The organism is Streptomyces sp. NPDC090106, from assembly GCF_044747265.1.
GTDB lineage: Bacteria > Actinomycetota > Actinomycetes > Streptomycetales > Streptomycetaceae > Streptomyces.
Genome location: NZ_JBIVDS010000017.1, coordinates 1 through 112,062 on the forward strand (window position 1 = coordinate 1; position 112,062 = coordinate 112,062).

Sequence of the window (112,062 nt, forward strand, 5' to 3'; positions counted from 1 at the left end):
AACACCACACCTGGCCCCAACCCACCCACACCGGCACCCGAGCCATCCGCATTCAACGACCCCAACCCGCAGACCCGTAAAGCAACAGCATTGCCTTTAGGGGGTGTTTCGTAAGTCCTGTGCGGTGGCCGCGGTGTCCGGTGCGTGCTCTCGGTGTGCCGGACGAAAGCCCTCGTACTGGACGTACTTGGGGTTTCGGCCGGTGCGGCGAGAGGGCGTGCCGGGCGCCGCGGGTGCCGTGCGGGACTTTCGAAGCACCCCCTAGCCCCGGCGGTGCTCCGCCTCGAAGCCGATCAGCGGCTCGGGGGCGACGCCCGCGTCCAGCCGGGCCGTGATCACCAACGTCCCCTCCTCCACCTGGTAGTCGAGCGGCAGCCCGAGCCCCCGCATGGAGGCGACCATCCCGGTGTTGGAGGACTGGGTCACGGCGTACACGCTCTCGCACCGGGCCTCGACGGCCATCCCCACCAGCCTGCGGAGCAGTTCCGCGCCGATGCCCCGCCGCTGCCACCCGTCCTCGACGAGCAGCGCGACCTCGGTCTCGTCCCCGTCCCACAGGAGGTGGCCGAGCCCGACGATCCGCCCCGAGGCGGTCTGTACGGCGAGGGTGCGCCCGAACCGGGGGCTGAGCAGGTGGTTGAGGTACCGGTCGGCGTCCCCGACCGGCCCGTGGTAGCGCCGGGTGAGCGTGAGCGGGCTGCACCGCTCGTGCATCGCCTTCGCCGCCTCCAGGTCGTCGGGGTCGGCGCGGCGGACGGTGATGTCCTTGCCCTCGGGCAGCGTCAGCACGTCCTGGCTGCGCGGGACCCGCGGCCCGAGCACCGCGTCCAGTTCCACCAGGGCGCGGGCCCGCGCGAACTCGGTGGGGGTGAACGGCAGGTACGGCCGCTCCACGGTGATCACTCCGCCTTCCGGTGCCCGCAGCCTCATCACGGTGTCGTCGAGCGAGCCGTCGGCGGGGACGTCCCCGCTGTCACGGCTTGCGCGCGGCGGTCCCGCGGGCAGCTGACGGATCGTGCACCGGCCCAGCAACTGGCGCAGCGCCAGCGGGAGTTCGGCGGCGTCCTGAGCGGTGCGGGCGGCGAGCCCGAGCGCCCGGGTCGGCGCGTCCACCAGATCGTGGGCGTCGGCCCGCTCGATCCACGTGCTCGCGCCGCCGGCCTGTGCGACGGCCTTGGTGATCTCCGCGGCCGACAGGTCGGCGGGCGCCCGCAGCAGGAACTCGTCCACCGTGCCCTCGGCCAGCGGATGCGTCTGGAGGCTCAGGATGTCGACGCGCGGCGCGGCGAGGGCCACGCAGAGCGCCGCGAGCGATCCCGGCTCGTCCTTGACCGTCGTCCGCATCCGCCACAGCGCGCTCTCGCCGGACCGCGTCCCCTCGGGCTGCCCGGCCGGCTCCTGCGCTGAGGGCGGCCGGGCACCGGTATCGCCCACCGGGGGCGCGTGGCCGTGGCGGCGTGCCCACCATGTGTGGAAGCCGACCGTGGCGACCAGCGCGACGGCCGAGCCGAGCAGCAGCTCGGGGCCGTCGGGTCCGTGCCCGATCAGGTTGGCCACGGCGTCGGCCACCGCCACCGCCGTGAAGAGCGCGGCCAGCTCGATGACGTCTCGCCGCCAGTGGTGCACCGGGCGGCCGTGCTTCGCCCGCGTCACATCAGACATGTCTCGACTCATGCAGCCACTGTGAAGGAATGGTGTTGCGTGATCACGAACGTCTTGTGTCCGAGCGGTAAAGACTGGAAATGTACCTTTTGTTCAGTGTTGCACGACCCGGTCCGTGATCTTCGCCGGACGGCCGGACCCGAACCCAACCCCCGCCGCCCCAGGGCCCGTTCGACGAGCCGCGCACCGGGGGATGACGCCGGTACGCGGCCCGCCTAAGAGGGTACGGGAGTCGCCGGGGGCTACTGACCGACGCGCCCCGGCTGGAGCACCTGGGTGAACAGCACCGTGCCGTCCGACTCGCGCAGCCGCACCGTCAGCTCGCCGCTGCCGCCGTCGATGTCGACCTCGCCGAAGAACTGGTAGCCGCCCGCGGGGGACACGTTCGACGCGGCCGGCGCCTTGACGAACACCCGCTCGGGTCCGAAGGTCGCGTCCAGCGCGCTCGCCGGGAACGCGCCCGCGTTCAGCGGACCCGAGACGAACTCCCAGAACGGCTCGAAGTCCTTGAACGCCGCTCGCGAGGGCTGGTAATGCTGGGCCGAGGTGTGGTGCACGTCGGCCGTCAGCCACACCGTGCCGGTGATCCGCCGGTGCTTGACGAACCGCAGCAGCTCCGCGATCTGGAGCTCACGCCCGAGCGGCGCGCCCGGGTCGCCCTGCGCGACGGCCTCGATGTTCGGCGCGCCGTCCGTCCCGTCGGGCACCACGAGCCCGATCGGCATGTCCGAGGCGATGACCTTCCACACCGCCCGGGACCGCGCCAGCTCCCGCTTGAGCCACGCCAGTTGCTCGGCCCCGAGGATGCCCTGCGCGTCGGTGCCCTGGTCGTCCGGCGAGTTGGCGTTGCGGTAGGTCCGCATGTCCAGCACGAAGACGTCCAGGAGCGGACCGTGGTGGACCACCCGGTACACCTTGCCGCCCGGGCGGCGCAGCGTCGAGATCGGGAAGTACTCGGAGAACGCCCGCCGGGCCCGGGCGGCCAGCACGTCGACGTTCTTCTCGGTGTAGCGGGTGTCCGCGAAGATCTCGCCGGGGAACCAGTTGTTGGTGACCTCGTGGTCGTCCCACTGGATGATCGAGGGGACCTGGGCGTTGAACGCCCTGAGGTTGTCGTCCAGCAGGTTGTAGCGGAAGTTCCCGCGGAACTCGGCCAGCGTCTCGGCGACCTTGGCCTTCTCCTCGGTGGTGATGTTCCGCCAGGTGCTGCCGTCGGGCAGGGCCACGGACCCGGTGAGCGGGCCGTCGGCGTAGATGTTGTCGCCGCTGCACAGGAAGAAGTCGGGGTCCAGCGCGGCCATCGAGTCGTAGATCCGGTAGCCGCCGAAGTCCGGGTTGATGCCCCAGCCCTGCCCGGCCAGGTCGCCCGACCACAGGAACCGCACCCCGTCGCGCCGTTTCGCCGACGCGGTACGGAACGTGCCGTACACCGGTTCGCCCGTGCGCCGCGGGTCGTCCGGGTCGGCCAGCCGCACCCGGTAGTGGATCTGCTCGCCCGAGGGCAGGCCGTGCAGTCGGGTCGTGCCGGTGAAGTCGGTGTCCGCGCCCAGCAACGGACCCTGCCAGCTGCGGGCGTTGCGGAACGACTCGGTGGCGGACGTCTCGACGATCATCCGCGTGGGACGGTCCGAACGCACCCACACCAGACCGGAGTTCGCGGTCACATCACCCGTCTGCACACCCCAGCCCGCCTGAGGACGTCCGGACAGGGCGAACGCCGGTGCCGCCGCCGCGGGCAGGGTCAGGGCCGCCGACGCGACCAGGGAGCCGCGCAGAACACTGCGGCGGCCGGGCAAGGGACGGTGTGACATCGATACGCCTCCGGGAACGGGATCCGGCCAGTGTGCGATGCCATGCCTACTGGGGCGCCGCAGCGCGCACGCAAACCACGAGTGAACAACTGACCCCACCGGCCCGGAACCGGGCGGGTCTTGTCGGCCTCGGGCGCGTGTCGGGGATCGGCGGCGCTCGTTCGCCTCAGGCACGCGCTCGTACCCCGGAGGCTCTTGTCTCTCGCGGGCACGCGCTCGGGATCCGGGCGGGTCTTGCCCGTTCCGTCTTGGGCACGGGCCCGGGGCCCGGCGGACCTCGTCCCTCTCGGGCATACGCCCGGAACCGGTCGGCTTGCATCCCCGGGTGCGGGTCGGAGCCCTCGCGGTCCTTGTCGCAGGGAATGGGCGGGGAGTCTCCGAGGGCCTTGCTTCCGGGCGGCTGCCGGCAGCAGTCGTTCCCGCGTCCAGTGGGATCCGGTGGATCTTGTCTGTCGGGGGTGCATGCCCAGGACGTGACGGATCTCGCCCCTCTCGGGCTCACCCTCGGAACCGGTCGGCTCGCACCCCGGGTGCGGATGGGAGCCCCTGCTGACCTCACCAGGGAACGGCCGGGGAGCCTCCGAGGGTCTCACCCCCGGGTGGCCGTCGCCAGCAGTCGTACCCCCGTCCGGATGCGTGCGGGCGACAGATGCGCGTACCCGAGGACCAGCCGTACGGCCGCGGGATCGCCGTCGTCCCCGGTGGGCGTGTGCGCGCACTGCGACAGCGGGCGCACCGCGACCCCGGCCGCCGTCAGTCGCGCGACGAGATCCGCCTCGGGACCGTACCGTCCGGGCAGTGCGGCGATCACATGCAGTCCCGCGGCGATCCCGGAGACCTCCGTGCCCGGGAGATGTTCCGCGAGCGCGGCGACCAGGGCGTCCCGCCGCTCCCGGTAGGCGCGCTGGCAGCGGCGCAACTGCCGGTCGTAGTCGCCGTGTTCCACGAACCGGGCGAACACCGCCTGGTCGAGGGCCGGATGACCGAGGTCCATGGTCCGCTTGCGTTCGATCACCTCGTCGGCGAGCGCCTCCGGCACCAGCAGCCAGCCCAGCCTGAGCCCCGGCGCGAGGGACTTGCTGACGGACCCCGTGTAGGCCACCCGGTCCGGGTCGAGTCCTTGCAGCGCGCCCACCGGCGCCCGGTCGTAACGGAAGTCGCCGTCGTAGTCGTCCTCCAGGACGAACCCGTCCACCGACCGTGCCCAGTCCAGCAGTTCGGCTCGGCGCCGCGCCCCGTACGCGATGCCGGTCGGGTACTGGTGCGCGGGCGTGGTCACCGCGGCCCGCGCCCCGCACGCGCGCAACGGCCCCAGGGCGAGTCCCTCGCCGTCCAGCGGCACGGGCACCGGGGTGACCCCGGCCGCCGCGTACAGGGCGTCGTGCTGAGGGCTGCCCGGGTCCTCGACGGCCACCCGGCGCAACCCGCGCGCGTGGAGCGCGAATCCCAGCAGGGTCGTCGCCTGGGCCACTCCGGAGACCACCACGATCCGCTCCGGGTCGGCGACCACGCCCCGGCGCCGCGCGAGCAGTTCGGCCAGCGCGGTCCGCAGCCGGGGCAGCCCGCGCGGATCGGGATAGCCGAGGTCGTGATGGGGGAGTGCGGCGAGCACCGCACGCTGCGCGGCGGACCAGGCGGTGCGCGGGAACAGCGACAGATCCGGCGTCCCGGGCACGAAGTCGGCCGCGGCGCCCGCCGGACGCGGCGCGAGATCACGCGCGCGTGCCCGTGTGGCGCGGGCCGCGCCGCCCACCCAGGTGCCCGCGCCGCGCCCGCTGCGCAGATAGCCCTCGGCGGTCAACTGCTCGTACGCCTCCGTGACCAGCCCCCGCGACACCCCGAGGTCGGCCGCCAGGTCCCGGCTGGACGGCAGTCGTGTCCCGGGCGAGAGCCGCCCCGAGCGCACCGCCTCCCGCAGCGCTTCCTGAAGGGCCCGCCCCCGCGCGCGTGCGGGCGCCGCGACGGCGGGAAGCAGCACCTCCCACGCCCTGGAGATCCCGGACGCGCCGGAAGTCCCCGCGCCCTCACCCCTGTCGGAGTCCCCGGGCCGGCGATTGGTCCCCGATGGCGTCATGGAAGTGGACCTTAAACCGGACCGCCCCGCTGCCTAGCGTCGCTCCCATGAACGTCACCACCACCCGCGGCGCGCTCCTGGTCGCGTGCGCCGCCGTCCTCGTCGGCGCCTCCTTCACGGCGAACAGCGTCCTCGGCGACTACCCGTACCCGGGCGGCCAGTTCCTGCGCTACGGGCTCGCCTGCCTGCTGCTCCTCCCCGTGGCCGGACGGGGCTCCCCGGCCCGGTTGAGGGCGCTGACGCCTCGCCAGTGGGGCCGCCTCGCGCTGCTCTCGGGGATCGGGATGGTCGGGTTCAACATGGCGGTTATCGCCGCCGAACGCACCGCCGAACCGGCCGTGCCCGGGGTGTTCGTGGGCTGCGCGCCGGTCGTGGTGGCCGTCCTCGTCCCGCTGCTCGACGGGCGGCGGCCCCGGCGGACGGTCCTCGCGGGGGCGTCGGTCGTCGCGGCGGGCGCGTTCACCGTCCAGGGCTGGGGCCGTACGGACGGCGCGGGGCTCGCGTTCTCCGGGTGCGCGCTCGCCGGTGAGGTGGGGTTCGCGGTGCTGGCGGTGCCGTTGCTGAGGCCGCTGGGGCCGCGCCTGCTGTCGGTCACGGTCTGCGGGGTCGCCGCGGCCGAGTCGCTGGCCGCCGGAGCCGTCCTGGACGGGGGCGCGTGGCTGCGGATGCCTGACGGGACCGAGGCCGCCGCGCTGCTGTGGCAGGCGGCGGTCGTCACCGTCGTCGGGTTCGTCTGCTGGTACATGGGGCTTCAGCGGATCGGTGCCGAGCGCGCCACGCTCTTCTCCGGTCTCATCCCGGTCGCCGCCGCCTGTACCGCCCCGCTGGTCGGGACGGGCACCTACGGCGCCGCGCAGGCCGCGGGCAGCGTCCTGGTCGGCGCCGGAGTGGCCCTGGGATCAGGGGTGTTCGGGGCGCGGGGCGGGTCAGCGGCTGCCGTCGAGGATCACGCGCGCGACGAGCGCCGGGTCGTCGTTCATCGGGCAGTGACCGCAGCCGGGGAGCCGCACGAGGCGCGCCTTGGGGATGGCGTGCTTGGCGCGGACGCCCTGACGGCGCAGCAGGAGGCGGTCCTTGGTGCCCCAGGCGACGGTGACCGGGATGCCGGGGACGTCGTCGGTGAACCGGACCGAGCCGCCCGCGCGGAGGGTCGCCTCGAAGCCCGGGGCGTTCACCAGGGCGAGGGTCTCGGCGACGACCGCCTCGGGTGAACGGCGGCCGGGGCGGGCGTAGATGGTGCTCGTCAGTGCGGTCCGGCCGGCCGCGGAGCGCGAGAGCCGGTCCACCACCGGCAGCGGCATCCGGACGGCTATCCCGCGCATCGCGAGCAGCACGGTGAACGCGTACCGCCGCTCCGCCTCCGACCAGAACCCGGCGGGCGACAGCGCGGTCACCGACCGCACGAGCCGCTCCCGGCCCAGCTCCAGCGCGATGAGCCCGCCGAGCGAGTTGCCCGCGACGTGCGGCCGGTCCAGCTCCAGCGCCTCGCAGAGACCGGCGAACACGGCGCTCGTCGTGGCGAGGTCGTACGACAGCGCGGCGGGCAGGCCGGGGGAGGCGCCGAAGCCGGGCAGGTCCACGGCGATGACGTCGCGCTCGGTGGCCAGGATGTCGACCACCGGGTCCCAGGCCTGCCGGTGGTGGCCGATGCCGTGCAGCAGGAGCAGCGGCTCGCCGCGGCCCACGCGCGCGTAGTCGACGGTCACGGACTGCGGGCCGTGCGGGGAGGGGACCTTGAACGAGACGGTGGCGGCCATGGGGTGTGCTCCTCGACGAGTACTCGGACACGCGGACGGGCGCTGCGGAGGCGGATCGGCCGTCGCGGACGCGGGCGGCGAACGACTGTAGACAGCTTGTCAGCAATTGCTACTGGCGGGTAGCCCCTGTGGTGTGACCCATGGCCCCTGCGCCTGGACAGCTCCCGGCAAGTGGGCTGGGATGGTCGGGTGACGACCGACATCGAGACCGACGTCTTCGAAGAACACCGCCGCGTCCTGCTGGGGGTCGCCTACCGCATGCTCGGCAGGGTGGCCGACGCGGAGGACGTGGTCCAGGAGGCATGGCTGCGCTGGGCCGGCGTCGACAGCGCCGAGGTGCGCGACCCCCGCGGCTTCCTGGTGCGCGTCACGACCCGCCTCGCCCTCGACCGGCTGCGCCAGATCAAGTCGCGCAACGAGTCCTACGTCGGCCCCTGGCTCCCCGAGCCCTACGAGACCGACTTCGGCGACACCGTGCCCGACACCGCGGAACGCGCGGTGCTCGCCGACTCCGTCTCCTTCGCCGTGCTCGTCGTCATGGAGTCCCTGTCGCCGCTGGAGCGCGCCGTGTTCGTGCTCCGGGAGGCCTTCGGCTACCCCTACGCGGACATCGCCGCCGTGCTCGAACGCGACGAGGCCGCCGTGCGCCAGCTCGCGGGCCGGGCCCGCAAGCACGTCGAGGAGCGCCGCCCGCGCTACGAGGTCGACCCCGCCCAGCGCCGGGATCTGACCGAACGGTTCCTCGCCGCCGCCTTGGAGGGCGACATCGACGGGCTGATGTCGCTGCTCGCCCCCGACGTCCGTCTCGTCGGCGACAGCGGCGGCAAGACGAAGGCACCGCTGCGGATCATCGACACCGCCGCCAAGGTGGGCCGTTTCCTCGCGGGCACCGCGCACAAGGGTGTCCCGGACATGTCGTACCGGTTCATCGAGGTCAACGGCGGTCCCGCGCTGCTGCTGCTGTCCGGCGGCAAGCCCGACACGCTCTTCCAGCTGGACGTCGCCGACGGCCGCATCCAGTCGGTCTACGTCGTCCGCAACCCCGACAAGCTCCGCCCCCTGGCCACCGGCTGACCGGGCGCCCGGCCCCGACGAGCCCCCGTCCTGTGACGGGGGCTTTGCCGTGCCGTCACACATGTTGCCGCGCACGAACGGGTCGTGAACGTTCACGACCGCCGTCCCTGTGAGTGGGCCAAGGGTTGGAGGATTGGTATTGACCAAGGGTGGGGGCCGCCCTATGGTCGCAGAGAAGTGCAACAACCTTTAATAAACAAGGGCGCTAAAACGCCGCCGGAACACGGCGATTGCGGAGGACAGGGTGGGGACCACGCAACTGGAATCGGTGGCGGAACCGAAGTACTGGCATCTGAGGACCGTGCTCAGCGAGGCACTGGACTCCGAGTTCTCGGTGGGGGAGATCCTCCCCAACGAGCGAGACCTCGCGGCCCGGTTCGGTGTCGCCCGCGCCACGCTCCGGCAGGCGCTCGAACAGCTCGAACTGGAAGGCCGCCTCCAGCGTCGCCGCGGAGTCGGCACCACGGTCGCCCCGCCGCGCGTGGGCGTCGCCGTGGGCACCGAGCAGCACATCTGGCCGGGCGCTTCGGGGGACGCCTGGCAGCTCAGCGACAGCACGTTCGAGGTGCCGTCCGCGGCCGTCGCGGCGGCCCTGGAGACCGGCCAGGACGAACCCGTGCACATCGTGCGCCGCTCCCGGATGACCCACGGTCAGCCGGTCGCCGCCGAACTGCTGCACGTCCCGGCGTCCTCGGTGCCCGACCTCTCCGCGATCGACGCCCCGTCGGGCGCGGCACGCGCGCGTGCGGTCCTGCGCGAACTGCACCGGCTGGACCTGGAGGGCCAGGACAGCGCCGTCGAACTCGGCTCGGCCCGCGCCGACGACGCCAAGCAGCTGGACCGGCTCCCCGGGGCACCCGTCCTCGTGGTGACCACCCGCTACTTCGCCCGGAGCCGCACGGCCGCGCTCTCCGTCGCCACGTACCGCGCCGACACGTGCCGCCTGACCTTCGGCGACTCGGGCGCGGTGGAGATCCACGAGGACCCCGAACGCCGGGCCTCCTGACACTCCCCGCCGACGGACGCGCGCCCCGGGGACGCCCCGGGGACGCCCCGGGGCGCGCGTCCGTCTCAGCGCCGCGCGGTGACCGTGCCCTCCACCGCGAACAACTGCTCCTCGACATGGTCCAGCGCGAGGCGCAGCGCACCGGTCGCCGCGGCCGCCTCGCCCAGCAGCGACAGAGCCACCTTCGGCGGACGCAGACAGTAACGCGCCAACTCCGCGCGCAGCGGCTCCAGTACGCCGTCCAGGCCGGCCGCCCAGCCACCGATCACGACGACCTCCGGGTCGAGGGCGAGCGCGAGCGCCGCGACATCGTGCACAAGACGCTGGATGAACCGCTCCACGGCCGCGCGCGCCCGCTGGTCGCCCTGCCGGGCCTCCGCGAAGACCTTGGCCACCGCCTGCTCGTCGAGCGGGTGCAGCGGCTCGTCCGTGGTCGACAGCAACGTCTCCGGTGTGACCTCGCGGCCCAGCAGGTGCAGCGCGCCGATCTCACCGGCCGCCCCGCCGAACCCCCGGTGCAGCCGCCCCCCGATCAGCGCCCCCGCGCCCGGGCTCAGCCCCGCCAGCACCATCACCACGTCGTCGGACTCCGTGGCGGCGCCCTTCCAGTGCTCGGCGACCGCCGCCGCGTTGGCGTCGTTCTCCACGAGCACCGGGCACTTGAAGGAACGGCTCAGCCGCTCGCCCAGGTTCAGCCCCGTCCACTCCGGCAGCGCCGTCCCCAGCCGGACCGTGCCGTCCGCCTCCACGATCCCGGGCGTGGCCACCCCGACGGCCCGCAGGGAACCCCGGGCCACCCCGGCCCGGCGCAGCAGCTCCGCGACCGCGCCCCGCACCCGCTCCAGCCGCTCGTCGGCCGACGCGGTTTCGCCGACGTCCCGGGTCTGCGCGCCGATCACCCGCCCGTCCAGATCGGCCAGCAGCGCGGCCACCCGGTGCGCGCCGACCTCCAGACCGAGCAGATGCCCGGCCTCGGCCCGGAACCTGAACCGCCGAGCGGGCCGCCCCTGACGCCGCACCGCGCTCTCGTCGGCGGCCGTCTCGACGACGTACCCCGCCTCGATGAGCCCTTCGACCACGCCCTCGACCGTCGGCCGGGACAGGCCCGTCACCCGGGTGATCTCCGTCAGCGTCGCGCAGTCCGTGGCACGCAGCGCGTGCAGCACCACCGCGGAATTGATCCTTCGCAGCAGCGAGGGATCCCCGCCGGTCAGCCGCCCCACCGTCCGTCCTCCCAGCTCGTGCGCGTGTTGGCCGGATCGTACTCGGCCCGGCGGACCCCGGCGAGTGTCCCGACCGCCCGTTCCCGATCAGCCCGGCGCCACGAACCCCGACTCGTACGCCGTGATCACCGCCTGAGTGCGGTCCCGCGCGCCCAGCTTCGCGAGCACGGCGCTGACATGGGACTTCACCGTCTCCGTCCCGACGGTCAGCCGCGCGGCGATCTCCGCGTTCGACAGACCGCGCGCCATCAGCCGCAGCACCTCGGCCTCCCGCTCGGTGAGCTGTGCCCGGTCCAGCAGCGCGCGGGCCGCACGGTTCCCGCCGTCCTCGCCGTACTGCGCGGCCAGTTGCCGCACCGACGCCGGGAACAGCAGCGACTCGCCCTCGGCGACCAGCCGTACCGCGTGCACGATCTCCGCCGCCCGGGCCCGCTTCAGCAGGAACCCGTCCGCGCCCGCACGCAGTGCCTCGTACACGTACTCGTCGTTCTCGAACGTCGTGATCACGAGGATCTTCGGCGGGGCGTCGACCGTGCGCAGTACCGCGCGCGTGGCCTCGATCCCGTCGAGCAGCGGCATCCGCACGTCCATGGCCACCACGTCCGGCCGCAGGCTCCGCACCAGCGGTATCACCGCCGCCCCGTCCGCGGCCTCCCCGACCACCTCGATGTCGGGCTGCGCCTCCAGCACGGCCCGCAGGCCTGCGCGAACGAGGGGTTCGTCGTCGACGAGGAGAACGGTGACGGGCATCCGGCCAGCGTAGATCAGCGCAGCGGCAGGTCGACCCGCACCTGCCAGTCGCCCCGGTCCGGGCCCGTGTGCGCCCGCCCGCCCAGCAGGGCCGCGCGCTCGCGGATGCCGCGCAGCCCGCTGCCCCGCCCGGGGCCCGGTATCCGCGCGGTGAGCGGATTGCGGACCTCCAGGCCGAGTCCCCCGCCGTCCACCGCGATCCGCACCGTCACGGGGACGGCGCCCGCGTGCCGCAGCACATTGGTCAGGGACTCCTGGAGGATGCGGTACCCCTCGCGGGAGACCGGCCCCGGCACCGTGTCCAGCGGCCCCGTCGTCTCGACGTCGACCTTCGCCCCCGAGGCCCGCGCGGACTCCAGCAGCCGGTCGGCGTCCGCCAGCGTGGGACGGCTGCCCACCGGACGGCCCGACTCGCGCAGCACGCCGAGCACCCGCTCCAGATCCTCCAGGGCGGCCCGGCCCGTCTCCTCGATCGCGATCAGCGCCCGGTCGGTGAAGGCCGGATCGGCGGCGGCCCGGGCCGCGCCCGCCTGCACGACGGCCACGGTCAGGGCATGCCCGATCGAGTCGTGCAGCTCCCGCGCGATGCGGTTGCGCTCCAGGAGTTGCTCCGTGCGCTCCTCCAACGCGGTGAGCCGCTCGGCGGCCGACGGACCCAGCAGCCGCAGCGCGACCGCGGTGATCAGCGAACCCGCGGCGAGGACGGTCCCCGCCATCGCCGCCAACAGCACCGGCACCAGCAGCACATGCCACCCGCGGTGCCCGCCCAGCAGCGCCACGTCGACGTCCTGCCCGAACGCCGCCGACACCAGGTCCACCGTCGCGATCAGCGACTGCACGAGGAACAGCGAGGTCGCGCAGCCGATCAGCAGCCGCGCCTGGAGCCACACGACCAGCCGCCCCCGGTCGCCCCAGCCGGCCGACGGCGCCACGACCACACCGGCGCTCTCGCCGTCGGGCCGCTGACCGGTCAGCAGCATCCTGGCCTGGAGGCCCTCCACGGTGCGCATCGCGGGCACCAGCCCCACGGGCACGAGCAGCAGGGCCGCCACCGCCCACGTCCACCAGGCCTCGCGCACGAACAGCCACAGCGACGGCCACACGATCGCGATGGACAGATGCAGCAGCCGTGTGTACGTCACCGCCCGGCCGAACGGGCGCAGTAAACGGGGAGAGCGGACCATGCCGTCATCGTGCCAGCCGGCACCGGCGGCGGACCTCCCCCGCACGGGGGAGACGATCTCCCCTCACGGGGGAGGCGCCCGCCCCGGCCCGGACGGCACGCTGCTGCCATGACCAGCATCGAAGTCCGCGACCTCACCAAGGAGTACGGCACCCGGCGAGCGGTGGACGACCTCACCGTCACCGTGCTGCCGGGCCGCGTCACCGGCTTCCTCGGCCCCAACGGGGCGGGCAAGTCCACCACGATGCGGCTCGTCCTCGGCCTCGACCGGCCCACCTCCGGCACCGCCACCCTCGGCGGCCGCGCCTACGCCACGCTCCACGAACCCCTGCGTCACGTGGGCGCGTTGCTCGACGCCCAGGCCGCGCACGGCTCCCGCACCGGCCGCGACCACCTGCGCGCCCTCGCCGTCAGCAACCGGATACCCGAGCGCCGGGTGGACGACCTGCTCGCCGAGACGGGGCTCGCCGCGGTCGCCCGCCGCCGGGTGCGGAGCTACTCCCTGGGCATGCGGCAGCGGCTCGGCATCGCCGCCGCCCTGCTCGGCGACCCGGCCGTGGTCATGCTCGACGAACCCTCCAACGGACTCGACCCGGAGGGCATCATCTGGATCCGGGGCCTGCTGCGCCGGCTCGCGGGGGAGGGCCGCACGGTCCTCGTCTCCAGCCATCTCATGCACGAGACGGCGTCCTTCGCCGACCACCTCGTGGTGCTGGGCCGGGGCCGGCTCCTCGCCGACACCCCGATGCGAGAGTTCATCCACGCCCGCGCCCGCCCGAGCGTCCGTGTCCGCACCAGCGACCCCACCGCCCTGGAAGCGGCCCTCGCCGGACACGGTCACCAGGCCGTCGAGCACGAGGACGGCCACTGGACCGTGCACCACGCCCGCGTCGACGACATCGGCCGCATCGCCTCCGCCGCGGGCGTACCACTGCTCGAACTCGCCGCGGAAGAGGGCACCTTGGAGCAGGCCTATCTCGATCTGACGTCCGCCGAAGCCGAGTTCACCGCACAGCCGCAGGAGGCCTGACATGGCGCCGACGCCCGACCGCCCCGCCCCGTTCCCGTTCGCGCCCGTCCTGCACTCCGAGTGGCTCAAGATCCGCACCCTGCGCTCGCTCCTCGGGGCGCTCCTGGCCCTGTTCGGGGTCAGCGTCGCGTTCTCGGCCCTCGCGGGCGCCACGTCCGAGGCCGACACGGACCCCCTGTTCACGGCGCTGTCCGGCGCGACGGTCGGCCAGATCGCCGCCGTCACCTTCGGCGCGACGGCCGTCTCCGGCGAGTTCCACGGTGGCGCCCTGCGGCTCTCCCTGGCTGCGGTGCCGCGCCGCGGACACTGGTTCGCGGCCAAGGCGACCGCGATCGCCGTACCCGCCCTGGCGGTCGGCCTGGTGACCGCCCTCGCCGCGCTCCTCGCCGCACGGGCCGGGCTCGGCGAGGCGGCCGGAGCCCTGACGGCGGGCGAGCAGGTCCGCGCGGTGGTGGGCTGCGGCCTCTACCTGACGCTGATGGCCCTGTTCGCGGCCGGACTCGCGGCACTGCTGCGCAGCGGCGTGGGCGCCCTGTCGGTGCTGATCCCGTTCGTCCTCGTCGTGTCGTTCGTGATCGGGGACGCGGCGGGCACGGCAGTGGACTTCCTGCCCGACCGCGCCGGACAGATAGCCCTGCACGGGACGTACGACGGCCCGCTCGGACCGTGGTCCGGCCTCGCGGTGACCGCGCTGTGGACGGCCGCCGCCCTGCTCGCGGGCGCGTGGAGCATACGGCGCCGGGACGCCTGACGGGCCGCGGCCGGGGGCTTGCCGGATATGGGGGTGAGTCGTCCGAGGGGGCGTCTGCACGTCCGCCCCGGGACGGTCAACGGGATGCGGACGGGGCGTCCGACGGGACGCTTGAGGGGATGTGTGAGGGGACGCGGACCGGCTGTCCGCCGGGAAGGGACGGGTCGTCCCAGGGGCCGCCTTACGGCACCTGACCGGCCATCCGACGGGGCGCGGACCCTCCGACCGACGGGGGCCTGACGGGTTGCCTGACGAGACATGGACGGGCCGTCCGCCGAGCCGTGGACGGGACGCCTGACGGGACACGGACGGGCCGTCCACCGGTGACGCCTGGCGGGCTCGTGCCTGCTGTCCAACAGGATGCGAACCCGGCTGACCGACGGGTCCTGACAGCCCGTCCAACGGGACCCTGACCCGGCCGTCTGACGCGACACAGACCGGCCGTCCAACGGGACATGGACCGCCCGTCCAACGGAACATGGACTGGCCGTCTGACGCGACACGGACCGCCCGTCCAAGGGGACACGTACCGGCCGCCCAAAGGGACACGGACCGCCCGCCCAACGGGACACGCACCGCCCGTCCGACGCGACACGGACCGGCCCTGTGCCGGGGCCGCTGGGCCGGTGGGTTGACGGGGCGCCAGATGTCAGTGGGGCCCGCTTTACTGGGGCTCATGGACATCGCGCGGCACATCGCCCTCATCGACGAGCTGTGCCTCCGCCCCTTCCCGGCGGAGCACGCCTTCCACCTCGCGGAGTTAGCGGCCGGCCACGGCCTCAGGGAGGTGAGCGACCCAGCGGAGCGAGCGGCGGCGGTGGACCGGTACCACCACGAACTGGAGGCTGTCCGCGACGGTCTGGCACCGCGCCGGGGCGAGCCCCACCACCTGAACCTCCAGACGGTCCAACTGCGCCGCGCGCACGAGGAGATACCCGAGCCGTGGGCCTCCCGCAGCGACGAGGCGGGCTTCGCCTACCTCTGGGAGGACCCCGGGACGGGGCGCTGGATCGCGGTGGCCGTCGCCGACCGGGACCCGGCCGACGAGGTCCGGCTCCTGGCCGTCGTCACGGTCATAGACCCGCCGTGACGCGCAGCCGCGCGAACTCCTCCGCCATCGTCGCCGCCGTCCAGTGCGCGTTCAGCCCGCTCGGATTCGGCAGCACCCACACCCGCGTCCGTCCGAACGTCCGCTCCTGCGGCCCCACCTGGGCCTTGCGCTCGCCGAAGGCGGCCCGGTAGGCGGTGACGCCCACCACGGCCAGCCACCGCGGCTCGAACCGCTCCACCCGCAGCACCAGTTGCCTCCCGCCCTCGCGGTACTCCTCCGCGCTCAGCTCGTCGGCCCGCGCGGTCGCCCGCGCCACGACATTGGTGATGCCGAGCCCGTACGACAGCAGTTCCGACTGCTCCGACGGCTTCATCAGCCGGGGCGTGAACCCCGACAGATGCAGCACCGGCCAGAAGCGGTTCCCGGGCCGGGCGAAGTGATGGCCCGTCGCGGCCGTCATCAGGCCCGGGTTGATCCCGCAGAACAGCACGCCGAGGCCGTCCGCGACCACGTCGGGGACGAGCCGGTCGCGGGCGGCCTCCAGTTCCGCCTGGGTGAAGCGGGGCACGACGTGCCGGTCAGAGGATCGCGCCGGGCGTGTAGCCCGCGGCCTCGGGGTGCTGCTTGGCGATCTCCTCGATCCGGGCGACGACCACACCGACCTGGGCCGCCGCGGCGCCCGTGAAGGACAGCTTGTCGGCCATCAGCGCGTCCAGCTGTGCCCGGTCCAGCGGGATCCGCTCGTCCGCGGCCAGCTTGTCCAGCAGCTCGTTGCGCTCGGCGCCCTGCTCGCGCATCGCCAGCGCCGAGGCCACCGCGTTCTCCTTGATCGCCTCGTGCGCGACCTCACGGCCCACGCCCGCGCGCACCGCGCCCATCAGCACCTTGGTGGTGGCGAGGAACGGCAGGTAGCGGTCCAGCTCCCGGGCGACGACCGCGGGGAAGGCGCCGAACTCGTCGAGCACCGTCAGGAACGTCTCCAGCAGACCGTCCAGCGCGAAGAACGCGTCCGGCAGCGCGACCCGGCGCACCACCGAGCAGGACACGTCGCCCTCGTTCCACTGGTCGCCCGCCAGCTCGCCCGTCATCGACGCGTAGCCGCGCAGGATGACCATGAGCCCGTTGACCCGCTCGCAGGAGCGCGTGTTCATCTTGTGCGGCATCGCCGAGGAGCCGACCTGGCCCGGCTTGAAGCCCTCGGTCACCAGCTCGTGCCCGGCCATCAGCCGGATCGTCTTGGCCAGCGAGGACGGCGCCCCCGCGAGCTGCACCAGCGCGGTGACGACCTCGTAGTCCAGCGAGCGCGGGTAGACCTGGCCGACCGAGGTGAACGCCTGCGCGAAGCCCAGGTGGGTCGCGATCCGCTGCTCCAGTTCGGCGAGCTTGCCGGCGTCCCCGCCCAGCAGGTCCAGCATGTCCTGCGCGGTGCCGACGGGGCCCTTGATGCCCCGCAGCGGATAGCGCCCGAGGAGCTCCTCGACCCGGCCGTACGCCACGAGCAGCTCGTCGGCGGCGGTCGCGAACCGCTTGCCCAGCGTCGTCGCCTGCGCGGCCACGTTGTGCGAGCGCCCCGCCATGACCAGCTCGGCGTACTCGCCCGACAGCTTCCCGAGGCGGGCGAGCACGGCCACCGTGCGGTCGCGCACCAGCTCCAGGGAGAGCCGGATCTGGAGCTGCTCGACGTTCTCGGTGAGGTCGCGCGAGGTCATGCCCTTGTGCACGTGCTCGTGCCCGGCGAGGTCGTTGAACTCCTCGATCCGCGCCTTCACGTCGTGCCGCGTGACCTTCTCACGCGCGGCGATGGACTCCAGGTCCACGGTGTCGAGCACGCGCTCGTAGTCGGCGATCGCCTCGTCCGGCACCTCGATCCCGAGGTCCTTCTGGGCCCGCAGCACGGCGAGCCAGAGCTGCCGCTCCAGCCTCACCTTCTGCTCGGGGGACCAGAGCGTGGCGAGCTCGGCGGAGGCGTACCGTCCGGCGAGGACGTTCGGGATGCGGGGCTTGGCGGGCGCTGAAGTCACGTGTCCAGATTCTACTGGCGATTAGTGCAGGCCAACGCCCCGGTCTCACTGGTCGGAACCTACGAGACCCCCGTCACAGCGCCGGCTACGCGGCGGGACCCTCGTAAGGGAGCAGTTCGGCGCGTTTCGGGGGCAGGCCGTCGCCGGAGGAGCGGCCGGTCAGACGGCGGCCGATCCACGGGAGCAGGTACTGCCTGGCGAACCGGGCGTCGGCCGCGCGGCGGGCGGCCCAGGCGGGTGGGGGAGTGGCCGGCATCGGGGTGCGCCACTCGGTGTCCTCGGGGGCGTAGCCGAGGCTCTGCCAGACGGCCTCGGCGACCCGGCGGTGGCCCTCCGGGGTCAGATGCAGACGGTCCACGTCCCACATGCGGGGGTCGCCGAGGGACGGGGCGCCGTACAGGTCCACGACGAGCGCGCCGTGGCGCGCGGCGAGGGCGTCGACGCAGTCGAACAGCTCCTCCATGCGGGGCCGGAAGCGCTCCATGACCGGCCCCTGGCGGCCCGGGCTGCGCATCAGCACGAGCTGCTTGCAGGACGGCGCGAGCCGTTCCACGGCCTCCGTGAGCAGACCGGTCACCTTCGGCATGTCGCACTTGGGGCGCAGCGTGTCGTTGAGCCCGCCCACCAGCGTGATCACGTCAGGGCGCATGGCCGCCGCGACGTCGATCTGCTCGTCGACGATCTGCTGGATGAGCTTGCCGCGCACCGCGAGGTTCGCGTAGCGCAGACCGGGGGTGGCGGCGGCCATCCGGCCGGCCAGGACATCGGCCCAGCCGCGGTAGGAGCCGTCGGGCAGCAGGTCCGACATGCCCTCGGTGAAGGAGTCGCCGACGGCGACCAGGCTGGTGAAGGTGGGGTTCGTGTGCATCGCGACAGAAATCGTATCCCGTGCACATACCCGGCGGTCGGTCCCCCCGGGTACCTCCCCCTTCCAGCCCGGTCGCCTCAGGGCCCCGCCCTCCCAGCCCGGTCGCCCCGGCCGGGAGGTCGGCTACGCGCGCTGCCCGAACAGCCTCCGCAGCACGTCCTCCATGGTCACCAGACCCGCCAGCCGGCCGTCGTCGCCGACCGCCGCCGCCAGATGCGTACGGCTGCCGCGCATGGCCGTCAGGACGTCGTCCAGCGGAGTGCTCTCCTTCACGCGCGCGATGGGCCGCATGTCCCGCACCTTGAACGGGACGTCACGCGGGGAGGCGTCCAGGGCGTCCTTCACATGGAGGTAGCCCGTGAGCCTGCGCGTCTCGTCGACCACCGGGAAGCGGGAGAACCCGGACCGGGCCGACAACTGCTCCAGCTCCTCCGGAGTGACGCCCACGCGCGCGTAGACGACCTGCTCCAGCGGGAGGACGACATCGCGCACCGGGCGCCGGCCCAGCTCCAGGGCGTCGTGCAGACGCTCCCGGGTGCGGTCGTCGATCAGGCCCGCCTCGTCGGAGTCCTTGACCAGTCGCGCCAGCTCGTCGTCCGAGAACGTCGCCGCGACCTCGTCCTTCGTCTCGACCCGCATCAGCCGCAGCAGGGTGTTGGCGAACGCGTTGATCGTGAAGATCACCGGCCGCAGCGCCCGCGACAGCGTTACCAGCGGCGGGCCGAGCACCAGCGCGCTGCGCACCGGCTCCGCGAGGGCGATGTTCTTGGGCACCATCTCGCCGAGCAGCATGTGCAGATACGTGGCGACGGTCAGCGCGATCACGAACGACACCGCGTGTCCGACACCCGTCGGGACACCGAGCGCGTGGAACACCGGCTCCAGCAGATGTTCGATCGCCGGTTCGGCGACCACACCCAGGATCAGGGTGCACAGCGTGATGCCGAGCTGGGCCGCCGCCAGCAGCGCCGACACGTGTTCGAGCCCCCACAGCACGCTCTTGGCGCGGCGGTCGCCCTCCTCGGCGTACGGCTCGATCTGGCTGCGGCGCACGGAGATCAGCGCGAACTCGGCGCCGACGAAGAAGGCGTTGACGACGAGGGTCGCCAGACCGATCAGCAACTGGATCGTGGTCACTTGCCCGCCTCCTCGTGGGTCGCGGCGTCGTCGAGCGGTGCCCGCAGCAGTACGCGTGCGGCCCGCCGGCCCGAGGCGTCCACCACGTCCAGCCGCCAGCCGGCGACCTCCACGGTGTCCCCGACCAGCGGTATGCGGCCCAGTTCGGCCGCGACCAGGCCGGCCAGCGTCTCGTAGGGGCCCTCGGGGGCCTTCAGGCCCACGCGCACGAGCTGGTCCAGACGGGCCGAACCGTCGGCCGAGAACAGGGCGTGGCCCTCGTCGTCGCTGCCGGCGGAGGCGATGTCGGGCGTCTCGTGCGGGTCGTGCTCGTCACGGACCTCGCCGACCACCTCCTCGACGATGTCCTCCAGGGTGGCGACACCGGCGGTGCCGCCGTACTCGTCGATGACGACGGCCATCGTGCGCTTGCCGGACAGCCGGTCCAGCAGGCGGTCGACGGTGAGCGACTCCGGGACGAGCAGCGGCTCGCGCATCACCTCGGAGACCGGGACCCGCGACCGCTGTTCGGCGGGGATCGCCAGGACGTCCTTGATGTGCGCGGTGCCGACGACCGAGTCGAGGTTGCCGCGGTAGACCGGGAAGCGGGACAGGCCCGTCGCCCGGGTGGCGTTCGCGACGTCCTCGCAGGTCGCCTGGGTGTCCAGGGCGATGACCTGGACGCGCGGGGTCATCACGTTCTCGGCGGTGAGATCGGCGAGGTTCAGGGTGCGCACGAACAGCTCGGCGGTGTCCGCCTCCAGCGCGCCCTCCTTGGCGGAGTGGCGGGCCAGCGCGGCCAGCTCCTGCGGCCCGCGCGCGGCGGCCAGCTCCTCCGTGGGCTCGACGCCGAAGCGGCGCACGATGCGGTTCGCCGTGTTGTTGAGATGGGTGATGAAGGGCCGGAACGCGGCGCTGAACCAGCGCTGGGCGTTGCCCACCGTCTTGGCCACGGCCAGGGGCGAGGAGATCGCCCAGTTCTTCGGCACGAGTTCGCCGACGACCATCAGGAACACCGTCGACAGCGCCGTACCGATCACCAGTGCGATGGACGAGGAGGCCGACGACGAGACGCCGAGCGACTCCAGCGGCCCCGCGATCAGCTTCGCGATCGACGGTTCGGAGAGCATGCCGACGACCAGGTTGGTGACGGTGATGCCGAGCTGTGCGCCGGAGAGCTGGAACGTCAGGTTGCGTACGGCCTTCAGGGCGCCGGCGGCGCCCCGTTCGCCGCGTTCGGCGGCTCGTTCCAGGTCTCCGCGCTCGACCGTGGTCAGCGAGAACTCGGCGGCGACGAAGGCGCCGCAGGCCAGCGAGAGCAGGACCGCCACGAACAGGAGGAGCACTTCGGTCATCGGGTCACCTCCGTCCCATGATCGGACAGGGCGGAGAGGATCGCGCGATCTCGTGCACGACGGGGGTGCACCGGCTTGCTGCTGGGACTACTGGGAGGCTCGCCCATGGGCGGACGCTCACACCTTTCATTGGAGGACCGAATGGTCCCCCAATAGTAAAGGACGAGCAAAGCTGATCAGTGTGTGAGGTGCTTCACCCAGCGCCGCCAGTGTTCCTCGGGCTCGTACCCGGCCGCCCGCCACGCCGCCTGCCCGCCCTCGTTGCGCACCAGCACCATCGCGTCCCCGCGCCGTCCGCCGAGCGCCGCGAACCGCTCCTCCGCCGCCGTCAGCAGCGCTGAGCCGATGCCCTGACGGCGCCGCTCCGGGTGCACCGCCAGCCGGTACAGATGGCAGCGCCACCCGTCGAAGCCGGCGATCACCGTGCCGACGAGCTCCCCGTCCCGCTCGGCGAGGATCAGCGCCTGCGGATCCCGCGTCACGAGCCGCTCCACACCGTCCCGGTCGTCACTGATGCTCGTCCCCTCGGCCGCCGTCTTCCAGAAGGCGAGCACGGCATCGAGATCGGCGGGTGTCGCGGCACGCAAACGTAGATCGGTCATACGGCGATCCCACCACGCGTCCGTGATGCCGCAGCCGAAATTCCACGATGCGGACGGCCGCCGCCCGCCCGGCCGGCGACGACGGACGCGGACGCGTCCGTGGACCGCGCGCCGGGGTGCTCGTTCGGAGGTGGCCCGGTTGCCGGTGGCCGCCGCCGCCCGGACGGGCGGGCCGAGTTCCGGTGACCGCGCGGGGGCCGCCGCCGGTCCCCGGCATCGGTCCACGCGCGCGTGCGGCCCCCGGCCATCGGCTCCCCGGTGGTGCGGGACCGGGTGGTGGTGGAGCGATCCAGCCGTGTGCGGTCCTCGGGTCGGGAGTGGCACGCCCGTGCCGAAGCACCGCGCCCGCTCCGTCACGGCGTGCCGTGGACGGGGCACGCGCGCGCCGGCGTCACTCGTGCGCGATCGCCGCCAGCACGTTCATCCGCGACGCCCGCAGCGCCGGCAGGAGGGCCGCGACCACGCCCACCACCGCCGATCCGATCACGACGGCGACGATCGTGCCCCAGGGAATGGCGAGCGCCTTCATGCCCTGGAGGGCCAGGACCTGCTGGACGCACACGCCCCAGATCAGACCGAGGCCCAGCCCGAGCACCGCGCCGAAGACGGCGATCACCACCGACTCCAGGCGGATCATCCGGCGCAGTTGGCGGCGGCCGAGCCCGATGGCCCGCAGCAGTCCGATCTCCCGGGTCCGCTCGACCACCGACAGGGCGAGGGTGTTGACCACGCCGAGCACCGCGATGACGATCGCGAGACCGAGCAGGGCGTACACCAGGTAGAGCAGGACCGCGATCTGGTCGTGGACGAGCTCCTTGTAGTCGGCCAGGTCGCGGACCTGGACCTGCGGATACGGGGCGAGCGACCGGTCGAGCCGGGTGCGCAGCCGATCGGCGTCCGTACCGGAGGACGCGTTGACGTAGAGCGCCGAGTCCTGGCCGCCGGGCACGTACGTCTCGACGGTCGTGATGCCGAAGAACAGGCCGCCCTGCATGCCGAAGCCGTCGGAGCCGTCCTGGTCGGTGAAGGCGGCCACCTTCAGGTCGGTCCGCCGGCCGCCGGGGAACTCTACGGGGACGGTGTCGCCGATCCGCACGTCGTGGTCCTGGGCGAAGCCGACGTCCATGCCGATGCCGCCGGGCGCGAGGGCCGCCGCCGAGTTCCCGGCCGCGTAGGTGACCCGGGCGACGTCGTCGACCTGGCTGTCGTAGCCGACCGCCGTGGTCTCCACGCGCTTGCCGTCGGGCAGCCGCACCGCGACGGGCGCGAACCGCTGCCGTACGACGAGCCCGACGCCGTCCGTGTCGCGCACCGCGTCCGTGACGGTCTGCGAGAACGGCACGAAGTTGGCGTTCTGGACGACGAAGTCGGCGCCCAGCGTCTTGTCGATCTGCTCGTCGAAGGACCGGGACATGGACGCGCTCGCCACCGACATGCCGCCGACCAGCGCGAGACCCACCATGAGGGCCGCCGCGGTGGCCCCGGTGCGGCGCGGGTTGCGCAGGGCGTTGCGCTGGCTCATCCGGCCGATCGAGCCGAACAGCGCGGGGAAGGCCGCACCGAGGACCCGGATCACGGGCCGCACCAGCAGCGGACCGGCGATCACCGTCGCGATCAGGGTGAGGACGACCCCGAGGCCCAGGAAGGACGCCGAGGAGGCCGTCCTCGTCGCGGTGACGCAGCCGACGAGCGCCGCCGCCCCGAGCGCCCCGACCACCGAGCCGACGATCGCCCGCGTCCTCAACGGCTTTCCCACACCGGCGATCTCGGCGTCCGCGAGCGCCGCCATCGGTGAGACGACCGCCGCCCGGCGCGCGGGGAGATACGCCGCCACGAAGGTGACGCCGACGCCGACGACGTACGCCGCCACGGGAGTTCCCCAACCGACCACCATCTCCGTGGTCTTGAGGTTCATCCCGAACACGCCCATCAGCTTGATCAGCCCGGCCGCGAGCCCGATGCCCGCCGCCAGGCCCAGCGTCGAACCGACCAGGCCGAGCAGGACCGCCTCGGTGAGCACGGACCTGCGCACCTGCCGGCGGTCCGCGCCGAGGGCCCGGAGCAGACCGAGCTCCCGGGTGCGCTGGGCGATGAGCATGGAGAACGTGTTGACGATCAGGAACACGCCGACGAGGACCGCGATCCCGGCGAAGCCGAGCATCACGTACTTGATGACGTCGAGGAAGCCGCCGAGGTCCTCGGAGGCCGACTTGGCCTGCTCGTCGGCGGTCCGTACGGCGTAGGCGCCGGAGCCGATCGCGTCGGCGACCCGGCTCTTCAGCTCGGCGTCGCTCACCCCGGGCGCCGCGTCCACCGAGACGCCGGTGGCCTTGTCGCGCGAGCCCAGCAGCTGGTCCGCCGCCGTCTCGGGGTCGAGGAAGACGAGGGCCGCGCCGGGGTTGGTCGTGGTGAAGGTCGCGATGCCGACGATCCGGACCTTGAACGGGCCGGGCTGGGCCAGCACGGTCAGGGTGTCCCCGATCCGCACGTCCTTCTTGTCGGCGGTGTCGGCGTCCAGCAGCGCCTCGGCGGCGCCCCGCGGCGCGTGCCCCGAGGTGAGCTTCACCGGGCTGCGGTCGGTGACGTACCAGTCCGCGGCGATGGTGGGCGCGCCGGTCGTCGGGCCGACGGACTCGTTGTCCTGGTCCACGACCGTGATGTTCTCGACGCCCACGTCGGCGTGCGCGGAGGCGACCCCGTCGACCTGCGCCACCCGCGCGGCGAGCGACGACGGCAGGGTGCGGGCCGCGCCGGTCGGGACCTGGGACTCCAGGTCGTCCTTCGGCTCCACGGTCACATCGGCGGAGGTGGAGGCGAAGAGGCGGTCGAAGGTGCGGGTGACCGTGTCCGAGAAGATCAGGCTGCCCGCGACGAACGCGACGGAGAGCACGACGGCCAGCGCGGACAGCAGCAGCCGTCCCTTGTGGGCGAGGAAGCTGCGGAGCGTCGCCTTGAGCACCGGCTCACGCCTCCCCGGACGGGTCGGACTGGCTGCGGATCACGTCGAACCGTTTCATGCGCTCCAGGACCGCCTCCGCCGTCGGCTCCTCCATCCTGTCGACGATCCTGCCGTCGCCGAGGAAGAGCACCAGGTCGGAGTGGGTGGCCGCGCCCGGGTCATGGGTGACCATCACGACGGTCTGGCCGAGTTCGTCGACGGCCTCGCGCAGGAAGCCCAGCACCTCGAGGCCCGCCCGTGAGTCCAGGTTGCCCGTCGGCTCGTCCGCGAAGATCAGCTCGGGCCGGGAGGCGAGCGCCCGCGCGCACGCGACGCGCTGCTGCTGGCCGCCGGACAGCTGCGAGGGCCGGTGCTTGAGCCGGTCCCGCAGGCCCAGGGTGTCGATGACCTGGTCGAGCCACTTCTCGTCGGGCTTCTTGCCCGCGATGTCCATGGGCAGGGTGATGTTCTCGGCCGCGTTGAGGGTCGGGATCAGGTTGAACGACTGGAACATGAAGCCGATCCGGTCGCGCCGCAGCCGGGTCAGTTCGCGATCCTTCAGCCCGGTGATCTCGGTGTCGCCGAGCCAGACCTGCCCGGCCGACACGGTGTCGAGCCCGGCCAGGCAGTGCATCAGCGTGGACTTCCCCGAACCCGACGGGCCCATGACCGCCGTGAACCGGCCGCGCGTGATGTCCACGTCCACCGAGTCGAGGGCGAGCACGGCCGTCTCGCCCGAGCCGTACGCCTTGGTCAGTCCGCGCGCGCGGGCCGCGATCCCGTCGGCGGTCGCCCCCTGAGGGGGGTGCTCCGCAGCAGGTGTGGACAAGACTGCCTCCTCGCTCGCTCGGTCGCGCCGACTTCCCTGCCGGGACGGGCCGACGTCCCTTGTCGCGGCCGAGGGTAGTGTGATGCGGCCCACAGCCGATATCCCCCCTGAGTGCAGGTGTGTCTCCACCCCAGGTCGGGTCCCTGACACCGATGTAAGGGGCACCCACCCTTGTCGCCGCGCGGGACGGCCGGCTCGTGATCGCCGCCCGATCCCCCTTGCCGCCGCTAGCACTCCGGCGCTAGCTTCGAAGCATGGCGAAGACTCAGCTGAACGTCCGCGTGGACGAGGGCACCGCCAGGGCCGCCCGCGAACGCGCCCTCGCGCGCGGCATGAGCGTCAACCGGTACATCGAGGAACTGGTCCGGCAGGACGCCGGAGAGGTCGGCCACACCTTCGTGGAGGCCGCCGCCGACTTCATGAAGCAGTACGAGAACGTCTTCGCCGAGGAGTTCGGCGCCGAGCGCGAGGGGCGTCGCTGACCTCTTGAGCGACGACCTCGCCATCGACCTCGCCTGGCTGCTCATGCTCGCCGAACAGAACACCCCCGGAGACCCCCAGGTCACCGACTGGGGTGCGCTGATCGCCGCCGTCGCGCGCCACGAGGCCGAGATATTCGACGTCCCCGTCTACGAGGGACCCCACGCCCGCGCCGCGTCCCTGCTGCAACTCCTCATCCACGTACCGGCGTTGGAACGCTCCAACGCCCTGTTCGCCTCCGCCGTGGCGTACGCCTACCTCGTCGCGAGCGGTCTGAAGGTCGTCACCTCGCCCGAACAGGTCCGGGATCTGGCCCGGTTGGTCAAGAGCGGCGAGGCGACCGTGCACGACATCGCGGAGGAACTGCGCCGCTGGAGCCGCTGATCAGGCCGTCCCGGCGGGCCGCCACGCGGTGCCCAGCACACAGAAGGACGGCGGCAGCTTCGGACCCCTCTCGGGGATCGACAGCCGCCGGTAGGGGCCGAGTTCGAACCCGGCGTCCCGGAGCGCGGCCACCGTGTCCCGGGACAGATGGCAGCCCCCGCTGAGCGGCGGCCACACCGTACGGTCCAGCGCCCGCTGCGTCGCCCGCATCGCGGGTCCGCCGCCCCGACCGTGCTCGAAGAACCGCAGCTCGCCGCCGGGCCGCAGCACCCGCCGCAGCTCCGCCAGCGCCCGCGGCACATCGCGCACACTGCACAGCACCAGCGAGACCACCGCCGCGTCGAACGCCTCGCTCTTGACGGGCAGCGCCTCCGCGGTGCCCGGCACCACGTCCACGGGCACCGCGCAGCGCACCGCGGCCTCCACCGCCAGCCGCCGCAGGCCCCGCTCCGGCTCGATCGCCACGACCTCGGCGACCGCGCCCGGATAGTGCGCGAAGTTGAGACCGTTGCCCGCGCCGATCTCCACGACCCGCCCCGACAGCCCGGCCAGCAGCCGGGCACGGACGCCGGACATGCCCCGGGACTCCAGGGCCACGCTCACGCGGGCGTAGGAGCGGGCGAACAGCGGATGGTGCACGGGATCGCGCGGCACAGCGCCCGTGCCGGCGGACCGTAGCGGCATGGCGACCTCCCGGACAGGACGGGCCTCTCCCGTCATTGTCCCCCGGACGCGTCCCGCGCACCCTCCGCGCGCACTACGCGACGAAGTCGCGCACCTGCTCGTACACGCCGTAGTCGTTGTTCATGTCGGTGTGCGCGATGCAGCCGACCTCGACGTTGGTGGCACCGCTGAGGAGCGCCGTGGTGTCCGGGGTGAGCGCCTCGTCGCAGTTCGACCAGTAACTGGCGTAGGAGACGCTGCCGGGCGTCTCGTCACCGGAGTTGAGCGCGGTCAGGAACGAGCTGCCCGTGTACATCTCCGCACAGGACGTGTAGAGCCAGGAGCACCAGGAGGCCACCGTGGTCCCGTGGTTGACACCCGCCACCGACACGAAGTCGTCCACGTACGCCGTTCCGCCGAGGTTCTTCAGGTAGTAGCGGGCGCTGAGCGCACCCATGGAGTGGACCACCAGGTCGACCTTGGAGGCGCCGGTCGCGGCGAGCACCCGCTTGACCTCGGTGGCCAGTTGCTGGGCCGTGGTGACGTTCGACTGCGACCAGCTGTACGACCAGGCGTCGAGCTGGGACGCGGTGTAGCCGTCGGCCTTGAAGTCGGCGACCCATTCGTCCCAGCTGCTCGAAGAACTGCTCAAACCGTGGACGAAGACGACCGGATTGGGGGTCGCGGCCTGAGCGGGGGCCGCGGACAGGGACAGGGCCAGAAGGAGCGATGCGAACAGGGCCGAGACGGCCGCTGAGATGCGACGCTTGGAGCGCAGCATGATGCCTCCTGATACGGGTGGGGTTGTCAGGAGGGTGCGGCCGGGTCTACGCGCGGCGCATCGGTGAAATCGCCGGTCTTTACGTGTCAATTAACTCGCCAGTAACGTCGTTGGTGTGGTGACTCCGGTGAACCCCCCGCCCCTTGCCCCCACTTCGCCACCCCTGATCACGAACGGGTGGCAGGACCTCGCGCCCGCGCTGCCCGAAGGCGTCCGGGTGCGGCTGCTGCACGCCGTGTACGGCGATCCGCGCGCCGCCGCCGAGTCGGTGCGCCGGCTCAGCCCGCGCCAGAAGGCCGGGCTCGACCCGCTCCCCACCGAACCGGCCGACCTGGCACCGGCGTTGCTGCGCGCGCACCGCGCCGAGATCCGCGCCCTGCCCGAGGACACCCGGCTCCTCGTGCTCCTCGCGGCGGCCGACCAGTACCCGGTCGCCACGCACGCCTTCCTGCGCGCCGTCGCCGCGGCCCGCCTCGACACCCGGCCCCTGGAGGCCGCCGAGACCGCCGGACTCGCCCACGCCACCGCCGACGGGGTCGTCTTCCGCGACGCCTGGACGAGGATCGCCGCCTACGAGACCGGCTCCCCGGCCGACCGGCGCGACGTCCACCGGCTCCTCGCCCGCGTCCTGCGCTCCGGGGGCGAGACCTCGCTGCGGTCCTGGCACCGCGGCGCCGGAGCCCTCGGCCCCAGCGCCCGGCTCGCCGCCGAGCTCGGCGGCGCCGCCGCGAGGGCCCGCGACGAGGGCCGCCTCCCGCTGGCCGGAGCCCTCGCCGAACGCGCCGCCGCGCTCTGCCCCGACCGGCCGGGGAAGGCCCGCCTGCTGGGCCGCGCCGCCGTCTACGCCTGGCAGTCCGGCAGCGGCGACCGCGCCCACGCCCTGGCGGCCGGTGCCGACGACGACGCCCTGGCCGGAGTCCTCGCGCTCCGCGCGGGCAACGCGGGCGAGGCGTTCGACGCGCTGCTCACCGCCGCGCTCGGGGAGGGCGGAGCGGACATGGACGCCGATGCCGCCCTGTCCGTGTACACGTGTACACCGGCGCCCCCGTCACCGAGCGAGACCCCCGGCGGGAACGTTTCCGCGATCACCCCCGCCACCCGCGCGACCCCGCGGCCCGCCCGTCCCGTCACCACCCTCGACGTCCCCGACCCGGCCCTCCACCTCCTCGCCCGGGCGACCGAGGCCGCCATCTACACCGGCGATCTGCGCCGCTGCCGGGAGGCCGCCCGCGTCGCCCGACGGCTCGGCGTCCAGCCGCCCGGCACGCTCGGCGGGCTCGCCGCCGCCTTCGAGGGCCGCTACGAGGACGCCCGCGACCTGCTCGGGGCGACCGCCGGGCGCTGCGGTCCCGGCGGCGACCCGACCCTCCTCATCCACGCCGGGATCGCCGCCCTCCTCCTCGGCGACCACACCAGGGCCGCAGCGGCGACGACCCGCGCCGCCGCCTCGGCCCGGGTGCGGGGCGCCACGGTCGCCGTCGCCCAGGCCCTGGAGTTCCGGACGTACGCCGACTTCTGGACCGGCCGCCCGCGCGCCGGGGAGGCCGCCGCGGCCGACGCCCTGTGGCAGGCGCACGCCACCGGCCAGGACAACGGGGCCTGCCATCTCCAGGCGGCCCTCGCCATGTTCGCGGCGCTCACCGGCGACGCCGACGTCTGCCGGGAACGCGCCGCCGCCGCCCGCTCCTACGCCCTCGGCCGGGGCCTCGGCCTGCCCGCCGCGCTCGCCCAGTGGGCGCTGGCCTACCTCGACCTGAGCAGCGGACGGTTCGCCGCCGCGGCGGCCCGGCTCCGGGCCCTCGCCGGATTCGGACCCGGACACGGCCACCGGGCCATCCGGCACCTCGCCACCCCGCACTACGTCGAGGCGGCCGTCCGCACCGACGACACCCGGGTCGCCCGGGTCGCCCACGCCGACTACCACCGCTGGGCCACCGTCGTGCGCAGCCCCGACGACCTGGCGCTCAGCGCCCGCTGCCGAGCCCTGCTCGCCCCGGGCGCCGAGGCCGTCGAGCACTACCGCGCGGCCCTCGACCTGCACGCCCGCGGCACCCGCGACTTCGAACGCGCCCGTACGGAAATGCTGTTCGGCAGCGCCCTGCGCCGGCTCCGCCACCGCACCGAGGCCCGCGACCGCCTGCACAGCGCCCTGGAGGCCTTCGAACACTTCGGCGCACCCCACAGCGCCGCCCAGGCCCGCGGCGAGCTGCGCGCCCTCGGCACCCCGGCGTCCTCCGCCCGCTCCGCCCCGGACGACCCCACGACCCGGCTCACGGCCCAGCAGCTGATGGTCGCCCGCATGGCCGCCGACGGCGCCACCAACCGGGAGATAGCCACCCGCCTCGCCCTCAGCCCCCGCACCATCGACCACCACCTCCGGGGCGTCTTCACCCGGCTGGGCATCCGCTCACGGATCGAGCTGGTGCGGCTCCTGTCGGAGGGGGAGACGAGGTGACGGCCGTACCCGCGTGCTCAGGGCGCCTCGCGCCGCGCGAACTCCGCCGCGTCCCACACCCCGTCCAGTCGCGGTGCCAGCCAACTCGGCGCCGCCGTAAGGAAGTCCGCCGGAGGCAGTGAGGCCGCGCCGGCCGGGAGGGCGCCGAGCAGAGGGGCGCCGGACACCTCCGGGAGGTCGGCCAGGTTGCAACGCGACGCCAGATCGGGGGAGTCGGGCCAGGAGCCGATCACCACACCGGCCAGTTCCAGCCCGCGCGCGGCGAGTTCACGGGCCGTCAGCTCCGTGGTGTTGAGGGTGCCGAGGCCCGCCGACGCCACCACGAGGACCGGCGCGCCGAGCAGTCCGGCCGCGTCGGCCAGGGTCCCGCCCGCCGCGTCGAAACGGACGAGCAGCCCGCCCGCGCCCTCGACCAGCACCAGGTCGTACTCCGTGGCCAGCTCGGCCGCCGCCTCGGCGACCTCGGCCGGGCGGACGGGGGTGCGCCCGGCCCGCCTCGCGGCCGTCGCGGGGGCCAACGGGTCGGGGTAGCGGGCCAGTTCGGCCGTGGCCACGGCTCCCGCGAGCCGTGCGACCTCCTGGGCGTCCCCGGGCTCGTCGGGCCGTACGCCCGTCTGGGCCGCCTTGAGGACGGCCACCGAACGGCCGGCCGCGACCGCGGTGGCCGCGACGGCGGCCGTGACGACGGTCTTGCCGACCTCCGTGCCCGTGCCCGTGATCACCAGAACAGACAACGCAACAACCCTTTCCCGTAAACCTCAAGCCCGCAAGCCCGCAAGCCCGCAAGCCCGCAAGCCCTTGAGCCCGCAAGCCCGCAAGCCCTTGAGCCCGCAAGCCCGCAAGCCCTTGAGCTCCTGAGCTCATCAGCCTTCTGCCGCCGCCGCGGCGCACACCGCGCGCGTGATGCGCTCCAGATCGTCGTCGCCGGTGACGTACGGCGGCATCGTGTAGACGAGATCGCGGAACGGGCGCAGCCACACGCCCTCGCGGACCGCCGCGTCCGTCGCCGCCGCCATGTCCACGGGACGGTCGAGCTGGACCACGCCGATGGCGCCGAGCACCCGGACGTCCCGGACGCCGGGCAGGTCCCGCGCGGGCGCGAGCCCGTCCCTCAGCCCCGTCTCGATCCGCTTCACCTCGCTGTGCCAGTCCTGGCCCAGGAGCAGTTCGACCGAGGCGCAGGCGACGGCGGCGGCGAGCGGGTTGCCCATGAACGTCGGCCCGTGCGCCAGCACCGGCACCTCGCCGCGCGAGATGCCGTCCGCGACCCGGGACGTGCACAGCGTCGCCGCCATGGTCAGGTACCCGCCGGTCAGCGCCTTGCCCACGCACATCACGTCCGGGACGACCGCCGCGTGGTCCGCCGCGAACAGCGCGCCCGTGCGGCCGAACCCGGTCGCGATCTCGTCGAACACCAGCAGCACGTCGTGCGCGTCGCACGCCTCCCGCAGCACCCGCAGATACGCGGGGGAGTGGAACCGCATCCCGCCCGCGCCCTGCACCACCGGCTCGACGATCACCGCGGCCAGCTCACCGGCGTGCCGCTCGATCAGATCGCGCAGCCGCCCGGCGTACGCTTCCTCGAACTCGGCCGGGGGCGCGTCCGCGAAGACCTGGCGCGGGAGCACTCCGGTCCACAGGTCGTGCATCCCGCCCTCGGGGTCGCACACCGACATCGGCTGCCAGGTGTCGCCGTGGTACCCGCCGCGCCACGTCAGCAGCCGCTGCTTGGCGGGGCGGCCGAGCGAGCGCCAGTACTGCAGGCACATCTTCACCGCGACCTCGACCGACACCGACCCGGAGTCGGCGAGGAAGACGTGCTCAAGGCCCTCGGGCGACATGTCGACAAGGTGCTTCGCCAGCCGTACGGCGGGCTCGTGCGTGAGCCCGCCGAACATGACGTGGCTCATCCGGCCGACCTGCTCGCGCGCCGCCTCGTTCAGCACCGGATGGTTGTAGCCGTGGATCGCCGACCACCAGGACGACATGCCGTCGACCAGTTCCCCGGCCGAGGTCCGCAGCCGCACCCCGCTCGCCGACTCCACGACGAGCGGGTCCACCCGGCCCGGCATCGGCCCGTAGGGGTGCCACACGTGCCGCCGGTCCAGCTCGAGCAATTCGGGCACGGACAGGTCAGGCATTGGGCGCGAGATCCGTTCCGGCGCCTCGACGGCGTACGGCGACCAGGTCGGTCCGCGGCTCGTTCGCCTCCTGCGCGGCGGCGGGCGCCTGCGCGGCGGAACCGCACACCGACCCGCAGCCCGCGCCCTCGTGCGATCCGCAGCCTCCGCCGGTCTCCGCGTGCGAGCCGCAGCCGCCGCCCGCCTCGGCGTGGGACCCGCACGCGCCGCCCGTGGCGTGCGCCCGGTGCTCCGGCAGCGTCACCTCGCCCGCGCCCTCCACCTCGAACCCGGCGTCGGCGATCATCTCCAGGTCGGCCTTGCCCGCCTGGCCCTCGGAGGTGAGGTAGTCGCCGAGGAAGATCGAGTTGGCCAGGTGCAGCGCGAGCGGCTGCTGGGTGCGCAGATGGACCTCACGGCCGCCCGCGATCCGCACCTCGACGTCGGGGCAGACGAACCGGACCATGGCCAGGATGCGCAGACAGCGCTGCGGGGTGAGGTTCCACTCCTTGGCCAGCGGGGTGCCCTCGAAGGGGATCAGGAAGTTCACCGGCACCGAGTCCGGGTCCAGCTCACGCAGAGAGAACACCACGTCGACCAGGTCCTCGTCCGACTCGCCCATGCCGGCGATCAGACCCGAGCAGGCCGACAGACCCGCCGCGTGCGCCTTCTGCACGGTGTCGACGCGGTCCGCGTAGGTGTGCGTCGTCGTGATGTCGCCGTACGTCGCCTCGGACGTGTTGAGGTTGTGGTTGTAGGCGTCGGCGCCCGCCTCGCGCAGCCGCTCGGCCTGGCCGTCGGAGAGCAGACCGAGGCAGGCGCACACCTCGACGCCCTCGTTCTGGTCCTTGATCGCCTTGATGGTGCCCGCGACCCGGTCCACGTCCCGGTCCGTCGGACCCCGGCCGCTCGCCACCAGGCAGACCCGCTTGGCGCCGCCCGCGAGCCCGGCCGCGGCGGCCTCGGAGGCCTGGTCGGGTTTGAGCCAGGTGTACTTGAGGATGCCGGCCTCGGAGCCCAGCCGCTGCGAGCAGTACGAGCAGTCCTCGGGGCACAAGCCGGACTTGAGGTTGACGAGGTAGTTCAGTTTCACCCGTCGTCCGAACCACTGCCGGCGCACCTTGCCGGCCGCGGCCACCACATCGAGCAGGTCGTCGTCGGAAGTGGCGAGGACGGCGAGTGCTTCCTCGCGGGTCGGCAGCTCGCGCCGAAGCCCCTTGTCCACCAGCGTGTTCAGCAGGTCCATGAGAGCTGATCCTGTCCTAAGGAGCGGTCCGTGGCCAAGGAGAGTTCGTACAACAGCGTCTCTTCACTGTGTGGGTATTGCCACACAGTGGGGGAGTGACCATCCCACTAGTGTCTGTTCGTTGCCTACAAAACCCGCGGAGGACCCATGGCGTTCGGCTGGATCGACGAGCAGGCGCGGCAGCGCCGCGAGGCCGGGCTCGTACGGACCCTGCGCCCCCGCCCGGCCGACTCCCCGCTCCTCGACCTCGCGAGCAACGACTACCTGGGCCTGGCCCGGCACCCGGAGGTGACCGAGGGCGCCGCCCGCGCCGCGCGCGACTGGGGCGGCGGCGCGACCGGATCCAGGCTCGTGACCGGCACGACCGAGCTTCATGCGGAGCTGGAGCGGGAACTGGCCGATTTCTGTGGTGTCGAGGCGGCGCTCGTCTTCTCCTCCGGCTACGCCGCCAACCTTGCCGCGGTCACCGCGCTGGCCCCGCACGGCTCGCTGATCGTCTCCGACGCGGGCAACCACGCCTCCCTGATCGACGGCTGCCGGCTGGCCCGCGGCACCACCCAGGTCGTCGCCCACGGCGAGCCGGACGCCGTGCGCAAGGCGCTGCGGACGCACGACGGTCCCGCCGTCGTCGTCTCGGACACGGTCTTCTCGGTCGACGGCGACGCCGCCCCGCTGGGCGCCTACGCGGCGGCGTGCCGGGAGCGCGGCGCGGGCCTGGTGGTCGACGACGCCCACGGCCTCGGCGTCCTCGGCGACGGCGGGCGGGGCGCGCCGCACGCGGCGGGTCTCGCGGGCGCCGACGACGTCGTCGTGACGGTCACCCTGTCCAAGTCGCTGGGCGCCCAGGGCGGTGCGGTGCTCGGCCCGGCCCGGGTCGTCGAGCATCTCGTGAACGCGGCGCGGACCTTCATCTTCGACACCGGTCTCGCCCCCGCGGCGGCGGGCTCGGCCCTCGCGGCCCTGCGGCTGCTGCGCCGCGAGCCCGAACGCGCCACGCGCGCGCGTGAGGTCGCCGCCGGACTGCACGCACGCCTGACCGCCGCGGGCCTGGAGGCGGTACGGCCGGACGCCGCGGTGGTGTCGGTGCGCGCGCCGTCCCCGGAGGGGGCCGTGCGCTGGGCCGCGGACTGCCGGACGGCAGGGCTCGCCGTCGGCTGCTTCCGTCCTCCTTCCGTACCCGACGGCATCTCACGGCTCAGGCTGACCGCCCGCGCGGACCTCTCCGGGGCGCAGATCGAACGCGCTGTACAGGTGATCGTCGCAACACGACCATGAGTCGGCGTGACACGGCCGTGTGCCAGGGGGATGGCACTGATCAGAAGTGATCGGAAATGATCAGAACGCGGCCGTGAAGCCCGCCCAGCTCTCGGGGGAGAAGAGCAGCGCGGGTCCGGCCGGGTTCTTGGAGTCGCGGACGGCGACGTGCCCCGCCCTCGGTCCGGCGTCCGGCCGGGCCGTCTCGACACAGTTGTTGGCTCCGGTGCTGTAGCTGCTGCGCAACCACGGCCCACCAGGCACTTCGCTACTTGAAGGAACGTTCCGAGGCAGTGCTGTCATGGTGCCTCCCTACACGCCGTCACCTATCCCGGCGATGTAATCCAACGAGTCCTCGGGTGAAAGGGCGTGGATCTGAAGGGTGTTGAAGGCCTCTGTATAGGCCCGGAGGTCTTCTTTCCGCTCCAGGTAGAGGCTACTCGTCAAGTGGTCGAGAACAACCACGTCCAGATCAGAAGTGCGCGAAAAAGAGAAGATTACGAAAGGGCCGGTGATGCCGATGTGCGCTCCTGCGGCGAACGGCAGCACCTGGAGCCGTACTTGGGGAAGCCGGGCCGCCTCCTCCAGCCGCCGCAACTGCGCCGCCATCACCTCGGGTCCGCCGATCTCCCGGCGCAGCACGCCCTCGTCCAGCACCGCGCTCAGCTCCAGCGGCGGATCGCCCCGCAGGACGTCCTGGCGGGCGATGCGCACCTCCACCAGTGCGTCCAGCCGCTCCTCCAGGCCGTCCCGGTCCTCGACCGTCCCGTCCGCCCCGCCCATCGCGGCCCGGGTCACCGCCCGCGCGTACTCCGGCGTCTGGAGCAGCCCCGGCACCACGGAGGTCTCCAGCGTCCGCATCGCGCCGGCCTGCGACTCCAGGCTGATGAAATCCCGGTACGTCGGCGGCAGGACCCCGCGGTAGGCGTGCCACCAGTGGTGACGGCCGCCGCCCTCGTCGGATCCCGCCAACACCAGGAGCAACTCCCGTAGCTGGCCGTCCCCCACGGCGTAGGCGTCGAGCAGTAACCGCACATCGGCCGGTTTCACCCCGCTCGCGCCCGTCTCGATACGGCTGACCTTGGACTGGTGCCAGCCCACCAGCCGGGCCGCCTCACCACTGGTGAGCCCCGCACCGGTGCGCAAGGCACGCAGTTCGGCGCCGAGTTTCCGGCGGCGTACCGCGGGACCGTGCTGCATGGGCCTACTCCTTACTCCTTACGGGGCGCCCAAATACGGTCTTCCGTCGCAGAGTTCACCGCTTCGAGCGACAGATATATGCATATCTTGGTGGATCGGCACCGTACCGGGGCTGGTAGTGGCACTCTGGCGAAGAAGCACCAGTCCGGGACCGTACTCGAACCATCCGCTCCGTGTCGGGCTGTGGTCCCGTGGGAAAGGGACGACGTCGCCATGGCAGACCATCTGGAATCATCCGTCACTCTGCCGAGCGATCCCGCCTCGGTCTCCGCGGCCCGCGCCCATGTCCTGAGCACTCTCGCGGAATGGGGCCTGCCGGCGGACACCGAAGCGGCGGAGACGATCCGGCTCATCGTCTCCGAACTCGCCACCAACGCCGTACAGCACACCTTCGGCCAGTCACCCACCTTCACGGTGGACCTCCGGCTCGACCGTGACGAACAACTGCTCCTCGGGGTGACCGACAGCCACCCGCGTTTCCCCAAGCGGCTGCCCGCCGCCGTGCAGCAGGACAACGGGCGGGGCATGGTGATCATCCGCTGGCTCACCGCGGAATGCGGCGGAAAACTCAGAGTCCGGCCCACCCGCGAGGGGGGCAAGACGGTGTCCATCGAACTCCCCTGGACGGTACCGGCGCAGCCGGTCACCGCGGGCGGGCAGCAGGAGCCGTAGATCCCGGGACCTAGGGTGGGCATGCACAGGCGGTGCGCGCGCACCGGCGCGGACGCGCCGTACACGCTCCGCGGACGCCGTAGGGGCTCCCGCACCGCCCCGGGCGTCGCTGTCGGCGCCGAGCGCCGTGCGGAGCCCTCGCGGGGGCGACGGCGGGTCAGGTCGCCGTCGCCCCCGCGAGGTGGGTCACTTGACCCGGCCGTACCAGACGCTCTTCGTCCAGATCTTCTGGAGCTTCACGACCTCCCCGGTCTTCGGGGAGTGCCAGATCTTCCCCTTCCCGGCGTAGATGCCGACGTGGTACACGTTCGACCCCGAGTGGAAGAACACGAGGTCCCCGGCCTTGCGGTTCCCGGAGGAGATGTGGCGGGTCTTGTTGTACTGCTGGGCCGCCGTACGCGGCAGGGTCTTGCCCGCCTTCTTGTACGAGTAGAGCGTCAGCCCCGAGCAGTCGAACCGCTTCGGACCCACGGCCCCGTACTTGTACGGGGAACCCTTCTTGGACGCCGCGACCTGAAGTGCCTTCGTCGCCGTGGTCGCGGCCTCGGCGTCGGACGCCAGACCCGGGACCACGATGGAGCCGCCCACTGCGGCGATGGTGAGGGCCGAGGCCGTACCGGCTCGGGCCATCAGCGACGGGACACGATTGAGCGCAGTCATGCGCAACCCTTCGTCAGCCGCCTGTGAAGGATGACCTGTCGGATTCGGGCTGGCGAAGTTGCCCGGCCGCTGACGCGGCTTCACCCCAAGGGCTGCTCGACCCGGTCATGGCGTGACCGTGCCGGCGACCCATCTTGCTCGGGTCCTCCACTCCTGCCGATCCACTCCTGTCGACCGGTCATCCGGGCGGCGGCAGGACTCGGCGTCCGCCCGGACCGCCCCGCCGCTGTGGCGGGGGCTTGTCGTCAGACAGGGATCTTCACGCACCGAAGTCCGAAAAACCCAATGGAATCGGGGATTTGTGTTCTTACTCACCACTCACCCGTTCGGGTGGACACTCGTCTGTTCGAGGGAGCGTCGAGGGTCCTGAGGAGCCCCGGACCAGCGGCGGAGCGGATGCTTCCGGGTCCGGGGGAGGTGTGTTGCGCAACCCCGAAGGCCCCCTGGGACGACCGGTGTCTACTCCAACAGGGGGTACGTCTTTCGGTCCGTTTGAAGGGGGTTCCGGACGGCCCGGCGACAGGCCCGGCCACGCCCCGGGGCCCGGCCGGCCGCGTCAGCCGTCGGAGCGCGGAGGGAGGGTCACCCGGAGCGTGCGGCGCTCTCCGTCCAGGACGCGCAGCGCCCGCGCGAGAGTCGCCGCGTGCAGGTGCGTCTCACCCCGCTGGTGCATCAGCGCCAGCGCGTCCCGCAGTTCGGCCGCCTTGGCGACCAGCGCCTGCGCCGCGCGCAGCCCGCGGTAGGTGTCCCCGTCGACCGCCGGGTTGATCCGGCCGAGCAGATCGACCACGTCCAGATAACGGTCGATCAGCTCACCCTCGGCGCGCGTCAGCGCGGGCAGCGGCGGCAGCTCCTCCGGGAGCACCGCCCCTCACCGGTCCCCGGGCGCGGGGCGGGTGGCCCGGCGGTGGGGGATCACGGCGTCCACCAGTCCGTACTCCAGGGCCCCCTGCGCGTCGAGGACCAGGTCCCGCTCGATGTCGGCCCGGACCCGGTCCCGGTCGCGCCCGGTGTGCCGGGCGAGCATCTCCTCCAGGCGGTCCCGCTCGCGCGTCAACTCCCGCGCTCGGGTGGCCGCATCGGAGACCCGTCCCTCCATCGGCCCGGACAGCGTGGGCTGCTGGAGGACCATCAGAGCCCCGGGCAGCGCGAACCGCTTGCCGGGGGTGCCGGCCGCGAGCAGCACCGCCGCCGTCGAGGTGGCCTGCCCCAGACAGACCGTCTCCACGTCGCAACCGACGTACCGCATCGCGTCGTGGACGGCCGACATCGCGCGGAACGAGCCGCCGGGGGAGTTGACGTACAGCGAGATGTCCCGGTCGGGGGCCCGGTGTCCAAGGTGCATGAGCCGGGCGACCACGTCGTTCGCCGTGGCGTCGTCGAGCGGTGTCCCGAGCATCAGGATCCGCTCGTCCAGCAGCTTCGCGTACGGATCGAACGTCCTGCCCCCGGAACCGGTGCGTTCGGAGAATCCGGGCGGGATCTGACGGGCGGACGGTCGGACCATGGGTACCCCTCCTTCGACGTCGGTAAAAAATGTACAGGACGTACGTGACGTTAGAATGGGTTCATGGCCTACGAGATTCCGGTGACGCAAGCCAGGGCTGAACTCGCCGACCTGATCAACCGCGTCGTGTACGGGGGTGAGCGCGTCGTTGTCACGCGCCACGGCAAGCCGCTCGTCGCCCTGGTCTCGGCCGCCGACCTCGAACGGCTGGAGGCGTCGCCCGAGCCGGTGGAATCCGTCGAGGAACAGGTGATCGCCGCCGTGTCGACCGTCCGTGAGGTGGCCGCGCCCGCGCGGGAGCAGCAGCGGTTCGGCGTCACCGCGCATCGCCGGGGGGCCGGGGCCTCGTAAGGCCACGGCCCCTGGGGCGGTCGTCCCCTCCGGCGTCAGGTGTCCGGGGGCGCGGGTCCGTCAGCCGACCGGCTCCGGCTCCGGCTTGCGCGCGGGCGTCGGCACGGGTGTCCTGCGGCGCTCCTTGAGGACCTTGCCCAGCAGGACGGCGCCCAGGCCCAGGGCCGCCCACCAGGTGAGGGTGAGCGCCGGGCCGAGGGCGGCGGCGCCGTCGAAGTAGGCGACCGAGCGCATCAGGGTCGTACCGGCCCCCGGCGGCAGCCACTGGCCGATGGTGCCGGCCGGCTCGGGCAGCATCCGGGGCGCGGAGGCCGCGCCGGAGAACGGGTTGCCGACCAGCATCACCGCCGCCGCGACGATGCCCGTGCCGGCCGTACCGACGAGCGCGGCGAGACCGGCGGCGGCGCCGCTGACGGAGAGCGTCGTCAGCGCGAACACCCCTGCCTCCGCCCACCAGTTGCCCGCGATCACGCCGAGCCAGGTGTCCGCGATCCCGGCCCCGACCAGTCCGACCAGCGCGGAGGCGCCGAGCAGGGCCGCCGCCGCACGGGTCCCGCGCAGTCCGCCCAGCGTCACCATCGCGCCCGCCGCGAGGCCCGCGAGGGCGAGCGGCAGCACACCGGCGGTGAGAGCGGCGCCGCGCGGGTCGGACGCCGGGGCCGCGACCACGTCGACCGTCCTCGTCCGCCCGTCGCCGGCCGCCGCCTGCTGGAGCAGTTGCGCGACCACCGGGCTCGCGGCCGACGCGGTCAGCAGCTCGGGGCCGTCAGCGGTGACCACGACCGCCCCGTAGACGGTCCGGTCCTTGACGGCGGCCCGCGCGGCGGCCTCGTCGGCGTAGCGGTGGATCTCGAAGGCGCCCTCGTGTTCGGCCAGTTCCCGTTCCACCTGCGCGGTCGCGGCGGCCGGTCCGGCCACGCCGAGCGGCAGGTCGCGAGGGGCGGTGCGGGCCGCGGGCCAGGCGAAGGCCCAGAGCGCGAGCGCCGTGAGGACCGGGACGAGCACGACGACCGCGAGCATGCGGCGGGTGTTCCCGGTGAGGGCGGCGGCGGAGGACATGGGCTGTCCCTTTCTCTGTCCGAGGTGTGTGGGAGGTGGGGGGCGGGTGGGGCGAAAGAGGCGGGTTGGGCATGAGGGGCAGGGATGGAGGGGGAGTGCGGGTCGCTAAAAAGAATGATCGTTCGTTTTTGCGGGTGGCTCCACCGTCCCGCCACCCCGGGTCCTTGTCAAGAAGGAACGTTCGTTTTAGATTTACGGCCATGGCCCGCGTAACCCAGGAACACCTCGACGCCCGTCGCCGGCAGATCCTCGACGGCGCCGCGATCTGCTTCGCCCGCAACGGCTTCCACGCCACGTCCATGCAGGACGTCCTGAAGGAGGTCGACCTGTCGGCCGGGGCGGTCTACCGCTACTTCAGCGGCAAGGACGAGCTGATCGCCGCGATCGTCGCCGAGGTGCTGGGCCAGGTCCACCAGGGGTTCGAGGAGGGCGCCCGCAGCACCCCGTCCCCGCCGCCTGACGTCCTGGTCGCCTCGGTCCTCGACCAGGTCCTCGCCAGCAAGGCGTCCCTGACGGTGGACGGGCGGCCCGCCTTCCCGCGCCTGGTCATCCAGGTCTGGGCCGAGACGCTGCGCAACGCCGAACTCGCGGCCCTGCTGGCCGAGGGCTACGGCGCCGTGCGCGACGCCTGGCAGCGGATCGTCGAGTCCTACCAGGACGCCGGGACGATGCGGCCGGACGTCCCCCCGGAGCATGTGGCCCGCACGCTGATGGGGTCCGCGATGGGCTTCCTCGCGCAGCAGGCCCTGTTCGGGTCCGCGTCGACCGACGTCCTCGGCGACGGTCTACGGGCGTTGATGAGCGTGCCGGATCACAGCTCGGTTAACGTGCCTGAAACCCCGCCCAACTAGCCTTCCGGCACGCCACCAGGGACTTTGCCCTGCGGTGGAGGCCACCGGACCCCGCACGGTCCGGAGCGAGGACTGTGAGGTGGGACGTGCAACTGACCCCGCACGAGCAAGAGAGGCTGCTGATCCATGTGGCCGCCGACGTCGCCGAGAAGCGCCGGGCCCGCGGGCTGAAGCTCAACCACCCCGAGGCGGTCGCGCTCATCACGTCGCACATCCTGGAAGGCGCGCGTGACGGCCGTACGGTCGCCGAACTCATGGCTTCTGGGCGCAAGTTGCTCACGCGGGACGACGTCATGGAAGGCATCCCCGAGATGATCCACGACGTCCAGGTCGAGGCCACCTTCCCGGACGGCACCAAGCTCGTCACCGTCCACGACCCGATCGTCTGAGGGGGCCGCGATGATTCCGGGCGAGATCCTCTTCGCCGAGGACCCGATCGTGTACAACGAGGGCGCCGAGGTCACCGCGCTGACCGTCCTCAACGCCGCCGACCGGCCCGTCCAGGTCGGCTCCCACTACCACTTCGCCGAGGCCAACCCCGGCCTGGAGTTCGACCGTGCCGCCGCGCGCGGCAAGCGGCTCAACATCGCCGCGGGCACCGCCGTCCGCTTCGAGCCCGGGATCCCCGTCGACGTCGAACTCGTCCCGCTCGCCGGCGCCCGTGTGGTGCCGGGGCTGCGCGGGGAGACCGGAGGTGCCCTCGATGCCTGAGATCTCGCGTGCCGCGTACGCCGACCTGTTCGGCCCGACCACCGGTGACCGCATCCGGCTCGCCGACACCGACCTGATCGTCGAGATCGAGGAGGACCGCAGCGGCGGGCCCGGACTCGCCGGCCAGGAAGCCGTGTTCGGCGGCGGCAAGGTCATCCGCGAGTCCATGGGTCAGTCCCGCGCCACCCGCGCGGAGGGCACCCCGGACACCGTCATCACCGGCGCCGTCGTCATCGACCACTGGGGCATCGTCAAGGCGGACGTCGGCATCCGTGACGGCCGGATCACCGGCATCGGCAAGGCCGGCAACCCCGACACCATGGACGGGGTCCACCCGGACCTGGTCATCGGCCCCGAGACCGAGGTCATCGCGGGCAACGGACGCATCCTGACCGCCGGGGCCGTCGACGCCCACGTCCACTTCATCTGCCCGCAGATCGCCGACGAGGCCCTGGCCTCCGGCGTCACCACCCTGGTCGGCGGCGGCACGGGACCCGCCGAGGGCTCGAAGGCGACCACCGTGACGCCGGGCCCCTGGCACCTCGCCCGGATGCTGGAGGCGATGGAGCAGTACCCGCTCAACATCGGCTTCCTCGGCAAGGGCAACACCATGTCCCACGAGGCGATGCTGTCCCAGATCCGGGGCGGCGCGCTCGGCCTGAAGCTGCACGAGGACTGGGGCTCCACGCCCGCCGTCATCGACGCCTCGCTGACCGTCGCCGAGCAGACCGGCATCCAGGTCGCCATCCACACCGACACCCTGAACGAGGCCGGGTTCGTCGGCGACACCCTCGCGGCGATCGGCGGACGCGGCATCCACGCGTACCACACCGAGGGCGCGGGCGGCGGGCACGCACCCGACATCATGACCGTCGTCTCGCAGCCGCACGTGCTGCCGAGCTCGACCAACCCGACGCGGCCGTTCACCGTCAACACCGCCGAGGAACACCTCGACATGCTGATGGTCTGCCATCACCTCAACCCGGCCGTCCCGGAGGACCTCGCGTTCGCCGAGTCCCGTATCCGGCCGACGACCATCGGCGCGGAGGACATCCTCCACGACCTCGGCGCCATCTCGATCATCTCCTCCGACGCCCAGGCCATGGGCCGCGTCGGCGAGGTCGTCATGCGGACCTGGCAGACCGCCCACGTGATGAAGCGCCGCCGGGGCGCCCTGCCCGGCGACGGCCGCGCGGACAACCACCGGGTGCGGCGGTACGTCGCCAAGTACACGATCAACCCGGCGATCGCCCAGGGCCTGGCCCGGGAGATCGGCTCCGTCGAGACCGGCAAGCTCGCCGACCTCGTGCTCTGGGAGCCCGCGTTCTTCGGGGTCAAGCCCCATCTCGTCGTCAAGGGCGGGCAGATCGCCTACGCGCAGATGGGCGACGCGAACGCCTCCATCCCGACGCCGCAGCCCATCCTGCCCCGGCCGATGTACGGCGCGATCGGCCGTGCGCCCGCCTCGAACTCCTTCAACTTCGTCGCCCCGCTGGCGATCGAGGACGGGCTGCCGGAGCGGCTCCAGCTCGGCAAGCGGTTCGTGGCGATCGAGTCGACGCGCGGGGTCACCAAGGCCGACATGCGCGAGAACGACGCGCGGCCCGAGGTACGGGTCGACCCCGACAGTTTCGCCGTGCACATCGACGGGGAGCTGGTGGAGGCCGCTCCGGCCGCCGAACTGCCCCTCGCCCAGCGTTACTTCCTCTTCTGATGTCCAGGGCGGCACTGCTCGTCCTCGCCGACGGGCGCTTCCCCGCCGGAGGTCACGCGCACTCCGGTGGGGCCGAGGCGGCGGTCAAGGCCGGGCTGATCTCCGGGGCGGCGGAGCTGGAGGACTTCTGCCGGGGGCGGCTGCACACCGCCGGTCTGGTGTCCGCGTCCGTCGCCGCCGCTGCCGTACTCGGTGTCGATCCCGTGGAGTTGGACACCGCCGTCGACGCCCGTACGCCGTCGCCCGCGCTGCGGGGTGCTTCGCGGAAGCTGGGGCGGCAGTTGACCCGGGCCGCTCGGGCGACGTGGCCGTCGGGTGAACTCGACGCTCTCGCGGCCGAGTTCCCCAAGGGCGCGCATCAGCCGGTGGTGCTGGGGCTGGCCGCTCGGGCCGCCGGGCTGGCTGCCGTCGACGCGGCGTACTGCGCGGTGTACGAGTGCGTGAGCGGGCCCGCGTCGGCGACCGTGCGGCTGCTGAGTCTCGACCCGTTCGACGCGAGCGGGGTGCTGGCCCGGTTGGCGGGGGAGATGGACCGGGTCGCGGACCTCGCGGTGGAGGCGGCGCGGGGCGTGGTGGACGCGGGCGTCGACGCGGTGCCCGCGGCCTCCGCTCCGCTGCTGGAGGTGTTCGCGGAGGGGCATGCGGGCTGGGGGGCGCGGTTGTTCGCCTCGTGAGGTGTCTCGCCCCCGCCGCCCCTACCCGTTCCCTTCACCAGGGGCTGCCGCCCCTTCGACCCCGCCCCGACCCGGGGGCTCCGCCCCCTGGACCCCCCATCGGCCCCGAAAGGGCCTCGTCCTCAAACGCCGGACGGGCTGGAAGAAGGACAGGGCCGATGTCCCTGCGACGCCGCACCGGCTGAAAGAAAGATCAGACCGATGTCCATGCGACGCCGGACGGGCTGGAAGAAAGACCAGGCCGATGCTCGTTAGGAGCCGTAATCATGCATCTTGACCACTCCCACCACGGCCCCGTCGCCGTCAGCGCCGACGCTCGTCGTCCTGACGGGCGACGTCGGGCGTTCCGGATCGGGCTCGGAGGGCCCGTCGGGTCGGGGAAGACCGCTACCGTGGCCGCGCTGTGCCGGCTGCTGCGGGACGAGTTGTCGCTGGCCGTCGTCACCAACGACATCTACACCCGCGAGGACGCCGAGTTCCTGCTCCGGGAGGCCGTGCTGCCGCCGGAGCGGATCACCGCCGTGGAGACGGGAGCCTGCCCGCACACCGCCATCCGGGACGACATCTCCGCCAACCTCGAAGCCGTCGAGGATCTGGAGGACGAGGTCGGGCCGCTGGACCTCGTGCTCGTCGAGAGCGGCGGGGACAACCTGACCGCCACCTTCTCCAAGGGGCTCGTCGACGCGCAGATCTTCGTCATCGACGTGGCCGGCGGGGACGACATCCCGCGCAAGGGCGGCCCCGGTGTGACCACGGCCGACCTGCTCGTCGTCAACAAGACCGACCTCGCCCCGTACGTCGGCTCCGATCTCGCGCGCATGGCCGCCGACGCCAAGGCGCAGCGGGCCGAACTGCCGGTCGTGTTCCAGTCGCTCAGGAGCGAGGCCGGTGTCGCCGACGTGGCCGCGTGGGTGCGGGAGCGGATCGCCGCGTGGACGGCGTGAGCACCGGGGTCCGGGCGACCGCGCGGCTCGGCGCCCGGTCCGACGGGCGCGGCGGCACCGCGCTGCCCGTCCTGGAGGGCGAGGGACCGCTCGCGCTGCGCCGGACCCGGGGCAGCGGCGACCGGGCGCGGGTCATGCTCGTCGGCGCGATGAGCGGGCCGCTCGGCGGGGACCACTTCACCGTCGAGGCCGAGGTGACCGAGAGGGCCCGGCTGCACGTCGGGTCGGCCGCCGCGACCATCGCCCTGCCCGGGCAGCACAAGGACGGCGCCCGCTACGACGTGCGGCTGACCGTCGCCGACGGGGCCGAACTCCTCTGGCTTCCGGAGCAGTTGATCTCCGTCGCGGGGAGCGATCTGGCCGTCACCACCCATGCCGACGTGGGCGCCGAGGGGCGCCTCGTGCTGCGCGAGGAGCAGGTGCTCGGGCGGGCCGGGGAGGAGCCGGGCCGGCTCGGCAGCCGGCTCGTGGTGAGGGTCGGCGGGCGGGTCGTCCTGGACCAGGAGCTGTCCTGCGGGCCCGGGGCGCCGGGCGGCTGGGACGGGCCCGCAGTGCTCGGCGGTCATCGGGCTGTCGGGCAACTCGTCGTCGTACGGCCTGAGTTCGCCGAGCGGCCCGTCGCGGCGCGGATGCTCGGCGACGGGGCCGCGCTGATGCCGCTCGCCGGTCCCGCCGCGCTCGTCACCGCCGTGGCGCCGGACGCGCTGCGGCTGCGGAGGCTGCTGGACGCCGCGCTCACCGACCTCGGCTAGCGAACAGATCTATCCGGTTATCGGATTGGCAAAGAAGGCCGGACAGGTCTTCTCTCAGGGAACGCACAGCCGAGAGGATCCCCGTACTCATCAACGACGTACGGGGAGGACGCACTTGAGGCGCAGCAGATCGACCAGAGGCGCCGCGGCACTCGGTTCCGCCGGCGTGCTGATATCGGCGACGCTGATAGCCGGGGCCGTGGCCGCACCCACCGCGAACGCCACCGCGAACGCCACCGCGAACGCGAGCGCGGGCAGCCGCCACGGCCAGGACCGCGAGGCACGCGGCGCCGCGATCGCCGCCGACCGGGCCGCGAAGAGCGGCATCGACTGGCAGGACTGTCCCGCCGACTGGGGCCTGGAGAAGCCGATCCAGTGCGGGTACGTCACCGTGCCGCTGGACTACGCGAAGCCCTACGGCAAGCAGATCAAGCTCGCCGTCGACCGCATCGGCAACACCGGGACCAAGGAGGAGCGCCAGGGCGCGCTCATCTACAACCCCGGCGGCCCCGGCGGCTCCGGCCTCCGCTTCCCGCGCCGGGTCGTCACCAAGGCGCCGGTGTGGGCCAACACCGCCAAGGCGTACGACTTCGTGGGCTTCGACCCGCGCGGCGTCGGCAAGTCGGCGCCCATCTCCTGCGTCGACCCGCAGGAGTTCGTGAAGGCGCCCAAGGCCGACCCGGTGCCCGACTCCGAGGCCGACAAGCGCGCCCAGCGCAAGCTGGCCCGTGAGTACGCCGAGGGCTGCGCCGAGCGCAGCGGCGAGATGCTGCCGCACATGACCACGCCGAACACCGCGCGCGACCTCGACGTCATCCGTGCCGCGCTCGGCGAGAAGAAGCTCAACTACCTAGGCGTCTCCTACGGCACGTACCTGGGCGCCGTCTACGGCACCCTCTTCCCGGGCCACGTCCGCCGCATGGTCGTCGACAGCGTCGTCAACCCGTCGCGGGAGAAGATCTGGTACCAGGCCAACCTGGACCAGGACGTCGCCTTCGAGATGCGCTGGAAGGACTGGCAGGACTGGGTCGCCGCCAACGACGCCGCCTTCCACCTCGGCACCACCCGTGCCGAAGTCCAGGCGAAGTGGCTGAAGTTGAGGGCGACCGCGAAGAAGAACCCGATCGGCGGGGTCGTGGGACCCGCCGAGCTGATCGGCTTCTTCCAGGGCGCCCCGTACTACGACTCCTCGTGGGTCCCCGTCGCCACGGTCTTCAGCCAGTACTTCGCCGGCGACACCCAGGCCCTCGTCGACGCCGCCGCGCCCGACCTCTCCGACACGGCGGGCAACGCCGCCTCGGAGAACGGCAACGCCGTCTACACCGCCGTCGAGTGCACCGACGCCAAGTGGCCCACCAGCTGGCAGAAGTGGGACCGCGACAACACCCGCCTGCACAAGGACTACCCGTTCCTCACCTGGGCCAACGCCTGGATGAACCTGCCCTGCGCGACCTGGCCGGCCAAGCAGCAGACGCCGGTCGACGTCCGGACGGGCAAGGGTCTGCCGCAGGTCCTCATCGTGCAGTCCGAGCGTGACGCGGCCACTCCGTACGCGGGCGCCGTCGAGCTGCACAAGCGGTTCAAGGGCTCCCGTCTCATCACCGAGAAGGGCGCGGGCTCCCACGGTGTGACCAGCCTGGTCAACCCGTGCATCAACGAGCGGGTGGACGCCTACCTGCTCAGCGGCAGGCTCGACGCCGCCGACGTCACGTGCGGCGCGCACGCGACGCCGAAGCCGTAGCACCGGCCGGCTGAGCGAAGGGGGCACCCCGCCCGGGGCGCCCCCTTCGTCACGCGTCCAGCCACGCGTCCTCCGCCGCGTAGTCGAACAGGCCCTCCCCGTACGAGCGGACCATCTTCGGGTACGCCTCCCGCCAGTCCCGCCCCGCCAGCCGGCGTTCGATCGAGGCGACCGTCTCGGCCAGCCGGTCCGCGTACCGGGTCACCGCGCGATAGCCCAACTCCCTTTCGGCGGCGGACATGTCGCCGATCACGGGCAGCGGCACCGACCACGGGGTGTCGCCGACCGTGGGCACCGGCGGCGCACCCTCGACCAGCACGTCCTCCGGCAGCGGGTCCACGCCCATCACCCGGTCGATCGCCCGCGCGATCTCCGCCACCGTCGGCACGTCCGGGTCCACCGCGTTCAGCACCCGGCTGCCCGGCTTCGCCGCCGCCAGCCGGATCAGCTCCGCGATGTTGTGCACGCCCGCCGGATGGAACCGGCTCCGCCCGCCGTGGGCGAGGACGCGCCGGGTCCGGCCGTCCAGGTTGCGCTTGACGAAGTACAGCTCGCGCGGCGTCTGGCAGTACGGCCCGTGGACGGCCCCCGCGCGCAGCAGCGTCGTGGGCAACGCGTCGCCCGCCGCCAGCAGTTCACGCTCCAGTCCGGCCTTGCGCGTGCTGTACGTGCCGTCGCCCGGCTCGACCGTGCGCTGGTCCACCGTGATCGGCACCGGATACTCGGGGAAGCCGTCCGGCTCCTCCTGGGTGTCGAAGCCGCGGCCCTTGCCGTCCTCGTACACCGACACACTGGAGACGACGACCGCGGACCCCACCCGCCCGGCCAGGGCCGTCAACTGCCGTGCGTGCGACCGGTCGTACGCCACCACGTCCACGAGGACCTCGCAGCCGTCACCGACCGCGGCGACCAGAGCGGTGTCGTCCTCGCGGTCAGCCCGGACCACCCGTACGTCCCCGGGCCAGTCCTCGTCCCGTCCTCCGCCGCGCGAGACGGCGGTCACCTCCCAGCCGTCCCGGGCCAGCGTCCCCACCGCGACCCGCCCGATCTGCCCGGTCGCCCCGATCACCACAGCACGTCGTGTCATGCGGCGACGGTACGACGTACGGGACCCGGGGTCCCAGGACTTCTGCCGACGGCAGAGGGACCGTCGGGTGCGGACGCCAACTGCCCCGTACCGGGCGGGAGGTCAGCTGAGCGGCAGCCGCGGGAAGCGGCGCTCCTTGTCGGCCTTCGCCTCGGCCTCGGCCGCTTTCACCACGGCCGCGTACTCGTCGACGTACTCCTGGCCGGAGAGGCTGAGGATCGCGTAGATCAGTTCGTCGGTGATCGCGCGCAGGATCGCCTTCTCGTTCTCCATCCCCGCGTAGCGGGAGAAGTCGAGGGGTTCGCCGAAGCGGATGGTGACGGGGTGGGGCCGGGGGATCACCGTGCCGGGCGGCTGCGCCTCGAAGGTCCCGATCATCGCGCAGGGGATGACGGGCACCCCGGCCTTGAGGGCCATCACCGCGACGCCCACCTTGCCCTTGTACAGCCGTCCGTCGTGCGACCGGGTGCCCTCCGGATAGATACCGAGCAGCTCGCCCTTGCCGAGCACCCCGAGCCCCTCGCGGATCGCCGCCTGCCCGGCCTCCTTGCCGGAGCGGTCCACCGGGATCTGCCCCGCGCTGCGGAAGAACGCCGCCGTCAGCCGGCCCTTGATGCCGGGCCCGGTGAAGTACTCGGCCTTGGCGAGGAACGTGATGCGCCGCTTGAGGACGGCCGGCATCAGGAAGTGGTCCGAGAAGGAGAGATGGTTGCCCGCGACGATCGCGGCGCCGGTCTCCGGGATGTGCTCCAGGCCCTCTATTCGGGGCCGGAAGACCAGTCTCAGCAGCGGCCCCAGCAGGACGTACTTGAGCAGGTAGTAGAACAAGGGGTCGCTCCTCACACCGAAGGGTCGGCTCAACCGCCGCGTTCCCACAGGTCAACCGGCAGGTCGTGGGGCTGTCAGTGTAGGGGGACCGTGGACTGCCCCAAAACCTCAGGGGAGTTGGCCCTGGCGGGTTCCGCCCGGTCACTCCACCGGGCCCGTCAGCGGCTGCTCCGCCCAGATGATCTTCCCCTCGGGCACGAACCGGGTGCCCCAGCGTTCCGCGAACTGGGAGACCAGCAGCAGGCCACGCCCGCCCTCGTCGGTCGTGCGCGGGTGGCGCAGATGGGGCGCGGTGGCGCCGCCGTCGTACACCTCGCAGATCAGGGAGCGCTCCCGGATCAGGCGCAGTCGGATGGGGCCGACGGCGTGCCGGATGGCGTTGGTGACCAGTTCACTCACGACCAGTTCCGTGGTGAACGCCAAGTCCTCCAGGCCCCATTCGGTCAGCTGCCGGGTGGCCGCCTTGCGGGCGTCGGCGACCTGCGCCGGATCGGACGGCAGGTCCCAGTCGGCGACCTGGTCGGGCCCCAGGAGCCGGGTCCGGGCCATCAGCAGCGCCACGTCGTCGTGCGGGTGGTCCGGGGTGAGCGCGTCGACGAGGGACCGGCAGCGCAGCTCCAGCGAGGGCGGCCCGTCGCCCGCCCGCGCCGGGGCGGGCGACCGTTCCAGCGCGGCCCGCAGCTGGTCCCGGTCGGCGCCGGAGCCGGTGCCGTGCGCGAGCAGTCCGTCCGTGTGCAGGGCGAGCGTGCTGCCCTCGGCCAGCGCCAGCTCCACCGACTCGAAGGGCGGCCCGCCCACCCCGAGCGGCGGCCCCTGCGGCAGGTCCACGAAGGTGACCGTCCCGTCGGGCAGCACCACGGCCGGCGCCGGATGTCCCGCGGCGGCCATCGTGCACTGGCCGTCGACCGGGTCGTACACGACGTACACGCACCCGGAGCCCACCGGCTGGGCGCTGTCGTCGTCCGGACCGCCGCCCTCCTCGCGCGCCGAGCGCACCACCAGGTCGTCGAGGTGGGCGAGCACCTCCTCGGGCGGCAGCTCCAGCGCGGCCAGGGTGCGGACGGCGGTGCGCAGCCGGCCCATCGCGGCGGCGGCGCCGATGCCGTGCCCCGGGACCTCGCCCACGACGAGGGCGACGCGCGCCCCGGACAGCGGGACCAGGTCGTACCAGTCACCGCCGAGGCCCGTCAGCTCGTCGGCCGGGCGGTAGCAGGCGGACACCTCCACGGCGCCCTGCTCGGGCAGCCGGTGGGGCAGCAGGCTGCGCTGGAGCAGCAGGGCCGCGTCCCGCTCCCGGGTGTAGCGGCGGGCGTTGTCGACACAGACCGCCGCCCGTGAGACGAGGTCCTCCGCCAGGCTCAGGTCGTCCGCGTCGAAGGGCTCCTGGCGGCGCCGGCGGAAGAACGTGGTGACACCGAGGGTGATGCCCCGGGCGCGGATCGGCACGATCATCACGCTGTGCAGTCCCAGCTCCAGGAAGGTGGCGTCGCGGGTCATCGAGCCCCATTCGCCGGCCAGCGGATCGAGCCGCTCCTCCCGCCAGGACTCCCCGGAGGCCAGCGAGCGCAGCGGCGGCGAGCCGGGCAGATAGGTCGCCACCTCGCCGACGTCGACGACCGCCTCCGGGACGCCCTGGTTCACGGACTGGTGGCCCGCCCGGCGCAGCGGTACGCGATCCGTCGCCTGCGGCGGCCCGGGGGACAGCTCGGCCGCCTGGAACACGGAGTCCAGCAGGTCCACGGCGACGAAGTCGGCGAGGCTCGGCACGACCACGTCGGCCAGTTCCTGGGCGGTCTGGCGGATCCCCAGGGTGCGGCCGATGCGCTCGCCCGCCCGGTCCAGCAGCGCGAGCCGCTGCCGGGCGCGGTGCCGCTCGGTGATGTCGACGACGGTGTAGTACACGCCGACCGCGTGGCCGTCCTCGTCGTCGAGCCGGGTGAACGACATCATGTGCGCCGTCTCCCGGTGCGGCGCCGACCGGACGTGGCCCACGTGCTCGTAGCCGAGAACCGGCTCACCGGTGTCCAGGACCCGCCGCATCTGCGTCTCTATGCCCACGACGTCGATACCGGGCTGGAGGTCCCCGATGCGCAGCCCCAGCCGGTGCCGGGCCGGGCCGCTGCCGAACTGCTCCAGAACCTCGTTGGACCACACGAACCGCAGGTTCGTGTCCACGATCGCTATCCCGATGGGGGACCGGGTCGCCATCTGCTCCAGCACCTGCCGGCTCATGTCCCAGCCGATGCCCTCGGCCATGTCCGACAGCAGCACCAGCCAGCGGCACGGCCCCGACGGCTCCATCGCCGAGGTGACCCGCACCATCAGCCGCACCGGACGCCCGTCCCCGCGCCGCGCCGTCAGCAGCCCCGACCAGCCGCCGTCCGCCCGGCACCGCCCGGCGACCTCCGGTGCCCGCCGCGCGTCCTCGGCGGACAGCAGGGTCACGGCCTCCGTCCCGACGACCTGGTCGGCGGCGTACGCCAGCAGCCGCTCCGCGTCCCGCGTCCAGCTGGTGATCACCCCGCGCTCGTCGAGCAGCACGGGCGCGGCATCGGCCACATCGAACCGCTGCCGGGCGACGTCCTGCTTCTCGTCAGCGCCCACGGACGACCTCTCTGTCGCTGAAGAGTGGTCTACCACCTCTTCTCCCCATCTTCACCCGATACGGCGGGAGCGCGCAGAACACGACCACCGGCCGAGACCGCCCACCGGGTGAGAGGGAGCGGTGGCCGGGGCGGCGAGCGCCCCGGCCCGTCCCGCTATCGCAGGACCCCCTCCAGCGTGGCGAGCGCCCCGCGCAGTTCGTCCGCCGTGATCGTCAGCGGGGGAGCGAGGCGGATCGTGGAGCCGTGGGTGTCCTTGACCAGGACGCCCTCCGCCATCAGCCGGGCGCTGATCTCGCGGCCCGTGCCGATCGCCGGATCGACGTCCACGCCCGCCCACAGACCGCGCGAGCGGAAGCCGACGACGCCCTTGCCGACCAGGGCGGTGAGGCCGTCGCGCAGGACCGCGCCGAGGTCGGTGGCCCGGCGCTGGAACTCGCCGGTCTCCAGCAGCTCGACCACGGCCGTGCCGACCGCCGCCGCGAGCGGGTTGCCGCCGAACGTCGAGCCGTGCTCGCCCGGATGCAGCACGCCGAGCACGTCCCGGCGGGCCACGACCGCGGAGACCGGCACGATGCCGCCGCCGAGCGCCTTGCCCAGCAGCAGCACGTCCGGGACGACGCCCTCGTGCTCCACGGCCAGGGTGCGCCCGGTGCGGCCGAGGCCCGACTGGATCTCGTCGGCGACGAACAGGCACCCCGCGCGCCGCGTCAGCTCCCGCACACCGGTCAGATAGCCCTCGTCGGGGACGATCACGCCGGCCTCGCCCTGGATCGGCTCCAGGAGCACCGCGGCCGTCGTCTCGTCGACCGCCGCCTCCAGGGCCGCCAGGTCGTTGTACGGCACGATCCGGAACCCGGGGGTGAACGGGCCGAAGCCCGCCCGGGCCGTCTCGTCGGTGGAGAAGCTGACGATCGTCGTCGTACGGCCGTGGAAGTTCTCCGACGCCACGACGATCGTCGCCCGGTCGGCGGGGACGCCCTTGACGTCGTAGGCCCACTTGCGGGCCACCTTGATGCCGGACTCGACCGCCTCGGCGCCGGTGTTCATCGGCAGCACCATGTCGAGCCCGGTCAGCGCGGCGAGCCGCTCGGCGAAGGCGGCGAGCTGGTCGTTGTGGAAGGCGCGTGAGGTGAGGGTGAGCCGGTCCAGCTGGCGGTGGGCCGCCTCGATCAGCGCCGGGTGGCGGTGGCCGAAGTTGAGGGCCGAGTAGCCGGCCAGCATGTCGAGGTAGCGGCGGCCCTCGACGTCCTCGACCCAGGTGCCCTCGGCGCGGGAGACGACGACGGGCAGGGGGTGGTAGTTGTGCGCGAGGACCGGCTCCTCGGCCCGGATCAGCTCGGCGGAGGTACGCGTGTGCACGGCAGCGGTCATGAGCGGATCTCCTGGGTGCAGCACTTGATGCCGCCGCCGGCCTTGTGGAGCTCGGACAGGTCGACGGGGACGGGGACATAGCCGTGGGCGTCCAGACGCGCGGCGAGCGCCTCGGCCTGCGGCGCGATGAAGACGTGGCGGCCGTCGGAGACGGAGTTCAGACCGAACACCATCGCGTCGTCCCGGGTCGCGAGGACCGCGTCCGGGAAGAGCCGGGCCAGCACCTCGCGGCTGCCGGCCGAGAAGGCCTCCGGGTAGTACGCGACGTTCGCGTCGTCGAGGACGAACAGCGCGGTGTCCAGGTGGTAGAAGTACGGGTCCACCAGGGTCAGGCTGATCACCGGGTGGCCGAAGAACTCCTGCACCTCGCGGTGCGCGTCGCGGGTCGTGCGGAAACCGGTGCCGGCCAGCACGTACCGGCCGGTCCAGACGAGGTCGCCCTCGCCCTCGCAGACCGACTCGGGGCGGTGGACGGTGAACCCGGCCGTCTTGAACCAGGTGTCGTAGTGGGTCGACTCGGGGCGGCGCTCCGGCGCGTGGAAGAGCGAGCCGAAGACCCGGCCGCCGACCACGACCGCCGAGTTCGCCGCGAAGACCATGTCCGGCAGGCCGGGGACCGGGGCCACGGCGTCGACGGTGTGGCCGTGGGCGCGGTACGCCCGGATCAGCGACTGCCACTGATCCTGGGCGAGGTCCACGTCCACGCGCGTGTCGGGATGCATCCAGGGGTTGATCGCGTACTGCACGGCGAAGTGTCTGGGTTCGCAGACGAGGAAACGCCGTCGGCGCGGCACACGGGAGTCGGACACAGAGGGGTTCCTCCGCTTCCTGGAGTGTCGTCTCAGGGTTGACACCAAGGTAGGAAGTGACCGATAGGACGGACAAGCAACGAGAATTGCGTGTCCGCGCAGGAATGCTGCTTCTTGAACCCCTTCAGCGCACGCTTGGTGCGTCGGGCGGGGCGGGCTGGCTCGCACCCGCCTCCGGACTCTCCGGGATGAGATGGGACAGCACCATCACGCTGATCGTCTTCCGGATGAACGGCTCCGTGCGGATGCGCTCCAGCACCTCCTCGAAGTGCTCCACGTCCCGCGCCCGCACATGCAGCAGCGCGTCCGCGCCGCCCGTCACCGTCATCGCCGCCGTGATCTCCGGATGGTTGCGCACCACCTCCGCCAGCCGCCGCGGCGGCGCGGCGCCCTCGCAGTACACCTCGACGTACGCCTCCGTGCGCCAGCCCAGCGCGGCCGGCTGCACGGTCGCCGTGAACCCGGTGATCACACCGGTCTCCCGCATCCGGTCCACCCGCCGCTTGACCGCCGTCGCCGACAGCCCCACGGCCGTGCCGATCTCCGCGAAGCTCGTCCTGGCGTTCGCCATCAGAGCGGTGATGATCTGCCGGTCGAGCGCGTCGAACGACGCGGACGTGCTGCTCATGGCGGCACTGTACCCAGACCCCGGACCCACACCGTGTCCAGCGAGAACGTCCACACCGGCGCATGTGCAGTCGTACGAATTGCTCCTACACTCCCGGTCATGCTGCGCGCCCTGGCTGTCGACGACGAACGCCCCTCGCTGGAGGAACTCCTCTACCTCCTCCACGCCGACCCGCGCGTCGGCAGCGCCGAGGGTGCCGGGGACGCGACCGAGGCGCTGCGCCGCATCAACCGGGCCCTGGAATCGGGGCCGCACGGGCCCGAGGCCATCGACGTCGTCTTCCTCGACATCAACATGCCCGGCCTCGACGGGCTCGACCTGGCCCGGCTGCTCGGCGGCTTCGCCAGTCCGCCCCTGGTCGTGTTCGTCACCGCCCACGAGGACTTCGCCGTGCGGGCCTTCGACCTCAAGGCCGTGGACTACGTCCTCAAACCCGTCCGCAAGGAACGCCTCGCGGAGGCCGTGCGGCGCGCCGCCGAACTGCGCGGCGCCGCCCCGCGCATCCCCGTCCACGAACCCGACCCCGACCACATACCCGTCGAACTCGGCGGTGTCACACGGTTCGTGAGCGTCGAGGAGATCACCCATGTCGAGGCCCAGGGCGACTACGCCCGCCTGCACACCACCAAGGGCAGCCATCTCGTCCGCATCCCGCTGTCCACCCTGGAGGAACGCTGGCGCTCGCGCGGGTTCGTCCGGATCCACCGCCGCCATCTCGTCGCCCTGCGCCACGTCGGCGAACTCCGCCTGGACGCGGGCACGGTGAGCGTCCTGGTCGGCGCCGAGGAACTCCAGGTCTCCCGCCGCCACACCCGCGAACTGCGCGACCTGCTGATGAGGAGGCCCTGACCGTGCCGCAGGACCCCGCGGAGCGTCGCGTCGTCGTCACCGGCCCGCCCCGCCGCACCCGCCACGCCTCCGGCTACTACCGGCCCCGCACCGAGATCGACGAGCAGACCACCCTCGGCCACACCTACGTCCGCTCCCTCATGCGCTCCCAACTCCGGGCGGCGCTCGCCGTGTTCGCCGTCCTCGGACTCCTCGTCGGGCCGCTGCCGCTGCTGTTCGCCGCCATGCCCGGCGCCCGCCGCCTGGAATGGGCGGTGCTCGGCTTCGGCATCTACGTCCCGCTGGTCCTGCTCGCCCGCTGGTACGTGCGCCGCGCCGAACGCAACGAACGGGACTTCGTCCGGCTGGTCGAGGACCGATGAGGCACGAGGACCGATGAGGCACGGGGACCGATGAGGCACGGGGACCGATGAGGAACGAGGACCGGAGGAACCAGGACCGATGAGGCACGGGGACCGATGAACTCCAGCTATGCCGTGCCCGCCGTGGCGCTCGTGGTCGTGGCGACCGTCCTCGTCGGCGCCTTCGGACTGCGCATCTCCCGCACCACCTCCGACTTCTACGTCGCCTCCCGCACCGTCGGACCCCGGCTCAACGCGGCGGCCATCAGCGGCGAGTACCTGTCCGCGGCCTCCTTCCTCGGCATCGCGGGACTGGTCCTGGTCCAGGGCCCGGACATGCTCTGGTACCCCGTCGGCTACACCGCCGGCTATCTCGTCCTGCTGCTCTTCGTCGCCGCCCCGCTGCGCCGCTCGGGCGCCTACACCCTGCCCGACTTCGCCGAGGCCCGCCTCGCCTCCCAGGCGGTACGACGCCTGGCCGGGGCCTTCGTCGTCGGCGTCGGCTGGCTGTACCTGCTGCCCCAGCTCCAGGGCGCCGGACTGACGCTGACCGTGCTGACCGGGGCGCCCGGCGAACTCGGCGGGGTCATCGTCGCCGTCGTGGTGGTCGCCACCGTCGCCGCCGGGGGCATGCGCAGCATCACCTTCGTGCAGGCCTTCCAGTACTGGCTCAAACTCACCGCCCTGCTCGTCCCCGCGCTCTTCCTGATCGTCGCCTGGCAGGGCGACGGCGCCCCCAGCCACGCCTTCGAGGAACCCGCCACCTTCCGCGAACAGCGCGTCGTGCGGGTGGGGGAGACCCTCGACCTCGACCTCGACCGGCCGCTGACCGTCACCGTGGACGGCACCGTCGACGGCCGCGCCCACGAGGACACCGCACTGCGCCTGACCGCGGGCACCCACCGCATCGACGCGGGCACCCGGCTCACCTTCGCCGCCGGCGCCCCCGTCCCCGAGGCCGGGCCCGGCGACACCAGCCTCTCGCCCTCCCAGGCCGAGTCCCGCGGCGAACGCCCGCTCTACGCCACCTACGGGCTGATCCTCGCGACCTTCCTCGGCACCATGGGCCTGCCGCACGTCGTCGTCCGCTTCTACACCAGCCCGCACGGCGTCGCCGCCCGCCGCACCACCGTGGCCGTCCTCGGCCTGATCGGCGCCTTCTACCTCCTGCCGCCCGTGTACGGCGCCCTCGGCCGCCTGTACGCCCCCGAACTCACCCTCACCGGCGACGCGGACGCCGCCGTGCTCCTCCTGCCCGACCGGATGATCGGCGGCCTCGGCGGCGACCTGCTCGGCGCGCTCGTCGCCGGGGGCGCGTTCGCCGCGTTCCTGTCGACCGCGTCGGGGCTGACCATGGCCGTCGCCGGCGTCCTCACCCAGGACGTTCTCCCCTCGCGCGGCGTACGCCACTTCCGCCTCGGCACCGTCCTCGCCATGGCCGTCCCCCTGGTGGCGAGCGTGCTGGTCGGCGGGCTGCCGGTGGCCGACGCCGTGGGGCTCGCCTTCGCCGTGTCCGCCTCGTCGTTCTGCCCGCTGCTCGTCCTCGGCATCTGGTGGCGGCGGCTGACCCCGCCAGGTGCCGCCGCCGGGATGCTGGTCGGCGGCGGGTCCGCGCTGCTCGCGGTGGCCGCGACGATGGCCGGATTCCCCGGGGCGGGCGCCCTGCACGCGCTCCTCGCCTGGCCCGCCCTCTGGTCGGTGCCGCTCGCCTTCCTCACCATGGTCCTGGTGTCCCTGGCCACCCCGGGCCGGGTACCGGCGGGCACGGCGGCCATCCTGGCCCGGTTCCATCTGCCCGAGGAACTGCGCGCGGGCACGGAGGTGAAGGCATGAGCGGCTTCCTGGCCGGACTGTGCGTGGCGATCCTGCCGCTGCTGGCCGCAGGCTTCTGGCTCGGCCGCCGCACCGCCCGCGCCGACGGCCCCGGCGACCTCGGCACCCCCGTCGAGCACGCCACCTTCGAGACCCTGCACACCGCGTCCCTCGCCGCACCCCCGCTCCGGGCCGGCCTCACCGAGGAGACCGCCCGCAAGTCGGCCCGCAGGCTGCGCACCCTGCTCGGCACCGACGCCCTGTGCCTCACCGACCAGAAGCAGGTCCTCGTCTGGGACGGCGCCGGCGGCCACCACCGCGACGAGGTCATGCGCCGTCTCGCGGGCCCCCTGGAGACCGGGCGCGGCGAGGCGTTCCCGCTGACCTGCGACGCCCTCGACTGCACGGTGAGCTGGGCCGTCGTCGCCCCTCTCACCGTCGACGACCGGGTCCACGGCGCCCTGGTGGCCTGCGCGCCCCGCGAGTCCGCCGTCCTGGTCCGGGCCGCCGGGGAGGTCGCCCGCTGGGTCTCCGTCCAGTTGGAACTGGCCGACCTGGACCGGTCCCGCACCCGGCTCATCGAGGCCGAGATCAAGGCCCTGCGCGCCCAGATATCCCCGCACTTCATCTTCAACTCGCTCGCGGTGATCGCCTCGTTCGTCCGCACCGACCCCGAGCGGGCCCGCGAACTGCTCCTGGAGTTCGCCGACTTCACCCGCTACTCGTTCCGCAGGCACGGCGACTTCACCACGCTCGCCGACGAACTCCACGCCATCGACCACTACTTGGCGCTGGTCCGGGCACGCTTCGGCGACCGCCTCTCCGTCACCCTCCAGATCGCCCCCGAGGTCCTCCCCGTCACCCTGCCCTTCCTCTGCCTCCAGCCGCTCGTGGAGAACGCCGTGAAACACGGCCTGGAGGGCAAGTCCGGCACCTGCCGGATCCAGATCACCGCCCAGGACGAGGGCGCCGAGGCACTCGTCGTCATCGAGGACGACGGCGCCGGCATGGACCCCGACGCGCTGCGCCGCATCCTCGCCGGCGAGGTCAGCCCCTCGGGCGGCATCGGACTGTCCAACGTCGACGACCGGCTCCGCCAGGTCTACGGCGACGACCACGGCCTCGTCATCGAGACGGCCGTGGGCGCGGGCATGCGGATCACCGCCCGCCTGCCCAAGTACCAGCCGGGCGTCCACCCGGCACGGTGACCCGGACCGGGGGCTCGGGCGGAGGGCGTCACGTGTTGCGTGTGACGACCATGCCGAGGGTGATCAGGCCCAGCACCACCCAGCCGAACCACAGCCAGCCGTTGCTGCCGAGCGCCACCGTGTAGGCGGTCACCATGACGAGTCCGCCGACGGTGAGCACCCCCATCGTTCTGGTCGAACCGTCCGTGGAACCTGCCATCGCGGCACCCTCCTCAGGAATCGTCCCCCTCCATGGTGCCCCCGTTCTGCTTCCGGACGGTGCAGACGACAAAATGTGTGCCCGTTTTCCAGGGACCCGCGCTGGTCCAGGACCCCGCCGCGTACACCGACGGATCGAAGCCGTAGTCGGCCGGCGGGACCTTCTGCCCGCAGGCCGCGTCCGACCGGGTGCGCGCCTGTTCCAGCGTGACCGCCGCGCCCAGACGGGTGAATCCGAGGACCTCCTCGTCGTGCGGTTTCGCACAGTCCACCAGCCGCGCGTCCCGGTTGGACCGCACCTCCAGACAGTCCCGCCGCTGCATGGTCGCCACGTCCGCGAACGCCGAGCCCGGCTCCCGGTTCCCGTCCAGCGGCCCGTACACCGGCCCGTGCGCCCCCAGCACCAGACAGGCGCTCCGCCTCCCCGCCGCCGCGAACCCCGCCGCCGTGGGCACGACGGCGTACGCGCGTACGTCGGCGAGCTTCCCGCGCAGCTCCGCCGTCAGCTCCTCGCACCGCGCGGGCCCCCGCTCACGCGCCTCGTCGGCGGAGGCGGCCGGGGCGAACGCCATGACCTGCCCGTCCGGCGGCCCGTTGCGGCACGTCGGGTCCGGCGTCACCCGGGGCGTGCCCGCGAAGGGCGCCTCGCCCAGCCAGTCGACGATCACGCAGTCGCCGTCCTTCAGCGGCCCGCTCAGTCCGACGTCCTCGCCGTAGGGCAGCGCGCCGCCGCTCGCGGAACCCCCCTCCGCGTCCTTCCCGGGCGGCTGCTGCGCCACCGCGTACCAGACCCCGCCCCCGGCCAGGGCCAGCCCCAGCAGCCCGGCGAGCGCCGAGTGCAGCGCCCTGGGCCGGGTACGGCGCCGCCGCCCGCCGGGTCCGGCCGGCGGCGGCCCGAAGCCCTGCGCGGGCTCCTGCGCCCGCGGCCCCGGAGGTGGGAGAGGGGGCGAGGGCTGCGCCCAGGGCGGCTGCGACCCCAGATCGGTCTGCGTCCGGGCGAACGGGTCCACGCGCGGGGTGACGACGTCGGACAGCGCCGCCTCGGCCCGCTGCGCGGAGATCCGCAGCCCCGGGTCCTTGACCAGCATCGCCTCCAGCACCGGCGCCAGCGCCCCCGCCCGCACCGGGGGCCGCGGCTCCTCCATCACCACGGCGGTGATCTCCGCGAAGTGCGACTCACGGTCGAAGGGCCCGCACCCCTCGACCGCGTGGTACAGCGTGCAGCCCAGTGAGAACAGGTCGGCGGCCGGGGTCGGCGGCCCGCCCGTGGCCCGCTCCGGCGCCAGGAAACCGGCGGTGCCCACCAGCACGGACGTCATGGTGTACCGCGTCTCGCCCGCGTCGGGCTGCACCGAGATCCCGTAGTCGGTGAGCAGGACCCGGCCGTACGCCGAGCCCGAGCGGTCCGGTGCCAGCAGGATGTTCGCCGGCTTCACGTCCCGGTGCATCACCCCGCGCTCGTGCCCGGCGGTGAGCGCGTCCAGCACGGCGAGCCCGATCCGGGCCACCTCGGCCGGGGCCGGCGGGCCGATCCGGGCGACCAGGTCGCGCAGGTCCACGGCGCCCGGCACGTACTCCATCACGATCCACGGCAGACCGTCGTGCTCCAGCACGTCGTGCACCGTCACCACGTTCGGGTGGCCGCGCAGCCCCGCCGCGTGCCGGGCCTCCGCGCGGGCCCGGGCGACCCGGGTCTCCCGGTCGTGCCCGGCCTCCGCCGGGTCCCGGAAGACGATCTCCTTGAGCGCGACCTCGCAGGCGAGTCTCTGGTCGTGGGCGAGCCACACATGGCCCATGCCGCCGCTGCCGAGCCGGTTCAGCAGCAGATAGCGGCTGGCGATGACCCGGCCCACGCCCGATGTCGGTGATCCTGGATGCATCCGGTGACTCCCGGGTTCTGCGAGTACTGCCCGGGCGCTACGCGCTGACGCTCGCCGTCGGCGCTTCGGGCGCGGAGGCGGTGGTCGTCGGCGGTGCGCTCGTGACGGTCGGCGGTGGCGGCGCGCTGCTCGTCACCGGGGGCGCGCTCGTGGTGGGCGGCGCGGCGCTGGTGGTGGCGGGCGGTGGCGCGCTCGACGTGGTGGGTGGCGGTGCGCTGCTCGTGACCGGCGCGCTCGATGCGGTCGTTGCCGGGGGCGGGCTGCTCGGAGCGGGCGACGAACTGGACACCGGGCGACCGCTCGACGAAGGAGGCGGCGAGGAGGAGGACGGCGGCGGCGAGGACGTACCGCCGCTGCTCGCCCCGGAGCCGCCGGGCGTCGGCGGACCGGACGACGAGGGACCCGGACCGGACGACGAGGGACCAGGGCCGGAGCCCGTCGCGCCGCCGGACGACGAGCCGCCGGACGACTTCGACTCCTCCGCCACGCTCAGCATCACGTACGACCCGAACCGCAGGTCGGTCCCGGCCGGCGGATCGGTGGCCGTGACGCGCGCGGTGTCCGCGGGCGCGGACCCGCCGTCGTAGCCGGTCGCGAGCCTGCGGTCGGTGAGGGCGGCGCGGGCCTGGGCGAAGGTCAGCCCGGCCAGGGAGGGCACGGCCCGGGTCTCACGGGTGTCGAAGGCGACGTCCTTCGCGCCCGTCGTGCCGACCGGCCGGTCGATGCCCCGGTCGGGGTCCGCCACGTCCACGAGGGCGACCTTCTCCAGCGGACGCGAGGCGGGCCGCACGGTCACCACCGACGAACGCTCGTAGCCCTTCCATTCCTTGTTGCCGTCCCCGAACTCGACGTCGATCCGGCTGGTGTCACCCTCGAAGGGGCGCAGCGGATTCCCGCACGAACATTTCACGGCCGGAGCGCCCTGTTCATCGACGAGAATCGCGATTCCCGCCTGGAGCAGGGAGTTGAACGGGACGGCCTTTTCCTTCTTGTAGTCGTGGTTCTTCACGAGCGTGTCGTGGCGCAGCAGAACCGGTGTGAGGCGGTCCAGATATTCAGGAATCTCGTCGGTGCCGATGTGCGGCACCGAGGCCCATGCCTGAGCCTTCCTGTGATTCCTGGGATCGGTGAGGAATTTCTCCAGTTTGTCGACGTCACAGATCGTCGGCTGCTTCGAACCCCCGTACAGCCCCGGTGTGTCGCCCTGCTGGAGACTGCCCCGGACCGGCGCCGAACGCACCGAGGCGGCGTCTTTGCCCAGCTCACTGCTCTTCTCGTCGAAGAACGGCGCGAGCGAGGGCACACCGGCCGCGACGGCCTTCACCACCAGCAGCGGTGTGCCCTTGTCACAGCCGCTCAACGCGAGAACGAATATCAGCAGGCACGCAATCCTTTTCGCGAGCCTGTGCATAAATGCGCGAAGTGTCATCACCGCTCCCCCCGGCGGTTCCCCCAACGCGCTTCATGCTACTGAATGCCTCAGGCCGGTGCGGGCTTCACCGCCCACGTGCGTTCAATGAGGCCAAATAGACGTTGTATGCCTCGAGTTCCTTGTCGCCGTCCCGGTCGGCGGCCCGGTCCTTGCGGCGCGCCTGACGCTGTTCCGATCCGTACCACTGGAACAGCAGTGCGAGCAGCACGAGTACGGAGGGAATCTCGCTGAACGCCCACGCGATTCCGCCCGCCGCGTTCTGGTCGGAGAGCGCGTCGATTCCGAGCGAGGCGGGCGGATTCCGGAAGGACTCGACCATCGGCGTGGACGCCATCATCAGCGCGATGCCGAAGAAGGCGTGGAACGGCATGCCCGCGAACAGTTCCAGCATCCGCATCAGATAGCCGGGCCGGCGCGGCCCCGGGTCGACCCCGATGATCGGCCAGAAGAAGACCACGCCCACGGCCAGGAAGTGCACCATCATCGCGATGTGCCCCGCCTTGGACCCCATCAGGGTGTCGAAGATCGGCGTGAAGTACAGCGCGTACAGGCTCGCGATGAACAGCGGGATGGTGAACGCCGGATGCGTGATGATCCGCATGTACCGGCTGTGCAGCAGCGCCAGCAGCAGCTCACGCGGCCCCGTGCGCCCCTTGCCCGCCACCGGCAGCGCCCGCAGCGCGAGCGTCATCGGGGCGCCCAGCAGGATCAGGATCGGCGACAGCATGCTGATCACCATGTGCTGCACCATGTGCACGCTGAACATGACCATGCCGTAGTCGTTCAGTCCGGTGCACATCACCAGCATCACGGTCAGCACCCCGACGACGTACGACACGGTCCGCGCCGCCGACCACGAGTCGCCGCGCCGCCGCAGCCGCACGACCCCCCACGCGTACAGCCCGAGCCCGAGCAGACAGGCCACCAGGAAGAACGGATCGGCCGACCACTGAAGACCCCGCCCCAGCGTGAACGGCGGCAGATCCATGGTCATGCCGTGCCCGCTGTGATCCATTCCGGCGGCTCCTGATTCGTGGGGGTTGTACAAATCTGTCCGCACACAGACTAGAACTGCCCCCGGCGACCGATGTCACCGGGGGCAGCCACGTCCCACGCCGCGCGGGCGGCGGTCAGAGCACGCACTCCGCTTCCGCGTACCGGTCCGCCGGGACCGTCTTCAGCGTCTCCACGGCCTCCGCCAGCGGCACCATCACGATGTCGGTGCCCCGCAGCGCGGTCATCGCGCCGAACTCGCCCCGGTGCACCGCCTCCACCGCGTGCCAGCCGAACCGCGTCGCGAGGACCCGGTCGTAGGCCGTCGGCGTCCCGCCCCGCTGCACATGTCCGAGGATGACCGGACGGGCCTCCTTGCCGAGCCGCTGCTCCAGCTCGACGGAGAGCTGCCGCGCGATCCCCGCGAACCGCTCGTGCCCGTAGACGTCCTTGCCGCCCTCGTCGAACGCCATCGTGCCCGCGGCCGGCTTGGCGCCCTCCGCGGCGACGACGATCGCGAACCGCTTGCCCGCCTCGAACCGTTCGCCGACCCGCCGGGCCAGCTCCTCGATGTCGAAGGGCCGCTCGGGGACGACGATGGCGTGGGCGCCGGCCGCCATGCCGGAGTGCAGCGCGATCCAGCCGGTGTGCCGGCCCATGACCTCGACGACCAGGACCCGCTGGTGGGACTCGGCGGTGGTCTTGAGCCGGTCGAGCGCCTCGGTGGCCACACCGACCGCGGTGTCGAAGCCGAAGGTGACGTCCGTGACGGCGATGTCGTTGTCGATGGTCTTCGGGACGCCGACGACGGGCAGGCCCGCGTCGTACATCAGCCGGGCCGCCTTCAGCGTGCCCTCGCCGCCGATCGGGATGATCGCGTCGAGGCCGAGTTCGGCGACATGCCCCTTGGCGCGCTCCACACCGTCACGCAGATGCGAGGGCTGGACACGGGAGGAGCCGAGAATCGTTCCGCCGCGGGCCAGGATGCCGCCCACCGCGTCGAGGTCGAGCTTGAGGTAGTCGCACTCCAGGAGGCCCTTCCAGCCGTCCCGGAAGCCGATGACCTCGTCGCCGTGGTCCACGACGGCGCGGTGCACGACGGACCGGATGACGGCGTTCAGGCCGGGGCAGTCGCCGCCGGACGTGAGGACACCAATGCGCATAGCCCGAACAACCTTCTCAACGTGGGCCGGGGACCGGACCTCGTCGTCCGGCTCGATCCCCGCCACCCTAGCGGCAGGAGGGGGCGGGACCGAACCGTGCGTCCGCCTGCTGGACGGGCCCGCTCAGGTGTGCGGACCCATCGTCAGACGGGCTGGTGAAGCGGGCCTTGAGGCCCGGTGAACACGCAGCTCAGCAGGGCTGCCGGGACGTGCTAGGCGGGCTCCTTGGCCGCCGCGATGCGCTCGTTGCGCAGCGCCTCGTACCAGCGGTCGTCGGTCGGCGGCAGCGCGTTCACGTCGAGCGCCAGCTTCAGCAGCAGGTCCGCGATGAGCGGGTTGCGCGCCAGCACGGGCCCGTGCATGTACGTGCCGAAGACGGTGTCGTTGTACGCGCCCTCGGTGCCGTCGCCCGTGCCGTTGCCGTTGCCGATCTTGACCTGGGCGAACGGGCGGGCGGTCGGGCCGAGATGGGTGACGCCCTGGTGGTTCTCGAAGCCGGTCAGCGAGGGCAGACCGAGCCGCGGGTCGATGTCCGCGAGCACGTCCCCGACGCACCGGGCGCCCTCGCCGCGCGTGGACACCACGTCGAGCAGGCCGAGGCCCGGCTCGCGCTGGCCGAGGTCGTTGATGAACTCGTGGCCGAGGATCTGGTAGCCCGCGCAGACGGAGAAGACGATCGCGCCGTTCTCCACCGCCCGCGTCAGTCCGCCGTCCCGGCGCAGCCGCTCGGAGGCGAGCCGCTGCGGACGGTCCTCGCCGCCGCCGATGAGGTAGATGTCGCCGGAGGTCGGGATCGGCTGGTCGCTGCGCACGTCGAGACGGGCCACGTCGAGCCGGCGCTGCCGGGCCCGGCGCTCCACGACGAGCACGTTGCCCTGGTCGCCGTACGTGCTGAGCAGGTCGGGGTAGACCCAGACGATCCGGAGTTGGTTGTCGCTCACAAAAGTCCCCTGAAGTCTCAGTTGCCGACGCGGCGGCGCAGGTCCTGGAAGGCGGTGTAGTTGGCGATGACCTCGATCCGGCCGGGCGGGCTCAGCTGCACGGCCTGGTCGAGGTTGTCGCAGACCTGGAACTGCTGGTTGGCGACCTCCAGACGCACCGCGAGGTCCAGCTTGCGGTCGCCGACCACGCAGATCGGGTGGCCGGTCAGCCGCGTGTAGTCCACGTCCCACAGCCAGGAGGTGTCGGTGCCGTCGGCGCCGCGCGCGTTCACCGAGAGGATCACCGGGGTCGGCGGCGGATCGATCAGGCTGAACGTCTCCAGCCAGCCCGCCGGGTTCTTCGCCAGCAGCAGCCGCAGGTCACGGCCCTCGAACTGGACGACGTCGTAGCGTCCGGCGACGGCCTGCACCTGGTACATCCGCTCCAGCGCCACCTGCGGGGGCACCCCGAAGACGGCGGCGACGGCGGCCGAGGAGGCGGCGTTGGCCTTGTTGGCGCGCCCGGGCAGCTGGAGGTGGATGGGCCAGGCGGAGCCGTGCGGGTCCAGGACGTGGTCCCCGGACAGCGCCCAGCTCGGGGTGGGCCGGCGGAAGCCGCACTCGCCGCAGAACCAGTCGTCGCCCGGACGCTGCATCACACCGCCGCAGGACGGGCAGGACCAGGCGTCGTCCTTCCACATCTGCCCGGCCGCCACCCAGACGACGTTCGGGGAGGAGGACGCGGCCCACACGACCAGCGGGTCGTCGGCGTTGGCGACGATCACGGCCTTGGAACCCGCGAGCCCCTCGCGCCAGTTCTCGGCCAGCATCCGCGTCTCGGCGGCCCGGTCGAGCTGGTCGCGGGAGAGGTTCAGCAGCGCGATGCACTTGGGGTCGGTGTCACGGGCGACGCCCGCGAGGTACTTCTCGTCGACCTCGATCACGCCGTACCGGGACTCGTTGCCCCCGGCCAGCGCCGAGGTGATGCCCGCGGGCATGTTGGCGCCCAGCGCGTTCGACACGACCGGTCCCGCGGCCCGCAGGGCCTCGGCGATCAGCCGGGTCGTGGTGGTCTTACCGTTGGTCGCGGAGACCAGCACCACGTCCAGGTGCTGGGCCAGCCGGGCGAGCAGGTCGGGGTCGAGTTTGAGTGCCACCCGGCCACCGATCACCGAACCGCTGCCGCGCCCCGCAGCGCGCGATGCCGCCGCGACCGCCTTGCCCGCGGTCACGGCGAGCTTGGCCCGCGGCGTGAGCGGGTCCGAGTTGCCTGCCATCAGTTCTCGATCCTCCTTGCGTACGCGCCGCGCCTGTCGGAGACGTGGTGGTGGTCAGCCTATCGAGATCCAATCGCACTCCCGAATCCGTACCCTGACCGACATGCGACACAGTTCCATTCCGGGCACCCGAGGCCGGGTCCTTCCCCTGACCGTGCTGGGCGATCCGGTCCTCCGCACCCCCTGCTCCGACGTGACCGAGTTCGGCGCTGAACTCCGGTCCTTGGTCGAAGACCTGTTCGCCACGATGTACGCCGCCGAGGGCGTCGGCCTCGCCGCGAACCAAGTGGGTGAGTCGCTCAGGGTATTCGTCTACGACTGCCCGGACGACGATGACGTACGGCATCTCGGCCATGTCGTGAACCCGACGCTGGTCGAGGCGGACGGGGTGGTGGTCCGGGGACCCGAGGGCTGTCTGTCGCTGCCGGGCCTGGAAGCGGGGACGGAACGGTACGACCACGCGGTCGTCGAGGGGTTCACGATGACGGGGGAGCCGGTCACGGTCCACGGCACCGGCTGGTTCGCGCGGTGCCTCCAGCACGAGTGCGACCACCTGGCGGGGACGGTGTACGCGGACCGTGTCACGGGCCGGCGCCACCGGAAGCTCATGCGCCAGGTGAGCAGGGCCTCCTGGCACAGGTGACGGCCCTCAGAAGCCCGGACCGCCGACCCTGTCCCCGGCGGCGGCCAGCCGGCCCCACAGCAGATCGGCCAGGCTCCGCACCAACTCGGCGCGCGAGCAGGGCCGTTCGCCCAGCCACCAGTCGCCCGCCGCGTGCATCATGCCGACGATCCCGTGCCCCCACACCCGGGCCAGCTGCTGGCTGCCGGGGCCGAGGTCGAGACGCTCCTCGATGACCTGGGCCAACTCCTCGCCCATGCGCCGCAGCAGGGGGATGGAGTGCTTCCCGGCGTCGAACCCCTGGTCGGCCGTCTGCGTGCCCTCCGCGGGGTGCATCAGGAACCGGTACACCTGGGGGCGGGCCTCGATCGCCGCGAGGTAGGTGTCGAGTGTGGCCTCGACCCGGTCACGGCGCTCCGCGGGCGCGTCCAGCGCGGCCCGCAGGGAGGCCAGCAACGCGTCGGTGTGCCGTTGGGCCAACGCGGCGTAGAGTCCCCCCTTGTCGCCGAAGTGCCGGTAGAGGATCGGCTTGGTGATGCCCGCCTCCGCGGCGATCGCGTTCATGGAGGCCTGGGGGCCGTCGCGCAGGACCACCCGGTCCGCGGCCTCCAGCAGCTCGCGCCGTCGGCGGTCGGCGGACCGCTGCTGCTCGGTCCGCTGCGTGGTGTCCATCTGCTCTCCCCACCCGTGCTGATTCGGTGACGCCTGCGCAAACTAACACTCACCATGCCTCATGCATCGAACGGGCTGCCGAGGCATCATCGGGAGTTGACTTTTCCTACTCGCTGGTAACAGACTCGGGTTACCGCTAGTAACACGCACGTGCGCCGCCGCCTGGAGGGGACATGGCCGAGTTCACCATGGAGCTCAACGACGAACAGAAGGAGGTCCGGGACTGGTTGCACGGCTTCGCCGCCGACGTCATCCGCCCCGCGGCCGCCGAATGGGACGAGCGTGAGGAGACTCCCTGGCCGGTCATCCAGGAGGCCGCCAAGGTCGGAATCTACTCGCTCGACTTCTACGCCCAGCAGTACTTCGATCCTACGGGCCTCGGCATCCCCATGGCCATGGAGGAACTGTTCTGGGGCGACGCGGGCATCGCGCTGTCGATCGTCGGCACCGGCCTCGCCGCCGTAGGCGTCCTCGCCAACGGCACCGAGGAGCAGATCGGCACCTGGATCCCCCAGATGTACGGCGACGCCAACGACGTGAAGGTCGCGGCGTTCTGCTCCTCCGAGCCCGACGCCGGCTCGGACGTGGCCTCCATGCGCACGCGGGCCGTGTACGACGAGGCCAAGGACGAGTGGGTGCTCAACGGCACCAAGACCTGGGCGACCAACGGCGGCATCGCCAACGTCCATGTCGTGGTGGCCGTGATCGACCCCGACCTGGGGTCCAAGGGCCATGCGTCCTTCATCGTCCCGCCGAACACGCCCGGCCTGTCGCAGGGTCAGAAGTTCAAGAAGCACGGCATCCGCGCCTCGCACACCGCCGAGGTCGTCCTCGACGGCGTGCGCGTGCCGGGCTCCTGCCTCCTCGGCGGCAAGGCGAAGCTCGACGAGCGCCTCGCGCGGGCCCGTGAACGCGCCAAGCAGGGCGGCGAGCGGGTGAAGAACGCGGCGATGGCCACCTTCGAGGCGTCCCGTCCGGCGGTCGGCGCCATGGCCGTCGGCACCGCCCGCGCCGCGTACGAGGTCGCGCTCGACTACGCGAAGACGCGTGAGCAGTTCGGCCGCCCGATCATCGACAACCAGGGCGTCGCCTTCCAGCTCGCCGACATGCGCACCTCCATCGACGCCGCCCGGCTGCTGGTCTGGCGCGCCTCCTGGATGGCCATCAACGGCCGGCGCTTCGACGCCGCCGAGGGCTCGATGTCGAAGCTCTTCGCCAGCGAGACCGCCAAGAAGGTCACCGCCCAGGCCGTGCAGATCCTCGGCGGCAACGGTTACACCCGCGAGTACCCGGTCGAGCGCATGCACCGCGACGCGGCGATCTACACCATCTTCGAGGGCACGAGCGAGATCCAGCGGCTGGTCATCGCCCGCACCCTGTCGGGGATGCCGATCCGCTAGGGCGTGTCCGCGAAGTCCCGTCCCGCGCGCGGGACGGGACTTCGCGGCGTCCGGCCGCGCTCGCGTTCAGCGGTGTCTGAGCGGTGTGAGCTGCTCGATGTCGTACTTGGCGCGGAGCCGCTCGATCGCCTCGTGGTCCGGTGGGCCGCCCCCCGACAGGATGTCCAGGAGCTCCTCGAAGTACCGCTCGTGGTCCGGGGGCGGCGAGGCCTGGAAGAACATCTTGGCGGGGGAGTCGGTCGGGTTGGCGAAGGCGTGCGGGCACCCCGGGGGGACGACGATGACCGTGCCCGGGGTGGCCCGTACCACCTGGTTGCCCGAACCCGACGTCCAGCGCTGCCAGTTGTCCGGGGTGCGGACGCGCGGCTCGAAGGCGAGGACGTCCAGTTCGCCTTCCAGGACGTAGAACAGCTCCTCGCTGCGGGCGTGGACATGGGCGCCGACGTCGAAGCCCGGGGGCACGATCACCTCGAAGGCGGACGCCGTGCGGGAGTGCGTGCCGGTCACCTTGAACGTCACGTGCTGGGCCGGCGTCTGGACCACCCGGCCGTGACCGGGTGGGACCAGCAGACCCTCGGTGGCCGTCACCAGGTCACCGGGAGCGCCTCGGGGCCGCGGATCAGCGCGCCCTTCCTGAACGGGACCTCCCCGGGCGGCACCGCGAGCCGGAGACCGGGGAGCCGGTCCAGGAGCGCGTCCACGAGGAGCTCGGACTCCAGGCGGGCCAGCATGGCGCCGGGGCAGAAGTGCGGGCCGAAGCCGAAGGAGACATGGGGGTTGGGGGAGCGCAGGAAGTCGATCGTCTCCGGGTGCGGGAAGACCGCCGGGTCGCGGTTGGCCGCCAGGTACGAGACGTAGATCGCGTCCCCGGCCCGGATCCGGACCCCCTTGATGCCCACGTCCTCGGTCGCGATCCGGGACAGACCCACCGCGCTGCGGTGCGGGATGAAGCGCAGGAGTTCGTCGATCGCCTGCGGGCGGATCGCCGGATCGGCGCGCAGCCGGTCCGCGAGGTCCGGGCGGGTCAGCAGCAGATAGAACATCTGGCCGCTGTTGTTGGTGACCGCCTCGCCGCCGATCTGGAGGAGGACCGCCAGACCCACCGCCTCCTCCAGCGTCACCTCGTCGCGCCCGACCGCGGCTCCCAGCAGGGACGCCACGTCCTCGGCCGTACTGCCCTCGCGCAGCGCGATCAGGTCGGAGAAGTAGGCGCCCATCTCGCCCTTGGCCTTCTCGCTGACCTCCTTGCCGTGCGAGGAGGACAGGATCAGCTGGGTCCAGGTGTGCATGAGGTGCCGGTCGGCGGCCGGGACCCCCATCAGCTCGCAGATCACCGCGATGGGGAACGGGCTGAGCACCGCCGCGGTGAGATCGGCGGGCGGCCCGGTCCGCACGAGGCCGTCGATGAGCTCGTCGAGCATCCGGCGGGATCTCTCCCGCACCCGTTCCACGCCCTTGGACGTCAGCGCGGCGGCCACGGAGCGGCGCAGCCGGGTGTGGTCCGGCGGGTCGAGGAAGCCGACGGCGCCCCGCTCGGGGATGAAGTGCGGGGCGAGCCGGGTGACCGGCCGGTCCATCACCGCCTCGCGGCTGAACCGGGGGTCGTTGGCCACCATCCGCACGTCGTCGTGGCGGGTGACCAGCCAGGCCCAGCCCTCGCCGTTGGGCAGCTGGATCCGGGTGACCGGGCCCTCGTCCATCAGCTCGGTCAGGACCGGGTCGAAGTCCACCCCGCTCAGATCGAGCGCCGGCCAGTGCCGGACGGGGGGCAGGATCTCGGTGATCGTCTCTTCGGTCATCTCATGCCGTCTCGTCGGGGCGCCGCCAGCGGCCCAGGGACATTTCCGCGGTGATGCCGGGTCCGAACCCGGCGAGCAGTCCACGCGCCCGGTCCGGCGCGCCGCCCTCGTCGAAGAGCCGGCGCAGCGCGTCCAGCACGACGGCGCTGGCGATGTTGCCGTACTCGGTGAGGGTGGCCCGGGAGAACCGGAAGGCGTGCGGGTCGACCTGGAGGAACTTGCTCAGGTCGTCGAGGATGCGGGGACCGCCCGCGTGGACGATGTAGAAGTCCAGGTCGGCCGCGTCCCAGCCGTGCAGTCCCGCGAGGTCCTGGAGCGCCGGGGCGAGCGGCTCCATCGTGGCGGGCACCCGCTTGTCCAGCTGGAAGTGGAAGCCGGTGGCCCGCACGTCGTACATGATCCACTCTTCGGTCTTGGGGATCAGGTACGACCCGTTGCGCTCCAGCACGATGCCCTCGCCGCCCCTGCCCCGCACGACGGCGGCGGCGATGCCGTCCCCGAACAGGCCGTTGGACAGGAGGTTGCCGATGCCCAGGTCGGTGGGCTGGTAGCACAGCGAGCAGAACTCGCAGGCCACGATGAGCGCGTTGGCCTCGGGGTAGGCCGAGCAGAAGTCGTGCGCCCGGTTGATCGCCGCGCCGCCCGCCGCACAGCCCAGCTGGGCTATGGGTATCTGCCGGGTGGTGCTGTCGAAGGCCATCTCGTTGATCAGCCACGCCGTCAGCGAGGGCATCATGAAGCCCGTGCAGGAGACATAGATGATGACATCGATGTCAGACGTCAGGAGCTCCGCGTCGTCGAGCGCTCGCTGGACGACCGCGGGGACGCGGGCCTTCGCCTCGGCCACGTAGACCTTGTTGCGCTCCTCGAAACCGGGATGCTTCAGGGTCTCCTCGATCGGCTGCACGATGTGCCGGGTCCGGACGCCGGTGTTCTCGATCAGCCGGAGAGCGAGCGGCAGTTGCGGATGATCCGCGTGGTGGGTGGCCGCCAGCTCCAGCGTCTCCTCCATCGTGATCACGTACTCCGGAACGGACACCGAGGGTCTGCACAAAGTCGCCATGAGCTGTGCCTGCTTTCGCCTCAGGGAGTGGTCCAGTCCACAATCACCCGAGGGTGCGGCGAGTTCGCGCCGGAATACTCCGTTCCGGCGACGGGGGGAGACTCAAACGGGAAGAGGCGAAAAAGGCTCCGAACGGGGGCCGGGGAGCTCCGGGGGCCTCAGGGCGCGCTGCCGCTGCTGTGGGCGATGCACGCCACGTCGATGCGGTCCGCCAGTTTCGCGAGTTCGATGGTCAGCGCGGCCACCGTGTCCTCGTCGAGGTCCTGTTCGCCGGCCTCGACGAGGTGCAGCCAGCGCCCGCCCACGGTCCGCAGCAACTTGCTCACGTCGGAGGCCGACACCTGCAGGTTCCCCCGGTCGTCGACGATCAGGGGCAAAGTCACTTCACGGCTCACATCGGGGATGGTAACCGCGCGGCGCTCACGCTCCGTGCCAAACCGTGGTGATGTTGCAGAACTCGCGGATTCCGTGCCCGGACAGCTCACGCCCGTACCCGGACCGCTTCACGCCGCCGAACGGGAACGCCGGATGCGAGGCGGTCATGCCGTTGACGTACACGGCACCGGCCTCCAGATCATGGACGAACCGGTCGATCTCCGCCTCGTCGCGCGTCCACACGTTCGAACTCAGCCCGAACGGCGAGTCGTTGGCGATGAGCACCGCCTCGTCCAGGTCACCGGCCCGGTACAGGGTCGCCACCGGCCCGAACGCCTCCTCGCGGTGGATGCGCATCTCCCGGTCGATCCCGGCGAGCACGGTCGGCGCGTAGTACCAGCCCGGCAGGTCCGGCCGCTCGCCCCCGCACAGCACGCTCGCGCCGCTGCGCCTCGCGTCGTCGACCAGCTCCTCCAGATCGGCGCGCCCCTGCTCGGTGGCGAGCGGACCGACGTCCGTCGACTCCTCCAGGGGGTCACCCACAGTGAGCGCCCTCATGCCCGCCACGAACTTCTCGGCGAACGCGTCGTAGACGTCCGTGTGCACGATGAACCGCTTGGCGGCGATGCACGACTGGCCGTTGTTCTGCACCCGCGCGGTCACCGCGACATCCGCCGCGCGGTCGAGGTCGGCGGACGGCATGACGACGTACGGATCGCTGCCGCCCAGCTCCAGCACCGTCTTCTTCACCATGTCGCCGCAGACGGAGGCGACCGCGCGTCCGGCCGGCTCGCTGCCGGTGAGGGTCGCCGCCCTGATCCGCTCGTCGCGCAGGATCTCCTCGACCGGGCCGGAGCCGATCAGGAGCGTCTGGAAGACGCCCTCGGGGAAGCCCGCCTGGTGGAAGAGGTCCTCCAGGAACAGCGCGGTCTGCGGCACGTTCGAGGCGTGCTTGAGCAGTCCCACGTTGCCCGCCATCAGCGCGGGCGCAGCGAACCGGACGACCTGCCACAGCGGGAAGTTCCACGGCATCACGGCGAGCACCGGGCCGAGCGGGCGGTAGCGCACCCGCACCCGGGCCGCGCCGGAGTCCTTGACGTCGGACTCGGCGGGTTCCTCGTCGGCGAGCAGGGACTCGGCGTGATCGGCGTACCAGCGCATCGCCTTCGCGCACTTCGCGGCCTCCGCGCGGGCCTGTCCGACGGGCTTGCCCATCTCGGTCGTCATGACCCTGGCGATGTCGTCCGCGGCGGCGTCGAGAAGGTCCGCCGCCCGGTGCGTGAGCCGGGCCCGCTCGGCGAACGGCGTCGCCCGGTAGGTGCGGAACGTGGCCTCCGCGAGCTGGAGCCGGCGCTCGATCTCCTCGGCGCCCATGGCCTGGTACGTCTTGAGCGTCTCGCCGTTCGCCGGGTTGACCGTCGCGATGGGCATGACCGACCTCCTGGAAAAGGGGGGACTGTCTCTCGACCTTCCCGCGCGGGGGCCGGGCCCGCAACGCGTGTGTCAGCGCGTGTGCTCCGCCAGCCGGTCCAGGAACGCGGCCTGCGCCGTGACGATCACCGCCCGCGCGCGGTCGAGGGTGAACCACGCGACCCGGTCCAGCTCCGGGAAGTCCTGTTCGTGCCCCGACTTGGGTGGCCACTCCATGCGGAAGGTGCCCGGGACGATCGTCGCGGGGTCGAGATCCGCCTCGATCGCCCACACCGTGACGACCTTGCCGTTCTTCTGCGTCACCTCGCCCAGCGGCACGGCCTCCCCCTCGGGCGGCGCCAGCCCCAGCTCCTCCCGGAACTCACGGCGCGCCGCGTCCCAGGCCGTCTCCTCCCCGGCCACGTACTCGCCCTTGGGCACGCCCCACGCGCCCGCCTCGCGGTGGGCGTAGAAGGGGCCGCCCATATGACCGAGCAGCACCTCAGGACCGTCCCCGGCACGCCGGTACAGGAGCAGGCCCGCGCTCGTCCTCACGGCGTCACCTCCGGGTGCGCGGCCAGCAGCGTCTCCACCGTGTCGGCGTCCTCGGGCCGCTTGTCCTCGCGGTAGCGGACCACGCGCGCGAACCGCAGCGTGACCCCGGCCGGATACCGCGTGGACCGCTGGAGACCGTCGTAGGCGATCTCCACGACCAGCTCGGGCCGGACGGTCACCACATGGCCGTCCGTGCCGACGGCCAGTTCCTGGAGCCGTTCCGTCTGCCACGCCAGCATCGCGTCGGTCATCCCCTTGAACGTCTTGCCGAGCATCGCGTACGACCCGTCCGCCGCCCGCGCGCCCAGGTGCAGGTTGGAGAGCCTGCCGGTACGGCGGCCATGTCCCCACTCGGCGGCCAGCACGACCAGGTCGAGCGTGTGCACCGGCTTGACCTTCAGCCAGGACGCGCCGCGGCGGCCCGCGCTGTAGGGGGCGTCCAGGGACTTCACCACGACGCCCTCGTGCCCGCGGGCCAGCGTCCCGGCGAGGAAGGCCTCCGCCTCCTCGGTGTCCTCGGGCCCCGCGACGAGCGCCCGCCGCACCCGCATCGCCTCCGGGACCAGCCGGGCCAGCTCCGTGTGCCGTTCGGCGAAGGGAAGATCGAGCAGATCGCGGTCGCCGGAGTGGAGCACGTCGAAGAAGACGGGGGAGACGGGGACCTGCCTCGCGGCCGTCCCCACGTCGGTGCGGGAGCCGACGCGGCCCGCCGTCTCCTGGAAGGAGCGGGGCCGGCCGTCCTCGCCGAAGGAGAGGACCTCGCCGTCGAGGACGAACCGGTCGCCGGGCAGGCCGCGTGCCGCCGAGGTCACCTCGGGCAGCCGGTCGGTGATGTCGTCGAGGGTGCGGGTGAACACCCGGACGTCGTCGCCGTCGCGATGGACCTGGACACGGATGCCGTCGAGCTTCTCCTCCACGGCGCACACGCCCAGCTTCCCCACGGCCTCGGCCACCGAGGAGGCGCTGTGCGCGAGCATCGGCAGCACCGGGCGGCCCACGGTGAGACGGAACCGGGCGAGCGCGCCCGGGCCCTCCGCCAGCAGGGCCTCGGCGACGGTCCGCAGGGAGCCAGCCAGCATCACCGCCCGGCGCACGTCGGCGGGCGGCGCCCCGGTGGCCCCCGCGAGCCCCTCGACGGCGACCGCGTCCAGGGCGCCCTGCCGCACCTCCCCGCTGATCAGCCCGAACAGGAACCGCTGCTCGTCCTCGGTGGCCGCGCCCATCAGCTCCCCGACCAGCCGGAGCCGTTCGGCCTGCGAGCCCGCGCCGGAGACCCCGGCCAGCGCATCGAGGAGCGCGTCCACGTCCCGTACGGTCAGCGTCGCCTCCGCCGCCGGGGCCACCGGACGGCTCAGCACCTTCCAGCCGACCCCGAGCCGCCCCTGGGGCAGGCGTCCGGCCAGATACGGGATCACCACCGGCACGTCCGCCGGTTCCGTCTCCCGGAACAGTTCGGCGAGCAGCGCGACCTTCTTCGAGCGTGCGGAGGTCGCGGCGACCTCCCGGGACACCTGGGCCAGCCGGGCAAGCAGCATGCAGCCATGGTGCACCGGAGGCCGTCGCTCTACACCCGGGAGGCCGCGTCCAGGTCCGCCATCAGCAGGTCGCCGTTGATCGTCGCCCCCGCCCGGTAGCCGCCCGCCGCGGCGTTGACCACCTGCTCGGCGAAGCCCATCGCGTTGCCCGCCGCCCACACACCGGGCACGGTCGTCTGCCCGGTCGCGTCCACCACGGGATACGCGCCGAACGGCGTCTCGGCCAGCTCGGCGCCCAGCTGCTCCAGCAGCTCGTTGCGCGGGACCGCCCGGGGTGCCACGAACAGCACCTCGCGGGCGTGGACCGTCCCGTCGGCGAGCCGTACCCCGGTGAGACGGTCGTCCTCGACGACGAGTCCCGCCACCTCGCCGGGCACCACCGAGACGCCCGCCGCGGCCAGCCGGCGCCGGTCGTCGTCCGACAGCTCCTCCTCGGTGACCGTGTGGAGGAAGAGCGTCACGTCCTTCGACCACTGGGACACCATCAGAGCCTGGTGCACGCCGAGCGGGGTCGTGGCGAGGACGCCGAACGCCCGGTCGCGGACCTCCCAGCCGTGGCAGTACGGGCAGTGCAGCACATCGCGGCCGAACCGCTCGGCGACGCCGGGGACGGACGGCAGCTCGTCCTTCAGCCCGGTCGCGACGACCAGGCGGCGGGCCCGGACGGTCCGCCCGCCCGCCAGGGTCAAGGTGAAGCCCTCAGGGGCGTCGGCGGCGACGTCCACGGCCCGGTCCCGGACCAGCTCGACGCCGTAGCGCGCGATCTCCTCCCGGCCGATCGCCAGGAACTCCGCGGGCGGCATGCCGTCCCGGGACAGATAGCCCTGCATGTGGGCGGCGGGCGCGTTGCGGGGCTCACCGGCGTCGACGACGAGGGTGCGGCGCCGGGCGCGGCCCAGGACCAGGCCCGCGGAGAGGCCCGCAGCGCCGCCGCCGATCACGATCACTTCATAGGTCTCGGTCATGCCCACACCGTCGCCCCGACCGTGCGCGATTGACAAACGAAGTTGCCGAACCTGCAATATCCGCATGACCGCAGAAGACGTACTCGCCGAAGTGGGCCCCCGGCTGCGCAGGATCCGCAAGGAGCGCGAGGTGACCCTGGCCGCGCTCTCCGAGACGACCGGGATCTCCGTCAGCACGCTCTCCCGTCTGGAGTCCGGGCTGCGCAAGCCGAGCCTGGAACTGCTGCTGCCGATCGCCCAGGCGCACCAGGTGCCGCTGGACGAACTGGTCGGGACGCCCCCGGCGGGGGACCCGCGGGTGCGCGCCAAGCCGCTCGTGCGGCACGGACGCACGTACTGGCCGCTGACCCGGCAGCCCGGCGGGCTCCAGGCGTACAAGGTGCTCGTGCCGCAGCGGGACGAGGAGCCCGAACCGCGCACCCACGAGGGCTACGAGTGGCTGTACGTCCTGTCGGGGCGGCTGCGGATCGTCCTCGGCGACCACGACGTGGTGATGGCCGCCGGGGAGGCCGCCGAGTTCGACACCCGGGTGCCGCACTGGTTCGGGTCGACGGGGGAGGGCCCGGCGGAGTTCCTCAGCCTGTTCGGGCCACAGGGCGAGCGGATGCATGTGCGGGCCAAGCCGCGGCAGGCGTGACGGGCCGGGCCGGGCCGCTGCCGGGTGAGCCGGGCCCCGGGTGGGTCGGGCCCCGGGTGGGTCGGTCTCGTGCGAGCCGGTCCCGGCTGAGCCGGTCCGGAGCGAGCCGGTCCCGGCTGAGCCGGTCCGGAGCGAGCCGGTCCTGGGTGAGCTGTTCCCTGATCGGCAAGCGACCGCTTAGTATGCGACTACCCCAGGTCGTACGACGTAGTCGCGTGGAGGCATCGCATGCAGGCATGGCAAGTGCACGAGAACGGCGAGCCGAGCGAGGTGATGCGCCTCGCGGACGTGGAGACGCCGACGCCCGGTGACGGCCAGGTCCTGCTGAAGGTGCGCGCCGCCAACATCAACTTCCCCGACGTGCTGATGTGCCGCGGCCACTACCAGGTCAGGCCGCCGCTCCCCTTCACCCCCGGGGTGGAGATCTGCGGCGAGACCGAGGACGGCCGCCGCGTCCTGGCCAACCCCGCGCTGCCGTACGGCGGTTTCGCCGAGTACGCCGTCGCGGACGCCGCCGCGCTGCTGCCCGCGCCCGAGTCGCTGGACGACGCCGAGGCCGCGGCCCTGCACATCGGCTACCAGACGGGATGGTTCGCCCTGCACCGGCGGGCCGGACTCGAAGCCGGCGAGACGCTGCTCGTGCACGCCGCCGCCGGTGGGGTCGGCAGCGCGGCCGTCCAGCTCGGCAAGGCCGCAGGGGCCCGGGTGATCGGGGTCGTCGGCGGCGCCGACAAGGCCGCCGTGGCCCGTGAGCTGGGCTGTGACGTGGTCGTCGACCGCAAGAGCGAGGACGTCATCGCCGCCGTGAAGGAGGCCACCGGCGGCCGGGGCGCCGACGTCGTCTACGACCCGGTCGGCGGCGAGGCGTACACCCAGTCGACCAAGGTCGTCGCCTTCGAGGGCCGGATCGTCGTCGTCGGCTTCGCCAGTGGCGAGATCCCCAGCCCGGGGCTCAACCACGCGCTGGTGAAGAACTACTCGATCCTCGGCCTGCACTGGGGCCTGTACAACGTCAGGAACCCCAAGCTGGTCCAGCACTGCCACGAGCAGCTCACCGAACTCGCCGCCCGGGGGGCCGTCAAGCCGCTGGTCAGCGAGCGCGTACCGCTCGCCGGGGCGGCAGCGGCGGTCCAGCGGGTCGGCGACGGGCTCACCACCGGCCGTGTCGCCGTCGTCCCGAACGGAGCCGGAGCATGACCGACGCCACCGAACTGAGGCGCCGCACCGCCGAGTTGCTGGCCGCCCACCCGCCCGCGAGCACGGAGCGGCCGGAGTTCCTGCGCGCCCGGTTCGACGCCGGGCTCGCCTGGGTCCACTACCCCGAGGGGCTCGGCGGTCTCGGGGCCCCGCGCTCCCTCCAGGCCGTCGTGGACGCCGGGCTGGAGGCCGCCGGAGCCCCCGACAACGACCCGCGGCGCAACGGCATCGGCCTCGGCATGGCCGCGCCGACCATCCTCAAGTACGGCACCGAGGAGCAGAAGCGGCTCTTCCTGCGGCCCCTGTGGACCGGCGAGGAGGTCTGGTGCCAGCTCTTCAGCGAGCCCGGCGCCGGATCCGACCTGGCCGGACTCGGCACCCGCGCCGTCCGCGAGGGCGACGACTGGGTCGTCAACGGGCAGAAGGTGTGGACGTCCGGCGCGCACAACGCCCGCTGGGCCATCCTCATCGCCCGCACCGACCCGACCGTGCCCAAGCACGCGGGCATCACGTACTTCCTGTGCGACATGACCGACCCCGGCGTCGACGTCCGGCCGCTGCGCCAGATCACCGGCGAGGCCGAGTTCAACGAGGTGTTCCTCACCGACGTCCGCATCCCCGACTCCCGCCGCCTCGGCGAGATCGGCGACGGCTGGCGGGTCGCCCAGACCACCCTCAACAACGAGCGCGTCGCCATCGGCGGTATGCGGCTGCCCCGCGAGGGCGGCATGATCGGCCCGGTCGCCAGGACCTGGCGCGAACGCCCCGGACTGCGCACCCACGACCTGCACCAGCGGCTGCTGAAGCTCTGGGTCGAGGCCGAGGTCGCCCGCCTCGCCGGCGAACGCCTGCGCCAGCAGCTCGTCGCCGGACAGCCCGGCCCCGAGGGCGCCGGCATGAAGCTCGCCTTCGCCCGCCTCAACCAGGAGATCAGCGGCCTGGAGGTCGAACTCCGGGGCGAGGAGGGCCTGTTGTACGACGACTGGACCATGCGCCGCCCCGAACTGGTCGACTTCACCGGCCGGGACGCCGGGTACCGCTATCTGCGCTCCAAGGGCAACAGCATCGAGGGCGGGACCAGCGAGGTCCTGCTGAACATCGTCGCCGAACGCGTCCTGGGCCTGCCCTCGGAACCGCGCACCGACAAGGACGTCGCCTGGAAGGACCTCGCCCGATGAACACGCAGCCGGATCTGCTCTACTCCGAGGAGGAAGAGGCGCTCAGGGCCGCCGTGCGGGACCTCCTCGCCGACCACTGCGACGCCCCCGGCGTCATCGCCCGCACCGAGTCCGACACCCCGCACGACCTCGCCGCCTGGAAGGCCCTCACCGACGGCATGGGCCTCGCGGGTCTCCTGGTCCCCGAGGAGCTGGGCGGCCAGGGCGCCACGCACCGTGAGGCCGCCGTCGTCCTGGAGGAGCTGGGCCGCGCGGTCGCGCCCGTGCCCTACCTCACCAGTGCCGTCGTCGCCACCGAGGCGCTCCTCGCCTGCGACGACGCCGAGCTGCTCGGCGAACTCGCCTCGGGACGCGGGATCGGCGCCCTCGCCGTCCCCCTGCACCTGGGACCTGGCCGCGCCCACCCCGTCGTACGCCTCGAAGACGGCCTCCTGCACGGGGAGTTGGCCGGGATCGCGGACGCGGCCGTCGCCGACGTGCTGCTGGTCCCGGCCGAGGACGGTGGCCTGTACGCGGTGCGGGCCGCCGCCGTGACCGTCACCCCGCAGGTGTCCTTCGACCTGACCCGGCCGCTCGCGACCGTGACGCTCGACGGCGCCGAGGGGCGGTCGCTCGGCGAGGCCGGACCCGCGGTACGGCGGGCGCTGCGGGCCGGGGCCGGGCTGCTCGCCTCCGAGCAACTCGGCGCCGCGGAATGGCTGTTGACCGAAACCGTGCGGTATCTGAAGGAGCGCAAGCAGTTCAACCGGCCCGTCGGCGGGTTCCAGGCGCTCAAGCACCGCCTCGCGCAGCTGTGGCTGGAGGTCGTCAGCCTCCGGGCCGCCGCCCGCAACGCGGCGGACGCGCTGGCGACCGGGCGGGACGCGGACCTGGCGGTCGCCGTCGCGCAGTCCTACGCGGCCCCCGTCGCCGTGCACGCGGCCGAGGAGGCGCTCCAGTTGCACGCCGGCATCGGCATGACCTGGGAGCACCCGGTCCATCTGTATCTCAAGCGCGCCAAGGCCGACTCGATCGCGTTCGGGACGGCCGGGGCGCACCGGGAGGCGCTGGCCGAACTGGTCGACCTGCCCACGCCCTGACGCCCCCGGCGTCCCTCCGGCGAAGCCCGCCCCGACCGGGCGGGCTTCTCCGTGCCCCCGGGCCCGGCCCGGGGGAGTGAACGAGCGGCGGCGGTCCGGCCAACTCCTGGCATGTACAGGTTCATCGGGCGCGAACGGCCCCATACTCCCTGTGGATTCGACACCCGTCCACAGGGAGGCACCCCATGGCCCACCTCACTCGCCGCAGAGCGCTCACCACGTTCGGCGCCACCGCGGCGGCCGTGCTCGTCGCACCCGCGGGCCGTGCCCTGGCCGGTGAACACCCGCACGGGCCAAGGCCGTTGTGGCGGGCCCACGCCCACAACGACTACGAGCACCCCCGGCCCCTGCTCGACGCCCTCGACCACCGCTTCGGCAGCGTCGAGGCGGACGTCTTCCTCGTCGACGGGCAGCTCCTCGTCGCCCACGAGGTCACCGACCTCGACCCGGCCCGCACCCTGGAGTCCCTCTACCTCGCCCCGCTCGCCGCCCGGGTACGGGCCAACCGCGGTTCCGTGTACCGCGGTCACCGCCACCCGCTCCAGCTGCTCGTCGACATCAAGACCGAGGGCGCGGCCACGTATCTGGAACTCGACCGCCAACTCCGCCGCTACAGGCACCTGTTCACGACCTACGCCCACGGCCGGGTCCGCCCCGGCGCGGTCACCGCCGTCGTCTCCGGCGACCGCGCGGCCCGGACGCCCATGGAGGCGCAGACCGTGCGCCACGCCTTCTACGACGGCCGGCTCAGCGACCTCGGCAGCCCGGCACCCGCCTCGTTCATCTCGCTGATCAGCGACAACTGGACCCTCAACTTCAGCTGGCAGGGCGTGGGCGAGTTCCCGGCCGCCGAGCGCGCGAGGCTCCGCTCCCTCGTCGACGCCGCCCACGCGCGGGGCCGGCAGGTGCGGTTCTGGGCCACCCCCGACCTCGCCGGACCCGCCCGTGACGCGCTGTGGGCCGAACTGCTCGCCGCCGGCGTCGACTACCTCAACACCGACGACCTCGCCGGACTCGAAGCCTTCCTGGACGCCCACCGCACCCCCTAGGCGCATCGGCCCGAAGCGCCGGACGGGCCCGGACATCACACGTTCGGAGGACAGGTCAGCCGCCCGGACGAACCCTCCGCTACGCCACACTTACGGCCGAACGCCGTGAACCGGACGTGACGGCGTGGCGGAGGAGGTTGACGATGGCGATTTCCATCTCAGTGGTGCTGCTGCTCCTGATCCTGGCGGTGATCTTCCTGCGCAGCGGAGGACTGAAGCCCTCCCACGCCCTGGTCTGCGCGCTGCTCGGCTTCTACCTGGCGAGTTCGGACATCGCCCCCACGATCCACGACGGCCTCACGGCCACCGCGGACATCGTGGGAAGCCTCAACCCCTGAAGCCCGCGTGAGGCTCCGGGTCAGCCGGCCGAGAAGACGCCGATCCCGTTGGGCACCGGGCGTTCCGCGCCACCGCTGGGATGGTTGCGCACCGTCACCGCGCTCGCGCCCGGCGGGCGCGCGACCAGGGTCGAGGAGCCGCCGCCGTCCAGACTGAAGCCGTCGGACGCCCCCAACCCCTGGAGTGTGGACGCCACTTCGGCGATCGTCAGACCGGTCCGGTACGCCGCCGCCCCGTCCACCGCGACCAGCAGCAGCCGTCTGCCGCCGTCCGCGACGCCCACGGCGGTGCGCACCGCCGAGGTGGCGCGGTCGAGTCCGGCGAGCGGCTGACCGTCCTCCAGCACCGGATACCCGCCGACGGCGAAGCGGTACGGGACCCGGGAGTGGCCGGCGGCCAGGTCCGTGCGCAGCCGGACGATCTGGCCCTGGTGGAACTTCCGCAACTGCCGCGCGCCCGCCTCCCGTCCCAGGAGTACCGTCGTGCCCGCGGCGAGGGCGCCCTCGCCCGGGGTGTCCGAGACCGACACGACCCGGCCGCCCCGGACCGTCACCTCGTAGGTGTCCGTGCTGCACGGCGCCGCCCGGTCGGTGTCCGTGCCGCAGGTGGCGCGCACCCGGGAGGCGCTGCCCCAGGCGCTGGTGAACGCGCCGATCGAACCGACCGGCAGCGCGTACTGGTTGAGCCCGCCCAGTGGCAGCCGGCCCGCCGGGGTCCGCACCCACCCCTTGAGCGTCATGACGTCCAGCCGGAGCCTGCGGTCGACGCCCATGCCGAGGACGTCCCGCGTCGAGGTGTCCGGCGGCAGCGCGGGCCCGAACCGCTGGCCGTCCGGCACCGACGCCTTGAGCGTACGGCCGCCCGCGATCGCCGGGCCCACGCTCGCGCCCGTCGCCTGCACGCCCGGATGCTGGTCCTCGGTGATGTTGAAGAAGTCACCGTTGACCGCGGCGACCGCGCCCGCGGTGTCGGCCAGCCGGGAGACGGCCGCACGTGAGGCCACCGCCCCCGGATACAGCAGGTCGAGGCGTACCTTCGGGTTCCGCAGATCGGCGTCGACGACATGGACGCGCGTCGGACCCTTCGCCGCCTGGATGTCGTACTGCCGGTAGGTGACCCCCGAGGCGACCCGTACCGCCGCCCGAACGGCACCGGCCGGTGCCGCCCCGGTCAGGGCCGCACCGGCCAGCGCGCCGAATGCCGTGCACAACGTCAGTACCGATCTGCCCGCGCGGAAGCGTCTTTGACGATGCGTCACCGTTCCCCCTGAGGTCGCGTCAACTGTCGCAGGATCCACGGGGATCGCACCAGACGGCCTCGGCCGTACGGGTGACTAGACGTCGATGAGGAGCGAACGGATCAGGAAACGTACGCCCTCGGGCGCCTCCAGCGAGAAGCCGCTGCCCCGCCCCTCGACGACGTCGACGATCAGCCGGGTGTGGCTCCACAGTTCGTACTGGCTGCGGGACATCCAGAACGAGACGGTCTCGTCGACCCCCTCCACCTCCAGCTCGGCGAGCAGCACGTCCGAGCCGCCGGTGCGGAACTCGCCGTCCGGATAGCACATGGGCGCGCTGCCGTCGCAGCAGCCGCCGGACTGGTGGAACATCAGCGGACCGTGCATGGCCCGCAGCCGGCGCAGCAGGTCGGCGGCGGCGGGGGTGACGGCGACGCGCGGGATCTCCTCGTCCATGGGCTCAGGAGAGCAGGGGGGAGGTTGCGACAACGTTGCGGGCGCGCCGGTCCCGCGCCGCGCTCAGGAGGTCGGCTGCGGGGTGAGGCGCTTGAGGCCCTTGCGGTCGTAGTAGAGGGTCATCGCGAAGCCGAAGGCGAGGCCGAGGGCGGCCCCGATCGCCGTCATGGTCCAGGCGCGCGCGAGGCCCGCGTCGCCGCGTGCGTCGAAGTAGAGGATGGCGCGGATGCCGTCGCTGAGCTGGCGCATCGGCTCGAAGTGGGACAGGAAGCGGTAGAAGGCCGGAACCGCCTGGAGGGGGACGGTGGCGCCGGAGGAGGGCAGGCCCAGCACGATGAACACGAACATGGACACGAGCTGGCCGATGCCGCCGAACGCCGCGTTGATGGCCTGCACGCCGAGGCCGACCGCGAGGGCCGCGCAGTAGGAGTAGATCCACAGCAGCGGCAGGTGGGTCGCGTCCATGTCGAGGAACGTGACGCAGGCCAGCATCGTCAGCGACACGGTGAGCAGCGTGATCACCGCCGTCATCGCCATCTTCAGCAGCAGCGTCTGGGTGCGGCTGATCGGGACGGTGGGCAGCCGGGTGTGGAAGGGGCCGATCTCGTTGTCGGCGTAACCGAGCGAGGTGTCCACGCCGTTGCTGATGACGTTGCCGCCCATGAACCCGGCCAGCACCAGCAGGAGCGTGTAGTAGAACGCCGTCAGGCCCATGCCGCTGCGGTCGCCGATCGGATGGCCGACCTCGGTGGTGACGCGCACCGGGTCGGCGAGCAGCAGCTTCCGGGTCGCGTCGGCGTCCGGGTCGGCCTTCAGGAGCTCCTCGCCGATGGTCTTCGACGACTGCTGCGCGGCCAGCGTGGAGATCTGGCTCGCGAGGCTGGAGCCGAGGCTGCCCTTGCCGGGGTTGGTGAGCACCGTGAGCGTCGGCTGCCGGGTCGCCCCCGTGGTGGTGAGCGCGGCGACCGAGTCGGTGAAACCGGCGGGGATCACGAGCGCGCCGTAGACCTTGCCGGAGTCGAGCTGGTCCTGGGCCTCCGCCCGGGTGAGTGAGCGCCACGCGGCGGAGTCGGAGGAGGTGTCCCCGAGGACCGCCGCCGCGATCCGCGTCCCCACGTTCTGGTCCTGCCCGGGCAGCGGCTCGCCCCGGTCGGCGTTGACGAGGGCGATCGGCAGATCCTTCAGATCGCCCTTCGGGTTCACGATCCCGCCCATGTACAGCAGCGACAGCAGCAGGGCCAGCAGCCCCGTCAGCACGGTCGGCACCACCCACAGCTTCGGGTGGCGCAGCAGCGCGCCCGCTCGGACCTGAGGCGGATCGGCGTCGGTCATGGCTCTCCCGGGGCGCGGCGTCCATCGGTCACGGACCCCTCAGTCGTACGCGAGGACCAGGTCCGCCGCACCCGGGGACGGGATCAGCCGGTCAGCCGGCGCAGCGTCTCGGCGAACGGCACCGCGTCCTTGGGTGCCCGGTTGCGCGGCAGCCTGCCCAGCAGCGCGGCCATCGCGCACGTCCCCGTGACCGCCGACAGCGCCAGCCCCGCGCCGACCAGCCCCGACAGCCAGTGCCCCGGTGCCCACACCGGGCCGGCGGCGAACCCGGCGACGACCAGCGCGCCCGCGGCGAGCCGCACCTGCCGGTCCATGGGCCACGCCGCACGGGTCCCCGCCGGGCGCTCCACCGGGTGACCGGCCGCCGCCCACGCCGCGGTCCCGCCTTCCTGCGACGCGGCCGTCACCCCGAGGGCGGCGAGGCGTTCGCAGCCCCGCACGGAACGGTTGCCCGACGCGCACACCAGCAGCAGCGGACGGCGGGCCGCCGCGGCCCGCAGCGCGCCCGCGGCCTCGGCGAGCCGGTCGAGCGGGACGTTGTGGGCGCCGGGGAGATGTCCGCCGGCGTACTCGCCGGGCGTGCGGACGTCGACGACGGCGTACCCGGCGAGGCGGGCCGGGGTCACGGTGACTCGGCTGGTCATGGAAGAAGAACCCTTCGGTGAGGCGTTCCCCGGACGGGTAGGATACCCGTGGGGGTATATACGAGGAGAAGGTGGCGAAAGCGTGCAACTCGACATGTCGGCCGAGGAACTGAAGTCCGCGCTGAACCGGCTGCGCCGCGCTCAGGGGCAGCTCGCCGGGGTGATCCGGATGATCGAGGAGGGGCGCGACTGCGAGGACGTGGTCACCCAGCTCGCCGCCGTCTCCCGGGCCCTGGACCGGGCCGGGTTCGCGATCATCGCGACCGGCCTGGAGCAGTGCATGACCGGCGACGACCCCGAGATCAGCGACTCGAAGCAGATGCGGGCGCGGCTGGAGAAACTGTTCCTGTCCCTGGCCTGAGACCTCCGCGCGGGGACGGTGTCATCCGCCGGCGACCGCCGTCAGCACGGCCGTCACGGTCATGGCCGCCGCGACGAGCAGCAGCACGGACCCGAAGATCCGCCGGAGGGCCGCGCCCGGCACCCTCGCGGCCAGCCGCCTGCCGTCCCACGCGCCGAGGACGGCGGCGGCCAGGAACGGGGCGAGCAGCGGCCAGTCCAGGCCGGCCGCGGTGGGGGCGCGGGCCGCGAGCGCGGTGAGCGCGTTGGCGGCGACGACCAGCAGGCTCGTCCCCACCGCGGCGGCCATCGGCACCGCCAGCACGGTCACCAGCGCCGGTACGGCGAGGAAGCCCCCGCCGACCCCGAGGAACCCGGTCACCGCGCCCAGCCCGGCCCCGGCGCCCACCGCGCGCACGGCCGACACGGACGCGCCCTCACGCTGGCGTGCTTCCGCGGCCGCCAGGACCGGACCCGTATCGAGGGCTGCGTCCGGTGCGCCGGGACGGGACGCCCGCGCCGGATCGGCGGCACCGTCCGCGACGCCGGCCGGGAGGCCGGGGATCTCAGTGCCCGACAGCGGTGGCGGACCGACCGGATCGACGTCGTCCGGCTCGCCACGGCCGCTCTCGTCCGGCTCGCCACGGCCTCCCTCGCCCGGGTGCCGCCGCAGCATGCGGAGCGCCGCCGTCGCGGCCAGTGCCGCGAACATCAGCGTGAGCAGGACGTCGGGCACCCGGGCCGACAGGGCTCCCGCGATCGCCGCCGGGGCCAGCCCGGCCGCCGCGAACAGCAGCCCCGCCCGCCAGCGCACCGCGCCCGTCCGGGCGTGCGCCACCAGCGCGGTCGCCGACGTGACGCTCACGACGACCAGGCCGCCGGTGGTCGCCGCCGCCGGAGCGCACCCCAGGGCCAGCAGCGCCGGGACGGTCAGGATGCTGCCGCCCGCGCCGAGCGCGCCCAGGGCGATCCCCACCAAGCCGCCCGCGAGCAGGGCGAGGACGAGCGCGGTCATATGACGGCGGAGGCGGTACGGGGCACCGGAAGGCCGTCGGGGCCGGTCATCGCGAGGCCCGCCTCGGCCGCCCCCGCGAAGCCGTCGTCCACGGCCACGACCGTACGTCCCGCCGCGTCGAGCACGGACGCGGCGATCGCCGCGCGCATCCCGCCCGCGCAGTGCACCCAGACCGTGCCCTCGGGCACCTCCGCCAGACGGCGGTGCAGCTCGTGGACCGGGACATGGACGCTGCCCTCGATCCAGCCGCCCGCGCGCTCGCCGTCCCGGCGGACGTCGAGCACCACCACCGGGCCCTCGGCGGCGGCGAGGCCGGCGAACGTGGCCCGCCGGAAGGAGGCGGGCCGGGACCCCCGGGCGATCCAGTCCTCCGGGGTGCCGACCGCCGCGGCGGCGGGCCGGTCGATGCCCACCCGGACCAGTTCCCGCTGGGCCCGCGCGAGCTCCCCCGGATCGGCGGCGAGCAGCGTCACCGGCCTGCCCCACGGGATCAGCCAGGCCAGATAGGTGGCCAGTTGTCCGTCGGCCTCGAAGTTGAGGGACCCGGCCACATGTCCGGCGGCGAAGGCGACCCGGCCGCGCAGATCCACCACCCACTCGCCGGCGGCCAGCCGCCGCGCGATCTCGTCGGCGTCGGCGGGCCGCGGCGGCGTCAGATCCAGCGGGGCGGGACCCGCGGCGTTGGCCGGACCCATGTGGGCGTAGTACGCGGGCACGTCGTCGAGCCCGGCCAGCAGCTCCGCGACGAACGCGTCCACGTCCTGGGCGAACACCGGGTTGGCCGCCCGTTCCCCGCCGATCGTGCCCGGCGCGCCGCCCGCCGCGACGGAGGAGGAGCAGAAGCTGCCGAAGCCGTGCGTGGGCAGGACGGCGACCTCGTCCTCCAGCTCCGCCGCCAGCCGGTGCGCGGAGGCGTGCTGGGCGCGCGCGAGCGGCTCGGTGAGCCGGGGTTCCACCAGGTCGGGGCGGCCCACCCCGCCGATCAGCAGCGAGCCGCCGGTGAACGCCGCCACCGCCCGCCCCGTCTCGTGCAGGACGTACGACGTGTGGTGCGGGGTGTGCCCGGGCGTCGCCACGGCCCGCAGCGTCAGGCCCTCGTCGATCCGCTCCACGTCCCCGTCGGCGACCGGCACGTGCGGGTACGCCACCCCGGCCGCCGCCGGGACCAGGCAGCGCGCGCCGGTCAGCCGGGCCAGTTCCGGGCCGCCGGTGACGTAGTCGTTGTGCACATGGGTCTCGGCCACGGCCACGATCCGCACGCCCCGCCGGGCGGCGGCCGTGAGCACCCGGTCGACGTCCCGCGGCGGGTCCACGACGACCGCCGTCCGGGCGCCGCCCGCGAGATAGCTGCGGTTGCCCAGGCCTTCCGTGTCCAGAGTGTCGACGAAGAACACCGGACTCTCCCTTCCCACATTACCCCCGGGGGTATCTGGATTCACCGTAACAGATACCCAGGGGGGTATTGAGGGGCGCCGGATCGGCCCCGGATGGGCCCCGGCGCGGCCGGACCTCACGGCCGAGGCAACTCGGTACCTCGGACGGGTAGTTGATACGTGCAGCGGATGTGCGAAGCTGTCGGGAGCCGATCATGGATGGAGCGCAGCGTGACTCAGGACGGTCCCGCCCCGGAGATAGACACCAGCAGGCCGCATCCCGCCCGGATCTACGACTACCTGCTGGGCGGCAAGGACCACTACGACGTGGACGAGGCGGCCGGTGAGCGGCTCGTCACCGCCGCCCCCGAGGCCCGGGTCAGTGTTCGGGCCAACCGCGCCTTCCTCCGGCGCGCCGTGCGGCACGTCGTCGGTGAGGGGGTGAGGCAGATCCTCGACGTCGGCACCGGGCTGCCCACCTCGCCGAACGTGCACGAGATCGCCCACGAGGCGGCGTCCGAGGTGCGGGTCGCCTACGTCGACAACGACCCGATCGTGAAGGCCCACGGCGACGCGCTGCTCAGCCGGTCCGGCGCCACCAGCATCGTCCTCGCCGACCTGCGCGACCCGCGCGGCGTCGTCGAGCACCCCGACGTCCGCCGGATCATCGACTTCGACGAGCCGGTCGCCCTGCTGCTGGTCGCCATCCTGCACTTCGTCACCGAGGCGGAGAAGCCCGGCGAGATCGTCGCGACGCTGCGCGACGCACTGCCCGAGGGCAGCTTCCTGGTCCTGTCGCACGCGACGGGCGACCTCTTCGAGCGCGGCGACGCCCAGGCCGTCTACAACAACGCGACCGCCAGCATGAACCTGCGCAGCCACGCCGAGATCGAGCGCCTCTTCGACGGCTTCACGCTCGTCGAACCGGGCCTCACCCAGGTCCCGTTCTGGCGCCCCGACGGCGAACTGCCCCCGGAGGCGGCCTCGATCGGCTTCTACGGGGGCGTGGGCCGCAAGTAGCCCCACCTCTCAGGACACCGAAGTGCGCCGGACCCGTGCGGGGATCCGGCGCACTTCGGGCCGGACGGCGTTACGCCGCCAGCTCCTTGCCGATCCGGTCGAGCATGAACGCGGAGGACTCGCGGGCGCGTTCCTCCCAGGCGAAGACGCAGGCCGTGGCGACCCCGTCGAAGTCCAGCTCGCGCAGCGTGCCGAAGAAGACGTCCCAGTCCACCTCGCCCTGGCCGATGTCCAGGTGCTGATGGATGCGGGCGGCCGTGCCGGGCGGGTTGAGGATGTAGCGCAGCCCGGACGACCCCTTGTGGTTGAAGGAGTCCGCGATGTGCACGTGCTGGAGCTTGTCGCCCGCGTAGCGCATCATCGCCGCGATGTCCGCCGTCGGGTCCGCGCCCGAGAGGTGGAAGGAGTGCGGAGCGCAGTAGAGGTAGTTCACCCACGGCTTGTCGATCGCCCGGACGAGGTCGACGGCGGGGGCGTTCTCCTCGCAGAAGTCGTCCGGGTGGGCCTCCAGGTTCAGCGCGATGCCCTCGCGCTCGAACACCGGCAGCAGCTCCTCCAGCGACCGCCAGAACGCGGCCTCGCTCTCCGCGGCGCGCTCGGGCCGGCCGTTGAACTCGCTGTTCATCAGCGCACATCCGAGATCCGAGGTGATCTCGATCATCCGCTTCCAGCAGCGGACGGCCGCCTGCCGCTCGCTCTCGTCCGGCGACGACCACTTGTACAGCGGCAGCACCGAGGCCAGCCGCACCCCGTGCGTGCGCAGCGCGTTCCTCAGCTCCGCGATCCGCGCGTCGTCGGCGCGCGGGTGCAGGAAGAACGGCATGAAGTCGTCGCGGGGCGACAACTCGATGTACTCGTAGCCGAGTTCGGCCACCGTGCGCACCATGTCGTCGATCGGCAGGGCGCGGAACATGTACGGGTCGATCGCGATCTTCACGCGGCACCTCCGTAGAAGGCGGGACGGGGCTTGAGGTCGGTGGCGACGACACGGCCCGACTCCAGGGCCTCGACGGTCGCGGCGGTGATGACGGTGGCGGCGTAGCCGTCCCAGGCGGACGGGCCCTCGGGCTCCCGCCCGGTGCCGACGGCGCCGATCCACTCGCGGAACTCGGTGTCGAAGGCGTCGCGGAAGCGCCCGACCCAGTCGGTGAGCACCTCGGTGCTGTGCCGGGCGGCGGTGCGCACCCCCACGGCGGCCGGGTCGGGGAGGCGCACGAGACCCTCCTCACCGACGGTCTCGCACTGGATGTCGTAGCCGTACTGGCAGTTGACGAAGACCTCCAGGTCGATACGGACGCCCTTGGCGGTCTCGAACAGCATGATCTGCGGGTCCCTCAGGTGCTCGAACCGCTTGCTCGTCGCCCGCGGGGTGATCACCTGCGTGGAGACGATCTCGTCGTCCAGCAGCCAGCGCAGCACGTCCACCTCGTGCACGGCCGTGTCCAGGGCGGCCATGCCGGAGGTGTACGACTCGGGCACGGTCGGGTTGCGGTGGGCGCAGTGCACGATGAGCGGCGCGCCGATGCGGCCGGAGTCGATGACCTGCTTCATCTGCCGGTAGCCCACGTCGTAGCGGCGCATGAAGCCGACCTGGACGAGGCGGCGGCCGTGGGCCTGTTCGGCCTCGACGATCCGCAGGCAGTCCTCGGCGGTGGTGGCCAGGGGCTTCTCGCAGAACACCGGCTTCCCGGCGGCGACGGCGTTCAGGACGTGCTCGGCGTGGGTGGGGCCCCAGGAGGTGACGAGGACGGCGTCCACGTCCTCGGCGGCGACCACGGCGGCGCCGTCGGGCAGCACCCGGGCCCCCACCGGGGCGGCGGCCTCCGCGGCGCGTTCCGGGTCGATGTCGGTGACCGCGGTGACCCGGGCACCGGTCACGGTGTCCGTGAGCCGGCGGATGTGTTCCTTGCCGATCCAGCCGGCGCCGATGACACCTACACGTACAGTCATGGTCTTTTCCTTACAGCGGGTCAGGACGAGGGGGTCAGGAGAAGCGCGCCCGGAGTTCGGCTTCGAGGGATTCGAGCGTGCGGCCCTTCGTCTCGGGGACGCAGCGCTTCACGAAGGCGAGGGAGAGGAGCCCCGCCACGACGAAGAGGAAGAAGGTGTTCGAGATCCCGATCGCGGCCACGAGCGACGGGAAGACCAGCCCGATCACGAAGTTGGTCAGCCACAGCACCACGGCCGCGACCCCCATGCCGAATCCGCGCATCCGCATCGGGAAGATCTCCGACAGCATCAGCCAGGTCACCGGCGAGATCGCGCCCTGCTGGAACGCCAGGAACGTGACCGTCATGGCGAGCACCGCGTAGGCGCGGCCGTCACCGGCGGGCAGCAGGAGGGAGAACACCCCGATCATCAACAGGGCAGCGGTGGTGCCGATCTGACCGGTCATCAGCATCGGGCGGCGGGCCACCCGGCCGAGCAGCCAGATGCCGACGAAGGTGGCGAGGACCGAGATCACCCCGTTGGCGATGTTCGCGGTCAGCGCGCTGTCGGCGGCGAAACCGGCGTCGGTGAGGATCTGGGTGCCGTAGTACATGATCGTGTTCACGCCGGTCACCTGCTGCACGATCGCGATGCCGAAGCCGACGAACATCAGCTTGCGCACCCACGGCGTGGCCCTCATGTCCTTCCAGCCGCCGAGCTTCTCCGTCTCGTCCCTGACGGCGAGCGCGGACACCTCGGCCAGTTCCGCCTCGGCCCGCTGCCGCGCCCGCACCTGCCTGAGCACGTCCAGCGCCTCGGAGAACCGGCTCTGCGAGGCCAGCCAGCGCGGGCTCTCCGGCATCACCAGCATCCCGAACCACAGCACCACGGCCGGTACGGTCGCGACGACCAGCATCCAGCGCCACACGCCACCGGACTCGCCGCCCACCCGGGCGATGACCGCGTTGGACGTGAACGCCAGCAACTGCCCGCTGACGATCATCAGTTCGTTGCGGGTGACCAGCGCCCCGCGCCGCTCGGCGGGCGAGACCTCGGCCAGGTACACCGGTACCGTCACCGACGCCCCGCCGACCGCGAGGCCGAGCACGAACCGCGCCACCACCATCACGGCCGTGGTCGGCGCGAGCGTGCAGCCCAGCGCGCCGACGAAGAACAGCACGGCAAGGGTGAGGATCGTGCGGCGCCGCCCGCGCGCGTCGGACAGCTGGCCGCCGGCGACGGCGCCCAGTGCCGCGCCGAGCAGCAGCGAACTGGTCACCATGCCCTCGGTGGCCGGCGTCAGCCCGAGGTCCTCGGTCATGTACGGCAGGGCGCCGTTGATGACACCGGTGTCGTAGCCGAAGAGCAGACCGCCGAACGTGGCGACGATCGTGATGATCCGCAACCGCCGTGACACGGCGGCGGGTTGGTCCTGCCGTTCGAGAGGCGTGGTCCTGCCGGCGTCGTCCTGGACGTCCATGCCCGCCCCCTCAGCCGTTCAGGGCGGGGCGCCGGGTGCCGGACAGCCCGAGCCGGCCGAGGTGCTCACGGGTGCCGACCGCGATCGGCAGCGGCACCTCGGGCGCGCACGGGTACAGGTCCTGCTCCACGACCACGAACAACTCGGCTTCCAGTCGCGCCAGTTCGGACACGATCTCGGCCGGGTCCGGCACGCCGGCGGGCGGCGACACGCACACGCCGCGTTTCACGGCCTCGCCGAAACCGAGGTCCTCGGCCGCGACCTGCGCGAGGACCGCCGGGTCCATCTGCTTGATGTGCACATAGCCGACGCGCTCGCCGAAACGCCGGATCAGGTCGACGTTGTCCCCGCCCCCGTAGGCGACATGGCCGGTGTCCAGGCACAGGTTCGTGTACCGGGCGTCGGACTCGTTCAGCAGCCGCTCGATCTCCGGCTGCGTCTGGATGTGGCTGTCCGCGTGCGGGTGGACGACCAGCCGGACGTCGTACTCGTCGAGCAGGAGCCTGCCCAGCCGGTCGGCCGCTTGGCCGAAGCCCGCCCACTGCGCGGCGGTCAGCTCGGGAGGCTCGGTGAACGCGCCGCTCTTCTCGTCGCGGTACATCGGCGGGATGAGCACCAGGTGGTGGGCGCCGGCGGCCTGGGTCAGCGCGGCGACCCGGCGGACGTGGGCGAGCATCTCGTCCCATGCCTCGGGCCGGTGCAGCGCGCCGAAGGCCGTACCGCCGGAGACCTTCAGGCCCCGGGCGTCCAGCTCCTCCTTCAGCAGTCGCGGATCGGTGGGCAGATAGCCGTACGGGCCGAGCTCGAACCACTCGTAGCCGGCCTGCGCGAGCTCGTCGAGGAAGCGGGTGTACGGGACCTGGTGCTCGTCCTGAGGGAACCAGACGCCCCAGGAGTCGGGGGCGGACCCGAGGCAGAGGTTCCCGACGGTGGTGCGGAGGGGGGATGGCGCCGTTGCCATGGCGTTGTCCTTAGGGGAGAGGGGACGGGGACGGTCCTGGGAGGCCTGGTGCGTGCCGGTGGCCGCGGCCTGCGGTGCCGCGGCCGGCGTGACCGGCGGCTGTCATGGAAGTCGTGTCCTGTCGCGCTCTACTAGCGCGCTCTAGTGCGAGTACGATGACCCCTGTCCGAATGTCATGTCAATAGCTTGTTGCCGGGAGATTTCGCGTCGGCGGGAGGCACCCGGTCCCCGGGCCTCCCGCCGCCCGCCCGATAGGGTGGGCGCCGTCGGAGGGTGGGTCACAGGTGGAAGCAGTGGGGCGGCAGCGGCCCACGATGGCGGACGTCGCCCGCAAGGCGGGCGTCTCGCGGGCGCTGGTGTCGATCGTGTTCCGCAACCAGCCGGGGGCCGGCGAGGAGACCCGGCAGCGGGTGCTCCGCGTCGCCGACGAGATCGGCTACCGGCCCGACAACGCGGCGCGGCTGCTCGCGCGCGGGCGCAGCCGGACGATCGGCGTGATGTTCATCGTCCACCAGACCTTCCACACCGATCTCATCGAGGGCGTCTACCCGGAGGCGGAACGTCTCGGCTACGACGTGCTGCTCTCCGCCGCCGCCGAGGGGCGCAGCGAGGCCAAGGCCGTCGAGGCGCTGCTCGCGCACCGCTGCGAGGCGCTGATCCTGCTCGGCTCGGGGTCCGGTGCGGGGGAGGGGCTGGACGAGATCGACGCCGCCTACCTGCACGACCTCGGCGGCCGGGCGGCGACCGTGTCGGTCGGACGCCGGGTGCCGCAGGCGCCGGTGGACTTCGTGCACTCCGCCGAGGGCAAGGGCGTCCGGCTGGCGATGGACCATCTGATCGAGCTGGGGCACCGGCGGATCGTGCACATCGACGGAGGCCGTGGCCCCGGCTCGGCCGAGCGGCGGCGCGCCTACCGGGCGTCGATGCGACGCCACGGACTGGACGCGGAGATCCGGGTGATCCCCGGCGAGCACACCGAGCGGTCAGGCATCGAGACGGGACAGCTGCTGCTGGCGGAGCGGGAGCGGGGGCTGCCCCTGCCGACGGCCGTGCTCGCGGGCAACGACCGGTGCGCGATGGGCGTGCTCATGGCGATGACACGGGGTGGCGTCGAGGTGCCGCGGGACCTGTCGGTGGTCGGCTACGACGACAGTCATCTCTCCCACCTGATGCCGGTGGGTCTGACCACGGTCCGCCAGGACGCGCGGCTCATGGCGCAGAGCGCCGTGCGGTTCGCGGTGGAGCGGCTGGAGAAGCCCGAACTGGAGCCGCGCGAGGCGGTCCTGGACTCCCGGCTGGTCGTCCGGGGAACGAGCGGGCCGGTCCCGGAGCGAACGCCCCGGAACCGGCCCTGATGTCCTGCTATCGCCTGGTCACACCGCTGCCGCGACGGTGAGCGGGGCCTCGGTGCGGTCCGTGATCTCCTGGACGGTCACGCCCGGCGCGCACTCCACGAGGACGAGCCCCTCGGGGGTGACGTCGAGGACGCCGAGGTCGGTGATGATCCGGTGCACGCACGCCTCGCCGGTCAGCGGCAGGGAGCACTCCTCGACGATCTTCGGGCTGCCGTCCCTGGCGTTGTGCTCCATCAGCACGACGACCCGGCGGGCGCCGTGCACCAGGTCCATCGCCCCGCCCATGCCCTTGACCATCTTCCCGGGGATCATCCAGTTGGCCAGGTCGCCCGAGGCCGACACCTGCATGGCGCCCAGCACCGCGGTGTCGATGTGCCCGCCGCGGATCATCCCGAAGGACAGCGCCGAGTCGAAGAAGGAGGCGCCCGGCAGCACGGTCACCGTCTCCTTGCCCGCGTTGACGAGATCCGGGTCGACCTCGTCCACGGTCGGGTAGGGGCCGGTGCCCAGGATGCCGTTCTCCGAGTGCAGCACGACATGGACGCCGGGCGGCAGATGGCCCGGGATCAGCGTGGGCAGTCCGATGCCGAGATTGACGTAGGAGCCGTCGGCCAGCTCCTCGGCGGCACGCGCGGCCATCTGGTCGCGGGTCCAGCTCATGCCCGTACCGTCCTCTTCTCGATGCGCTTGTCGGCGGCCTGAGTCGCCGTCAGTTCCACCACCCGCTGCACGAACACTCCGGGCACGTGCACCGCGTCCGGGCTCAACTCGCCCGGTTCCACGAGCTCTTCGACCTCGGCGACCGTCACCCGGCCCGCCATCGCCGCGAGCGGGTTGAAGTTCGCCGCCGCCCTGCGGAAGACCAGATTGCCGTGGCGGTCGCCCCGCCAGGCGCGGACGAGGGCGAAGTCGGTGACGATGCCGTGCTCCAGGACGTAGGTCCGGCCGCCGAACTCCCGGGTCTCCTTGGGCGGGGACGCCAGCGCCACCGAACCGTCCGCCGCGTGCCGCAAGGGCAGCCCGCCCCGGGCGACCTGGGTGCCGACCCCGGCCGGCGTGTAGAACGCGGGGATGCCCGCGCCGCCCGCGCGCAGCCGCTCGGCCAGCGTGCCCTGCGGGACCAGCTCCACCTCCAGCTCACCGGACAGGTACTGCCGGGCGAACTCCTTGTTCTCGCCCACGTAACTGCCGGTCACGCGGGCGATCCTGCCGTCGGCGAGCAGGACCCCGAGGCCCAGCCCGTCCACACCGCAGTTGTTCGACACGACTTCGAGGCCGGTCGCGCCCCGCTCGTGCAGTGCCTGGATCAGGGTGCCGGGGATGCCGCTGAGGCCGAAGCCACCGACGGCCAGCGAGGCGCCGTCGGGGATGTCGGCGACCGCCTCCCCGGCGCTCGAACAGACCTTGTCCATAAGGGGTTTCTCTTTCCTGCCGCTTGCCGGGCGGGCCCGCCGCATGCCGGGCCCGCCGCCTACTGGAGTGCGTCCGAGATCGACTTGACGCCGCCGTGCGCGGTCAGCCCGCCGTCCACCGGGATCTCGGCACCGGTGACGAACGAGGACTCCGCGGACAGCAGGAACACCACGAGCGGGGTGACCTCGTCGACGGTTCCCGTGCGGCCGAGCGGTGTCTCCCGGATGTTCGCGGCACGGAACGCGGGCGCCGCTGACGCCGTCATCTCGGTCTCGATGAACCCCGGATGGATCATGTTGACCCGCACGCCCCGCGGACCCAGTTCCAGCGCCGCCGTCTTCGACAGCCCTCTGAGCGCCCACTTGCTCGACGTGTACGCGACCGGGTAGTGCCCGGTGAGCGCCGCCGACGAGCCGACGTTGACGATCGACGCGCCGGGCCGCATGAGCGGCGCGAGATGCCGGATGCCGAGCAGCGGTCCCACGACGTTCACGGCGTGCACGCGCGCGAAGTCCTCGGGGCTCACCTCGTCCAGCCGGGCCCGCCAGGTGATCCCGGCGTTGTTCACCAGCCCGTGGATCTCCCCGTACGACTCCCGCAGTTCCAGGGCGAGTTCGGCCCACGCCTGCTCGTCGGTGACGTCGAGGCGGCGGCAGCCCGGGGCGTCGGTGACGTCCGTCGCGACGACCCGGGCGCCCTCGCGGGTGAGCGCCTCCGCCTCGGCCGCGCCCTGGCCGCGGGCGGCGCCGGTGACCACCACGACCCGGCCCGGCAGCCGCTTGGGGTGCAGGCCGGTCACGGCCGCTCCCGGCCGCGGCGACGGCCGGTCGGCAGCGGCAGCGGCTCGACGCCCTGGACGACCGTGTTGGACACCGTGCCGATCCCCTCCACGGTGAGGGTGACGGTGTCGCCCGGCTTCAGCGGCGGCGGGTCCTGACGGCCGCGCACGCCCCACAGTTCGGCCAGGCAGCCGCCGTTGCCGCAGGTCCCGGAGCCGAGGACGTCACCGGGACGGACCCAGGTGCCGCGCGAGGCGTAGGCGACCATCTCCTCGAAGGTCCAGCTCATGTTGGACAGCAGGTCCTCGCCGACCACCTCGCCGTTGACCGCCGCGGTGAGCGCCAGCCGCAGGAAGCCGTCCTCGTCGCGGTACGTGTCCAGCTCGTCGGCCGTGACCAGGTACGGGCCGAGGGTGGTCGCGGTGTCCTTGCCCTTGCAGGGGCCGAGGTTGACCTTCATCTCGGCGGACTGGAGATCGCGCGCGGACCAGTCGTTGAAGACCGTGTAGCCGACGATGTGCTCGCGGGCCCGCTCGGGGGTGAGGTCGCGGCCCTCCGTGCCGATGACGGCGGCCACTTCGAGCTCGAAGTCCAGGACGTGCGAGCCCGGCGGCACCGGGACGGTGTCGTACGGGCCGCACACCGCGTACGGGTTGGTGAAGTAGAAGGTCGGGGCCGCGTACCACTGCTCCGGCACACCCGCGTCGCCGTCGATCGAGCGCCGTACGCCCTCGACGTGTTCCTCGAAGGCCACGAAGTCCCGCACCGTGGGCGGCTGGAGGGGCGGCAGCAGCCGTACCTCGGAGACATGCGGGCCGGGGGGCACGTCCAGCGTCGCCGCGCCCGCCTCCAGGAGGCCGGGCAGACCGCCGCCCCGGGCGAGCAGGCCGGTCAGCGAGTCGGCCCCGGGCAGCGGGAAGAGGGTGCCGTCCTCCTCGACGACGGCCACCTGACGTCGTCGCTGGTGCTCGTACGTGGCGAAACGCATGGGGCTGTCCTGTCGTGGGAGGGAGGGGGGAGGCGGGGTGGATCAGACCGGCGGGGCCACGAAGACGCCGCGGTCGACGTCGTTGAAGGACTCCTTGGCGACCAGCTCGTTCATCGGGTTCGCCGTGCCCCACTGGTCGGTGACCTCGGGCCGGGAGAAGTCGTAGACGTGCGGGTGCCAGGTGTCCTCGTCCAGCTCCTCCAGCTCCGTCGTGTACTCGACGGTGTTGCCGTGCGGGTCGAGGAAGTAGGTGAACGTGTTGTCGCCCGCCATGTGCCGTCCGGGACCCCACACCTTGCGGGCGCCGGAGCGGATCACCCGGCCCGAGGCGCGCATGTACTCGTCGATGCCGCGCAGTTCGAAGGAGACGTGGTGCAGGGAGGTGTGCGGGCCCTTCGCGATCGCCATCGAGTGGTGCTGGTTGGAGATCCGCATGAAGTGCATGACCTCGCCCATGTGCGGCGAGCTGAGGGTGTCGGAGAGCCGGAAGCCGAGGTGGGTCTCGTACCACTGGCGGGTCCGGTCGAGGTCGGGGGAGTTGAGGACGACGTGCGACAGCTTGACCGGGATCGACTCCTTCTCCTCGATCTTCCGGTGCTGCCGTACCTCGACGTCCGCGGAGACCTCGATCGTGCGGCCGTCGACGTCGAAGAAGCGGAAGCCGTAGCCGCCGCCGGGGGTGTCGACCCGGCCCGGCCGCGAGATCAACTTCACGTCCTGGGAGAGCAGTCGCTCGGCCAGCGTGTCCACGTCGGCCGCGTTCGCCGCGCCGTAGGAGACCAGGTCGAGACGCTTTTCCTCGGCTTTGCGCAGCCGGATCACATAGCGCTCCGGGCTGCCCTCGGCGGCCAGGAACGAGATCCCGGAGTCCTCCTCGACCTTGGTCAGGCCCCAGACACCGGCGTAGAAGTCGAGCTGCTTGTCGTAGTCCGGCACGGCCAGGTCGACATGGCGCAGATGGGTCAGCAGACGGTTGTTCATGGGGGTTCTCCTCAGGCGAGGTTCAGCAGGGCGGCGGCGTTGCCGCCCCGCACCGCGTGGAAGTCCTGCTCGGACAGGCCGGCGCAGTGCAGGGCGTCGAGGGGGTCCTCGGTGCCCATGTCGAAGGGGAAGTCGGAGCCGAGCAGCACCTGTCCGGCGCCCGCGGCACGGACCAGCTCCCGCAGCACCGCCGGGTCGTGGACCAGGGAGTCGAAGTGGAGCCGCTTCAGGTACGAGCTCGGTACCTCGGCGCAGCCGCGGGCGTCAGGGCGGGCCCGCCACGCGTGGTCCGAGCGGCCGATGTGGGTGGGGAGGTAGCCGCCCCCGTGCGCGGCCACCAGCTTCAGCCCCGGGTGCCGGTCCAGGACACCCGAGAAGATCAGATGCGAGAGCGCGACCGCGTTCTCCGTGGGCTGCCCGACCGTGTTGGACAGGTACCACTGGTCCAGCCGCTCGTCGAGCGTGCACCCGAAGGGATGCAGGAACAGCAGGGCACCCGTCTCCTCGGCGCGGGACCAGAAGGGCTCGTACGCGGGGTCGGACAGTTCGCGCTCGGATGCGTGCGAGGAGATCTCGACGCCCCGCAGGCCCTGTTCGAGGGCGTGGTCCAGCAACTCGACCATCAGATCCGGGTGCTGCAGCGGGACCAGGCCGAGACCGTACAGCCGCTCGGGGGCCTTGGCGCAGTGCGTCGCGGTTCCTTCGTTGGCCAACCGGCATACGCGAGAGGCCAGTTCGAGGTCCGCCCAGTAGTGGTAGTGCGACGGGGACGGGCTGACCACCTGGATGTCCACGCCCTGCTCGTCCATGGACGCGAGGCGCACCTCGACGTCCGTGAGCCGCGGGATGCGGGCGCCGACCATCGGCCCGTTCACGGCGAGCGCGGCGGGGCCGTTGCGGCGGGCGTCCAAGGCGCGGGCCTCGGCCAGCCCCGGCTGACCGGCCACGGCCTCCTCGATCTCCGGGAGGATGACGTGCGCGTGGACGTCGACGGTGGGGAGCGTCTCGGGCGCGGTCGTGGTCACGTTCACGGTCACGGGAGTTCCTTCAGCGCGTTCATGGTGCGGCCCATCAGGCCGGGGACGTCGGCGTCGCGGACCCCGTCGAGCAGCCACTGGCCGAGCTGCACGGACGCGTCCACGACCAGCCGCACCCGGGGGTACCGGCGGGTGTGGTAGTCGGTCAGGAGCCGCTCGTCCCACTCGGAGCGGGAGGTCAGCAGCTCGGCGAGGACCTGGACGTCCTCCAGGGACATCGCGGCGCCCTGCGCGAGGGTGGGCGGGCAGGCGTGCGCGGCGTCGCCGACGAGCACGACCCTGCCCCGGTGCCACGGCCCCTCCACCAGGTGGCGGTCGAACCAGGTGTAGTTGACGTCCTTCGGGTCGGTGAACGCCTCGCGGATCTCGTTCCACGCGCCCCCGTAGCCCTCGCTCAGCGCCCGCATCTCGTCGGCGTACGTGTCCGGGTCGATGCCCGCGCGGTCGCGGGCCCGCTCGACGAGATAGGCGTAGACCGTGTCCTCGCCGGTCGGGCAGTAGCCGGCGATGAAACAGCGGCCCGCGTAGATCATCTCGGTGCGGTTCACCCCGGCCGGGCGGGGCGCCGGGGCGCGCCAGATGCCCATGCCGGTGGGCTCGGGCGTGTCGGTGACGCCGATCATCGCGCGGGTGGCCGAGCCGAGGCCGTCGGCGCCGACGACGAGGTCGTAGCGGCGGCGGGTGCCGTCCGTGAACGTGACGTCCACGCCGTCGTCGTCCTGCGCGAACGCGGTGGCCCGGGTGCCCAGGCGGATGTCCGCGCCCGAGGCCTCCACCCGCTCGATGAGGAGCTGCTGGAGCCGGGGCCGCTGCATCCCGATGTGCGCGGGCAGGTCGTCACCGCCGGTGCGCAGCTCGTCGTGGGCGTGCAGGACCGTGCCGTCGGGGGCGAGGATCGCCACGCCCTGGGCCTCGTAGCCGTCCTTCAGGATGTCGTCGAGGACACCGACCTCGCGCAGCACCCGCAGGGCGTTGCCCTGGAGGGTGATGCCGGAACCCAGGGCGGCCTTCCAGTCGGCGCTCGCCTCGACGAGGTCGACGGCGACGCCGGCCCTGCGCAACAGGACGGTCAGGGCGTTTCCGGAGGTGCCTCCGCCGATGACGAGGACCGTTTTGGGGCTGGGGCTGTCAGCCATGTCGGGGATACCTCCCGGGATGGGGCCGCGCGGCTTCGGGCGGCGGGGGGTGCGGCTACGGGGACAAGCGGCTTCTGCGGGAGCCTCCGGACGAGGTCTCCCGACGGGGGTGGGCGCCGGACGAGGAGAGTGGGTACCGGACGGCAGCGGTGGGTCTCGGACGACGGGACGGTGCCGGGCGACGGGGGTGGGTCTCGGACGACGGGACGGGTACCGGATGCGCCCTCGCTGTCCGGGGTCGGGCGCGTCCGGGGCCGGGTGGGCCGCTCGGCCCGGCGGGCTACTTCACGGCGATCGGGTTCACCGGGGAGCCCACGGCGCCGGTGATCGGGAGGGGCGCGGCGGTCAGCCAGAACTCGTGCACCCCGTCCTCGGCGCAGTCCGCGGCGAGGGACTCCAGGTCCCACATCTCGCCGATCAGCAGACCCATGTTGGGGATGGCGACCTGGTGCAGCGGCTGGAAGGCGTGCTCGAACTCGTTCGGCCGGACCTCGAAGCCCCAGGTGTCGGTGGCGATCGCGGCGATCTCCGTGCCGTGCAGCCACCCGGCGCTGGTGAAGGAGAGACCGGGGGCCGGGCCGCCCGCGTAATCGCCCCAGCCGTCCCGCCTGACCCGCGCGAGCTGGCCGGTACGGACGAGGACGATGTCACCGCGTCCGACGGTCACCCCGTGCGCCTCGGCGGTCCGCGTGAGGTGCTCCTCGGTGATCGCGAAGGCGTCCGGCAGCTCGCCGTCCGTGCCGACGACCCGGCCGACGTCCAGCAGGACCCCGCGCCCGGCGACATGCGGCGCCATGTGCTCGATTCCGGTGACCAGGTCGCCGTCGGAGGTGACGACCCTGGCGGCGTCCCGGCCGTTCCACGCCTTGCCGTGGTCGAAGATGTGCCCGAGCCCGTCCCACTGGGTGGAGCACTGGAGCGGCATCGCGATCACGTCGTCGGCGCCGCCGATGCCGTGCGGGAAGCCCTGGTTGCCGAGGGCGGCGTCGGTGCCGGTGTCCAGCATGGTGTGCACCGGGTTGGTGCGGCGGCGCCAGCCCTTCTGCGGGCCGTCCATGTCGAAGCGCTGCGACAGCGAGAAGCTGGTGCCCCGGCGGATCAGCGCGGCGCCCTCGCGGCGCTTGGCCTCGTCGAGGAAGTTGAGGGTGCCGAGCACGTCGTCCTCGCCCCAGCGCCCCCAGTTCGAGAACCGCTTGGCGGCCTCGGCGATCGCGCCCTCGGGGTCGTGCCGGTTCACCGCGACTCCTTCACACAGCGGGTGCGCTGCACACCGAGACCGGTGACCGAGCCCTCCATCACGTCCCCGTCGCGCAGCAGCCGGCCCCAGTGGATGCCGTTGCCGGCCGGGCTGCCGGTCAGCACCAGGTCCCCGGGCAGCAGCCGCGCCGTCTGCGAGATGTACGACACGAGGCGCGCGATCCCGAAGAGCATGTCCTTGGTCGACTCGTCCTGCATGGTGTCGCCGTTGAGCTTGAGCGTGACCCGCAGGTCACCCGGGTCGGCGATCGACTCGGCGGGCACCAGCCACGGGCCGAGCGGGGTGAACCCGGGGGCGTTCTTGCAGCGCAGCCAGTCGGTGCCGATGGCTTTCATGTCCCGGCGGAACACGGTCGCCCGGTCCGTGAGGTCGTTGGCGATCGTGTACCCGGCGACGTACTCCAGGGCCTCCTCCTGCGACACCCGGTACGCGGGCCTGGAGATCACGGCCGCCAGCTCCAACTCCCAGTCCGGCTGCTCCACCCCCTCGGGGAGCACGACGTCGTCGTACGGGCCCGCGATCGTGCTCGGCAGACCGATGAACACGTACGGCAGGTCCTCCGCCGCCCGGCGGTCCATGATCGCGGCGATCTCCGCGCGGGCCTCCTCGACCGTGCGCGGGTCGTCGGGGGAGCGGTGGGCGACCTCCAGGTCGATCACGTGCTGGCGGTAGTTGGCGCCGGACTGGAAGACCTGGCGGGGCTCCAGCGGGGCGTGCACCCGCAGGCCCTCCAGCGGACGCCGGCCGAGCGCGGTGTCCTCCGCGAGGGCGCGCAGCACGGGCAGGGCCTCGTCCCAGCGCTCCACCACGGCACGGACGTCCGACGGCGCCCAGGGCAGCGCCCCGCTCAGGTCGAGCACCCGTTCCGAGGCCAGCAGACCGGGGAAGGGCGCCCCGTCCGGGGCGGAGAACGTGCCGAGCGCGAACGGGCCGGCAGGTTGCGCGAGCATTGCCATCAGATTTCCTCCTGCGTGGTTGCGGTCTACTGTGGCCCTGATCGGCGAATCACGGAAATAGATCCTGTGAATGCGGAGCATTCACCGGACGGATAGCCCTGAACCCCAGGTGGTGCCCGGTGAACCTGTCCCGACTCGACCTCAATCTGGTCGTCGCCCTGCGAGCGCTGCTGGACGAGCGCAATGTGACCAGGGCGGGCGAGCGCGTCGGACTGAGCCAGCCCGCGATGAGCGCGGCCCTGTCCCGGCTGCGCCGGCATTTCGGCGACGAACTGCTGGCCCGCACCGGCAACGCCTACGAGCTGACCCCGCTCGGCGCGGCCCTGCGCGACCGCAGCGCCAACGCCTGCGACCTGCTGGAACGGCTCTTCTCCAGCCAGGCCGACTTCGATCCCGCCGCCGAGACCCGCGAGTTCACCCTCCTCGCCTCCGACTACGGGGCCGCCGTGTTCGGCGCCGCGCTCGCCCGCGCGCTGCACGAGGAGGCGCCCGGCGTCCGGCTCACTTTCCAGCACCCCGCGCCCTCGGTCGTCGAGAACACCGCGACGATGCTCAGCACCGCCGACGGACTGCTGATGCCGCACGGGGTCATCGACGGCTTCCCGGCCGTCGAGCTCTACCAGGACCGCTGGCTCTGCGTCGTCGCCGACGACCATCCCGATGTCGGCGACGAGCTCACCCTCGACGACCTCGCGCGTCTGCCCTGGGCGGTCTACCAGCGGCCCTACGACGCCCCGGTGGCCCGGCAGCTCAGCATGCTCGGGATCAGCCCGAGGGTGGAGGTGTCGGTGCAGACCTTCCAGCTCCTGCCGTACATGATCGAGGGCACCCGCCGGATCGCCATGATCCAGGAGCGCCTCGCCCGCCGTCTCGTCCGCGCCTGTGCCGTCCGGGTCCTGCCCTGCCCCTTCGAGGCCGTACCGCTCACCGAGGCGATGTGGTGGCACCCCGTCCACGCCCAGGACGCGGCCCACATCTGGCTCCGCCGGAAGTCGGCGGAGGTGGGGGCGGCGCTGATGGGGCGCGCGGGGGACGACGTGGGGGTGGTCTAGGGGGTGCCCTGTGCGGTGAGGGCGGGTGTCGCGGCGTCGTTGTGGGGGCGACCGGCCGCCCTCGGGGAGACAGGGGGCCGGGCAGGGTGAGAGGGCGGACCGTCGGACGGTCCGCCCTCAACGCCTCGGTCCGTCAGGCCAGTTGCTCCGGCAGCGGGCGCGGGTCCACGGTCGCCGCCGTGCGCCGGCGGGCCGCTGCCAGGGCGCCCGCGAGGGCGGCGGAGGCCAGGCCCAGGAGGCCCACCGCGCCCGCGAGGGAGCCGACCGCCGACTCCAGGGCGAGCAGGACGAGTGGGCAGACGAACTCGCCGCCGAAGAAGGCCGCCATCCACAGCCCGGTGCCGCGGCCCCGGTCCTCGAAGGCCAGCCGGGACATCGCGCCGGTCAGCAGCGCCGGGAGCAGCATGCCCGTGCCCACACAGTTCACGACCGCGCCGACGATCAGCAGCGGCGCACCGTCCGCGAGGAACATCACCCCGAAGCCGAGCCCGGCGAGCGCGAACGCGGGCGGCAGCATCGGGTCGGGGGAGCGCTTGAGGCGGGCGAAGGCGACCGCGCCGCCCACGGTCGCGGCACTGGCGATCGCGGTGGCCAGGCCGATCACGCCGGGGTTCTCCACCCCGAGGTCGTCGAGGAGGTACGCCATCTCCACCGGCACCGTGTAGAAGACCATCGCCCCGAAGAACGTCAGCGCGCAGATGCCTGCCAACTGCCGCCAGGGGAAGGAGTGCCGGGCCGTCGGGGCCGCCGCTTCCGTCACCTCCCGGCGCGCCGGGGCCGGCAGCGCCGACACCATCAGCGGTGCGAGCAGCAGGCTCACGGCGTACACCCAGAACGGCACCCGCCAGCCGGCCGATCCGGCCGCGCCGCCGAGCACGAAGAAGACGGTGGCGGACGCCGAGGCGCACATGGTCTGCAACGCCAGGTACTTCACCCGCCGCTGCCCCGAGTAGTAGTCGCCGATCAGGGTCGTGCAGCACGTCATGATCGCGGCCTCGGCCACACCGACCAGGGCCCGGCTCGCGATGATCGCGCCCAGCGACTCCAGGTACAGCGGAGCGGTCCCGAACACGGCGTACAGCAGGGTCGCCCCGATCAGCAGCCGCTTGCGGCCGAGCCGGTCGACGATGACGCCCGCGAACGGGGCGAGCAGCGCCAGCGAGAGCGCGGGGACGGTCAGCGCGAGCGGCACCAGCGCCTCGGCGCCGGACACCGACGCGAAGTGGTCCTGCATCTTCGGCAGCACCGGCGCGATGAGCACCGCGCCCAGGATCGGCAGACAGCTGCCCGCCATTAGCAGGAACACCCGCAGCAGATGGGCCGGGCCCGTGACGGCGACGGGCGACGGAGCGGCGTCGTCCGCCGTCGCGGGGGACGGGGGCACGGAACCGGGCATGGCGACTCCAAGGACGGTTGCGGGAGCGGGCATGCCCTTGAGGGGCGCGGGCGCCGGCGGGGCGCACCGGGCACGGCATGCCGGGGACGGCCGCACGGCGGCGGCTGGTCCGGACAGCGGCGTGCGGGTAGGGACGACTATGGGCGGCGGGACGGGCCCGCCGCCATCCTCCACACGATCCGAATCCCGTATCCGGCTCATCCATGCCGTGGATGAGCCGGTCCCTCCCGGGGGTCCCTCCCGGGCCCCTCCGTTGAGCCCTCCCGCTCGGGGCCGCTCGCCAGGGGAGCCTCAGCCGCCGCTGTGGACCGCCGCCTCCTGCGGCGCGTACACCATCGTCGGCTGCGGCAGCATGACGAGGGCGATGGCGCCCTGGCCGTCGCGTGACGGGCGCAACTGGACGCCGATGCCGTGGCGTTCGGCGAGCCGGCCGACCACGAACAGGCCCATGCGCTGGGAGATCGCCGAGTCCACGGTCGGCGGGTCGGCGAGCTTGCGGTTGAGTTCGGCGAAGTCCTCGGGACGCAGCCCGATGCCCTGGTCGTGGATCTCGACCATGGCACGGCCGTCCGGCAGCGCGGCGGCCGTGACATGCACCCGGGAGTGCGGGGAGGAGAACGTTGTCGCGTTCTCCAGCAGTTCGGCCAGCAGATGCACGACATCGGTCACCGCGCGGCCGTGGACGAACGCCTCCGGGATCCCGGAGAACTCGATGCGTGCGTACTGCTCCACCTCGGACGTCGCGGCGCGCAGCGTGTCGATCAGGGACACCGGCTGTTCCCAGCGGTGCCGGGGCTCCTCACCGGCGAGGATGAGGAGGTTCTCGCCGTTGCGGCGCATCCGGGTGGCGAGATGGTCGAGGCGGAAGAGGTTCTCCAGCTGGTCGGGGTCGCCCTCGTGGTTCTCCAGTTCGGTGATCAGATGCAGCTGGCCCTCCACCAGGGCCTCCGAGCGGCGCGACAGGCTCGTGAAGATCGCACTGACGTTGCCCCGCAACAGGGCCTGTTCGGCAGCCAGTTGCACGGCCTCCCGGTGCACCTGGTCGAAGGCGCGGGCGACCTCGCCGATCTCGTCCCGGCTGGAGATCGGGATGGGTGCCACCCTCGTGTCCACGGGGTAAGGGCGGGGATGGGACAACTTCTCGATCAGCGAGGGAAGTTGCTTCTCGGCTATCTCCAGGGCCGCGCCCCGCAGCCGCAGCATGCTCCGGGTCATCGAGCGCGCGACCCACGCGGCGAGCAGGACGGCCAGGAGCACCGAGGCGAGCACGACCGCGGCGTTGAGGATCGCGTCCTGGCGCGCGTCGTCGGAGATCTCCTGCGCGTTGGACAGCGCCGTGTCCGCCAGTTCGACCTCGACACTGCGATAGGCGTCGAAGGCGAGCGTCGCCGAGGTGAAGAAGGTCGTCTGGGTGATGCCCTTCGAGGCGAGTTCGGCGGGCGTCGCCCCGGTCGCGATCTCCTGGATCATCTCCTCCAGCGGGGGAGGGGAGACGAAGGTCTCGCCGGCCTCCGCGGCCTGCTGCGCCGCCTCGACGGTCAGCGCCTTGCCCTTCGTCTCGGCGGCCTCGATGGCCCTGTCCAGCCGTGCGGCGTCCGCGTTCGTACCGGCGCCGGTGAACTCCTGGAGAGCGACCTGCTGGAGATAGGCGTACGACCGGAACGTGGCGAGCCTGGTCTCCAGTTCGCCCTCGGCCAGCCCGGCGCGGTCCTCGATCAGCAGGCGCTGCCCGATCGCCCGGGTCAGCGACTCGGCGGCCTGGGTGAGAGAGAGGGCGAAGAGCGTCCGCCCGAAGCTCGTCTGATTGCTGCTGCCGAAGCCGAGTTCGTTCGACAGCTCCATCAGCGGATGCTGCACGATGTGGTACCGCTCCTCGGTCTCCACCCCGGGCAGCTTGTCCGTGAAGGCGTCCTCACGCAACTCCTCGAGGACCCGCTCGCCGCTGCGGACGGCCGCGACCCGCTGGAGGAGCCGCTCGGTGCGCGGCATGCGCTCCACCGCCCGGTCGAAGGCCACGCGGTCCCGGTCCGTGACGGCCCGCGCCTCGGCTATCGCGCTGTCCGACTCCCTGCCCTCCAGGAGCGGGACGACCGAGATGTCCCGCTCGTTGATGACGTCGCTCGCGTATTTGTTGGCCGCCTGGACCAGTTGGGCGACGTACACGGCGTCCTCCGCGCTGCGCACCGTGTCCACCGAGCGTTTCACCCGGAAGGCACCGAGCGACAGCGCGACGAGCACGGGGAAGAGGAGGACGACGTACAGGCGTTTCGCCATGCGCCAGTTCTGCATGGGGAACCTTTCGGAAGTGCGCTGGACCGGTCAGGTGAAGAAGCGGAGGATCCGGTCCTTGCCGCGGGTGAACGGCGGATACGCCAGACGCAGGGTGTCCGGCAGCCGGGGCTTGTCGAGTACGGCTCTGGTGTGGCTGAACGTGTCCAGGGAGTGCGCCCCGTGGTAGCGGCCCATGCCGCTCTCGCCGACCCCGCCGAACGGCAGCCCGGGGACGGCGAGATGGGCGTTGGGGACCCCGAAGGCCAGCGCGCCGGAGGAGGTCTCCGCGAGCAGCCGCCGCTTGGACCGCGCCGACGCGGTGAAGCCGTAGAGGGCGAGCGGCTTCTCGCGGGCGGTGACGAACCGGATCGCCGCGTCCAGGTCGGGCACCCGGACCACGGGCAGGATCGGGCCGAAGATCTCCTCGCGCATCAGCGGCGAGTCGACGTCGACGTCCGTGAGGACCGTCGGCGCGAGGTGGAGCCGGTCCCGGTCGTGGTCGCCGCCGCAGACGATCCGGCCGTCCGACAGCAGCGCGGTGAGCCGGTCGAAGTGCCGTTCGTTCACGATCCGGCCGTAGTCCTCGCTCGCCGCGGGGTCCGGGCCGTACATCTCCCGTACGGCGTCGGTGAGATGGGTCTCGATGTCGGCGTCCCCGACGGCGAGCACGTAGTCGGGCGCGACGCACGTCTGCCCGGCGTTCATGAACTTGCCCCACGCGATCCGGCGCGCGGCCGTCGCGAGGTCCGTGCCCGTCTCGACCACGGCCGGGCTCTTGCCGCCCAACTCCAGTGTCACCGGCGTGAGATGGCGGGCCGCGGCCGTCATCACGATCCGGGCCACCGCCGCGCCGCCGGTGTAGAAGACGTGGTCGAACCGCTCTTCCAGCAGCGCTGTCGTCTCAGTCACGCCCCCTTCTACGACGGCCACGGCGTCAGGGTTCAGTGCCCGGGGCAGCCATTCGGCCAGCGCCGCCGAGGTGGCGGGCGCCAGCTCGCTCGGTTTGACGGCCACGCAGTTGCCCGCGGCGAGGGCGCCCACGAGCGGGGACAGCGCGAGCTGGAGCGGGTAGTTCCAGGGGCTGATGACGAGCACGGTGCCCAGCGGCTCCCGCACGGTCCAGGCTCTGGCCGGGGCGAGGGACAGGGGCACCTTGACCCGGCGGGGGCGCAGCCACCGGTCCATGTGGCTCAGCAGGTGATCGATCTCGTTGATCACGAACCCGATCTCGGTGGTGTACGCCTCGGTCCCGCTCTTGCCGAGATCGGTGTGCAGCGCGGCGGCGAACACGTCCTCCCGTTCGACCAACAGGGTTCTGAGCGCCCGGAGTTGCGACTTGCGCCAGTCCAGGGGGCGCGTCACGCCGGTCGTGAAGGCGGCGTGCAGACGGGCGACGGCCGCCGGGACGGCTTGCGCGGCGGTGGGGTCCACGGGCCCGGAGCGCGGGCCCGCCGGGGACGGTCCCGCGGAGGGCGGGTCCGTGACGGCCAGGTCCGTGGCGGGCAGGTCTGAGGAGGTCGGCATGGCGAGGAGCCTAAACGAAACGAAAGCTTTTCGTTTCGGTAATCGAGTAATCTGGGGCCCATGAGTTCGCCCGCCCGCCCAGCAGTACGGCTCCCGGACACCGCCGCCGCGCTCCGCGGCCTCCTCGACGACCCCGAGCGTGACCTGCCGGTCCCCGGCGGCCCCTGGAACCTCTCCCAGACGCTCCAGCACTGCGCGCAGACCGTGCGCTGCTCGGTCACCGGCTACCCCCGCCTCAGGCCCGTCCTGTTCCGGCTGACGGCCGGCGCGCTGGCCAAGCGGGTCTTCCTGCGCCGCGGCGCGATGCGGCACCCGCTCGACGCGGAGATCGCGGGGGCCCCGCCACTGGACCCGCACCTCCCGACGGAGGCGGCGCTCACCGAACTGGAGGAGGCGATCGCGCTGTTCACGGCACACACCGGCGAGCACGCGCCCCACCCGGCGTACGGCCGGTGCACCCACGAGGAGTACGAGCGGCTGCACGCCCTGCATCTCGCCGAGCACCTGCCGGGAGCCGCCCGTGCCTGAGTCCGCGCCCCACCGGGGCCGCCCCCGTGACGCCGCCCGCGACCGGGCCCTGCTGGAGGCCACGCTCGCCGTCCTGGCCGAGAGCGGCTACGGCGGGCTCACCACCGCCACGGTCGCCGCGCGGGCCGGGGTCTCCACGGCCACCCTGTACCGCCGGTGGTCGTCCAAGGAGGAGCTGGTGATCGCCGCCGTCTCCGCCTACGCCGGGGACCTGGGCGACCATCCCGACACCGGCTCCCTCGAAGGCGACCTGCGCGATCTGCTGCGGGACAAGGCCGTCGCGCTCACCGGCACCAGCGGCCAGCTCATCCGCACGCTCATCGGCGAGGCCGCCCACAACGACGCCTTGGCCGTGTCGCTCACCGACGCCCTCATGAAGCCGGTCCGCCGCCGGGTGGACGACATCGTGCGCCGGGCCGTGGCCCGCGGCGACATCGCGCCCTTGGCCGACAGCGACCTGGTGGGCGACCTGGTGATAGGGCCGGTCGTCAGCCTCTTCACCCTGGCCCCCGTGCCACCGGACCATGTCCCGGTGGACGAGGCGACGGCGGCGGCGGACCGCCTGCTGCCGTTCGTGATGCGCGCGATGGGCGCGAAGGGAACCGGCTAGGGCCTGCCCGTCCCGTCCGCCGGACCCTGGTTCGCCGGGCTCGGTTCTCCCTGACCCTGGTTCGCCGGGCCCGGTTCCCCCTGACCCTGATCCGCCGGTCCCTGCTCCAGCGTCCGCTGGAGCAGGAACGTGCCGACCCAGCGGCCGTGCTTGAAGCCGACGTCGGCCAGATGCCCGGCGTCCGTGAAGCCGAGGCGGCGGTGCAGGGCGAGGGAGGCCTCGCTGCCGGTGTCCGCGACCACGGAGATCATCCGCCGTACCCCGGCCTCGGCGCACCGGGCGATGACGGCCTCCAGGAGCGCCGAGCCCAGACCCCGGCCGGCGGCCTCGGGTGTCAGGTAGACCGTGTCCTCCACCGTGTACCGGTACGCCGGCTTGGGGCGCCACGGTGACGC

The 112,062-nt window shown here is 72.7% G+C and carries 108 protein-coding genes, 1 pseudogene and 1 riboswitch (1 of these 110 only partly in view); of the genes and pseudogenes, 38 read left to right on the forward strand and 71 right to left on the reverse strand.

All coding sequences use genetic code 11. The features are described 5' to 3' along the window. Positions 1-261 precede the first annotated feature (261 nt). The 3 genes from ACIPSE_RS39695 to ACIPSE_RS39705 form a co-directional block, all read right to left on the reverse strand. Positions 262-1,662, reverse strand: a complete 1,401-nt coding sequence (locus ACIPSE_RS39695) for a GNAT family N-acetyltransferase (protein ID WP_401673038.1) — start codon at positions 1,660-1,662, stop codon at positions 262-264. A 242-nt stretch (positions 1,663-1,904) separates the two neighbouring features. Continuing rightward, entirely contained in the window at positions 1,905-3,473 is a 1,569-nt protein-coding gene (locus ACIPSE_RS39700; RefSeq protein ID WP_401673041.1) for an alkaline phosphatase D family protein, read from the reverse strand. Between the two features lie 589 nt (positions 3,474-4,062). Then, positions 4,063-5,547 carry a PLP-dependent aminotransferase family protein gene (locus ACIPSE_RS39705; protein ID WP_401673043.1) on the reverse strand — a complete coding sequence of 495 codons (1,485 nt, stop codon included), beginning with the start codon at positions 5,545-5,547 and terminating at the stop codon, positions 4,063-4,065. Between the two features lie 47 nt (positions 5,548-5,594). On the opposite strand from ACIPSE_RS39705, the pseudogene ACIPSE_RS39710 reads away from it, so the two are divergent. Beyond that, a pseudogene (locus ACIPSE_RS39710) lies at positions 5,595-6,431 on the forward strand (DMT family transporter); the annotation flags it as partial. A 42-nt stretch (positions 6,432-6,473) separates the two neighbouring features. Here the strand turns inward: ACIPSE_RS39710 and ACIPSE_RS39715 are convergent. Further along, the gene (locus ACIPSE_RS39715) at positions 6,474-7,304 is read right to left on the reverse strand and encodes an alpha/beta fold hydrolase (protein ID WP_401673046.1); all 831 of its coding nucleotides are present in this window, start codon (positions 7,302-7,304) and stop codon (positions 6,474-6,476) included. Between the two features lie 189 nt (positions 7,305-7,493). Between ACIPSE_RS39715 and ACIPSE_RS39720 the strand changes: the two genes are divergently transcribed. Both ACIPSE_RS39720 and ACIPSE_RS39725 read left to right on the forward strand, forming a co-directional pair. Beyond that, positions 7,494-8,378 (forward strand): RNA polymerase sigma-70 factor, encoded by an 885-nt coding sequence (locus ACIPSE_RS39720; protein ID WP_401673049.1) that lies wholly within the window; start codon positions 7,494-7,496, stop codon positions 8,376-8,378. Positions 8,379-8,622: 244 nt separating this feature from the next. Further along, entirely contained in the window at positions 8,623-9,384 is a 762-nt protein-coding gene (locus tag ACIPSE_RS39725; RefSeq protein WP_401673051.1) for a GntR family transcriptional regulator, read from the forward strand. Between the two features lie 65 nt (positions 9,385-9,449). Here the strand turns inward: ACIPSE_RS39725 and ACIPSE_RS39730 are convergent, their stop codons facing one another. The 3 genes from ACIPSE_RS39730 to ACIPSE_RS39740 form a co-directional block, all read right to left on the reverse strand. Further along, on the reverse strand, positions 9,450-10,607 hold the full coding sequence (locus tag ACIPSE_RS39730; protein WP_401673053.1) for an ROK family transcriptional regulator: 1,158 nt from the start codon (positions 10,605-10,607) through the stop codon (positions 9,450-9,452). Between the two features lie 87 nt (positions 10,608-10,694). Beyond that, positions 10,695-11,357, reverse strand: a complete 663-nt coding sequence (locus tag ACIPSE_RS39735; protein WP_401673056.1) for a response regulator — start codon at positions 11,355-11,357, stop codon at positions 10,695-10,697. Positions 11,358-11,371: 14 nt separating this feature from the next. Continuing rightward, positions 11,372-12,541, reverse strand: a complete 1,170-nt coding sequence (locus ACIPSE_RS39740; protein ID WP_401673058.1) for a sensor histidine kinase — start codon at positions 12,539-12,541, stop codon at positions 11,372-11,374. A gap of 108 nt (positions 12,542-12,649) precedes the next feature. On the opposite strand from ACIPSE_RS39740, the gene ACIPSE_RS39745 reads away from it, so the two are divergent. From ACIPSE_RS39745 to ACIPSE_RS39755, 3 genes are all read left to right on the forward strand, one after another. Continuing rightward, positions 12,650-13,570, forward strand: a complete 921-nt coding sequence (locus ACIPSE_RS39745) for an ATP-binding cassette domain-containing protein (RefSeq protein WP_401673061.1) — start codon at positions 12,650-12,652, stop codon at positions 13,568-13,570. A gap of 1 nt (position 13,571) precedes the next feature. Then, positions 13,572-14,321: an ABC transporter permease gene (locus ACIPSE_RS39750; protein ID WP_401673063.1), complete on the forward strand. Its 750-nt coding sequence runs from the start codon at positions 13,572-13,574 to the stop codon at positions 14,319-14,321. A gap of 676 nt (positions 14,322-14,997) precedes the next feature. Continuing rightward, a complete protein-coding gene (locus tag ACIPSE_RS39755; RefSeq protein WP_401673065.1) occupies positions 14,998-15,411 on the forward strand; it encodes a hypothetical protein in 414 nt (137 codons plus the stop codon). Here ACIPSE_RS39755 and mug read toward each other — a convergent pair. The 8 genes from mug to ACIPSE_RS39795 form a co-directional block, all read right to left on the reverse strand. Next, positions 15,395-15,940, reverse strand: coding sequence for a G/U mismatch-specific DNA glycosylase (mug, locus tag ACIPSE_RS39760; RefSeq protein WP_401673068.1), 546 nt, complete (start codon positions 15,938-15,940; stop codon positions 15,395-15,397). The two genes, ACIPSE_RS39755 and mug, sit on opposite strands and share 17 nt — an antisense overlap. 10 nt (positions 15,941-15,950) lie before the next feature. Further along, complete coding sequence (gene purB, locus ACIPSE_RS39765; RefSeq protein ID WP_401673070.1) at positions 15,951-17,393, reverse strand: adenylosuccinate lyase; 1,443 nt, start codon at positions 17,391-17,393, stop codon at positions 15,951-15,953. Positions 17,394-17,478: 85 nt separating this feature from the next. Beyond that, positions 17,479-18,261 carry an SGNH/GDSL hydrolase family protein gene (locus ACIPSE_RS39770; RefSeq protein WP_401673073.1) on the reverse strand — a complete coding sequence of 261 codons (783 nt, stop codon included), beginning with the start codon at positions 18,259-18,261 and terminating at the stop codon, positions 17,479-17,481. Positions 18,262-18,384: 123 nt separating this feature from the next. Continuing rightward, positions 18,385-19,398 (reverse strand): hemolysin family protein, encoded by a 1,014-nt coding sequence (locus ACIPSE_RS39775; protein ID WP_401673075.1) that lies wholly within the window; start codon positions 19,396-19,398, stop codon positions 18,385-18,387. After that, entirely contained in the window at positions 19,395-20,732 is a 1,338-nt protein-coding gene (locus ACIPSE_RS39780) for a hemolysin family protein (RefSeq protein ID WP_401673078.1), read from the reverse strand. The genes ACIPSE_RS39775 and ACIPSE_RS39780 overlap by 4 nt, the downstream gene beginning before the upstream one ends. 176 nt (positions 20,733-20,908) lie before the next feature. Continuing rightward, positions 20,909-21,334: a GNAT family N-acetyltransferase gene (locus ACIPSE_RS39785; protein ID WP_401673081.1), complete on the reverse strand. Its 426-nt coding sequence runs from the start codon at positions 21,332-21,334 to the stop codon at positions 20,909-20,911. A gap of 391 nt (positions 21,335-21,725) precedes the next feature. Beyond that, positions 21,726-24,293 (reverse strand): ABC transporter permease, encoded by a 2,568-nt coding sequence (locus ACIPSE_RS39790; RefSeq protein ID WP_401673084.1) that lies wholly within the window; start codon positions 24,291-24,293, stop codon positions 21,726-21,728. A gap of 4 nt (positions 24,294-24,297) precedes the next feature. Then, a complete protein-coding gene (locus ACIPSE_RS39795) occupies positions 24,298-25,101 on the reverse strand; it encodes an ABC transporter ATP-binding protein (RefSeq protein ID WP_401673086.1) in 804 nt (267 codons plus the stop codon). Positions 25,102-25,355: 254 nt separating this feature from the next. On the opposite strand from ACIPSE_RS39795, the gene ACIPSE_RS39800 reads away from it, so the two are divergent. Together ACIPSE_RS39800 and ACIPSE_RS39805 are read left to right on the forward strand one after the other, a co-directional pair. Further along, positions 25,356-25,583 (forward strand): antitoxin, encoded by a 228-nt coding sequence (locus tag ACIPSE_RS39800; RefSeq protein WP_401673089.1) that lies wholly within the window; start codon positions 25,356-25,358, stop codon positions 25,581-25,583. Positions 25,584-25,626: 43 nt separating this feature from the next. Then, positions 25,627-25,965: a fic family toxin-antitoxin system, toxin component gene (locus ACIPSE_RS39805; RefSeq protein ID WP_401673577.1), complete on the forward strand. Its 339-nt coding sequence runs from the start codon at positions 25,627-25,629 to the stop codon at positions 25,963-25,965. Here ACIPSE_RS39805 and ACIPSE_RS39810 read toward each other — a convergent pair whose 3' ends face one another. Next, a complete protein-coding gene (locus ACIPSE_RS39810) occupies positions 25,966-26,649 on the reverse strand; it encodes a class I SAM-dependent methyltransferase (RefSeq protein WP_401673092.1) in 684 nt (227 codons plus the stop codon). A gap of 73 nt (positions 26,650-26,722) precedes the next feature. Then, the gene (locus tag ACIPSE_RS39815; RefSeq protein WP_401673095.1) at positions 26,723-27,409 is read right to left on the reverse strand and encodes an esterase/lipase family protein; all 687 of its coding nucleotides are present in this window, start codon (positions 27,407-27,409) and stop codon (positions 26,723-26,725) included. A 118-nt stretch (positions 27,410-27,527) separates the two neighbouring features. Between ACIPSE_RS39815 and ACIPSE_RS39820 the strand changes: the two genes are divergently transcribed. Beyond that, the gene (locus ACIPSE_RS39820; protein WP_401673579.1) at positions 27,528-29,864 is read left to right on the forward strand and encodes a LuxR C-terminal-related transcriptional regulator; all 2,337 of its coding nucleotides are present in this window, start codon (positions 27,528-27,530) and stop codon (positions 29,862-29,864) included. 17 nt (positions 29,865-29,881) lie between these two features. On the opposite strand, the gene bioD is transcribed toward ACIPSE_RS39820, so the two are convergent. From bioD to bioB, 3 genes are all read right to left on the reverse strand, one after another. Next, a complete protein-coding gene (gene bioD, locus ACIPSE_RS39825) occupies positions 29,882-30,598 on the reverse strand; it encodes a dethiobiotin synthase (protein WP_401673097.1) in 717 nt (238 codons plus the stop codon). Positions 30,599-30,727: 129 nt separating this feature from the next. Beyond that, complete coding sequence (locus ACIPSE_RS39830; protein WP_401673100.1) at positions 30,728-32,005, reverse strand: adenosylmethionine--8-amino-7-oxononanoate transaminase; 1,278 nt, start codon at positions 32,003-32,005, stop codon at positions 30,728-30,730. Beyond that, complete coding sequence (bioB, locus tag ACIPSE_RS39835) at positions 31,998-33,230, reverse strand: biotin synthase BioB (protein WP_401673103.1); 1,233 nt, start codon at positions 33,228-33,230, stop codon at positions 31,998-32,000. The genes ACIPSE_RS39830 and bioB overlap by 8 nt, the downstream gene beginning before the upstream one ends. A 147-nt stretch (positions 33,231-33,377) precedes the next feature. On the opposite strand from bioB, the gene ACIPSE_RS39840 reads away from it, so the two are divergent. Then, positions 33,378-34,505 carry an 8-amino-7-oxononanoate synthase gene (locus ACIPSE_RS39840; protein WP_401673105.1) on the forward strand — a complete coding sequence of 376 codons (1,128 nt, stop codon included), beginning with the start codon at positions 33,378-33,380 and terminating at the stop codon, positions 34,503-34,505. 60 nt (positions 34,506-34,565) lie between these two features. Here the strand turns inward: ACIPSE_RS39840 and ACIPSE_RS39845 are convergent, their stop codons facing one another. Both ACIPSE_RS39845 and ACIPSE_RS39850 read right to left on the reverse strand, forming a co-directional pair. Beyond that, positions 34,566-34,787: a DUF397 domain-containing protein gene (locus ACIPSE_RS39845; protein ID WP_401673108.1), complete on the reverse strand. Its 222-nt coding sequence runs from the start codon at positions 34,785-34,787 to the stop codon at positions 34,566-34,568. Positions 34,788-34,796: 9 nt separating this feature from the next. Continuing rightward, a complete protein-coding gene (locus ACIPSE_RS39850) occupies positions 34,797-35,684 on the reverse strand; it encodes a helix-turn-helix domain-containing protein (protein WP_401673111.1) in 888 nt (295 codons plus the stop codon). A gap of 213 nt (positions 35,685-35,897) precedes the next feature. Here ACIPSE_RS39850 and ACIPSE_RS39855 point away from each other — a divergent pair, with 213 nt between their 5' ends. Continuing rightward, positions 35,898-36,356: an ATP-binding protein gene (locus tag ACIPSE_RS39855; protein WP_401673114.1), complete on the forward strand. Its 459-nt coding sequence runs from the start codon at positions 35,898-35,900 to the stop codon at positions 36,354-36,356. A gap of 186 nt (positions 36,357-36,542) precedes the next feature. On the opposite strand, the gene ACIPSE_RS39860 is transcribed toward ACIPSE_RS39855, so the two are convergent. The 3 genes from ACIPSE_RS39860 to ACIPSE_RS39870 form a co-directional block, all read right to left on the reverse strand. Further along, positions 36,543-37,016 (reverse strand): C40 family peptidase, encoded by a 474-nt coding sequence (locus tag ACIPSE_RS39860; RefSeq protein WP_401673117.1) that lies wholly within the window; start codon positions 37,014-37,016, stop codon positions 36,543-36,545. 3 nt (positions 37,017-37,019) lie between these two features. Beyond that, a riboswitch (cyclic di-AMP (ydaO/yuaA leader) is annotated at positions 37,020-37,231 on the reverse strand. 341 nt (positions 37,232-37,572) lie between these two features. Continuing rightward, a complete protein-coding gene (locus ACIPSE_RS39865) occupies positions 37,573-37,881 on the reverse strand; it encodes a hypothetical protein (RefSeq protein ID WP_401673119.1) in 309 nt (102 codons plus the stop codon). Between the two features lie 6 nt (positions 37,882-37,887). Beyond that, entirely contained in the window at positions 37,888-38,523 is a 636-nt protein-coding gene (locus ACIPSE_RS39870; RefSeq protein ID WP_401673121.1) for an ATP-dependent Clp protease proteolytic subunit, read from the reverse strand. 63 nt (positions 38,524-38,586) lie between these two features. Between ACIPSE_RS39870 and ACIPSE_RS39875 the strand changes: the two genes are divergently transcribed. Next, a complete protein-coding gene (locus ACIPSE_RS39875; protein WP_401673124.1) occupies positions 38,587-38,874 on the forward strand; it encodes a type II toxin-antitoxin system Phd/YefM family antitoxin in 288 nt (95 codons plus the stop codon). 60 nt (positions 38,875-38,934) lie between these two features. Here the strand turns inward: ACIPSE_RS39875 and ACIPSE_RS39880 are convergent, their stop codons facing one another. Beyond that, positions 38,935-39,933 (reverse strand): ABC transporter permease, encoded by a 999-nt coding sequence (locus ACIPSE_RS39880; protein WP_401673126.1) that lies wholly within the window; start codon positions 39,931-39,933, stop codon positions 38,935-38,937. A gap of 200 nt (positions 39,934-40,133) precedes the next feature. Here ACIPSE_RS39880 and ACIPSE_RS39885 point away from each other — a divergent pair, with 200 nt between their 5' ends. The 8 genes from ACIPSE_RS39885 to ACIPSE_RS39920 all read left to right on the forward strand — a co-directional run bounded on the left by ACIPSE_RS39885 (position 40,134) and on the right by ACIPSE_RS39920 (position 47,320). Then, the gene (locus ACIPSE_RS39885) at positions 40,134-40,784 is read left to right on the forward strand and encodes a TetR/AcrR family transcriptional regulator (RefSeq protein WP_401673129.1); all 651 of its coding nucleotides are present in this window, start codon (positions 40,134-40,136) and stop codon (positions 40,782-40,784) included. 86 nt (positions 40,785-40,870) lie between these two features. Continuing rightward, positions 40,871-41,173, forward strand: a complete 303-nt coding sequence (locus tag ACIPSE_RS39890) for an urease subunit gamma (protein ID WP_010355509.1) — start codon at positions 40,871-40,873, stop codon at positions 41,171-41,173. A 10-nt stretch (positions 41,174-41,183) separates the two neighbouring features. Then, complete coding sequence (locus ACIPSE_RS39895; RefSeq protein WP_401673132.1) at positions 41,184-41,495, forward strand: urease subunit beta; 312 nt, start codon at positions 41,184-41,186, stop codon at positions 41,493-41,495. Beyond that, positions 41,488-43,209, forward strand: a complete 1,722-nt coding sequence (locus ACIPSE_RS39900; protein WP_401673136.1) for an urease subunit alpha — start codon at positions 41,488-41,490, stop codon at positions 43,207-43,209. The genes ACIPSE_RS39895 and ACIPSE_RS39900 overlap by 8 nt, the downstream gene beginning before the upstream one ends. Continuing rightward, on the forward strand, positions 43,209-43,883 hold the full coding sequence (locus ACIPSE_RS39905) for an urease accessory protein UreF (protein ID WP_401673137.1): 675 nt from the start codon (positions 43,209-43,211) through the stop codon (positions 43,881-43,883). The genes ACIPSE_RS39900 and ACIPSE_RS39905 overlap by 1 nt, the downstream gene beginning before the upstream one ends. Positions 43,884-44,149: 266 nt before the next feature. Beyond that, positions 44,150-44,827, forward strand: a complete 678-nt coding sequence (gene ureG / locus ACIPSE_RS39910) for an urease accessory protein UreG (protein ID WP_401673140.1) — start codon at positions 44,150-44,152, stop codon at positions 44,825-44,827. Next, positions 44,815-45,579, forward strand: a complete 765-nt coding sequence (locus ACIPSE_RS39915) for an urease accessory protein UreD (RefSeq protein ID WP_401673142.1) — start codon at positions 44,815-44,817, stop codon at positions 45,577-45,579. The genes ureG and ACIPSE_RS39915 overlap by 13 nt, the downstream gene beginning before the upstream one ends. 115 nt (positions 45,580-45,694) lie before the next feature. Further along, positions 45,695-47,320 (forward strand): alpha/beta hydrolase, encoded by a 1,626-nt coding sequence (locus ACIPSE_RS39920; protein WP_401673144.1) that lies wholly within the window; start codon positions 45,695-45,697, stop codon positions 47,318-47,320. 49 nt (positions 47,321-47,369) lie between these two features. Here ACIPSE_RS39920 and ACIPSE_RS39925 read toward each other — a convergent pair whose 3' ends face one another. The 6 genes from ACIPSE_RS39925 to ACIPSE_RS39950 form a co-directional block, all read right to left on the reverse strand. Beyond that, on the reverse strand, positions 47,370-48,392 hold the full coding sequence (locus ACIPSE_RS39925) for an NAD-dependent epimerase/dehydratase family protein (protein ID WP_401673582.1): 1,023 nt from the start codon (positions 48,390-48,392) through the stop codon (positions 47,370-47,372). Between the two features lie 117 nt (positions 48,393-48,509). Further along, complete coding sequence (locus ACIPSE_RS39930; RefSeq protein WP_401673147.1) at positions 48,510-49,235, reverse strand: lysophospholipid acyltransferase family protein; 726 nt, start codon at positions 49,233-49,235, stop codon at positions 48,510-48,512. Positions 49,236-49,376: 141 nt separating this feature from the next. Next, positions 49,377-51,839 (reverse strand): SpoIIE family protein phosphatase, encoded by a 2,463-nt coding sequence (locus ACIPSE_RS39935; protein ID WP_401673149.1) that lies wholly within the window; start codon positions 51,837-51,839, stop codon positions 49,377-49,379. Between the two features lie 155 nt (positions 51,840-51,994). Further along, positions 51,995-53,212: an ornithine--oxo-acid transaminase gene (rocD, locus tag ACIPSE_RS39940; RefSeq protein WP_401673152.1), complete on the reverse strand. Its 1,218-nt coding sequence runs from the start codon at positions 53,210-53,212 to the stop codon at positions 51,995-51,997. Then, entirely contained in the window at positions 53,209-54,021 is an 813-nt protein-coding gene (ddaH, locus tag ACIPSE_RS39945; RefSeq protein ID WP_401673154.1) for a dimethylargininase, read from the reverse strand. Before ddaH ends, rocD begins: the two co-directional genes overlap by 4 nt. A 124-nt stretch (positions 54,022-54,145) precedes the next feature. Next, positions 54,146-54,649, reverse strand: coding sequence for an Lrp/AsnC family transcriptional regulator (locus tag ACIPSE_RS39950; RefSeq protein ID WP_401673157.1), 504 nt, complete (start codon positions 54,647-54,649; stop codon positions 54,146-54,148). Positions 54,650-54,748: 99 nt separating this feature from the next. Between ACIPSE_RS39950 and ACIPSE_RS39955 the strand changes: the two genes are divergently transcribed. The 4 genes from ACIPSE_RS39955 (at position 54,749) to ACIPSE_RS39970 (ending at position 58,859) form a co-directional block, all read left to right on the forward strand. Next, complete coding sequence (locus ACIPSE_RS39955; RefSeq protein WP_401673160.1) at positions 54,749-55,498, forward strand: LytR/AlgR family response regulator transcription factor; 750 nt, start codon at positions 54,749-54,751, stop codon at positions 55,496-55,498. Positions 55,499-55,500: 2 nt separating this feature from the next. After that, positions 55,501-55,860, forward strand: coding sequence for a hypothetical protein (locus tag ACIPSE_RS39960; protein ID WP_401673163.1), 360 nt, complete (start codon positions 55,501-55,503; stop codon positions 55,858-55,860). 96 nt (positions 55,861-55,956) lie between these two features. Then, positions 55,957-57,672 (forward strand): cation acetate symporter, encoded by a 1,716-nt coding sequence (locus ACIPSE_RS39965; RefSeq protein ID WP_401673165.1) that lies wholly within the window; start codon positions 55,957-55,959, stop codon positions 57,670-57,672. Further along, on the forward strand, positions 57,669-58,859 hold the full coding sequence (locus ACIPSE_RS39970; protein ID WP_401673167.1) for a sensor histidine kinase: 1,191 nt from the start codon (positions 57,669-57,671) through the stop codon (positions 58,857-58,859). Before ACIPSE_RS39965 ends, ACIPSE_RS39970 begins: the two co-directional genes overlap by 4 nt. Positions 58,860-58,887: 28 nt before the next feature. On the opposite strand, the gene ACIPSE_RS39975 is transcribed toward ACIPSE_RS39970, so the two are convergent. From ACIPSE_RS39975 to ACIPSE_RS40005, 7 genes are all read right to left on the reverse strand, one after another. Then, complete coding sequence (locus tag ACIPSE_RS39975; RefSeq protein WP_401673169.1) at positions 58,888-59,058, reverse strand: hypothetical protein; 171 nt, start codon at positions 59,056-59,058, stop codon at positions 58,888-58,890. 13 nt (positions 59,059-59,071) lie between these two features. Further along, positions 59,072-60,937: a septum formation family protein gene (locus ACIPSE_RS39980; RefSeq protein ID WP_401673171.1), complete on the reverse strand. Its 1,866-nt coding sequence runs from the start codon at positions 60,935-60,937 to the stop codon at positions 59,072-59,074. 37 nt (positions 60,938-60,974) lie between these two features. Next, the gene (locus ACIPSE_RS39985; protein ID WP_401673174.1) at positions 60,975-62,297 is read right to left on the reverse strand and encodes a DUF6777 domain-containing protein; all 1,323 of its coding nucleotides are present in this window, start codon (positions 62,295-62,297) and stop codon (positions 60,975-60,977) included. A gap of 136 nt (positions 62,298-62,433) precedes the next feature. Continuing rightward, positions 62,434-63,384 (reverse strand): cytochrome c oxidase assembly protein, encoded by a 951-nt coding sequence (locus ACIPSE_RS39990; protein ID WP_401673177.1) that lies wholly within the window; start codon positions 63,382-63,384, stop codon positions 62,434-62,436. Between the two features lie 115 nt (positions 63,385-63,499). Then, a complete protein-coding gene (locus ACIPSE_RS39995) occupies positions 63,500-64,525 on the reverse strand; it encodes a 6-phosphofructokinase (protein ID WP_401673180.1) in 1,026 nt (341 codons plus the stop codon). A 212-nt stretch (positions 64,526-64,737) separates the two neighbouring features. Then, on the reverse strand, positions 64,738-65,466 hold the full coding sequence (locus ACIPSE_RS40000; RefSeq protein ID WP_401673182.1) for a type 1 glutamine amidotransferase: 729 nt from the start codon (positions 65,464-65,466) through the stop codon (positions 64,738-64,740). A gap of 17 nt (positions 65,467-65,483) precedes the next feature. Beyond that, the gene (locus ACIPSE_RS40005) at positions 65,484-66,722 is read right to left on the reverse strand and encodes a MurT ligase domain-containing protein (RefSeq protein WP_401673185.1); all 1,239 of its coding nucleotides are present in this window, start codon (positions 66,720-66,722) and stop codon (positions 65,484-65,486) included. A gap of 103 nt (positions 66,723-66,825) precedes the next feature. Between ACIPSE_RS40005 and def the strand changes: the two genes are divergently transcribed. After that, positions 66,826-67,365, forward strand: coding sequence for a peptide deformylase (gene def, locus ACIPSE_RS40010; protein ID WP_401673187.1), 540 nt, complete (start codon positions 66,826-66,828; stop codon positions 67,363-67,365). 6 nt (positions 67,366-67,371) lie between these two features. Here def and ACIPSE_RS40015 read toward each other — a convergent pair whose 3' ends face one another. Further along, entirely contained in the window at positions 67,372-68,016 is a 645-nt protein-coding gene (locus ACIPSE_RS40015; RefSeq protein WP_401673190.1) for a TetR family transcriptional regulator, read from the reverse strand. Between the two features lie 173 nt (positions 68,017-68,189). Here ACIPSE_RS40015 and ACIPSE_RS40020 point away from each other — a divergent pair, with 173 nt between their 5' ends. Next, complete coding sequence (locus tag ACIPSE_RS40020; RefSeq protein WP_401673193.1) at positions 68,190-69,416, forward strand: acyl-CoA dehydrogenase family protein; 1,227 nt, start codon at positions 68,190-68,192, stop codon at positions 69,414-69,416. A gap of 66 nt (positions 69,417-69,482) precedes the next feature. Here the strand turns inward: ACIPSE_RS40020 and ACIPSE_RS40025 are convergent, their stop codons facing one another. From ACIPSE_RS40025 to ACIPSE_RS40060, 8 genes are all read right to left on the reverse strand, one after another. Then, positions 69,483-70,004: a cupin domain-containing protein gene (locus ACIPSE_RS40025; protein WP_401673196.1), complete on the reverse strand. Its 522-nt coding sequence runs from the start codon at positions 70,002-70,004 to the stop codon at positions 69,483-69,485. Further along, positions 70,001-71,215 carry a cytochrome P450 gene (locus ACIPSE_RS40030; RefSeq protein WP_401673199.1) on the reverse strand — a complete coding sequence of 405 codons (1,215 nt, stop codon included), beginning with the start codon at positions 71,213-71,215 and terminating at the stop codon, positions 70,001-70,003. The genes ACIPSE_RS40025 and ACIPSE_RS40030 overlap by 4 nt, the downstream gene beginning before the upstream one ends. A 1-nt stretch (position 71,216) precedes the next feature. Beyond that, a complete protein-coding gene (locus tag ACIPSE_RS40035; protein WP_401673584.1) occupies positions 71,217-72,302 on the reverse strand; it encodes a type III polyketide synthase in 1,086 nt (361 codons plus the stop codon). Between the two features lie 134 nt (positions 72,303-72,436). Continuing rightward, positions 72,437-72,673 carry a DUF6213 family protein gene (locus ACIPSE_RS40040; RefSeq protein WP_401673201.1) on the reverse strand — a complete coding sequence of 79 codons (237 nt, stop codon included), beginning with the start codon at positions 72,671-72,673 and terminating at the stop codon, positions 72,437-72,439. 25 nt (positions 72,674-72,698) lie between these two features. After that, positions 72,699-74,084, reverse strand: coding sequence for an NADP-dependent succinic semialdehyde dehydrogenase (locus ACIPSE_RS40045; protein WP_401673204.1), 1,386 nt, complete (start codon positions 74,082-74,084; stop codon positions 72,699-72,701). A 72-nt stretch (positions 74,085-74,156) separates the two neighbouring features. Beyond that, positions 74,157-74,618, reverse strand: coding sequence for an NUDIX domain-containing protein (locus ACIPSE_RS40050; RefSeq protein WP_401673206.1), 462 nt, complete (start codon positions 74,616-74,618; stop codon positions 74,157-74,159). Then, a complete protein-coding gene (locus tag ACIPSE_RS40055; RefSeq protein ID WP_401673208.1) occupies positions 74,615-76,153 on the reverse strand; it encodes an ATP-dependent DNA ligase in 1,539 nt (512 codons plus the stop codon). The genes ACIPSE_RS40050 and ACIPSE_RS40055 overlap by 4 nt, the downstream gene beginning before the upstream one ends. A 29-nt stretch (positions 76,154-76,182) precedes the next feature. Continuing rightward, entirely contained in the window at positions 76,183-77,118 is a 936-nt protein-coding gene (locus ACIPSE_RS40060; RefSeq protein ID WP_401673211.1) for an NAD(P)/FAD-dependent oxidoreductase, read from the reverse strand. Positions 77,119-77,182: 64 nt separating this feature from the next. Here ACIPSE_RS40060 and ACIPSE_RS40065 point away from each other — a divergent pair, with 64 nt between their 5' ends. From ACIPSE_RS40065 to ACIPSE_RS40090, 6 genes are all read left to right on the forward strand, one after another. Then, positions 77,183-77,755, forward strand: coding sequence for a helix-turn-helix domain-containing protein (locus ACIPSE_RS40065; RefSeq protein ID WP_401673213.1), 573 nt, complete (start codon positions 77,183-77,185; stop codon positions 77,753-77,755). A 228-nt stretch (positions 77,756-77,983) separates the two neighbouring features. Further along, positions 77,984-78,952: an NADPH:quinone oxidoreductase family protein gene (locus tag ACIPSE_RS40070; RefSeq protein ID WP_401673215.1), complete on the forward strand. Its 969-nt coding sequence runs from the start codon at positions 77,984-77,986 to the stop codon at positions 78,950-78,952. Continuing rightward, positions 78,949-80,130, forward strand: coding sequence for an acyl-CoA dehydrogenase family protein (locus ACIPSE_RS40075; protein WP_401673218.1), 1,182 nt, complete (start codon positions 78,949-78,951; stop codon positions 80,128-80,130). The genes ACIPSE_RS40070 and ACIPSE_RS40075 overlap by 4 nt, the downstream gene beginning before the upstream one ends. Next, positions 80,127-81,209, forward strand: a complete 1,083-nt coding sequence (locus ACIPSE_RS40080; protein WP_401673220.1) for an acyl-CoA dehydrogenase family protein — start codon at positions 80,127-80,129, stop codon at positions 81,207-81,209. The genes ACIPSE_RS40075 and ACIPSE_RS40080 overlap by 4 nt, the downstream gene beginning before the upstream one ends. Before the next feature lie 185 nt (positions 81,210-81,394). Further along, positions 81,395-82,258, forward strand: coding sequence for a phosphatidylinositol-specific phospholipase C/glycerophosphodiester phosphodiesterase family protein (locus ACIPSE_RS40085; protein WP_401673223.1), 864 nt, complete (start codon positions 81,395-81,397; stop codon positions 82,256-82,258). A 143-nt stretch (positions 82,259-82,401) separates the two neighbouring features. After that, a complete protein-coding gene (locus ACIPSE_RS40090; protein WP_401673225.1) occupies positions 82,402-82,596 on the forward strand; it encodes a hypothetical protein in 195 nt (64 codons plus the stop codon). Positions 82,597-82,616: 20 nt separating this feature from the next. Here ACIPSE_RS40090 and ACIPSE_RS40095 read toward each other — a convergent pair whose 3' ends face one another. From ACIPSE_RS40095 to ACIPSE_RS40110, 4 genes are all read right to left on the reverse strand, one after another. Next, on the reverse strand, positions 82,617-83,855 hold the full coding sequence (locus ACIPSE_RS40095) for a phosphodiester glycosidase family protein (protein ID WP_401673227.1): 1,239 nt from the start codon (positions 83,853-83,855) through the stop codon (positions 82,617-82,619). A gap of 75 nt (positions 83,856-83,930) precedes the next feature. Further along, a complete protein-coding gene (locus tag ACIPSE_RS40100; protein ID WP_401673229.1) occupies positions 83,931-84,290 on the reverse strand; it encodes a DUF779 domain-containing protein in 360 nt (119 codons plus the stop codon). A gap of 63 nt (positions 84,291-84,353) precedes the next feature. Beyond that, on the reverse strand, positions 84,354-85,622 hold the full coding sequence (locus tag ACIPSE_RS40105; RefSeq protein ID WP_401673232.1) for a YhgE/Pip domain-containing protein: 1,269 nt from the start codon (positions 85,620-85,622) through the stop codon (positions 84,354-84,356). Between the two features lie 83 nt (positions 85,623-85,705). After that, a complete protein-coding gene (locus ACIPSE_RS40110; protein ID WP_401673234.1) occupies positions 85,706-86,266 on the reverse strand; it encodes a rhodanese-like domain-containing protein in 561 nt (186 codons plus the stop codon). A gap of 82 nt (positions 86,267-86,348) precedes the next feature. Here ACIPSE_RS40110 and ACIPSE_RS40115 point away from each other — a divergent pair, with 82 nt between their 5' ends. Continuing rightward, positions 86,349-86,627, forward strand: a complete 279-nt coding sequence (locus ACIPSE_RS40115) for a metal-sensitive transcriptional regulator (RefSeq protein ID WP_401673237.1) — start codon at positions 86,349-86,351, stop codon at positions 86,625-86,627. Positions 86,628-86,648: 21 nt separating this feature from the next. Here ACIPSE_RS40115 and ACIPSE_RS40120 read toward each other — a convergent pair whose 3' ends face one another. Both ACIPSE_RS40120 and ACIPSE_RS40125 read right to left on the reverse strand, forming a co-directional pair. Beyond that, complete coding sequence (locus ACIPSE_RS40120; protein WP_401673239.1) at positions 86,649-87,620, reverse strand: sulfite exporter TauE/SafE family protein; 972 nt, start codon at positions 87,618-87,620, stop codon at positions 86,649-86,651. Continuing rightward, complete coding sequence (locus ACIPSE_RS40125; RefSeq protein ID WP_401673241.1) at positions 87,617-89,014, reverse strand: rhodanese-like domain-containing protein; 1,398 nt, start codon at positions 89,012-89,014, stop codon at positions 87,617-87,619. Before ACIPSE_RS40125 ends, ACIPSE_RS40120 begins: the two co-directional genes overlap by 4 nt. A gap of 210 nt (positions 89,015-89,224) precedes the next feature. On the opposite strand from ACIPSE_RS40125, the gene ACIPSE_RS40130 reads away from it, so the two are divergent. Further along, positions 89,225-90,013 (forward strand): SAM-dependent methyltransferase, encoded by a 789-nt coding sequence (locus tag ACIPSE_RS40130; RefSeq protein ID WP_401673243.1) that lies wholly within the window; start codon positions 89,225-89,227, stop codon positions 90,011-90,013. A 70-nt stretch (positions 90,014-90,083) separates the two neighbouring features. Here the strand turns inward: ACIPSE_RS40130 and ACIPSE_RS40135 are convergent, their stop codons facing one another. The 4 genes from ACIPSE_RS40135 to ACIPSE_RS40150 are packed head-to-tail and all read right to left on the reverse strand — an operon-like array spanning position 90,084 to position 94,383. Then, positions 90,084-90,950, reverse strand: a complete 867-nt coding sequence (locus tag ACIPSE_RS40135) for a sugar phosphate isomerase/epimerase family protein (RefSeq protein WP_401673245.1) — start codon at positions 90,948-90,950, stop codon at positions 90,084-90,086. Continuing rightward, the gene (locus ACIPSE_RS40140; protein WP_401673247.1) at positions 90,947-91,963 is read right to left on the reverse strand and encodes a Gfo/Idh/MocA family protein; all 1,017 of its coding nucleotides are present in this window, start codon (positions 91,961-91,963) and stop codon (positions 90,947-90,949) included. Before ACIPSE_RS40140 ends, ACIPSE_RS40135 begins: the two co-directional genes overlap by 4 nt. A gap of 34 nt (positions 91,964-91,997) precedes the next feature. Continuing rightward, positions 91,998-93,422 carry a sugar porter family MFS transporter gene (locus ACIPSE_RS40145; RefSeq protein ID WP_401673248.1) on the reverse strand — a complete coding sequence of 475 codons (1,425 nt, stop codon included), beginning with the start codon at positions 93,420-93,422 and terminating at the stop codon, positions 91,998-92,000. A 10-nt stretch (positions 93,423-93,432) separates the two neighbouring features. Then, positions 93,433-94,383 carry a TIM barrel protein gene (locus tag ACIPSE_RS40150; RefSeq protein ID WP_401673251.1) on the reverse strand — a complete coding sequence of 317 codons (951 nt, stop codon included), beginning with the start codon at positions 94,381-94,383 and terminating at the stop codon, positions 93,433-93,435. A gap of 314 nt (positions 94,384-94,697) precedes the next feature. On the opposite strand from ACIPSE_RS40150, the gene ACIPSE_RS40155 reads away from it, so the two are divergent. Continuing rightward, positions 94,698-95,738 (forward strand): LacI family DNA-binding transcriptional regulator, encoded by a 1,041-nt coding sequence (locus ACIPSE_RS40155; protein ID WP_401673585.1) that lies wholly within the window; start codon positions 94,698-94,700, stop codon positions 95,736-95,738. Positions 95,739-95,756: 18 nt separating this feature from the next. On the opposite strand, the gene ACIPSE_RS40160 is transcribed toward ACIPSE_RS40155, so the two are convergent. The 9 genes from ACIPSE_RS40160 to ACIPSE_RS40200 all read right to left on the reverse strand — a co-directional run bounded on the left by ACIPSE_RS40160 (position 95,757) and on the right by ACIPSE_RS40200 (position 104,286). Then, on the reverse strand, positions 95,757-96,398 hold the full coding sequence (locus tag ACIPSE_RS40160) for a CoA transferase subunit B (RefSeq protein ID WP_401673253.1): 642 nt from the start codon (positions 96,396-96,398) through the stop codon (positions 95,757-95,759). After that, on the reverse strand, positions 96,395-97,150 hold the full coding sequence (locus ACIPSE_RS40165; protein WP_401673255.1) for a CoA transferase subunit A: 756 nt from the start codon (positions 97,148-97,150) through the stop codon (positions 96,395-96,397). The genes ACIPSE_RS40160 and ACIPSE_RS40165 overlap by 4 nt, the downstream gene beginning before the upstream one ends. A gap of 59 nt (positions 97,151-97,209) precedes the next feature. Next, the gene (locus ACIPSE_RS40170) at positions 97,210-97,950 is read right to left on the reverse strand and encodes an SDR family NAD(P)-dependent oxidoreductase (protein ID WP_401673258.1); all 741 of its coding nucleotides are present in this window, start codon (positions 97,948-97,950) and stop codon (positions 97,210-97,212) included. Further along, positions 97,947-98,918 (reverse strand): fumarylacetoacetate hydrolase family protein, encoded by a 972-nt coding sequence (locus tag ACIPSE_RS40175; RefSeq protein ID WP_401673261.1) that lies wholly within the window; start codon positions 98,916-98,918, stop codon positions 97,947-97,949. The genes ACIPSE_RS40170 and ACIPSE_RS40175 overlap by 4 nt, the downstream gene beginning before the upstream one ends. A 42-nt stretch (positions 98,919-98,960) precedes the next feature. Continuing rightward, positions 98,961-99,899, reverse strand: coding sequence for a VOC family protein (locus tag ACIPSE_RS40180; RefSeq protein ID WP_401673264.1), 939 nt, complete (start codon positions 99,897-99,899; stop codon positions 98,961-98,963). An 11-nt stretch (positions 99,900-99,910) separates the two neighbouring features. Continuing rightward, the gene (locus ACIPSE_RS40185; protein WP_401673266.1) at positions 99,911-100,936 is read right to left on the reverse strand and encodes an amidohydrolase family protein; all 1,026 of its coding nucleotides are present in this window, start codon (positions 100,934-100,936) and stop codon (positions 99,911-99,913) included. After that, positions 100,933-102,072, reverse strand: coding sequence for an FAD-dependent oxidoreductase (locus ACIPSE_RS40190; protein WP_401673268.1), 1,140 nt, complete (start codon positions 102,070-102,072; stop codon positions 100,933-100,935). The genes ACIPSE_RS40185 and ACIPSE_RS40190 overlap by 4 nt, the downstream gene beginning before the upstream one ends. A 280-nt stretch (positions 102,073-102,352) precedes the next feature. After that, positions 102,353-103,309 carry a cyclase family protein gene (locus ACIPSE_RS40195; RefSeq protein WP_401673271.1) on the reverse strand — a complete coding sequence of 319 codons (957 nt, stop codon included), beginning with the start codon at positions 103,307-103,309 and terminating at the stop codon, positions 102,353-102,355. Further along, on the reverse strand, positions 103,306-104,286 hold the full coding sequence (locus ACIPSE_RS40200; protein WP_401673273.1) for a fumarylacetoacetate hydrolase family protein: 981 nt from the start codon (positions 104,284-104,286) through the stop codon (positions 103,306-103,308). Before ACIPSE_RS40200 ends, ACIPSE_RS40195 begins: the two co-directional genes overlap by 4 nt. Positions 104,287-104,405: 119 nt before the next feature. On the opposite strand from ACIPSE_RS40200, the gene ACIPSE_RS40205 reads away from it, so the two are divergent. After that, entirely contained in the window at positions 104,406-105,338 is a 933-nt protein-coding gene (locus ACIPSE_RS40205) for a LysR family transcriptional regulator (RefSeq protein ID WP_401673275.1), read from the forward strand. A gap of 133 nt (positions 105,339-105,471) precedes the next feature. Here the strand turns inward: ACIPSE_RS40205 and ACIPSE_RS40210 are convergent, their stop codons facing one another. The 3 genes from ACIPSE_RS40210 to ACIPSE_RS40220 form a co-directional block, all read right to left on the reverse strand. Beyond that, complete coding sequence (locus tag ACIPSE_RS40210) at positions 105,472-106,734, reverse strand: MFS transporter (protein ID WP_401673278.1); 1,263 nt, start codon at positions 106,732-106,734, stop codon at positions 105,472-105,474. Between the two features lie 291 nt (positions 106,735-107,025). Further along, positions 107,026-109,023: a nitrate- and nitrite sensing domain-containing protein gene (locus ACIPSE_RS40215; RefSeq protein WP_401673281.1), complete on the reverse strand. Its 1,998-nt coding sequence runs from the start codon at positions 109,021-109,023 to the stop codon at positions 107,026-107,028. 30 nt (positions 109,024-109,053) lie between these two features. Then, positions 109,054-110,529, reverse strand: a complete 1,476-nt coding sequence (locus ACIPSE_RS40220) for an aldehyde dehydrogenase family protein (RefSeq protein ID WP_401673283.1) — start codon at positions 110,527-110,529, stop codon at positions 109,054-109,056. Between the two features lie 60 nt (positions 110,530-110,589). Here ACIPSE_RS40220 and ACIPSE_RS40225 point away from each other — a divergent pair, with 60 nt between their 5' ends. Further along, on the forward strand, positions 110,590-111,057 hold the full coding sequence (locus ACIPSE_RS40225) for a DUF1569 domain-containing protein (RefSeq protein WP_401673286.1): 468 nt from the start codon (positions 110,590-110,592) through the stop codon (positions 111,055-111,057). After that, complete coding sequence (locus tag ACIPSE_RS40230; RefSeq protein WP_401673289.1) at positions 111,050-111,667, forward strand: TetR/AcrR family transcriptional regulator; 618 nt, start codon at positions 111,050-111,052, stop codon at positions 111,665-111,667. The genes ACIPSE_RS40225 and ACIPSE_RS40230 overlap by 8 nt, the downstream gene beginning before the upstream one ends. On the opposite strand, the gene ACIPSE_RS40235 is transcribed toward ACIPSE_RS40230, so the two are convergent. After that, a protein-coding gene (locus tag ACIPSE_RS40235) for a GNAT family N-acetyltransferase (protein ID WP_401673291.1) crosses the window boundary here: on the reverse strand, positions 111,664-112,062 show its 3' portion. 216 nt of this gene lie beyond the right edge of the window; the window shows 399 of its 615 coding nt (coding positions 217-615); its start codon lies off the right edge, out of view; it ends in the stop codon at positions 111,664-111,666. The genes ACIPSE_RS40230 and ACIPSE_RS40235 overlap by 4 nt on opposite strands.

What these genes read in the sequence shown, in the direction of transcription:
- ACIPSE_RS39705 (WP_401673043.1), bottom strand. Translation starts at nt 5,547, where the DNA reads ATGACGCCATCGGGGACCAATCGCCGGCCCGGGGACTCCGACAGGGGT.
- ACIPSE_RS40200 (WP_401673273.1), bottom strand. Translation starts at nt 104,286, where the DNA reads ATGGCAATGCTCGCGCAACCTGCCGGCCCGTTCGCGCTCGGCACGTTC.
- ACIPSE_RS40190 (WP_401673268.1), bottom strand. Translation starts at nt 102,072, where the DNA reads ATGGCTGACAGCCCCAGCCCCAAAACGGTCCTCGTCATCGGCGGAGGC.
- ACIPSE_RS40085 (WP_401673223.1), top strand. Translation starts at nt 81,395, where the DNA reads ATGGCCCACCTCACTCGCCGCAGAGCGCTCACCACGTTCGGCGCCACC.
- ACIPSE_RS39785 (WP_401673081.1), bottom strand. Translation starts at nt 21,334, where the DNA reads ATGACCGATCTACGTTTGCGTGCCGCGACACCCGCCGATCTCGATGCC.
- ACIPSE_RS40055 (WP_401673208.1), bottom strand. Translation starts at nt 76,153, where the DNA reads ATGCTGCTTGCCCGGCTGGCCCAGGTGTCCCGGGAGGTCGCCGCGACC.
- ACIPSE_RS39755 (WP_401673065.1), top strand. Translation starts at nt 14,998, where the DNA reads ATGGACATCGCGCGGCACATCGCCCTCATCGACGAGCTGTGCCTCCGC.
- ACIPSE_RS39870 (WP_401673121.1), bottom strand. Translation starts at nt 38,523, where the DNA reads ATGGTCCGACCGTCCGCCCGTCAGATCCCGCCCGGATTCTCCGAACGC.
- ACIPSE_RS40080 (WP_401673220.1), top strand. Translation starts at nt 80,127, where the DNA reads ATGAACACGCAGCCGGATCTGCTCTACTCCGAGGAGGAAGAGGCGCTC.
- ACIPSE_RS40215 (WP_401673281.1), bottom strand. Translation starts at nt 109,023, where the DNA reads ATGCAGAACTGGCGCATGGCGAAACGCCTGTACGTCGTCCTCCTCTTC.
- ACIPSE_RS39880 (WP_401673126.1), bottom strand. Translation starts at nt 39,933, where the DNA reads ATGTCCTCCGCCGCCGCCCTCACCGGGAACACCCGCCGCATGCTCGCG.
- ACIPSE_RS40005 (WP_401673185.1), bottom strand. Translation starts at nt 66,722, where the DNA reads ATGGCAGGCAACTCGGACCCGCTCACGCCGCGGGCCAAGCTCGCCGTG.
- ACIPSE_RS39950 (WP_401673157.1), bottom strand. Translation starts at nt 54,649, where the DNA reads ATGAGCAGCACGTCCGCGTCGTTCGACGCGCTCGACCGGCAGATCATC.
- ACIPSE_RS40030 (WP_401673199.1), bottom strand. Translation starts at nt 71,215, where the DNA reads ATGACCGAAGAGACGATCACCGAGATCCTGCCCCCCGTCCGGCACTGG.
- ACIPSE_RS40160 (WP_401673253.1), bottom strand. Translation starts at nt 96,398, where the DNA reads ATGAGCTGGACCCGCGACCAGATGGCCGCGCGTGCCGCCGAGGAGCTG.
- def (WP_401673187.1), top strand. Translation starts at nt 66,826, where the DNA reads ATGCGACACAGTTCCATTCCGGGCACCCGAGGCCGGGTCCTTCCCCTG.
- ACIPSE_RS39905 (WP_401673137.1), top strand. Translation starts at nt 43,209, where the DNA reads ATGTCCAGGGCGGCACTGCTCGTCCTCGCCGACGGGCGCTTCCCCGCC.
- ACIPSE_RS39770 (WP_401673073.1), bottom strand. Translation starts at nt 18,261, where the DNA reads ATGCACACGAACCCCACCTTCACCAGCCTGGTCGCCGTCGGCGACTCC.
- ACIPSE_RS39750 (WP_401673063.1), top strand. Translation starts at nt 13,572, where the DNA reads ATGGCGCCGACGCCCGACCGCCCCGCCCCGTTCCCGTTCGCGCCCGTC.
- ACIPSE_RS39965 (WP_401673165.1), top strand. Translation starts at nt 55,957, where the DNA reads ATGAACTCCAGCTATGCCGTGCCCGCCGTGGCGCTCGTGGTCGTGGCG.
- ACIPSE_RS39850 (WP_401673111.1), bottom strand. Translation starts at nt 35,684, where the DNA reads ATGCAGCACGGTCCCGCGGTACGCCGCCGGAAACTCGGCGCCGAACTG.
- ACIPSE_RS40220 (WP_401673283.1), bottom strand. Translation starts at nt 110,529, where the DNA reads ATGCCGACCTCCTCAGACCTGCCCGCCACGGACCTGGCCGTCACGGAC.
- ACIPSE_RS40145 (WP_401673248.1), bottom strand. Translation starts at nt 93,422, where the DNA reads ATGGACGTCCAGGACGACGCCGGCAGGACCACGCCTCTCGAACGGCAG.
- ACIPSE_RS39845 (WP_401673108.1), bottom strand. Translation starts at nt 34,787, where the DNA reads ATGACAGCACTGCCTCGGAACGTTCCTTCAAGTAGCGAAGTGCCTGGT.
- ACIPSE_RS39875 (WP_401673124.1), top strand. Translation starts at nt 38,587, where the DNA reads ATGGCCTACGAGATTCCGGTGACGCAAGCCAGGGCTGAACTCGCCGAC.
- ACIPSE_RS39815 (WP_401673095.1), bottom strand. Translation starts at nt 27,409, where the DNA reads ATGCTGCGCTCCAAGCGTCGCATCTCAGCGGCCGTCTCGGCCCTGTTC.
- ACIPSE_RS40105 (WP_401673232.1), bottom strand. Translation starts at nt 85,622, where the DNA reads ATGACCGACGCCGATCCGCCTCAGGTCCGAGCGGGCGCGCTGCTGCGC.
- ACIPSE_RS40070 (WP_401673215.1), top strand. Translation starts at nt 77,984, where the DNA reads ATGCAGGCATGGCAAGTGCACGAGAACGGCGAGCCGAGCGAGGTGATG.
- ACIPSE_RS40150 (WP_401673251.1), bottom strand. Translation starts at nt 94,383, where the DNA reads ATGGCAACGGCGCCATCCCCCCTCCGCACCACCGTCGGGAACCTCTGC.
- ACIPSE_RS39885 (WP_401673129.1), top strand. Translation starts at nt 40,134, where the DNA reads ATGGCCCGCGTAACCCAGGAACACCTCGACGCCCGTCGCCGGCAGATC.
- ACIPSE_RS40015 (WP_401673190.1), bottom strand. Translation starts at nt 68,016, where the DNA reads ATGGACACCACGCAGCGGACCGAGCAGCAGCGGTCCGCCGACCGCCGA.
- ACIPSE_RS39995 (WP_401673180.1), bottom strand. Translation starts at nt 64,525, where the DNA reads ATGCGCATTGGTGTCCTCACGTCCGGCGGCGACTGCCCCGGCCTGAAC.
- ACIPSE_RS40110 (WP_401673234.1), bottom strand. Translation starts at nt 86,266, where the DNA reads ATGACCAGCCGAGTCACCGTGACCCCGGCCCGCCTCGCCGGGTACGCC.
- ACIPSE_RS39745 (WP_401673061.1), top strand. Translation starts at nt 12,650, where the DNA reads ATGACCAGCATCGAAGTCCGCGACCTCACCAAGGAGTACGGCACCCGG.
- ACIPSE_RS40090 (WP_401673225.1), top strand. Translation starts at nt 82,402, where the DNA reads ATGGCGATTTCCATCTCAGTGGTGCTGCTGCTCCTGATCCTGGCGGTG.
- ACIPSE_RS40225 (WP_401673286.1), top strand. Translation starts at nt 110,590, where the DNA reads ATGAGTTCGCCCGCCCGCCCAGCAGTACGGCTCCCGGACACCGCCGCC.
- ACIPSE_RS39700 (WP_401673041.1), bottom strand. Translation starts at nt 3,473, where the DNA reads ATGTCACACCGTCCCTTGCCCGGCCGCCGCAGTGTTCTGCGCGGCTCC.
- ACIPSE_RS39895 (WP_401673132.1), top strand. Translation starts at nt 41,184, where the DNA reads ATGATTCCGGGCGAGATCCTCTTCGCCGAGGACCCGATCGTGTACAAC.
- ACIPSE_RS39955 (WP_401673160.1), top strand. Translation starts at nt 54,749, where the DNA reads ATGCTGCGCGCCCTGGCTGTCGACGACGAACGCCCCTCGCTGGAGGAA.
- ACIPSE_RS40140 (WP_401673247.1), bottom strand. Translation starts at nt 91,963, where the DNA reads ATGACTGTACGTGTAGGTGTCATCGGCGCCGGCTGGATCGGCAAGGAA.
- ACIPSE_RS39900 (WP_401673136.1), top strand. Translation starts at nt 41,488, where the DNA reads ATGCCTGAGATCTCGCGTGCCGCGTACGCCGACCTGTTCGGCCCGACC.
- ACIPSE_RS39810 (WP_401673092.1), bottom strand. Translation starts at nt 26,649, where the DNA reads ATGCCGCTACGGTCCGCCGGCACGGGCGCTGTGCCGCGCGATCCCGTG.
- ACIPSE_RS40210 (WP_401673278.1), bottom strand. Translation starts at nt 106,734, where the DNA reads ATGCCCGGTTCCGTGCCCCCGTCCCCCGCGACGGCGGACGACGCCGCT.
- ACIPSE_RS40060 (WP_401673211.1), bottom strand. Translation starts at nt 77,118, where the DNA reads ATGACCGAGACCTATGAAGTGATCGTGATCGGCGGCGGCGCTGCGGGC.
- rocD (WP_401673152.1), bottom strand. Translation starts at nt 53,212, where the DNA reads ATGACCGCTGCCGTGCACACGCGTACCTCCGCCGAGCTGATCCGGGCC.
- ACIPSE_RS39740 (WP_401673058.1), bottom strand. Translation starts at nt 12,541, where the DNA reads ATGGTCCGCTCTCCCCGTTTACTGCGCCCGTTCGGCCGGGCGGTGACG.
- ACIPSE_RS39715 (WP_401673046.1), bottom strand. Translation starts at nt 7,304, where the DNA reads ATGGCCGCCACCGTCTCGTTCAAGGTCCCCTCCCCGCACGGCCCGCAG.
- ACIPSE_RS40175 (WP_401673261.1), bottom strand. Translation starts at nt 98,918, where the DNA reads ATGCGTTTCGCCACGTACGAGCACCAGCGACGACGTCAGGTGGCCGTC.
- ACIPSE_RS40045 (WP_401673204.1), bottom strand. Translation starts at nt 74,084, where the DNA reads ATGCCCATCGCGACGGTCAACCCGGCGAACGGCGAGACGCTCAAGACG.
- ACIPSE_RS39780 (WP_401673078.1), bottom strand. Translation starts at nt 20,732, where the DNA reads ATGACCGAAGTGCTCCTCCTGTTCGTGGCGGTCCTGCTCTCGCTGGCC.
- ACIPSE_RS39860 (WP_401673117.1), bottom strand. Translation starts at nt 37,016, where the DNA reads ATGACTGCGCTCAATCGTGTCCCGTCGCTGATGGCCCGAGCCGGTACG.
- ureG (WP_401673140.1), top strand. Translation starts at nt 44,150, where the DNA reads ATGCATCTTGACCACTCCCACCACGGCCCCGTCGCCGTCAGCGCCGAC.
- ACIPSE_RS39830 (WP_401673100.1), bottom strand. Translation starts at nt 32,005, where the DNA reads ATGCCTGACCTGTCCGTGCCCGAATTGCTCGAGCTGGACCGGCGGCAC.
- ACIPSE_RS39855 (WP_401673114.1), top strand. Translation starts at nt 35,898, where the DNA reads ATGGCAGACCATCTGGAATCATCCGTCACTCTGCCGAGCGATCCCGCC.
- ACIPSE_RS40165 (WP_401673255.1), bottom strand. Translation starts at nt 97,150, where the DNA reads ATGGACAAGGTCTGTTCGAGCGCCGGGGAGGCGGTCGCCGACATCCCC.
- ACIPSE_RS39840 (WP_401673105.1), top strand. Translation starts at nt 33,378, where the DNA reads ATGGCGTTCGGCTGGATCGACGAGCAGGCGCGGCAGCGCCGCGAGGCC.
- ACIPSE_RS39735 (WP_401673056.1), bottom strand. Translation starts at nt 11,357, where the DNA reads ATGCCCGTCACCGTTCTCCTCGTCGACGACGAACCCCTCGTTCGCGCA.
- bioB (WP_401673103.1), bottom strand. Translation starts at nt 33,230, where the DNA reads ATGGACCTGCTGAACACGCTGGTGGACAAGGGGCTTCGGCGCGAGCTG.
- ACIPSE_RS40020 (WP_401673193.1), top strand. Translation starts at nt 68,190, where the DNA reads ATGGCCGAGTTCACCATGGAGCTCAACGACGAACAGAAGGAGGTCCGG.
- ACIPSE_RS39800 (WP_401673089.1), top strand. Translation starts at nt 25,356, where the DNA reads ATGGCGAAGACTCAGCTGAACGTCCGCGTGGACGAGGGCACCGCCAGG.
- ACIPSE_RS39695 (WP_401673038.1), bottom strand. Translation starts at nt 1,662, where the DNA reads ATGTCTGATGTGACGCGGGCGAAGCACGGCCGCCCGGTGCACCACTGG.
- ACIPSE_RS40180 (WP_401673264.1), bottom strand. Translation starts at nt 99,899, where the DNA reads ATGAACAACCGTCTGCTGACCCATCTGCGCCATGTCGACCTGGCCGTG.
- ACIPSE_RS40120 (WP_401673239.1), bottom strand. Translation starts at nt 87,620, where the DNA reads ATGACCGCGCTCGTCCTCGCCCTGCTCGCGGGCGGCTTGGTGGGGATC.
- ACIPSE_RS39970 (WP_401673167.1), top strand. Translation starts at nt 57,669, where the DNA reads ATGAGCGGCTTCCTGGCCGGACTGTGCGTGGCGATCCTGCCGCTGCTG.
- ACIPSE_RS39990 (WP_401673177.1), bottom strand. Translation starts at nt 63,384, where the DNA reads ATGGATCACAGCGGGCACGGCATGACCATGGATCTGCCGCCGTTCACG.
- ACIPSE_RS39975 (WP_401673169.1), bottom strand. Translation starts at nt 59,058, where the DNA reads ATGGCAGGTTCCACGGACGGTTCGACCAGAACGATGGGGGTGCTCACC.
- ACIPSE_RS40075 (WP_401673218.1), top strand. Translation starts at nt 78,949, where the DNA reads ATGACCGACGCCACCGAACTGAGGCGCCGCACCGCCGAGTTGCTGGCC.
- ACIPSE_RS40155 (WP_401673585.1), top strand. Translation starts at nt 94,698, where the DNA reads ATGGCGGACGTCGCCCGCAAGGCGGGCGTCTCGCGGGCGCTGGTGTCG.
- ACIPSE_RS39805 (WP_401673577.1), top strand. Translation starts at nt 25,627, where the DNA reads ATGCTCGCCGAACAGAACACCCCCGGAGACCCCCAGGTCACCGACTGG.
- ACIPSE_RS40100 (WP_401673229.1), bottom strand. Translation starts at nt 84,290, where the DNA reads ATGGACGAGGAGATCCCGCGCGTCGCCGTCACCCCCGCCGCCGCCGAC.
- ACIPSE_RS40065 (WP_401673213.1), top strand. Translation starts at nt 77,183, where the DNA reads ATGACCGCAGAAGACGTACTCGCCGAAGTGGGCCCCCGGCTGCGCAGG.
- ACIPSE_RS39980 (WP_401673171.1), bottom strand. Translation starts at nt 60,937, where the DNA reads ATGCATCCAGGATCACCGACATCGGGCGTGGGCCGGGTCATCGCCAGC.